Annotated in this window: 81 protein-coding genes (1 of these 81 cut by a window edge); 32 read left to right on the top strand and 49 right to left on the bottom strand. The window is 62.2% G+C overall.

The genetic code is table 11. The features are described 5' to 3' along the window. Positions 1 to 25: 25 nt before the first annotated feature. On the bottom strand, positions 26 to 1,456 hold the full coding sequence (locus ACILSQ_RS06540) for an N-acetylmuramoyl-L-alanine amidase (protein WP_395742785.1): 1,431 nt from the start codon (positions 1,454 to 1,456) through the stop codon (positions 26 to 28). A 132-nt stretch (positions 1,457 to 1,588) separates the two neighbouring features. Here ACILSQ_RS06540 and gpmI point away from each other — a divergent pair, with 132 nt between their 5' ends. From gpmI to ACILSQ_RS06525, 3 genes are read left to right on the top strand one after another with little or no spacing between them, the layout of a single operon-like run. Next, a complete protein-coding gene (gene gpmI, locus ACILSQ_RS06535) occupies positions 1,589 to 3,139 on the top strand; it encodes a 2,3-bisphosphoglycerate-independent phosphoglycerate mutase (protein WP_395742784.1) in 1,551 nt (516 codons plus the stop codon). A gap of 12 nt (positions 3,140 to 3,151) precedes the next feature. Next, positions 3,152 to 4,012, top strand: coding sequence for an HNH endonuclease (locus tag ACILSQ_RS06530; protein ID WP_395742783.1), 861 nt, complete (start codon positions 3,152 to 3,154; stop codon positions 4,010 to 4,012). Beyond that, positions 4,009 to 4,350 (top strand): low molecular weight protein tyrosine phosphatase family protein, encoded by a 342-nt coding sequence (locus tag ACILSQ_RS06525; RefSeq protein WP_395742782.1) that lies wholly within the window; start codon positions 4,009 to 4,011, stop codon positions 4,348 to 4,350. The genes ACILSQ_RS06530 and ACILSQ_RS06525 overlap by 4 nt, the downstream gene beginning before the upstream one ends. Before the next feature lie 273 nt (positions 4,351 to 4,623). Here ACILSQ_RS06525 and ACILSQ_RS06520 read toward each other — a convergent pair whose 3' ends face one another. The 7 genes from ACILSQ_RS06520 to ACILSQ_RS06490 form a co-directional block, all read right to left on the bottom strand. Continuing rightward, positions 4,624 to 7,215: a VWA domain-containing protein gene (locus tag ACILSQ_RS06520; protein WP_395742781.1), complete on the bottom strand. Its 2,592-nt coding sequence runs from the start codon at positions 7,213 to 7,215 to the stop codon at positions 4,624 to 4,626. Between the two features lie 235 nt (positions 7,216 to 7,450). Next, positions 7,451 to 8,584: an aminotransferase class V-fold PLP-dependent enzyme gene (locus tag ACILSQ_RS06515; protein ID WP_395742780.1), complete on the bottom strand. Its 1,134-nt coding sequence runs from the start codon at positions 8,582 to 8,584 to the stop codon at positions 7,451 to 7,453. 280 nt (positions 8,585 to 8,864) lie between these two features. Next, positions 8,865 to 9,791, bottom strand: coding sequence for an alpha/beta hydrolase (locus tag ACILSQ_RS06510; protein ID WP_395742779.1), 927 nt, complete (start codon positions 9,789 to 9,791; stop codon positions 8,865 to 8,867). Positions 9,792 to 9,894: 103 nt separating this feature from the next. After that, positions 9,895 to 10,203 (bottom strand): type II toxin-antitoxin system RelE/ParE family toxin, encoded by a 309-nt coding sequence (locus ACILSQ_RS06505; RefSeq protein WP_395742778.1) that lies wholly within the window; start codon positions 10,201 to 10,203, stop codon positions 9,895 to 9,897. After that, a complete protein-coding gene (locus ACILSQ_RS06500; protein ID WP_395742777.1) occupies positions 10,200 to 10,412 on the bottom strand; it encodes a hypothetical protein in 213 nt (70 codons plus the stop codon). The genes ACILSQ_RS06505 and ACILSQ_RS06500 overlap by 4 nt, the downstream gene beginning before the upstream one ends. Before the next feature lie 110 nt (positions 10,413 to 10,522). Then, positions 10,523 to 14,053: a PVC-type heme-binding CxxCH protein gene (locus ACILSQ_RS06495; protein ID WP_395742776.1), complete on the bottom strand. Its 3,531-nt coding sequence runs from the start codon at positions 14,051 to 14,053 to the stop codon at positions 10,523 to 10,525. Between the two features lie 192 nt (positions 14,054 to 14,245). Continuing rightward, positions 14,246 to 14,935: an RNA polymerase sigma factor gene (locus tag ACILSQ_RS06490; protein ID WP_395742775.1), complete on the bottom strand. Its 690-nt coding sequence runs from the start codon at positions 14,933 to 14,935 to the stop codon at positions 14,246 to 14,248. An 85-nt stretch (positions 14,936 to 15,020) separates the two neighbouring features. Here ACILSQ_RS06490 and ACILSQ_RS06485 point away from each other — a divergent pair, with 85 nt between their 5' ends. Next, on the top strand, positions 15,021 to 15,548 hold the full coding sequence (locus ACILSQ_RS06485) for a hypothetical protein (protein ID WP_395742774.1): 528 nt from the start codon (positions 15,021 to 15,023) through the stop codon (positions 15,546 to 15,548). 27 nt (positions 15,549 to 15,575) lie between these two features. After that, positions 15,576 to 16,106 (top strand): hypothetical protein, encoded by a 531-nt coding sequence (locus ACILSQ_RS06480; RefSeq protein WP_395742773.1) that lies wholly within the window; start codon positions 15,576 to 15,578, stop codon positions 16,104 to 16,106. 36 nt (positions 16,107 to 16,142) lie between these two features. Here ACILSQ_RS06480 and msrB read toward each other — a convergent pair whose 3' ends face one another. From msrB to ACILSQ_RS06465, 3 genes are all read right to left on the bottom strand, one after another. After that, entirely contained in the window at positions 16,143 to 16,739 is a 597-nt protein-coding gene (gene msrB, locus ACILSQ_RS06475; RefSeq protein ID WP_395742772.1) for a peptide-methionine (R)-S-oxide reductase MsrB, read from the bottom strand. 72 nt (positions 16,740 to 16,811) lie between these two features. Then, positions 16,812 to 19,310, bottom strand: coding sequence for a protein kinase domain-containing protein (locus ACILSQ_RS06470; protein WP_395742771.1), 2,499 nt, complete (start codon positions 19,308 to 19,310; stop codon positions 16,812 to 16,814). 74 nt (positions 19,311 to 19,384) lie between these two features. After that, positions 19,385 to 20,020, bottom strand: coding sequence for an RNA polymerase sigma factor (locus tag ACILSQ_RS06465; RefSeq protein WP_395742770.1), 636 nt, complete (start codon positions 20,018 to 20,020; stop codon positions 19,385 to 19,387). A 299-nt stretch (positions 20,021 to 20,319) separates the two neighbouring features. Between ACILSQ_RS06465 and zwf the strand changes: the two genes are divergently transcribed. Genes zwf through ACILSQ_RS06440 form a run of 5 tightly spaced genes read left to right on the top strand, consistent with a single transcriptional unit; the run spans position 20,320 to position 24,421 of the window. Further along, positions 20,320 to 21,861: a glucose-6-phosphate dehydrogenase gene (zwf, locus tag ACILSQ_RS06460; RefSeq protein ID WP_395742769.1), complete on the top strand. Its 1,542-nt coding sequence runs from the start codon at positions 20,320 to 20,322 to the stop codon at positions 21,859 to 21,861. Positions 21,862 to 21,899: 38 nt separating this feature from the next. Continuing rightward, positions 21,900 to 22,124, top strand: a complete 225-nt coding sequence (locus tag ACILSQ_RS06455) for an addiction module protein (protein ID WP_395742768.1) — start codon at positions 21,900 to 21,902, stop codon at positions 22,122 to 22,124. After that, positions 22,115 to 22,417, top strand: coding sequence for a type II toxin-antitoxin system RelE/ParE family toxin (locus tag ACILSQ_RS06450; RefSeq protein WP_395742767.1), 303 nt, complete (start codon positions 22,115 to 22,117; stop codon positions 22,415 to 22,417). Before ACILSQ_RS06455 ends, ACILSQ_RS06450 begins: the two co-directional genes overlap by 10 nt. Positions 22,418 to 22,429: 12 nt before the next feature. After that, positions 22,430 to 23,440, top strand: coding sequence for a glucose-6-phosphate dehydrogenase assembly protein OpcA (locus ACILSQ_RS06445; protein ID WP_395742766.1), 1,011 nt, complete (start codon positions 22,430 to 22,432; stop codon positions 23,438 to 23,440). 39 nt (positions 23,441 to 23,479) lie between these two features. Continuing rightward, positions 23,480 to 24,421 carry a UbiA family prenyltransferase gene (locus ACILSQ_RS06440; protein ID WP_395742765.1) on the top strand — a complete coding sequence of 314 codons (942 nt, stop codon included), beginning with the start codon at positions 23,480 to 23,482 and terminating at the stop codon, positions 24,419 to 24,421. Positions 24,422 to 24,718: 297 nt separating this feature from the next. Here the strand turns inward: ACILSQ_RS06440 and ACILSQ_RS06435 are convergent, their stop codons facing one another. The 6 genes from ACILSQ_RS06435 to ACILSQ_RS06410 form a co-directional block, all read right to left on the bottom strand. Continuing rightward, complete coding sequence (locus tag ACILSQ_RS06435) at positions 24,719 to 25,477, bottom strand: tetratricopeptide repeat protein (RefSeq protein WP_395742764.1); 759 nt, start codon at positions 25,475 to 25,477, stop codon at positions 24,719 to 24,721. Between the two features lie 4 nt (positions 25,478 to 25,481). Next, entirely contained in the window at positions 25,482 to 27,479 is a 1,998-nt protein-coding gene (locus ACILSQ_RS06430; protein WP_395742763.1) for an ABC transporter ATP-binding protein, read from the bottom strand. Between the two features lie 66 nt (positions 27,480 to 27,545). Next, positions 27,546 to 28,004 (bottom strand): response regulator, encoded by a 459-nt coding sequence (locus ACILSQ_RS06425; protein WP_395742762.1) that lies wholly within the window; start codon positions 28,002 to 28,004, stop codon positions 27,546 to 27,548. A 35-nt stretch (positions 28,005 to 28,039) separates the two neighbouring features. Continuing rightward, complete coding sequence (locus ACILSQ_RS06420) at positions 28,040 to 28,264, bottom strand: hypothetical protein (RefSeq protein WP_395742761.1); 225 nt, start codon at positions 28,262 to 28,264, stop codon at positions 28,040 to 28,042. Between the two features lie 125 nt (positions 28,265 to 28,389). After that, positions 28,390 to 29,076, bottom strand: coding sequence for a response regulator (locus ACILSQ_RS06415; protein WP_395742760.1), 687 nt, complete (start codon positions 29,074 to 29,076; stop codon positions 28,390 to 28,392). Next, positions 29,073 to 30,500 (bottom strand): ATP-binding protein, encoded by a 1,428-nt coding sequence (locus ACILSQ_RS06410; RefSeq protein WP_395742759.1) that lies wholly within the window; start codon positions 30,498 to 30,500, stop codon positions 29,073 to 29,075. Before ACILSQ_RS06410 ends, ACILSQ_RS06415 begins: the two co-directional genes overlap by 4 nt. Before the next feature lie 326 nt (positions 30,501 to 30,826). Between ACILSQ_RS06410 and ACILSQ_RS06405 the strand changes: the two genes are divergently transcribed. Then, entirely contained in the window at positions 30,827 to 31,981 is a 1,155-nt protein-coding gene (locus tag ACILSQ_RS06405; protein ID WP_395742758.1) for a 3-dehydroquinate synthase, read from the top strand. A 274-nt stretch (positions 31,982 to 32,255) separates the two neighbouring features. Here the strand turns inward: ACILSQ_RS06405 and ACILSQ_RS06400 are convergent, their stop codons facing one another. Beyond that, the gene (locus ACILSQ_RS06400) at positions 32,256 to 35,075 is read right to left on the bottom strand and encodes a COR domain-containing protein (RefSeq protein WP_395742757.1); all 2,820 of its coding nucleotides are present in this window, start codon (positions 35,073 to 35,075) and stop codon (positions 32,256 to 32,258) included. Between the two features lie 364 nt (positions 35,076 to 35,439). Continuing rightward, positions 35,440 to 37,191 carry an SMP-30/gluconolactonase/LRE family protein gene (locus tag ACILSQ_RS06395; RefSeq protein ID WP_395742756.1) on the bottom strand — a complete coding sequence of 584 codons (1,752 nt, stop codon included), beginning with the start codon at positions 37,189 to 37,191 and terminating at the stop codon, positions 35,440 to 35,442. Between the two features lie 255 nt (positions 37,192 to 37,446). On the opposite strand from ACILSQ_RS06395, the gene ACILSQ_RS06390 reads away from it, so the two are divergent. Together ACILSQ_RS06390 and ACILSQ_RS06385 are read left to right on the top strand one after the other, a co-directional pair. After that, on the top strand, positions 37,447 to 38,118 hold the full coding sequence (locus ACILSQ_RS06390; RefSeq protein ID WP_395742755.1) for a biotin/lipoate A/B protein ligase family protein: 672 nt from the start codon (positions 37,447 to 37,449) through the stop codon (positions 38,116 to 38,118). After that, complete coding sequence (locus ACILSQ_RS06385) at positions 38,115 to 38,474, top strand: gamma-glutamylcyclotransferase (protein WP_395742754.1); 360 nt, start codon at positions 38,115 to 38,117, stop codon at positions 38,472 to 38,474. The genes ACILSQ_RS06390 and ACILSQ_RS06385 overlap by 4 nt, the downstream gene beginning before the upstream one ends. Positions 38,475 to 38,766: 292 nt before the next feature. On the opposite strand, the gene ACILSQ_RS06380 is transcribed toward ACILSQ_RS06385, so the two are convergent. The 3 genes from ACILSQ_RS06380 to dnaG all read right to left on the bottom strand — a co-directional run bounded on the left by ACILSQ_RS06380 (position 38,767) and on the right by dnaG (position 43,581). Beyond that, complete coding sequence (locus ACILSQ_RS06380) at positions 38,767 to 39,477, bottom strand: REP-associated tyrosine transposase (RefSeq protein WP_395742753.1); 711 nt, start codon at positions 39,475 to 39,477, stop codon at positions 38,767 to 38,769. Between the two features lie 344 nt (positions 39,478 to 39,821). After that, a complete protein-coding gene (rpoD, locus tag ACILSQ_RS06375) occupies positions 39,822 to 41,612 on the bottom strand; it encodes an RNA polymerase sigma factor RpoD (protein ID WP_395742752.1) in 1,791 nt (596 codons plus the stop codon). Between the two features lie 103 nt (positions 41,613 to 41,715). Further along, positions 41,716 to 43,581 (bottom strand): DNA primase, encoded by a 1,866-nt coding sequence (dnaG, locus tag ACILSQ_RS06370; RefSeq protein ID WP_395742751.1) that lies wholly within the window; start codon positions 43,579 to 43,581, stop codon positions 41,716 to 41,718. A gap of 359 nt (positions 43,582 to 43,940) precedes the next feature. On the opposite strand from dnaG, the gene ACILSQ_RS06365 reads away from it, so the two are divergent. Further along, positions 43,941 to 68,927, top strand: a complete 24,987-nt coding sequence (locus ACILSQ_RS06365; RefSeq protein WP_395742750.1) for an autotransporter-associated beta strand repeat-containing protein — start codon at positions 43,941 to 43,943, stop codon at positions 68,925 to 68,927. Between the two features lie 241 nt (positions 68,928 to 69,168). On the opposite strand, the gene ACILSQ_RS06360 is transcribed toward ACILSQ_RS06365, so the two are convergent. From ACILSQ_RS06360 to ACILSQ_RS06350, 3 genes are read right to left on the bottom strand one after another with little or no spacing between them, the layout of a single operon-like run. Then, positions 69,169 to 69,843 carry a response regulator gene (locus tag ACILSQ_RS06360; RefSeq protein WP_395742749.1) on the bottom strand — a complete coding sequence of 225 codons (675 nt, stop codon included), beginning with the start codon at positions 69,841 to 69,843 and terminating at the stop codon, positions 69,169 to 69,171. Between the two features lie 41 nt (positions 69,844 to 69,884). Then, positions 69,885 to 71,270, bottom strand: coding sequence for a sensor histidine kinase (locus tag ACILSQ_RS06355; protein WP_395742748.1), 1,386 nt, complete (start codon positions 71,268 to 71,270; stop codon positions 69,885 to 69,887). After that, entirely contained in the window at positions 71,267 to 72,241 is a 975-nt protein-coding gene (locus ACILSQ_RS06350; RefSeq protein WP_395742747.1) for an ABC transporter substrate-binding protein, read from the bottom strand. Before ACILSQ_RS06350 ends, ACILSQ_RS06355 begins: the two co-directional genes overlap by 4 nt. Before the next feature lie 105 nt (positions 72,242 to 72,346). Between ACILSQ_RS06350 and ACILSQ_RS06345 the strand changes: the two genes are divergently transcribed. Next, the gene (locus tag ACILSQ_RS06345) at positions 72,347 to 73,771 is read left to right on the top strand and encodes a Gfo/Idh/MocA family protein (protein ID WP_395742746.1); all 1,425 of its coding nucleotides are present in this window, start codon (positions 72,347 to 72,349) and stop codon (positions 73,769 to 73,771) included. Positions 73,772 to 74,149: 378 nt separating this feature from the next. Next, a complete protein-coding gene (locus tag ACILSQ_RS06340) occupies positions 74,150 to 75,310 on the top strand; it encodes a hypothetical protein (RefSeq protein WP_395742745.1) in 1,161 nt (386 codons plus the stop codon). A 4-nt stretch (positions 75,311 to 75,314) separates the two neighbouring features. Here the strand turns inward: ACILSQ_RS06340 and ACILSQ_RS06335 are convergent, their stop codons facing one another. Next, a complete protein-coding gene (locus ACILSQ_RS06335) occupies positions 75,315 to 75,860 on the bottom strand; it encodes a hypothetical protein (protein ID WP_395742744.1) in 546 nt (181 codons plus the stop codon). 86 nt (positions 75,861 to 75,946) lie between these two features. On the opposite strand from ACILSQ_RS06335, the gene ACILSQ_RS06330 reads away from it, so the two are divergent. Then, positions 75,947 to 78,943 (top strand): PVC-type heme-binding CxxCH protein, encoded by a 2,997-nt coding sequence (locus tag ACILSQ_RS06330; RefSeq protein WP_395742743.1) that lies wholly within the window; start codon positions 75,947 to 75,949, stop codon positions 78,941 to 78,943. Between the two features lie 545 nt (positions 78,944 to 79,488). Here the strand turns inward: ACILSQ_RS06330 and ACILSQ_RS06325 are convergent. Then, positions 79,489 to 80,379 carry a polyphosphate kinase 2 family protein gene (locus ACILSQ_RS06325; protein WP_395742742.1) on the bottom strand — a complete coding sequence of 297 codons (891 nt, stop codon included), beginning with the start codon at positions 80,377 to 80,379 and terminating at the stop codon, positions 79,489 to 79,491. Between the two features lie 97 nt (positions 80,380 to 80,476). On the opposite strand from ACILSQ_RS06325, the gene ACILSQ_RS06320 reads away from it, so the two are divergent. Together ACILSQ_RS06320 and ACILSQ_RS06315 are read left to right on the top strand one after the other, a co-directional pair. Beyond that, positions 80,477 to 81,934: a hypothetical protein gene (locus ACILSQ_RS06320; RefSeq protein ID WP_395742741.1), complete on the top strand. Its 1,458-nt coding sequence runs from the start codon at positions 80,477 to 80,479 to the stop codon at positions 81,932 to 81,934. Further along, positions 81,931 to 85,065, top strand: a complete 3,135-nt coding sequence (locus tag ACILSQ_RS06315) for a PVC-type heme-binding CxxCH protein (protein ID WP_395742740.1) — start codon at positions 81,931 to 81,933, stop codon at positions 85,063 to 85,065. Before ACILSQ_RS06320 ends, ACILSQ_RS06315 begins: the two co-directional genes overlap by 4 nt. 336 nt (positions 85,066 to 85,401) lie before the next feature. On the opposite strand, the gene rpsU is transcribed toward ACILSQ_RS06315, so the two are convergent. The 3 genes from rpsU to ACILSQ_RS06300 all read right to left on the bottom strand — a co-directional run bounded on the left by rpsU (position 85,402) and on the right by ACILSQ_RS06300 (position 87,644). Continuing rightward, positions 85,402 to 85,638 (bottom strand): 30S ribosomal protein S21, encoded by a 237-nt coding sequence (gene rpsU, locus ACILSQ_RS06310; RefSeq protein WP_395742739.1) that lies wholly within the window; start codon positions 85,636 to 85,638, stop codon positions 85,402 to 85,404. A gap of 80 nt (positions 85,639 to 85,718) precedes the next feature. Beyond that, on the bottom strand, positions 85,719 to 86,990 hold the full coding sequence (locus ACILSQ_RS06305; RefSeq protein WP_395742738.1) for an adenylosuccinate synthase: 1,272 nt from the start codon (positions 86,988 to 86,990) through the stop codon (positions 85,719 to 85,721). Positions 86,991 to 87,137: 147 nt separating this feature from the next. Beyond that, on the bottom strand, positions 87,138 to 87,644 hold the full coding sequence (locus tag ACILSQ_RS06300) for an FHA domain-containing protein (protein WP_395742737.1): 507 nt from the start codon (positions 87,642 to 87,644) through the stop codon (positions 87,138 to 87,140). A gap of 120 nt (positions 87,645 to 87,764) precedes the next feature. Here ACILSQ_RS06300 and ACILSQ_RS06295 point away from each other — a divergent pair, with 120 nt between their 5' ends. The 3 genes from ACILSQ_RS06295 (at position 87,765) to ACILSQ_RS06285 (ending at position 89,989) form a co-directional block, all read left to right on the top strand. Continuing rightward, positions 87,765 to 88,211 carry a hypothetical protein gene (locus ACILSQ_RS06295; RefSeq protein WP_395742736.1) on the top strand — a complete coding sequence of 149 codons (447 nt, stop codon included), beginning with the start codon at positions 87,765 to 87,767 and terminating at the stop codon, positions 88,209 to 88,211. Positions 88,212 to 88,277: 66 nt separating this feature from the next. Beyond that, the gene (locus tag ACILSQ_RS06290) at positions 88,278 to 89,492 is read left to right on the top strand and encodes an acyltransferase family protein (RefSeq protein WP_395742735.1); all 1,215 of its coding nucleotides are present in this window, start codon (positions 88,278 to 88,280) and stop codon (positions 89,490 to 89,492) included. 2 nt (positions 89,493 to 89,494) lie between these two features. Then, entirely contained in the window at positions 89,495 to 89,989 is a 495-nt protein-coding gene (locus tag ACILSQ_RS06285) for a hypothetical protein (protein WP_395742734.1), read from the top strand. On the opposite strand, the gene ACILSQ_RS06280 is transcribed toward ACILSQ_RS06285, so the two are convergent. Then, positions 89,928 to 91,199: an NAD(P)/FAD-dependent oxidoreductase gene (locus ACILSQ_RS06280; protein ID WP_395742733.1), complete on the bottom strand. Its 1,272-nt coding sequence runs from the start codon at positions 91,197 to 91,199 to the stop codon at positions 89,928 to 89,930. The two genes, ACILSQ_RS06285 and ACILSQ_RS06280, sit on opposite strands and share 62 nt — an antisense overlap. 79 nt (positions 91,200 to 91,278) lie before the next feature. On the opposite strand from ACILSQ_RS06280, the gene rfbD reads away from it, so the two are divergent. The 3 genes from rfbD to ACILSQ_RS06265 all read left to right on the top strand — a co-directional run bounded on the left by rfbD (position 91,279) and on the right by ACILSQ_RS06265 (position 93,240). Further along, on the top strand, positions 91,279 to 92,163 hold the full coding sequence (rfbD, locus tag ACILSQ_RS06275; RefSeq protein WP_395742732.1) for a dTDP-4-dehydrorhamnose reductase: 885 nt from the start codon (positions 91,279 to 91,281) through the stop codon (positions 92,161 to 92,163). Continuing rightward, the gene (locus ACILSQ_RS06270) at positions 92,160 to 92,912 is read left to right on the top strand and encodes an RluA family pseudouridine synthase (protein ID WP_395742731.1); all 753 of its coding nucleotides are present in this window, start codon (positions 92,160 to 92,162) and stop codon (positions 92,910 to 92,912) included. The genes rfbD and ACILSQ_RS06270 overlap by 4 nt, the downstream gene beginning before the upstream one ends. A 103-nt stretch (positions 92,913 to 93,015) precedes the next feature. Further along, positions 93,016 to 93,240 (top strand): hypothetical protein, encoded by a 225-nt coding sequence (locus ACILSQ_RS06265; protein WP_395742730.1) that lies wholly within the window; start codon positions 93,016 to 93,018, stop codon positions 93,238 to 93,240. 986 nt (positions 93,241 to 94,226) lie between these two features. Here the strand turns inward: ACILSQ_RS06265 and ACILSQ_RS06260 are convergent. The 16 genes from ACILSQ_RS06260 to ACILSQ_RS06185 all read right to left on the bottom strand — a co-directional run bounded on the left by ACILSQ_RS06260 (position 94,227) and on the right by ACILSQ_RS06185 (position 107,399). Next, on the bottom strand, positions 94,227 to 94,652 hold the full coding sequence (locus ACILSQ_RS06260; RefSeq protein ID WP_395742729.1) for a hypothetical protein: 426 nt from the start codon (positions 94,650 to 94,652) through the stop codon (positions 94,227 to 94,229). Between the two features lie 12 nt (positions 94,653 to 94,664). Further along, positions 94,665 to 96,242 (bottom strand): citramalate synthase, encoded by a 1,578-nt coding sequence (gene cimA, locus ACILSQ_RS06255; RefSeq protein WP_395742728.1) that lies wholly within the window; start codon positions 96,240 to 96,242, stop codon positions 94,665 to 94,667. A gap of 310 nt (positions 96,243 to 96,552) precedes the next feature. After that, on the bottom strand, positions 96,553 to 97,107 hold the full coding sequence (locus ACILSQ_RS06250) for a hypothetical protein (protein ID WP_395742727.1): 555 nt from the start codon (positions 97,105 to 97,107) through the stop codon (positions 96,553 to 96,555). Positions 97,108 to 97,153: 46 nt separating this feature from the next. Continuing rightward, complete coding sequence (locus ACILSQ_RS06245) at positions 97,154 to 97,798, bottom strand: sigma-70 family RNA polymerase sigma factor (RefSeq protein ID WP_395742726.1); 645 nt, start codon at positions 97,796 to 97,798, stop codon at positions 97,154 to 97,156. A gap of 66 nt (positions 97,799 to 97,864) precedes the next feature. Next, positions 97,865 to 98,467 (bottom strand): hypothetical protein, encoded by a 603-nt coding sequence (locus ACILSQ_RS06240; protein WP_395742725.1) that lies wholly within the window; start codon positions 98,465 to 98,467, stop codon positions 97,865 to 97,867. A gap of 316 nt (positions 98,468 to 98,783) precedes the next feature. Next, on the bottom strand, positions 98,784 to 99,971 hold the full coding sequence (glp, locus tag ACILSQ_RS06235) for a gephyrin-like molybdotransferase Glp (protein WP_395742724.1): 1,188 nt from the start codon (positions 99,969 to 99,971) through the stop codon (positions 98,784 to 98,786). Beyond that, positions 99,968 to 100,693, bottom strand: a complete 726-nt coding sequence (locus tag ACILSQ_RS06230) for a hypothetical protein (protein WP_395742723.1) — start codon at positions 100,691 to 100,693, stop codon at positions 99,968 to 99,970. Before ACILSQ_RS06230 ends, glp begins: the two co-directional genes overlap by 4 nt. A 33-nt stretch (positions 100,694 to 100,726) precedes the next feature. Beyond that, the gene (locus ACILSQ_RS06225; protein ID WP_395742722.1) at positions 100,727 to 101,137 is read right to left on the bottom strand and encodes a hypothetical protein; all 411 of its coding nucleotides are present in this window, start codon (positions 101,135 to 101,137) and stop codon (positions 100,727 to 100,729) included. 12 nt (positions 101,138 to 101,149) lie between these two features. Beyond that, positions 101,150 to 102,031 carry a 4-hydroxy-tetrahydrodipicolinate synthase gene (gene dapA / locus ACILSQ_RS06220; RefSeq protein WP_395742721.1) on the bottom strand — a complete coding sequence of 294 codons (882 nt, stop codon included), beginning with the start codon at positions 102,029 to 102,031 and terminating at the stop codon, positions 101,150 to 101,152. An 87-nt stretch (positions 102,032 to 102,118) separates the two neighbouring features. Beyond that, a complete protein-coding gene (locus tag ACILSQ_RS06215; protein WP_395742720.1) occupies positions 102,119 to 102,553 on the bottom strand; it encodes a four helix bundle protein in 435 nt (144 codons plus the stop codon). 18 nt (positions 102,554 to 102,571) lie between these two features. Continuing rightward, on the bottom strand, positions 102,572 to 103,384 hold the full coding sequence (gene dapF, locus ACILSQ_RS06210; RefSeq protein WP_395742719.1) for a diaminopimelate epimerase: 813 nt from the start codon (positions 103,382 to 103,384) through the stop codon (positions 102,572 to 102,574). Positions 103,385 to 103,452: 68 nt separating this feature from the next. Continuing rightward, positions 103,453 to 104,265 (bottom strand): tryptophan synthase subunit alpha, encoded by an 813-nt coding sequence (gene trpA, locus ACILSQ_RS06205; RefSeq protein WP_395742718.1) that lies wholly within the window; start codon positions 104,263 to 104,265, stop codon positions 103,453 to 103,455. A gap of 95 nt (positions 104,266 to 104,360) precedes the next feature. After that, positions 104,361 to 104,789, bottom strand: a complete 429-nt coding sequence (locus ACILSQ_RS06200; protein ID WP_395742717.1) for a putative toxin-antitoxin system toxin component, PIN family — start codon at positions 104,787 to 104,789, stop codon at positions 104,361 to 104,363. After that, positions 104,786 to 105,064: a hypothetical protein gene (locus tag ACILSQ_RS06195; RefSeq protein ID WP_395742716.1), complete on the bottom strand. Its 279-nt coding sequence runs from the start codon at positions 105,062 to 105,064 to the stop codon at positions 104,786 to 104,788. The genes ACILSQ_RS06200 and ACILSQ_RS06195 overlap by 4 nt, the downstream gene beginning before the upstream one ends. Before the next feature lie 749 nt (positions 105,065 to 105,813). Next, positions 105,814 to 106,830 (bottom strand): tetratricopeptide repeat protein, encoded by a 1,017-nt coding sequence (locus tag ACILSQ_RS06190; protein ID WP_395742715.1) that lies wholly within the window; start codon positions 106,828 to 106,830, stop codon positions 105,814 to 105,816. A 242-nt stretch (positions 106,831 to 107,072) separates the two neighbouring features. Then, positions 107,073 to 107,399 (bottom strand): hypothetical protein, encoded by a 327-nt coding sequence (locus tag ACILSQ_RS06185; protein WP_395742714.1) that lies wholly within the window; start codon positions 107,397 to 107,399, stop codon positions 107,073 to 107,075. Between the two features lie 9 nt (positions 107,400 to 107,408). Here ACILSQ_RS06185 and ACILSQ_RS06180 point away from each other — a divergent pair, with 9 nt between their 5' ends. After that, the gene (locus ACILSQ_RS06180) at positions 107,409 to 108,560 is read left to right on the top strand and encodes an IS4 family transposase (protein WP_395742713.1); all 1,152 of its coding nucleotides are present in this window, start codon (positions 107,409 to 107,411) and stop codon (positions 108,558 to 108,560) included. A 372-nt stretch (positions 108,561 to 108,932) separates the two neighbouring features. Here the strand turns inward: ACILSQ_RS06180 and ACILSQ_RS06175 are convergent, their stop codons facing one another. Beyond that, positions 108,933 to 109,943: a tetratricopeptide repeat protein gene (locus ACILSQ_RS06175; RefSeq protein WP_395742712.1), complete on the bottom strand. Its 1,011-nt coding sequence runs from the start codon at positions 109,941 to 109,943 to the stop codon at positions 108,933 to 108,935. An 84-nt stretch (positions 109,944 to 110,027) separates the two neighbouring features. Between ACILSQ_RS06175 and ACILSQ_RS06170 the strand changes: the two genes are divergently transcribed. The 6 genes from ACILSQ_RS06170 to ACILSQ_RS06145 all read left to right on the top strand — a co-directional run bounded on the left by ACILSQ_RS06170 (position 110,028) and on the right by ACILSQ_RS06145 (position 114,789). After that, a complete protein-coding gene (locus ACILSQ_RS06170) occupies positions 110,028 to 110,504 on the top strand; it encodes a hypothetical protein (RefSeq protein WP_395742711.1) in 477 nt (158 codons plus the stop codon). Between the two features lie 5 nt (positions 110,505 to 110,509). Next, the gene (locus ACILSQ_RS06165) at positions 110,510 to 111,358 is read left to right on the top strand and encodes a hypothetical protein (RefSeq protein WP_395742710.1); all 849 of its coding nucleotides are present in this window, start codon (positions 110,510 to 110,512) and stop codon (positions 111,356 to 111,358) included. Continuing rightward, positions 111,355 to 111,825: a hypothetical protein gene (locus ACILSQ_RS06160; protein WP_395742709.1), complete on the top strand. Its 471-nt coding sequence runs from the start codon at positions 111,355 to 111,357 to the stop codon at positions 111,823 to 111,825. The genes ACILSQ_RS06165 and ACILSQ_RS06160 overlap by 4 nt, the downstream gene beginning before the upstream one ends. Positions 111,826 to 111,918: 93 nt before the next feature. Next, positions 111,919 to 112,152 (top strand): hypothetical protein, encoded by a 234-nt coding sequence (locus tag ACILSQ_RS06155; RefSeq protein ID WP_395742708.1) that lies wholly within the window; start codon positions 111,919 to 111,921, stop codon positions 112,150 to 112,152. 360 nt (positions 112,153 to 112,512) lie between these two features. Then, the gene (locus ACILSQ_RS06150; protein ID WP_395742707.1) at positions 112,513 to 112,950 is read left to right on the top strand and encodes a DUF440 family protein; all 438 of its coding nucleotides are present in this window, start codon (positions 112,513 to 112,515) and stop codon (positions 112,948 to 112,950) included. 315 nt (positions 112,951 to 113,265) lie between these two features. Further along, positions 113,266 to 114,789, top strand: coding sequence for an IS4 family transposase (locus ACILSQ_RS06145; RefSeq protein ID WP_395742251.1), 1,524 nt, complete (start codon positions 113,266 to 113,268; stop codon positions 114,787 to 114,789). A 91-nt stretch (positions 114,790 to 114,880) separates the two neighbouring features. On the opposite strand, the gene rfaD is transcribed toward ACILSQ_RS06145, so the two are convergent. Continuing rightward, positions 114,881 to 115,343, bottom strand: partial view of an ADP-glyceromanno-heptose 6-epimerase gene (rfaD, locus tag ACILSQ_RS06140; RefSeq protein ID WP_395742706.1) — the 3' end only. 542 nt of this gene lie beyond the right edge of the window; only the last 463 of its 1,005 coding nucleotides appear in the window; its start codon lies off the right edge, out of view; its stop codon occupies positions 114,881 to 114,883.

Here is a 115,343-nt window from a genome sequence, read left to right as displayed (position 1 = left end):
GGACCAGGAATGGTCCCACTACTGCTCAGCGCTTGGCCATGGCGGACTCGAGGGCTTTGCGGTAGTTCAGGACGGCGTCGCCGATGGCGGCGGAGACCTGCTGGCGGTAGGTTTCGGAGGCGACGAGCTGGCATTCGGCACCGTTGGTGACGAAGCCGCCTTCGAAGAGGATGCCGGGGCGCTTGCAGCCGGTGAGGACGCTCCACTGGGCACGCTTGATGCCGCGATCGACGAACTTGAAGCGGCTGATGACGCTGGCGTGGACGGCGGTGGCGAGGGCGATGTTGGCGGAGTCCTGCTTGTTGCCGGTGACGCCGTTCACATTGAAACCGCCGCCGCGGCTGATGGTGGCGGCGGCGCTCTGCGGGGTGAGGGCCCAGGTCTCGATGCCGGTGGCGGCGGAACCGCCGGAGTTGAAATGGAAGCTGAGGAAGATGCTCTTCGGGGTCTGATTGGCGATGGCGACACGGCCGCCGAGGCTGATGAAGGTGTCCGTGGCGCGGGTGAGGATGACCTTGAAGCCGCGCTGCATGAGGGCGGCGCGCACGGACATGGCCATCTTCAGGGCGAAGTCCTTCTCATAGCCGTAAACGCCGCGGGCGCCGGCGTCATGGCCGCCGTGGCCGGCATCGACGACGACGGTGTCGAAGTACTCGGCGTTCTGAATGTGGCTGGGGTAGAGGACGGGGTCGATGAGCTTGCAGAGATCGAGGCGGGAGAAGAGCACCTTGCCATTGTACTCCTGCACGGGGAAGCTGAGGATGAACTTGATGTTGTTGATGAGCATTTCCTGGGAGCCGACCTGGGCTTTGAGGATGAGCTTGGAGGAGCCGAGCCAGAAGTGCGTGCCCTGGGTGCGGAAGGTGGTGAAGCCGTACACGGGATTGTAGAAGTTCCGGATGCTCTCCGCGGTGACGTAGTCACGACCACCGATCTTCACGATCTCCCAGCCGCCGTTGGCAGGGAGGACTTCGACGGACTTGGACCTTTCCGAGGGGGAGGGGCGGTCGTCATCGTCTTCTCTGAACTCGCCCTTGGGGGATTCTGTGGACGCGGTTTTCGTCACGTCCTTGATGGGCTGCTCCTTGGACTTGGAAGGTTCGGTTTTTGCGGTGGTCTTGGCGGGCGGGGAGGACTTTTTGCCGAGCTCCACTTTTTTACCGCCGGTGGTGGTGATGACGACGCGCGGCGGCTTGCCGGATTCCGAAGTTTTGGCGGTGGTCTTGGCCGGTGCTGACTTTGATTTGCCGGTGGTGGCGGGCTTGGAGGCCGGCTTTTTCTCGGGCTCGGGCGCCGGCGGGGGCGTCTCGGCCTTGCTGCCGCCGCCGAAGAGCTTTTTGAAGAAGCCCGGTTTTGCATCGTCTGCATGCGCCACGTCGAACGACGCTGAGGCCAGCGCGAGAGCGAGGAGGGCGATGGCGGCTTTGGGGGATGGGGAATGCAGTCCGGGAGTCATGACAGGAATGACGGCAATATCGGATAAAAGCGGTCCTTTATACCCTGAGACGGGCCGGAGCGCAAACGTTCTGAGGGGACGGGGCTGCTTGCCCTTGATAATGAGGCCGCCCTGACGCATGAAACAGGTGTTATGGCAAAAAAACCTGTTGTTCTGATCATCCGTGACGGCTGGGGCATCAACCCCGGCGGCAAAGCTCAAGCCGAGGCGAATGGCGACGCCACCCTGCTGGCCCGCACGCCTTTCCACGACCACCTTTATGCGACCTACCCGATGGGGACCGTGAGCGCGAGCGGCGAGGACGTGGGGCTGCCGGAGGGGCAGATGGGCAACAGCGAAGTGGGGCACCTGAACCTGGGCGCGGGCCGCGTGGTGTACCAGGACCTGACCCGGATCAACAAATGCATCCGCGACGGCGAACTGGCGAAGATGCCGGTGCTGGTGGAGGCTTTTGAGAAGGCGAAGGGCAAGCGGCTGCATTTTCTGGGGCTGATCAGCGATGGCGGGGTGCACTCGCATCAGGACCACCTGACGGCGCTGTGCGATGCGGCGAAGGCGGCGGGCGTGACGGACCTGATGGTGCATGCGATCACGGACGGCCGTGACACCTCCCCGACGGGCGGTGCGGGCTACATGGCGAAGCTGGAGAAGGACCTGGCGCCGAGCGGGGCGAAGATCGCGACGGTGATCGGCCGCTACTACGCGATGGACCGCGACAAGCGCTGGGAGCGCAACAAGCTGGCGTGGGATGCGATCGTGCTGGGTCGTGGCGAAGTACGCACGGATCTGCCGAGCGAGGCGGTTAAGGCGGCGTATCCGAAAGATCCGCGTGGCGATGAGTTCATGCAGCCGATGATCTTTTCCAACGCCAACGAGCAGCGCATTCGTGATGGCGATGTGATCCTGTGGTTCAACTTCCGTGCGGACCGTGCACGGCAACTTAGCGATGCGTTTTTGAAGGCGGACTTCAATGGCTTTGACCGCGAGGTGACGCCGAAGACGGGCTACTACACGCTGACGGAGTACGACGCGAACTACGCGGCGCTGGGGGCGAAGGTGATCTTTGGCACCGAGAGCCTGAACAACAACCTGGGCCAGGTGGTGGCTGCCGCGGGCCTGAAGCAACTGCGCGCCGCGGAGACGGAGAAGTATCCGCATGTGACCTTCTTCTTCAACAGCGGGGTGGAGGAACCGAACCCGGGTGAGGACCGCTATCTGGCGATCAGCCCGAAGGAAGTGCCGACGTATGACAAGAAGCCGCAGATGAGCGCGCCGGACCTGACGTTTGAAGTGATGCGCCGTCTGGAGAGCTACGACCTGGTGATCATGAACTACGCGAACCCGGACATGGTGGGCCACACCGGCGTGGTGGAAGCTGGTATCCATGCCTGCGAGACGATCGATCTCGGCGTGCGGATGATCGTGGAAAAGGTGCTGGCGCTCGGCGGGAAGCTGTTCATCACGGCGGATCATGGGAACTGCGAGCTGATGCGCAATCCGGACGGCAGCCCTAACACCGCGCATACGACGAACCTCGTGCACGGCATCTATGTGGCGGCGGATGCCAACAGCTACAGCGTTGCCAATGGCAAGCTGGCGGACATTGCACCGACGCTGCTGGACATGCTGGGTGTGAAGCAGGCCGCGGAGATGACGGGGAAGAGTCTGCTGGTGAGGAAATAAGGCTAAAAGGCCATGAAATGCATACTTTGCAAAGAGGGGTCTGGCGCAAGCCGATCTGTCGAGCATGTCATGCCCGAATCTTTGGGGAATAAGGAGCACATCTTGCCGCCTGGCTGGGTGTGCGATCGGTGTAACAATTACTTATCGATAAAAGTCGAAGCCCCATTTTTAAATTCTTGGTGGGGCAGGGTCGCTCGTTTTGGCATGGGCGTGGAAAATAAAAAGGGGAATATTCCTATCGGTGAGGCTGTGCACTTGAAAACCAGAACTCGGCTCGATATCAACGTTCATGGAAATAGCACGATTGTAATTCCTTCATCAGGTGAAAATTCAACACAGTGGGAGCAATATCTCGCTGACAATAGTCATGGCACAATTATTTCGCCGATAGCCGATCTCCCACCACTGGAATACGATACGGCTCGATTCATTGCAAAGGTGGCAATAGAGGTGCTTGCGCTCAAGCTTTTGGACACGCCGGGAGCCAATGAAGAATTGGTTAATCAAGTGGCTCTCGACAGCATTCGCGACTATGTGCGTAGAGGGAAGCCGGGTTTCGTGTGGCCTGTAAGCATGCGACGTATTTATCCCGGAAATTTTGCTTTCGTGGATGAGTTCAAAGTTGAATATGAAGTTCTTCACGAATGGGATGTTCTCCCAATCACTTCAGAGGGCATCGAGGGGGTTGAATTGATTGCTGTCATTGCGATTTTCGGCGTGGAGTTTGCGATAAATTTAGGTGGTCCTGATTTACACAGCTACGAGGAGTGGCTTATGCGCAATGATGGTGTTAGTTACTTATATTCGAAATCGCGAACTGAAGTTGTTCTGCCTGAGAAATTTTTGAATAGTGGTTGTCCTCCAATGCTGTGAAACATTTGCTCTTCCTCTGCTCACGCAACCAATGGCGCAGTCCGACGGCGGAGAAGGTGTATCAGAATGATGCGCGGGTGGAGGTGAAGAGCGCCGGGGTAAGCCCTGCGGCGCGGCGTCGTGTGTCGGCCAGGCTGCTGCAGTGGGCGGATGTGGTGCTGGTGATGGAGCATGAGCACAAAGAGAGGCTACGGATGCAGTTTCCTGAGCTTGTGCGGGAGCTGCGGATTGAGGTGCTGGATATTCCGGATGATTATCCGTTTATGGATGCGGAGCTGATGAAGCTGATCCGGGAGAGGGTGGAGCCGCTGCTGGGGGAATGTACTTGTGAACTTTAGCTCGCTCTGGGAGGGGCGGCGCTTTCCAGAGTGAGCTAAAGCTCACGAGTACTTTGCTTGCGCCTGCGGCGCGTCGAGCCGTGGGCGTGCGCCGGTGGTTTGGAACTTCGACAATCAATAATCGATGGTTCATCAATCGTCAATCACGCGCGGCCAGAGTGCCTGGGCATGCGTGACTGACGAAGTTCGAGCAATCGATTTTGATTGTCGAAGTACGAAGGGAAGTGCTGAGCGGGGGGGACGCGCTGAGCTCATCTCGGCGGAGCGAGATGGCTACTGTACCTGGCGCTTTGGCAGCAACTGCCACAAACCGACGACGTGCTCCCAGCGACGGATGGCGGTGTCGATGAGGAAGATGAGGAGGAGAAGAATGAGGAGGGAAGGCCAGAGTTCTTCGTACTGGATGGCCTTGATGGTTTCGAGGTTGGGGAGGGTTTTGGATTCGCCGAGGTAGTCGCCGCCGGTGATGCGGGCGGCTTCTTTGAGGAGGTCTTCATTCACGGTGCCGAGGCTGGCTTCGGTGGAGGGATTGTGAATGAGGCCGGTGGTGACCATCTCGGCACCGAACTGGGCGCGAATGAGATAGACGCCGGCCTGGGTGGGCTTGAAGTCGGCGGTGTAGCTGCCGGGGGCATCCTGGCGGAGGGTGAGTTTTTGCACGGCTTTGAGCGGAGCGCCGAGGGCGTCCGCGGCGACGTGGAAGACTTCGGCGGAGACGGCGGCGTTGTTGGCGCGGGTGCCGGCGTCTGAAAGGAGATCCACACTGATGCGGGCGTCGTCTCCCTGCATGCGGGCGGCGAGATCCATGAGGCGGCCCTGGGGGGCGCGGGCGGTTTCGCGCAGGATCTGGGACCAGAAGCGGCCGTAGCCAGGCCAGCGGGCGATCCAGAGGGAAGCCCAGCGGCTTTTCGCATCGGAGGTGAAGGCGGTGGCTTTGCCAAGGCCGAAGCGCCAGTGGGCGAGGAGGGGATCGCCAGTCTCGGTGACGAGGGGAACCTGCGCGGAGGTGCGGCGGGTGGTTTTCACGTAGCCGAGGAGATCGGGCGAGTCCCACTTTTCAAAGCCTGCGAGGATGGGGTCTTTTTCCTTGAGCTGGGGAAGGAAGGGCTCCTCCCGAATCATGCGGCCTGTGTGCATGAGAGTGTCCTGCGTGAAGATGCGGGTGATGCTGCTGGCATCCATGGTGGAATAGGACTGGCCGCCGCCGCTGGAGGCGATGGCCTGGAGCAGGGCGACGTGGGAGCCTTCGCCGATGGCGACGGTGGAGATGGTGAGGCCTTCATTGCGGCACTGCGTGGCGAGCTGCTCGTAGCCTGCGCCGGCGGTCTGGCCGTCGGTGAGGATGATCATGTGCTTCACACGCGCCTTGGTGCGCAGGAGGGCCTCGCGGGCGAGCTGGAAGGCGGGCTGCAAATTTGTGCCGCCACCGGAGGCGATGGCGGCGATCTGGCCGGACACGGCATTGGTGGACGTGAGGCGTGTCATTGGCGCGACGACGTGGGCTTCGGAGTCGAAGGCCCAGACGCCGAGGGAGTCATTGTGGCCGAGGACTTCGGCGGTGGCGATGGCGGCGCTTTTGGCCATCTCGAGCTTTTCACCGGCCATGGACCCGGAGCGGTCCAGCACGATGGCGACGGCGGCGCTTTGCTTTTCTTCTTCATCGGGGGCTTTGAGGCGGACGGGCAGGACTTCCTCAATGGGGGTGCGGTAGTAGCCGCCGACGCCGAAGGAGCCGGGGCCGCCAAGCATGACGAGGCCGCCGCCGAGTTTATCGACGTAGTCGTGCAGGGCGTTCATGAGAGGTTCGCCGAGTTGATGCGCAGGAACATCGGAGAGGATGACGCCGTCGTAGCCGCCGAGCATTTCGAAGGTGATGGCGAGATTGCCGGGCTGGCGGAGGTCGAGCTCAATGCCTTCCTTTTCCATGGCCTGCATGAGGTAGCGGCCTTCAGCGGCGTCTGACTCGATGTAGAGGAGGCGGAGGCGGCCGCGGACATCGACGATGGCGAGAGCGCTGTCGTTGCCGGGGAGCGTGTCGCCTTTGACGCCTTCGAGGACGGCGCGGTACTGGAAGGTGTTGCGGGTGGAGGGCGTGCGATTGAAGACGATCTCCTGCGTGGCGCCGGGCTTGAGCGTGACGGGCCGCTTTTCCACCTCGATGCCGTTTTCGTAGAGCTTCAGAGTGCCGGTGCCTGCGATGGTGCTTTCGAACGCGGCCTTCAGGCTGAGGCTGGCGCCTTCAAAGAGGCGGGTGCGATTCGGCGTGAGGGAGAGCAGGCGGGCATCCGGGCGATGAGGACCGGCGACGGGAAGGGCGTGCAGCTTGATGCCGGAAACGGCGGCCTCGCGCGCGGCATCGAGCAGGCTGCCGCGGGTCTCGTGGCCGTCGCCGATGAGGAGGATGTTCCGGCTGGCTCCGGGTGGGAAGAGGGCTTCTGCATATTCCACAGCGGCGGCGTAGTGGCTGTCACCGCCGTGCTCTTTCTGCCAGGCGGTCTGCATGGCGGGGGTGCTGCCTGCGGGAAGGAGCTCGGGCTGGGCGCCGAGCTGGACGATGAAGGAGTCGATGCCGCTGCCGAGAGAGGAGCGGATGCGGGCGGCTTCGGCGAGAGATTTGGTGAGGCCTTCTTCGCCCATGCTCTGGCTGGCATCGACAACGATGCCGAGCGCTTTGCGACCGGTGTGCGTGACGCGCGCGGGACCGGCGAGAGCGGCGATGGCGAGCATGATGCCGATGGCGCGGGTGACGAGCAGGAGGCGCTTGCGCAGGCCGGACATGGGGTGCGACGAACGCGACTCGATCCACAGCAGCAGGGCGACTGCGGGGAGGATGAGCAGGAGGAGTTTTGGTGATTCCCAGTCCAAGAGTGGCGGAGGATAGGCTGGCGGCGGGGCGGGGCAAGGGGAGGAATGACGAAACCAGAATGAGGAATGACGAAGAAAGAAACGGAGAGGTGGCCTACGGAACACACGGAACAAACGGAAAACCGGACAAACGTCCCGAGCCCGATGCCTCACTTGCAGGATTGCCCGTGCTACTTCAGATAAAGGGAAGGAATGCCTGGTTTTGAAAACGATCTGAGGGGCAGGAATGCCCCGATTACTTCAGAACGCTGCGGAGGGTGGAGAGGAGCTTGTCGATGTCCTCGGCGGTGTTGTAGCCGTGGACGGCGATGCGGATGCGGCCGACCTGGTGCATGACGTGGATGTTTTGCGCGAGGAGGGCGTCGTTGATGGCGGTGGAGTTTTCGTGCTTGAAGGCGACGATGCCGCTGGAGCAGTCGGGCTGCGCGGGGCTGAGGGCGGTGAGGCCGAGCTCCTTCAAACCGGCATGGACGCGGGCGACGAGGGGATCGGCGTGGGCGACGATATTGGCGACGCCGATTTGATCGAGATAGCGCAGGGAGGCATTCAAGGCATACAAGGCGGCGAAGCTGGGCATGCCGACGGAGAAACTGAGGGCGCCGGGCTTGATGCGGGCGCTTTCAAAACGGTCGGCATCGAAGGCATTGGCGATGTGATACCAGCCGCCGGCGCTGGTGGTGAGGCGTGCGGCGGATTTTTTCGGAATGCCGATGACGCCGCCGCCATGGATGCCGAGGGTCCACTTGTGCGTGCTGGAGATGAGGATGTCGGCATCCTGGCAGTCGAGCACGACGCGGCCGAGAGCCTGGGTGACATCGACGGCGATGACGGCCTGCGGTGCGAGCAGGCGGATCATGTCGCGCAATTTGGCGAAGGGGATGCGGTGGCCGTTGTAAAAGCTCACGAGGCTGACCTGCACGAGGGCGGTGCGCTCATTGAGCAATTCGGCGAGATCGACGAGGTTCAGGGAGCCATCGCGGTTTTTCCACAGGCGGGTGACGGGACGAGAAGACTCGGGTGCGGTGAGCCAGGGCGTGGCACCGGCGGGGAAATCGAGATCGGTGACGACGACTTCGTTTTTCGGCGTGAGCTGGAGGGCGTTGGCGAGGAGGTTGTAGGCTTCGGAGCTGCAGGAGCAGAAGGAGACTTCGTCCGTGGCGAGGCCGAGGTGCCTGGCGGTGATCTCGCGGCAGGCTTCGACACGGGGAAAGTGGAAGTCGCGGCCGCGCATGCCGAGGGACTTGTGGTGCATATACTCGGCCACGGCTTCATTCACGCAGAGCGGCGGGATGCTCTCGGCGGCGGTGTTGAGATAATGAATGCCTTTGAGGCTGGGGAAATGGGCGGCGCGGGAGGAGTCGGTGAGCATGCGGGGAAGTAACGCAGGTTGGGCGGGTTTTCACGCTTGGGGAGAGGCGGAATTAACAACGCGGAGATTTGGAGAACGCAGAGAAAGGCATTCTGCCCCGGGGCATTTGAAAGGCACAAGGACCTTCGGTTTAGCCGCAAAGGGGCGGAGAGGCAGAGGGAGCAGAGAATGGATTGAGTCTCTGCCGCCTCTGCTCCTTTGCCTCTTTGCGGCGAACCGAACGTTCAAAAAACTATGCTGCCGGAAATGAGTTTTGCGAATTGCTGCGATCAATCGCTTCCTAGTTCTCCTGCTTCAGCGCGGGAGCATTCTCCGGCAGCTTGATGGTGGGCTCGCCGCCGAGGTAGCCGAGGGAGGAGAGGAACTCGTCCATCTTTTTGGCGGTGACCTGGATCCAGGGGGCTTTGTTGAAGAAGCCGTGGGGCATGTCGGCGGCGGTCCACATTTCGGCGCGGAGGCCGAGGGCCTTGGCCTTGGTGATGTATTCATCGCCACCGGCCTTGAGTTTGTCGGCGGTGCCGAAGAAGAGGATGGCGGGCGGGGTGTCTTTGGTGAGGAAGCTGTTCGGCGTGATGGCTTCGGCCATTTCGAGGGTCATGGGGCCTTCGCCGGTGGTGCGGTCCTTGAAGAGGGTGGCGATGTTCATGGCGGGATTGAAGAGCACCATGGCATTGGGTTTGGCGGAGATGGATTTGTCGTCGGACTCGGCATCGTAGGCGGAGGCGAGTGCGGTGCAGGCGGCGAGATGGCCGCCGGCGGAGCCGCCACCGGCGATGATCTTGGCGGGATCGATGCCGAGCTCGGTGGCATGACCGCGGACCCAGCGGATGGCGCTTTTCGCATCTTCGACGGCTTTGTCGGGCGAGGTTTTGTGGACGTTGAGGATGCGGTAGTCGGCGCTGATGGCGACGATGCCGCGGCTGGCGAGGTATTCGGACTGCGGGACGAACTGGAGGTAGGAGCCGCTCTTCCAACCGCCGCCGAAGAAGAACACGGCGCAGGGGCGGAGGGCGGTGGTCTGCGCTTCGCCTTTGGGAGAGAAGACGTGGAGTTTCAGCTCGCCCTGCGGGGTGGTTTTATAGACGATGTCCTTGGTGGCGACCTCGGTGGTGGTCAGCTTGATGAGGGGCTTGTCTTTGTTTTTGCCGGCCTTCTGGGCGTGCAGGGGCAGTGCGAGAGCGAGGAGGAGGGGAAGAAGGAGGCGCATGGTTGCGCGGGGAAACGATGAGGAGGGGGCGAATGTTTCGTGGCGTGCCGACATCGAAAGCCAACCACTTGGTGGGCGACCGGAAAACCGATGGAACCACTCTCTACTCGAACAGAGGCGGGAGGTTTTGTGCCCCGTGCAGAACTCTGAGGATTTCGACATCATCCATGCCTTCACGATAAAACAGCAAATAATTGGGGTAGTCGTTTGCAGGAATGAAGCGGATTCCAGCGAAACGAGGTGCGCTGAAACGCGGGCGGATACCGATTCCCGCATGTGCTTCCAAATACTGGGCTGTCTCAAGAATGGCAGTGCGTACATTCGCCGCCGCATCGGGATTGTGCTGCGAGATGTGGTTGGTCACCTCGTCGAGGTCAGCTATGGCGACCGGATTGAAAGTGACCGTTTTCATGCGTGACGAGCACGCAATTCATCCAGAGGCACACGGCGGCCAGGATGGTTGAGCGCTTGGTCGAGCAAGGATTCCAGCGCTTTGGAGGCGCGATGTCCGAAAGTGGTTTGAACAGCAGCTTCAACGGCTGAATCAATATTGGCGAAGCTGCCTTGGGCGATTTGTTCGCGCAGCAGTGCTTCAGCAGGAGCTGTGAGTGTGATCGTCATGGGGGAAATTATCGGCGAAGCTGCTGTCCGCAAGGAGGTATCTTGGGAGGGTGGTGCCACTGCTGCCTGCGTGAGCGCTGATCGACAGACAAGAGTGTCTGTCGTACCTCTTACTTCAGCGTCTGCAGCCAGGCGACGAGGTCGGCGAGGCCTTGGGGGCCGATGGCACCGGCGAGGGCGGGGGGCATGAGGGAGAGTTTGAGTTCTTCCTTTTTGGTGATGCTGGATTTCTTCACGGGGGTGGAGGCACCGCCGGCGATGCGGAGGGTGAGTTCGGTGTCGGTTTCGCTGACGATGTATCCGGTGATGGTCTGGCCTTCCTTGGTGGTGATCTGCTGGCCGACGAAGCTGTGCTCGATGGCGGCGCTGGGGTAGAGGATGGCGGTGAAGAGGCCGTCCTGGCTGAGCTTGGCTCCGATCTGCGAGAGGTCGGGGCCGAAGTCGATGTACTGGCCTTTGACGCGGTGGCAGGCGATGCACCCTGCCTGCATGAACATCTGCGGGCCTTTGGTGGCATCGCCTTTAAGCTTCACGAGTTCGGGGAGCTTGGGGAAGTTGTCGAGGCCTTGGGCGGCGGGGAGGGGGAGTTCTTTGGCGGCCTGATCGCGCACGCTGGCGTCGGTGCTGCGGCTGAGGGCGAGGGCGGACTGGTCTTTGAATTCGGCGGGGAGTTTGCCTTCGCTCTGCCAGCGGAGAATGTTGCGGCCGCCTTCGCCGCTGAGGGCGAGGGCGTCGATGATGGTGTGGCGGACGTCTGCGCGTTTCTCAGACCAGAAGGCTTGATTCAGCACGGCGACGGAGGCGCGATCGCTCACGCGACCGAGCGAGGCGATGAGGGCTTTGGCGGAGGGGGCGTCGGCGTCTTTGAGGAAGCGCAGAGCGCCATCTCGATTGGCGGCGATGAGGCGTGCGGCGTTGACGGACTCAGGTGCGTTGGGATTGGCGACGATGTAGTCGAGCAGTTCTTTTTCGAAGCCGGTGAGGTTGAGGCGTTCGACGAGGGCGATGAATTCGGGTTTGCCGATGACGGGTTTCAGGAGGGAGTCGAGGCGCGCCTTGGCTTCGGGATTGGAAGCGATGGTGTTGCGGTCGAGGAGGGCGGTGGCGGCGAGAGCGGTTTCGGGGTCGGCTTTGAGGAAGATGTTCAAAGCTGCGGCAGCGACTTCGTCATGCTGCTTGTAGGAAAGTAGCTGGAGGGCGCGGAGCATCTCCGGCCAGTTTTTCACAGCGAGCTGGATCCAGCCCTTGTCCGCGACGGTGATGCCATGAGTCAATGAATGGGCGATCAGTTCCGGGGTTTGCTGGGTGCGGGTGCGCCAGATGATTTTCTGAAGCAGGAGGTCTGCCGGAGGAGTCGTGTCCTTCTCCTTCTGATTGGCGGCCTTGAGCCTGGCATCCGCAAAGAGATCCGAGGCAATGCCCAGGGCCTCAATGCTCCAGCGGTTGGAGCCATCTTCCTGGAAGAGGGCTTTCTTCCAGAGGGCGTTGGCTTCGTCGCTGCCGTCAAATCGCAGTGCAATCACTGCCTCGCGGCGCACGGCGGCGTCTTTGTCTGCGACGGCTTTGGCGATGACCTCGCGCAGCCGTTCCGGCTGCTTTTGCTGCCAGAGCATGCGGGCGGCACGGATGGCGGTGATGCGGAGGTTGGGATCGGTGTCCGCGAGGGCGGTGAGGAGGTAGTTTGGAATGGCGAATTTGAGTTCGCTGGGAGATTCGGCAGCGGCCTCGGTTTCGGAAAACCGAGCTACAGTCCAGAGGGCTCGTGCGCGGTGCTGAGGTTCTGCCTTGGTGTCAGCCAAGAGTTTGTTGAGTGCGGGGATGGCTTTGGAGCCGGACTTTTCGAGTGCCTGCCATGCCAGATAGCGCTGCTCTTCATTCGGCGATTTCAACGCAGCGACAGAGCCTTCGACGGTGTCCAATTTGAAACCTGGGGTCTGATACTTCACCGCCGCCTTCGTCGTCACGCGGAAGAGGCGGCCACGCGTCACATCGCCCATGCCGTGGCCGCCGACGCCGGGGTCGTACCAGTCGGCGACGATGAGGGAGCCGTCGGGGGCGACGGCGACGTCGCTGGGGCGGAACCATTTGTCTTTGGTGCCTTCGAGGATGTTCACGATTTCGGCTTTGTAGCCTGCGCCATCGGGCTGGGTGATATAGGCGCGGACGACGTTCGGGCCGGCGTCGCAGTGGATGGGCTGGCCGTGGAAGATGCTGGGGAGGAGATCGCCTTCATAGACTTGCATGCCGGTGGGGCTGCCGGCGCCGGTTTGCAGGAGGTTGGGGATGACGCCGGGGTCGTTGAGGTGCCAGTGGCGCTGGGGGATCTCGCTCTCCCAGCCGATGCGTGGCGTCTGCCAGCCAGCGCCGGTCATTTCGTCGGAGTAGCCGTAGTTGCCGAACTCCATGACGTAGTTGATGCGCACGCCTTTGTTGCCGTCGTCGTCGTTGTCGGACTGCCAGAGGGTGCCGAAGCTGTCCACGGCGATTTCCCAGTTGTTGCGGAAGTTCCAGGCGAGCACTTCGACGTTGCTGCCGTCGAGTTCGCAGCGGAAGACCATGCCCTGCTGGTAGGGGCGGTTGTTTTGGTTGGTGCATTTGATGCCGTGGATGTCGGTGATGAGGTTGCCGTCCTTGTCGCAGAGCTGCTTGCCGGCGTTGCCGAAGTTGAAGTAGAGGCGGCCATCGGGGCCGAAGTGGAAGGCGTGGATGCCGTGGTCGTGCTGCGCGCCGCCGATCTTGGTGAACATGAGCTCCTTGCGGTCGGCCTTGTCGTCGCCGTTGTCGTCGATGAGCCAGAAGACGTCGTCGCCACAGGAGATGAGGGCTTTGTTGCCGAGGACGCAGATGCCGTGGGCGCTGTCCACATCGTGGCCCTGGTGGAAGACGGTGGACTTGTCGGCTTTGGCATCACCGTCGGTGTCTTCGAGGATGAGGATGCGGTCGCCTTCAGCGCGTTCGCCGAGGTGCTTGCGGTAGTTCACCACTTCGCAGACCCAGACGCGCCCGCGTGCGTCGATGTCGATGCTGGAGGGGCTTTCCATCATGGGCTCGCTGGCGAAGAGCTGCACTTTGAGTTCGGGGTGCACGGTGAGGGAATCCACCGCATCGGCGGGATCGTGGGAGCTGCTATCGCTGGCGGTGATGGGGCCGGGGTTTTCGGTGTAGACGCGGAACTCCACGCTGGCGCTGCCCTGCTTGGTTCCGCCTTCATCGAGAGCGCCGCGGGCTTTGAAGCGCTTGGAGCCTGCGGGGAGATTGAAGGCGATGATGCTGTTCGCATGTGTACCGATGCCGTACTCGATGGCCTTGCCGGCGCTGCGGAGTTCGGTGCTTCCAGCGCTGGCATTCACGCGAACGCTATTCCAGCCGGACTGCGCGGATTTCCATTCGATTTCCGTGAGTTTTTTCTCGCTGCCATCGGCGAGGATGAGGCGTGGCTCAGCCCAGTCTGCCCAGTCAGCGGTGAAGCCGTTGCCGCCATCGGTGACGACGAGGTAGAGCTCCTTCGCACCTTCGAGGGAGACGTCGATGTCTACGCTGTGGTTCGGCGTGGTACTGGTGATGAGCTTGGAGCTGAAGAGCGGCTTGGGCGCGGCGAGGAGCAGCGTGGGGGCGAGAAGGGCGAGCAGAACGGGTTTCATGCGGGAGGCGGAGAGTACGCTGGAGGAAAGGGGGATTTTTAGAGTTGGCAATCGGTGGTTTTGGGCTCTCGCACGCCGTGGGGCCAGGGGAGCGATGGGCGGGCGCGATTGACGATTCATCCTTCGCTCTGCGAGCTTCGGAGAACACGTTGATGAGCAATCGATTTTTGATTTCAGAAGGGAAGAATGGGCTCACTCCACGTCTTCGCCCAGGTACGCAGCCAGGTGCTTGCGGAGTTCCGTGCGGGCGCGGAAGAGGAGGCTCTTCACGGCGGGGAGGGACATCTTGAGGACGCTGCAGATGTCCTCGTATGGGAGGTCCTGGTGGCGGCGCATGATGACGGCGATGCGCTGCTTCTCCGGCAGGGCGGCGATGGCTTTGTCCAGGGCCTGCTCCAGCTCGGTCTGCTGGGTGAGATGATCTGCGCCGGGGGTGCTGTGGTCGGCGAAGTGCCTGGGCGGATCGTCTTCGCTTTCCTGCTCGATGCTGACCTCCTTGCGGCGGGAGCGGCGGCGGGTTTCGTTGAAGACGAGATTGCGGGTGATGGTGAAGAGCCAGGTGGTGAACTTGGCGGTGACCTCGTAGCGCGGGGCGCTGCGCCAGACGCGGATGAAGACCTGCTGGGCGATGTCGTGCGCGTCGTCCACGTTGTTGAGCATGCGGGCGCAGGTGCCGATGACGGCGCTCTGGTGGAGCTCGACGAGGCGCTCGAAGGCTTTCACATCGCCCTCTTTGACGCGGAGCATGAGGCGGATGCTTTCCTGGTCGGATGACTCCTCCCCACCGTCGGCGGCGGCCTGCGGTGCGTGGGTGGGAGCGTTCCGTTCCGGGTGGGGCATGAGGTAGGCAGGCGGTGGGTCCGCCATGCTAGCGAAGGTCATGTGCAAAGTAAACCACGGGAGGAGCGGAATGGTTGCGCGCGAACATTTGACGTTCAAAGAAGCGTCGTTAAGCGTAAATCCCTATATGAACGATCAAACCTGGGACACGACTTTTCGCGAACTCTTTGAGCGCTGCGCCAAACTGCACCGCGGCGGGGACACCCGCGCGGTGAACTGGTACACGGAGGCGGACAAGGCCTTTCTGGACAGCATTGGCTACACGGCGCAGGAGTTTTTCGACTTTGTGGACGACCACTGCCGCTATGGCGTGGAGGGGCCCTCGCTGGAGACGAGCCTGCTGGTGGCCGCGGTGCGGCGGGATTATTTCCGCGTGGTGCAGAACAGCCAGCGCACCGGGAAAACGGTGCCGCCGAGCGAGCTGCCGGCAAAAACGGCGGCGGTGGAGGGCATGCCGTGGCTGCCGCGCCTGATCGTGAAAGCGCGGGCGAAGCTGAACGGAGAAATGGACCCGGACACGATGTACGGCTGCGGCGGAGACCGGGCGTTTTTTGAGCAGCACAAGCTGCACCCGGCGGATTTCCTGCGCGTGACATGGGCGGCAGGGGACGATGACAAGAAGATCATCGAGTTTGCGAAGACGGGGAAGATGTGAGGGAGGGCTTAGGCTGGAGGTGCTGGAATGGAAGAACTCAATCCTTACACGGCTCCTCAGGCTACTACGCTACCGGAGAATGCGAATGCCACGGACATCCGCATTTCCTATTTGCGTAGTGAAGCAAACTTAAAAGCCTGTGGTGTGTTCAGCATCACGATCGGAGCTTTCGTTTTGGTGGCGACGATCAACATGGTGAAAAACCATCTGGAGGAAACAGGTGGCCTTTACATGGGGCGGGCATGGGTCACTGCTCTTTCGCCTCTCGCTGGAGGCATCGGTTTATGCTTCCTCCGACGCTGGGGCTGGTTCCTTGCCTTCGCGTTTTATGGGGTCTGTGCGGTGGCCGATCTTTTTAGGCTGCCCCGAAGTGCTTTCACACTTTTGACGGAAGTTATTTTTCTGGGATGTCTGCTGCGTTCCACCACTCAAAAAGTGATGTCAAAAAGCTACACGGCCATCAGAAGAGCCACGCCTGAAATCACCAGCCGTGTGGCATCCTGGGGCTGGTGGACAGCGGGACTCTATGTTTTGACAGTGGCAATCCTCAGATCGTAGACGGTGAATAATGCGGGCAGGAGTGCCCGCATCACTTTACTTCTTCTGCACGCCGCCTTCTTTGTTCACTTCGCTTTTCTTTTCCTGGACGGCGGCGGAGGAGACTTCGAGGAGCTTGGGGGGCTCGCCGCCTTTGGGGACGAATTTGAGGGCGACGCCGTTGATGCAGAAGCGGCGGTCCGTGGGGGTCTTGAAGCCTTCGCCATCAAAGACGTGGCCCAGGTGGGCGTCGCAGCGTTTGCAGACGGTTTCGATGCGGTGCCAGCCATGGCTGTTGTCCACCTTTTCGAGAACGCCCTTGGCCTTGGAGGTGTCGTAGAAGGAGGGCCAGCCGCAGCCGGAGTGGAATTTTTCCTTGGAGGTGAAGAGCTCGGCGCCGCAGCACACGCAGTAGTAGGTGCCTTCGCCCTGCTTCTCGAATTCTTCATAAGCCGCACCATTCTTGGGCTCGGTGCCGCGCATGCGGGTCACCTGGAACTGCTCCGGGGTGAGCATTTTCTGCCAGTCGGATTCAGACTTCACGATTTCGGGCTTGGACATGGGTTTGGAAGTATCGGTTTTGGGTTTGTCCTCGGCCTGAGCGATGCAGAAGGCGGCGGCAAGGGCGGAAAGAAGGGCGAGGCGGAGTTTCATGGCGTTGGTTTGCTGCTGGCTGATACGTGGGAGGACCGCCGAAGATTGCTTATTCCCGCAAAAGAGCCGGATTCAATCGTCGTCTTCACGGGCCATCTGGCCGATGTTCCAGAGCAGGAGGCGGAAGCCGGCATCGGGATGGCGGTCGGCGGCGGTGGCATGGCGGCGGAAGGAGGCGAGGAGTTCCTGGCGCTCTGAAGTGGTGTAGGCGCCGCCGCGCAGCACGCCCTGGTCTGGCATGGCTCCCCAGGAGTCTGAGACCCACTCCCAGAGATTGCCAGAGAGGTCGTGCAGGCCGCGGCCGTCCGCGCGGAAGGAGCCCACCGGCGCCGGGCCGGCAAAGCCGTCGTCGTATTTGGGAATGGCCTTTGTGCCGGTCTTGTCCGCGCTTTTGTCGAGGAAGTTGCCGGATTTCGCGGGAGGCGGCCAGATGAAGCCCCAGGGGTAGATGCCTTCGATGCGCAGACTGCGTTCGGAGGGGGTGTCGCCGATCTCGCGGGAGAGGTAGGCGGCCATGCTCCACTCGTCGTCGGTGGGCAGGCGGTACTCCTGATCGGGCTCCAGGAGGCTTTGGGCGCGCTCGCGGTCGGTCAGCCAGCGGCAGAACTGCTCGGCTTCGGAGCGGTTCACCATGCTGACGGGGAGGTCGGGCTCGGCATCCAGCACGCGGCCTTCCACGGGCGGCTGGTTGGTGGCCTTGGCAAATTCGAGGAAGTCTTTGCGGCGGGTTTCGATGCTGGCGAGCATGGCCTTGCCGAGGGGCACGAACTTGATGCCGAGGCTGTTCTGCCAGGGCTTGCCAAAGACCACGGCGCCGGTGGCTTTCAGGCGCAGATTGAAATTGATGCTCTGGCCCTGCTTGAGCTTGCCGTCCGCGGCCTCGGGCTTGTAGCCGGGCAGGATGATTTCGTAGCTGAAGGCGTCCGCGCGCACCTTTGGCAGGGCCAAGGGCGTGCGGCCGAGGAGTTGCTCGCCATCGAAGACCTGCGCGCCTGGAGGGGTGCTGTCGATTTTAAGGCTGCCGTACTTCAGAGCCACGATCTCGCAGCGGATGGCCATGTGCCCCTTGCGCGGGGGGGAGGAATTGGGAGAGCGGGGGAGCTTCACCGGCTGCCAGACGTATTCGTGGTCGGCGTCGAGACGTCCGCTTTTGCGATCCATGAAGGTCATCCAGGCGCAGAAGGCGTCCGCGTCTTCGCGGGTGGCCTCAGCGACGCGGATGGAAGTCTTGTCCGGCTGCACAAACTCCGCCGCGCCCCACTCCGCGGGACGGTCTGCGGTGATGAGGAAGGTGTAAAAGAGCTCCGGGGTCACCGGGAGGTCCGCCACATGGCGGTCGTTCTTGAAGGTGAACCACTGCCCGAGGCGGTTCTGCCAGAGCTTCCCCGGGGTGGGTGGCTGCGGCTTTGCGGGGAGCACTGGCAGCGGCTTTACGGGCAGAGGGATTTCATAGCTCCAGTCGCGCTGGTGCTTGCCCATCACCAGACCGCTGGCCACGAGGAAGGAGGCGAGGGTGGTGATGATGGCGGCGCGGGCGAAGCGGCGCACAAAGCTCTCCGGCCGCACATCGCCGACATGCTGCAGGGCCTCGGCGAAATCTGAGGCGTGGGTGAAGCGGCGGGCGAGGTCGGCCTCGCAGGCCTGGCAGATGACGCGGTTGAGATCGATCCAGAAAGGCCACTCTTCGTCGGAGAGATTGTCCGGCACTTCGGGGAACTCCATGCGGTCTTTGCCGCTGCTCATTTCATAGAGCACCTTGCCGAGGCTGTAGATGTCCGCCTGCGGAGTGCCGGGGCCTTCCGGAGGCACGAAGCCCTCCGTGCCCACAAAGGTGCGCTCTCCGAATGCGGCGACGAGGCCGATATCCGCGAGTTTGCACACGCCGCCGACGAAGATGATGTTGGAGGGCTTGATGTCACGGTGGGTGAGACCATGATTGTGCATGTAGTGGAGTGCGTCTGCCAGGTAGACGCCCGCATCCCGGCAGAAGAAGGGATCCAGCCGGCCGTGGCGCTTCATGTCCGTGGTGAGCGTGCGAGGCACGTAGGTCTTCACGTCCTTGATGTGCGCGCCGTCCTCGGCGTCGTCCGCCAGCTCCATCACGCAGTAGTAGAAGCCGCGCGTTTCATTCCAGCCGACGTGGAGGATGTGCACGAGGCAGGGATGGCCGCGGGAGATGGGCTCAAACTGCTGGATGCCCTGAAACTCGCGGTGGAAGGTGCGGGTGAGTTCGAAGTCCTCCCGCCAGACGATCTTTACGGCGCGGAGGGCTCCGGTGACGCTCTGAGCCAGCCACACTTCGCCATAGGCCCCGGAGCCGATGCGCTTGAGCAGGGTGTAGTCGGGAATGACGATGTCGTCGCGGTGGGAGGGCGGGCCGTTTTTTTCGCGGCTCTTCACCTTTTCATGGGGCGTGGGCGCGGCGATGGGAGGAGCGGGAAGATGGACCTCGAAGGAATCTGCCTCGAGAGCGGCTGCTGCGCCGGGGTGCAGCGCGGGCACGTCATGCACCTCCTCCGCGCTGGGGTGCGGGGGCTGAGGTTCGGCGGGCAGGGCGGCTGAATCGCTCATGAAGCAGGCGTGGAAGGAGGATGGCGGGGTGATCTGGACTGCTCAGGCCAGCACCAGCGCGCGGAACTCTCCCACTAAAGCATCGTATTCTCAAGCCCCTGCACTTCTTTCTTCACCAGGGCACCGACGCGGTGCTTGGCCAGATAGACCTGTGCGGCATTGATTCCGAGGGCCTCGGAGGTCTTTTTCACCCCCCAGCCCTTCATCACGTAGCAGTCAAAAATTTGGAACTGGCGGGGAGAGACCTTGGCCTTCACGCGCTCCAGCGCGGCGGCGGTGATGTTGTCGCGCCACTCGCGGTCCCAGATGTTTTCCAGCAGGTTGTCCTTGTCCTGGGAGAGGCGGTCGATGACCTGGCCGCTGGTGTCCTCGGTGTCGGCATTGCCCTGGTCTGCGAGGGAAGGCTGGCGCTTGCGGGCGCGGAAGACATCGAGAATGCGCCAGCGGGTCATCTGCAGAAGCCAGGCCTTGAAGGAACCGGCGCGCGGGTCGTACTGGCCTTTCTGCACCTGACGGGCGATGGCGATGACAGTCTCCTGCACCACATCGAAGGCTTCCTCACGAGTGAGGCCCGCCTTGGTGCCGACGCTGAAGATGAGACGCCAGTAGGTCTGGTAGAACTCGTTCCACGTCTTCTGATCCTCCCAGTTGTTCAGACGCTCGATCAAGCTCTTGCGGGTTTTCTCCCACAAGCCCTTGTCTTTTTTCACGTCTTCCGGGATCGGAATATCTGGCTCAGGTGCCGGTTTGCTCATCCCGTTAACTCTTAACGGATGAGACGTGCTGTCAAACCTTTGAAACTCAGCAAGGATGGAGAAAATGAGCGAAAGAGACGCTTATTTTGCGCGGCCCCCCCTGCCATGGAGGGTTCAGCCGGATTCATGGATGCCATGAAGTCATTTCATCCACCGCGGCGGGTGGCGGAGGCATCGCCGGTTGCCATCGTGATGGGGAGGGCTAGTCTGGCAGTCCAGCGCCACGTTTGTGGCGTAGTCCCTGCTTTAAAGTCATGCCCGAACTGGAAAATCCCTTTCAAGAGACACTGCTCTCCCGCCACCGTGCGGAACCCTGCACCGTGGTCATCTTTGGCGCCACCGGCGATCTCACGCACCGCAAGCTGATCCCCGCCATCTACAACATCGCCGCCGCCGGAGACCTGCCGCCGCAGTTCAAGGTGGTGGGCTTTGCCCGGCGTGAAAAAACGGATGAGGGCTTCCGGAAGGAACTGGAGGAGGGGAACCGCAAAAACAGCCGGCAGGGGCACAATGACGAGCTGTGGGAGAGCTTCTCCCAGTGCATCCACTACCACCGCAGCGAATTTGAAGACCTCGAAGGCTACAAGTCTCTGCGCGAGCTGCTGGACAAGTTTGATGAGGAGCGCGGCACGCCTGCGAACCGCCTCTTCTACCTGGCCTCCGCGCCGGAGGCCTTCAAGCCCATTCTTGAGATGCTGAAGAAAGCCGGGCTCAATGAGGGCGTGGGCGGCAAGTGGGCGCGGGTGGTGTGTGAAAAGCCCTTCGGCAAGGACCTGGCCACCGCGCAGGGGCTGAACGCCGTTGTGGCGGCCACGTTTGAAGAAAAGGACACCTACCGCATCGATCATTATCTGGGCAAAGAAACCGCGCAGAACATCATGGTGCTGCGCTTTGCAAACTCCATTTTCGAGCCGAACTGGAACAGCCGCTACATCGACCATGTGCAGATCACCTGCGCGGAGAATCTCGGAATGGAAGGCGGACGCGGCGGCTATTATGACACCGCGGGGGCGCTGCGTGACATGGTGCAGAATCATCTGCTGCAGCTCGTCTCGCTGGTGGCCATGGAGCCGCCGACCGATCTCAGCGCCGACAGCGTGCGTGATGAAAAGGTGAAGGTGATCCGCGCCCTGCGCCCGCTGGTGGGGCCTGAGGAAGTTGGCAAACACGTGGTGCGCGCGCAGTACACCGCAGGCAGTGTGGATGGCACACCGCGCGTGGGCTACCGGCAGGAGGACCGGGTGAACCCCGAGTCGCAGACCGAGCCCTACGTGGCGCTGCGGCTGATGATCGACACGTGGCGCTGGCAGGGCGTGCCGTTTTACATTCGCGTGGGCAAGCAGCTTCCGAAGAAGGCCACGGAGATCAGCATTCATTTCAAAAGGCCGCCGCAGGTGCCCTTTGCCACCTCGTCGATGCTCAAGAACAGCGAGAACACCCTGGTGATCCGCATTCAGCCGGACGAAGGCATCGCGCTGCGCATCCTGTGCAAGCAGCCGGGGCAGGCGATGAGCATGCAGCAGGTGAAGATGGACTTCCGCTATTCATCGAGCTTTGGCAAAGCCAGCCCCGAGGCCTACGAGCGCCTGCTGCTGGACGCCATGGCCGGTGACGCCACGTTGTTTGCCCGCCGCGATGAAGTGGAGAACGCGTGGAAGTTCATCGACCAGATCGAGAACGCGTGGCACAAGTCTGACACGCCACCGCCGATGCATGAATACCCCGCGGGAAGCTGGGGACCGAAGGAAGCGGATGATCTGCTGCGCGCGGATGGGCGTGAGTGGCGGCTGCTTTGATAACTTGTCATGCCGGAAACTTTACGACACCTTTACTCATGACCACTTTGCTTCCTCTTGACCAAATGAGCCGTGGTGAAAAGCTGCGGGCGTTGATGGATCTGGAAAACGATCTGTTTCCCGTCACAGACGACAAGCAGCCGCCCTCATGGCATCTGGAACTGCTGGAGGAAACGGAACGAAGGCTGGCTGCCGGGGAAGAGCAGTTTGTTTCCCTGGAGGAGGCCAGGCGCCGCATGGCCGGCCTGAAACAATGCGTGTAACTCTCTCAGAAAGCGCGCTTGGTGATCTGATCGAGGGGCGGCGCTTTTATGAAGACCAGGAGGATGATGAACTCGGCGATTACTTTGAAAGGTGCATGTTTCAGGAGCTTGAATCTCTCGAAAAAAACGCAGGCATTCATCGCGTGGTGAATGGCCGGCACCGGCTCATTTGCGGCACTTTTCCTTTTGCCATTTATTATCGCATGGAACCCAACGGCGATGCCCCGGTCCTGCGTATTTTAGACTGCCGCCGTGATCCGCGCTGGATCAAGCGAGCGATTAAAAATTCCTGACTCTCCATTCTCATGCCCTCTTCCAATCTCAACGACACCGACCTGGACCGCCTGGGGCTTGAAACGCCCATTGCGCGGATTGACCGCGCTCTGAAGCAGCTTTGGGAAGGTGATGAAGCGAAGACCCGCGCCTCGCTCATCAACCTGGCGATTTACACCGAGGACAGCTGCCAGCTCATGGCGGACAATGACCTGCTGGACGATGTGGCCGCGGAGCATGCCTGCCGCGCGCTGCTCATTCTCGCACTGCCGGAGGCCCAGCCGCCGCGCGCACGGGCCTGGATTCAGGCGCTGTGCCGCCCCTACCAGGGCAAGCAGGTGGTGTGCAGCGAGCAGATCAGCTTTGTGCTGGAAGGCGGCGACGCCACGCAGGTGCAGAACATCGTCTTTGCCCACCTGGACTCCGACCTGCCGCTGGTGGTGTGGTGGCAGGGGGATTTGTCGAAGAATTTTGAAGAGCGCCTGTACAGCCGCATCGACACGCTGATCATCGACAGCTCGCGCTGGAAGGATCCCGCGCGGCAGTTTGACGCGCTGCTGGCCGCCATGAATTCTGAGACCGGTGACTTTGATGTGCGTGATCTTGCGTGGACGCGCTCGCACTTCATGCGCACGGCCCTGGCCGCGTGCTTTCAGGATGCCGCCACCTGCCACAATCTGGACAAGCTGCGGACCATCCGCATCACGCATCTCAAGGGCCAGCGGACCAGCGCGCTGCTGCTCGCCGCGTGGATCAACCAGCGGCTGAAGGCGAACCTGAGCGTGGAGCTCAGCGAGAAGGACAGCGGCCCCGCCCTGCAGGACCTGGTGCTGGAAGGGCCGGGCGTGCGCGGCGAGGTGAGGCGCGACTGCGACTCCTGCTTTGTGCGGGTGAACGCGACCTGCGGCGAGCACACGCGGGAGGATCTCCTGCCCGCGGACGTGGACAGCGAGGCGGAGCTGGTGAGCGAGCAGCTCTCCCGCTTTCACGGCAGCACGCTCTACTCCTCCATGCTGCCGTTTGTGCGCAGCATGCTGAAATAAGCGTTCGACATTTGTCCCGCGGGTTTCAAGACTGGGGGCATGCGCCCCTGGCTTCACCTCGCCCGTATTTCAAATCTGCCCACCGTGTGGACCAACGTCACGGCGGCATGGCTGCTCGCTGGTGGCTCGCTGGCGGACGGGCGCTTCGTCTGGCTGCTGCTGGCGGGTTCGATGCTGTACACCGGCGGGATGATTTTGAACGACGCGGCGGATGCGAAGTTTGATGCGGAGCACCGGCGGGAGCGGCCGATTCCGAGCGGGGAGATCGGTCTGCGCGCCGCGTGGGCGGTGTCCTGCAGCCTGCTTTTCATGGGCGGGGTCGTGGTGCTGGGATATGGTGCGAATCCGCAGATCACCGGGCTGCTGGTGGGCGCGATTGTGTTTTATGATCTCTATCACAAGCGCTGGGAGGGATCCGTGGCGGTCATGGGGGCGTGCCGGATGCTGCTGTATTTGATGACCGCCTCCGCGGTGTCCCCCTTTGCAGCGGTCAGCAAAAAGGAGTCCGTGACTTTTTTCGGCGCCGAGTGGCACTATGAAACGGGCCTGCTGCCAGCGGGGCCCATGATGGTGCTGCCGTTTGCCCTGGCGCTGGGCTGCTATGTGACGGGCATCACCCTGGCGGCGCGGACGGAGCATCAAAAGGGCAAGAACAAGGACGAAGCGCCCATGCCGGTCGCCCTGCTGGCGTTTGCCCTGTTGTACACGCCGGCCATCGTCTGTGCCATGCGGTTCTCCTCCGCGGGGGGCAGTCCGCTGCAGGTGCTGGTGCTCGGGGTGTTTGCCGTGCTGGTGGCCTATGCCACGCACACGCTGCGCAAAGGCGGCGCCGCCGTGGGCCGGGCGGTGGGCTGGCTGCTGGCGGGCATCGCGATTGTGGATGCGCTCGCCATTGCCACGGTCTCGGTGAAGCTGGCGCTGGGGTTTGTGGTGCTCACGCCGCTGCTGCGGCTCTGGCAGCGCTGGGTGGCGGCGACGTAGGAGTGGTGCGGGCAGGTGTATCATCAGGCGGCAATGCCCAGGAGGTGTGCGCCGACGAGCTGCATGGACGTAGGACGGTCGTGGCGAAGCCCGCCCGTCCATCAGCGTGTGGCAAGCCTCCCCTCTTGACGAGCGTTTCAGCGGCTTCGGGGCGTGTCAGCGTACGGCTGGCTCCATGGCGTGCGAACGTCCTCGCGGTCGGGCGGTTTGGCGGAGGTCATGACAGAGCGTCGGAGGGGCTTCGACGCCAAACACGACCAACCTACGGCCGGAGCGGCTGCCCGATGGCCGGATGGATCACGGCGGTGGTTCGCCCATTTTTTTGATGACCTGCCGGAGCTGCTGCTGTGTTTCGGCGTCATCCGGCGCGAGCTTGAGCGCGGCTTCAAAGGATTTTTTGGCCTCCTGATATTTGCCGAGCTCGGCGTAGAGAAGGCCGAGATTGTAGCAGGCGTTCACACTGCCGGGATCGAGAGCGAGGGCCTTCAGATAGGACTTCAGGGCCTCGTCTTTTCTGCCCACCTGATCCTGCAGATTGCCCAAATTCAGATGCAGCATGGCGCTGCTGGGATCCAGGCGCAGGGCTTCGGTGAGGGCGGCTTCCGCCTCCTTGAGCTTCTTGGAGCCCGCTAGGAAGGAGGCGTAGCTGTTCAGCGTGAAGATGCGCTCCTTTTCCTGCGCATGGCTTTTTTGCAGGTGCAGCAGGAGCTGGAAGTCCACCTCCTCCAGATCCTCCGGCGGTTTGGCGCCCCAGTCCACCAGCAGGCTCATGCGATGCACGCGGGCCTTGAGCCGCTTCATTTCAATTTCGAGGCGGGTCTGCGTGGAGAGTTCAAACGCCTTCTCGTAGGCCTTTTCGGCCATGTCGTAGCGCTCCTCCTCCATGAAGTCGTCCCCCAGGGACACATACTGGCCGATGACCTTGCGTGACTGGTAGCGGTCCCACTGGTCCTGGATGGAGGGAATGAAGAAGGCGAGGAGCATGACCGAAGCACTGCTCAGAGTGGCAATGTAGGGCCAGGCTTTCTTGGTCAGGGAAACAGGGCGTTCGTCCATGGTCTCAGTCTCCTTCAGAATCGGTTTGTTCTGCTTCTTCGTTTTCTTCAGCGGCCTCCTCTTCTTCTTCCTCTTCCTGCTCCGCGGTGCTGTCTTCTTCCACCGCGTGAGCAAAGGCGGCAAACCAGCCGCCGGCGGCGATCAAGGTTTCCGGCGTGCCTTGTTCCAGGATGCCGCCGCCACCGAGGACGTACACGTGGTCGGCATCCCGCACCATGCTGAAGCGGTGGGCGATGATGATGATGGTGCAGTGGCTCCGAAGCTGATGGATCGCATGCCGCACCTCCGCCTCCGTGTTGTAGTCGAGGTTGGCGGTGGCTTCGTCGAGGATGAGAATTTTTGGACGGCTGAGGAGCACGCGGGCGATCTGCACGCGCTGTCTTTCGCCGACGCTGAGGCCCATGCCGTTCTGGCCGACCATGGTCTGCAGCCCCTTTGGCAGGCGCTCCACGAGATTTTTCAGCCCCGCCTGCTCCACGACCTTCATGACCTCGGCATCTGTGGCGTCGGGCTGCTTGTAGCGCAGGTTGTAGGCAAGGGTGCCGCGGAAAATGGCGCCGTCCGCCGCCACCATGCCGATCTGGCCGCGCAGGCTGGAGGAGTCGAGTTTGGCGAGCTCCTGGCCGTCGATGAGGATCTCCCCGTGCTGGGGTTCATAGAGCCTGAGCAGGAGATCCACGGCGGTGGTTTTGCCCGTGCCGCTGCCGCCCACAATGGCGGTGATTTTGCCGGGCTCGAAAACCATGGAGAGAGACTTCAGCACCTGATGATCCTCGACATAGGCAAAGGTCACGTCCTTGAACTCCACCCTGCCGTCTTCGATGAGCAGCGGCCTGCCGGGCTTCTCGCCGCTCTTGTTTTCCAGCAGGCGGAAGGCGCGTGAGATGGAGGCGACGTGCTGCTGCGTGTTCACCCACAGGCTGCAAAGTTCGTCGATGGGTGAATAGAGGCGGTCCAGATATGCGACAAACATCACCACGTCTCCGGGCGTGAGCTTGTGGATGAGCGCGAGGTAGCCGCCGCAGCCGAGGACCATGGCGGTGGCCAGATGACTGAGCACGCCCTCCCAGAAGGAGAATTTGTTCGAAAGGCGGCTGCGCTGCACGAAATTTTCATACGCGCTGGCGGAGATGCGGCGGTATTCCTGCACCTCCCGCGCTTCCGCGCCGCTGAGCTTCACGGTTTTGATGCCTTCCAGCGCGGTGGTGATGCGGGCGCTGACGTCCTCCCAGCGCTCGTAGTAGGTGTTGAGGCCGGTTTCGAGCTTCTGTGAGGAGCGCCAGGCGATGATGAGGTACACAGGGATCAACGACACGGCGATGAGGGCGAGCGTGGTGTTCTGATAAAACATGATGGCCACGATGCCGACGAGGCTGATGATCTCCGGCAGGATCTGCTGGGAGAAGGCGCCCACGATGGCGCTGACCTCCTCGCTTTGATCGATCTGCTTGGCGATGGCGGCGGGGGCGCGTTTGCCAAAGAAGCCCAGCGGCAGCCGCAGCACGTGGGAGAAGGCGCCCTGGATGAACTCCTGCTCGATGTCGCAGTCGAGCCGGGCCTTTTTGTTTTCAGCATAGAGCCAGAGGATGTAGCTGACGACATTGACGCCGAGCATCAGCAGCACCGCGTAGAAGAGCGTGTGAATGGCCTCTCCTGGCGTGCGCTCCGCCACATGCGCCGGGGTGTGGGGTTTTTTTTCGTGCGTCTTCAGCGTGGGCGGCGGCAGGGGATGCGCACTTTCGTGGGCGGCCTGGATTTTTTGACGGAGGAAGTCCTCCAGCGGGTCGTCGCCCGTCTCCAGTTCCTCGCCGGCCTCCACCCTGGCCTTGTCATTGGCTCTTTTGACAAAGAGTCCGGCGATGTCATTGATCGCCTCACGATAGATCAGCGGCTCCACGAGTCCCGCGCCGGTGCTCAGCAGCGTGATGAAAACCACCATCAAAAACCTGCCGCGATGGGGCGCGATCAGTTTGTAAAGGTGCTGCAGGACTTCCTTCTTCATGAGCCGCGGGAAACAACGAAGCGCCGCCTGTTTCCGCAACCAGTTTTATGCAGGCAGGACAGGGCCTCAGAGCGCGACCGCCGCGCCCGCCCAGTGGATGGGGGAAACAGATGAAGGGAAGGCGCCGGCGCCCGGGGAGGTGAAGCAATGGCGCCCGGCCAGCACCTGCCGCATGGCATCCAGCTTGATGGGGATGCTGCTGCAGGCCGCCACGCAGCCATGGGCGCCGGCACGCAGGACGAGCGCGGTCTCCAGCTCCTGATCCTGGCTGGAAACCACGAGAAGCTTCAGGCCGGCATGCAGCACCCGCAGGTCTTTGACGAGATCCAGAACACGATGGTCCGGCATGCTGAGGCTGAGCAGCACCAGATCCGGCTGCTGCCGTGAGACAGCGCCAAAGGTGCAGGAGGCGCAGGTGACTGAGGCGGAGAGGGTGAGATCTGGCTGCGCCGCCAGCGCGGAACACAGATCCGCGGAGCGGGCAGGATGATCATCCACAATGATGATGCGGCTGGGGGTTCTCATGTCAGGCAGGGTAACGTTGAACGAACGCCCGAAATTCACGATTCCATGGCGGGCCAGCCATCAAAGAATTGGAACAAAACCTTTGCTTGGTGCTGCTGTGGCAGGCCGGTTTTCTGTTCCGGAACCCACGGCAGGTTTTGCATCAGCTCATCAAACAGAGGCGAACTGTCATCCAGATGCTGGTGAACATCCGAGAAGCTCGAATGAAAGGAGGTGCTGCCTGGAACCCGTGTCTTGGAGCGAATGCGCGAGGATTTCATGGTTGTTGAAGACCGTGTTGGTTGGACGGATCGCGCACCATGCGGCCGGGTGAAGGCCGCGGTATCAGCGCCGGGGCCTTTTGCATTTAGGTGGCGGGCCTACCTTTGTGGCGCGCCGCTTTACGTTACTTGAGCACGTCGCGCTGCGTTTCCACCCAGCGCACTGCCTGGCGGATCATTTCCGCACTGGTGACGAAGCCCATTTTTTCCTTGATGTGATCGCGATGTACCGAGACGGTTTTTGGGCTGAGATGGAGCTGTGCGGCGATCTCCTTGGCAGTCTGGCCATGCCCAAAGAGCTCGAAGACCTGAAACTCGCGGTCGCTCAGCTTGGTCAGGGGAGATTCGGTGGAACCGCGGGGACGTGGGGAGGCAAAGGAGGCGGCGAGATGCGAGGCCAGCCGCTCGCTGACATAGACGCCGCCTTCGAGCACCTTGTGAATGGCATCCAGCAGCGCATGGCCGGGGCTGTCCTTGCCCACGTAGCCGCTGGCCCCGGCACGGAGGGCGCGCGCGGCGCAGAGCATTTCATCATGCATGGAGCTGACGATGATCTTCAGGCCGGGATGCAGCGCGGCGAGATCCTTGATGAGCTCAAGGCCGCCGCGGCCGGGCATGTTGAGATCGGTGATGAGGAGATCGGGCTTTTCCCGGGCCACGAGAGCCAGGGCCTCGGATTCATTGGCGGCGATGCCGCAGATTTCGAAAGAGGGATAAGGCTGCAGCATGAAGCGGTAGCCATTGATCACCGCGGGATGATCATCCACCAGCAGGAGACGATAGGTTTTGGAGCCGGCATCAACAGTTGTCATAGGAGGTTGGGGATGTGCACGGCGATGCGGGTGCCACCTGCGGGCGGAGCACCGTGCTCCATCCTGCCACCCATCATTTCCGTACGATGCTGCATGATCCGAAATCCGATGCCGCCGGCCTCTGAAGGCGCCTCTGGCAGGCCGCAGCCGTCATCGTCGATCTCAAGGACCAGGGATTCACCACGGCACTCCAGGCCGATGCGGATCTCCCCGGGGTCCGCGTGTTTCAGGGCATTGTTCACGGCCTCCTGGGCGATGCGGTAGAGATTGCACGCGGTGGCCTCGTTGGCGACGGTGATGTTGTCCGGGCATTCAAACACGCAGCGGACGCCGGAGCTGCGGGTGGTGGCGTCTGCCAGCGCCTGCAGGGCATGCTGAAGGCCCTGCTTCCACAGGGGCACCGGCGCCAGGCCGTGAGACAGGGCGCGCACCTCCGCCAGAGTCTCGCGCAGGCTCTGGCTGGCATGCCGGGCATGGTCCGCCAGGGCAGGGACCCTGGCCTGCAGTTCATCGTGCAGGCCATTGATGGACATCAGCACGGCGGTGAGCTGCTGGCCGATGCCGTCATGCAGCTCATGGCCGATGCGCCGGCGTTCGTTTTCGGCGGAATCAATGACGGCGCGCTCCAGCTCCGCGCGTTCCTTTTCGCGGTCGGCCAGGCGTGCGGTCATTTTCTTGAAGGCCTGCGAGAGTTCATGCACTTCATCGCCGCCGCGCACGGGCTCGATGTTGACGGCCCGGCCTTCGCCAAACTCCCGGACAGAACGCGCCAGGCGCTCCAGGCGGGAGGCCACGCCGAAGTGCAGGGTGGCCCAGAGGCAGAGGCACATGAGCGCGATGACCGAGGCGGACCAGGCCATGCGCCGGCGCGCATCTTCATGGGCGTGGACCACGGCGTCCGCGCGATCATAGACCAGCAGCAGGCAGGAGGAGCGCTGAGAGGGAAGCTGGATGGGAAAAGCCGCCAGCACGATGACGTCCCTGCTGTCCAGGGCGGGGGCCTCCATGATTTTGTCCTGATTTTCACGGGCCCGCTTCCAGGCGCCGGCCGCGGGTGTTTCCTCCGCCAGATGGCCTTCCCACTCGGGGATGGAGCTGGCTAGCACGCGACCGTTTTCATCCACCACGGCGGCGATGCGCAGCCAGGGCTCGTGCTTCCACTCGGAGAGGCCCTCGCGCAGCGCCTCGACCTCACCACGGGCGAGGTGCTGCCGGGCCAGGCTGGTGAGGCGCCTGCCCGTGGCGTCTGCCTGGGTGGTCACATCCTCCACACTGCGTTTCATGTCGTTGTTCAGATCGAGTTCGTAGTCCAGCCACATCGACAGCAGACCGAGCACCAGCAGCAGCGCGGGTATCAGGAATCGGAGTGGCGGCGGAAAGGTCACTGCGGCGGCGGCTTTGTTCTTCCAGGCATGCCGGGACATTTGGTTGCAGGTTGGTTGCGGGTCGGCTGGTGGGGCCGTTTTACTTGAAGCCATGCCGGGGGAGGTCGCGGCGGGGATGGGGGTGCGAAAGCAAGGTTTTCATGGCCGCGGACATGTTGAATCCGCGGGGTATCCATCTCAATCACCCCAGCAGGCTATTTCCATGGGTGGCCGCACAGGAGGGGTCGGGGGCCATTTTCGGGTGCAAAAACCCCCATGACGGTGGAGAAAACAGGGCTGCGGCTGTAGAAAGGGCATTCGCCCGGCGTATTCCCCTTTCCCTTTGACCTCCACCCCGGTCAGAGCCAAAGAATCCGCCCCCGTTAATGTTGGAGAAAAAAATCAGGCTCGAGCACACCCATCGCATCTTGTTCACGAGAGAAGCCTTTGCGCCCCGGAACCACACGATCCGCGATCTCCTCAAACTCGACCAGCCGCACAAGCTCCCCCGCGTGCTGGTCTTTGTGGATCAGGCCGTTGCCACCGCCAACCAGGATCTGATCGATGACATCATGGCCTATGGCCACGTGCATGCGGACACCTTCACGATGGTGGACGACCCCATCGTCATCCCCGGCGGCGAGCCCTGCAAAAACGACTTCCGGCTGGTGGAATGCTGCTGGGACGCCATCAATGAGGCGGCGCTGGACCGGCATAGCTATGTGTTCGTCATCGGCGGCGGCGCTGCGCTGGATCTGGTGTGCTTTGCCGCCTCCACGGCGCACCGCGGCATCCGCCATGTGCGCTTTCCCACCACCACGCTCAGCCAGGGAGACGGCGGCGTGGGCGTGAAGAACGGGGTGAACTACTTTGGCAAAAAGAACTGGGTGGGCAGCTTTTCCGTGCCCTTTGCCGTGGTGAATGACTTCGCCTTTCTCGAATCCCTCCCCGCGCGGGAGCGCCGCAACGGCATCATCGAAGCTATCAAAGTCTCCCTCATCCGCGACCGCGCGTTTTTCGAGCAGATCGAGGCCATGGCCGGTGATCTCGCCGCGCTCAAGCAGGAGGCGCTGGAGCAGGTGATCCAGCGCAGCGCGGAGCTGCACGTAGAGCACATCGCCACCGGCGGCGATCCTTTCGAACTGGGCTCCGCCCGGCCGCTGGACTTTGGCCACTGGGCCGCGCACAAGCTGGAGCAGATCTCCAAGTTCACCGTGGCGCATGGCGAGGCCGTGGCCATCGGCATGGCGGTGGATCTGGTTTATTCCCGCATGCAGGGCATCCTGGATGCGGAGACCTGCGAGCGCGTGCTGAAACTGATTGAGCGCATCGGCTTTGCCACTTCCTCCCCGCATTTGATGAACACCGGTCGCAGCGGTGAACCCGCCATTCTGGAAGGCCTGGAAGAATTCCGCGAGCACCTCGGCGGGGAGCTGACGGTGACGCTGGTGCCGGAGATCGGGACGAAGATTGAAGTGCATGAGATGAACCGGGTGAAGATTCTCAACGCGCTGGTGGAGCTGCAGAAGAGGCAGGCGTGAGGTAAGCAACAGCGCACTCTCCGGCCGTAGATCGGTCGTGTTTGGCAAAAAAAGATCCCTCTAACACGCAAAGGGCCCTCCGCCAAACCGCCCGACTGCGGGGGACCTTCGCAGGCCCCAAGGCCTGCCGCACGCTGCGAGGACATTCACCCGCCAGGGGGGGCTGCTGTACGCTGCGAGGGATCCGCTCGCCGGAGTGTTTGCCGTACCCTGATGGACGGGCGGGCTTCGCCACGACCGTCCTACGACCCTCCGGCGCGAGTGCTCTGCTCCCTCACCTCATCCCTCGTTCCCGTTCGCTGGAACGATGCTCGCCCGCGTGTTTTCTCTTCAGCTTTTCAAGGACGCGCATCAGTCCTTCGGACACGTCGTGCCAACCATGAGCATGCTTGTTATGGTCCTTGATGGGCTTGGCATCCGTGGGAAGGGCGATCAGATGATTCAGGCGCCCGCTGGCTTTCCACTGGCAGCGGTGCAGGATCACCGGCACTACTTCAGCGGTGCCCTCCTTGCGGCGTTCCAAGGCGCGGGTGATTTCCACGCGGTTGATGTAGTCAGATGTCAGGGAGTGATCACTCACCAGCAGCAGAAAGACATCCATTTCCTCCAGTTGTTCAGCGATGCCACGATTCCACTCCTCGCCTGCCGTAAGATCCCGATCCAGCCAGTACTCCACCAAGCCGGCGGTTTGCAGCACCTTGAGCTTTAGCACGAGCTGATCCTTGGCCACGTCATCCTTATGCGAGTAGCTGATGAATACACGCGGCTTCCACACATCCGTGCGGGCATCCTGGACCGTCAGGCGGTTGTTCTCCTTGGTCGCATTCACCTCTACCAGCCCCTGGGGCGTCAGCATGGACATGTGAAGCAGGCCCTTCTTCTCCGCCTTCTCCAAGCCCGTCACCGGCAGCCATACTTCCGGAGCGTGCTGTAATTGCAGTTCCTCCAAAGGGTCTAGACCGCGAATCTCCGCATTGAGGGATCGCATCTCAGTTTGAATCGTGCCAGCGAGCTGCTGCCTGTGAACATTGGGACCGATGACAGTGGCGGTGATGCGGCGGTCCGTCACATCCGCCCGCACCACGGCACGTGCCTGTCCCAGCTCCAGCAGTGTGCCGTTCAGCCAACGCGGTAACCGTTCGCTCAAAGTATGTGTGCGAGTAATGAACCGGGGCACCAGCCCCTCGGGCAACGCCGCGTAGGCCCAGCGCAGGCGCGTCGCCTCCTCGCCCTGCCATTCCGCACCCAGCACAGGTTGGGAATCTGCCAGCGCCTGGGGCACCAGCCAGAGCTGCTCATCCTCTTTCAGCGGGAAGGCCAGGTCATACTTCTGCATAAGGCGGATGAGGAAAATAACCCTCTTAATCTCCTCCTTCGGCAGCTTGCGGCACGCCGCCTCTAGCGACAGTTCCGCACGCTCATTCGGTGCCTCACGCAGAAGCATGTAGATGCCGTCCGTCACCCAGTGCGGATTCAGCACGGTGGTATCACGCAAGCGTGAATCATCCCCGTAGTTCAGCGCCAGCCCCAAGCGGTGCAGATTGCGCGCCATGGCCAGTTGCCGGTCTTTGTCGGTCACTGCTGAAGCACTACACACTTCTTCAAAGATAGCATAATCTAGATAGTTGGTTTGCTCATCCTTCCAGTATTTCCGAAGCGCTTCCTTCACCTGAAAATACGCGGCGCCAGTCTTTTCTCGAACAGCGGCATCTTGGCCGATGATCTCTGCTAGCTTCGCCTTCAGCTCCGCGATGCCTTGTCCGGTCTCGCAGTCCGTTTCTAGGAATTCAACGATGAAAGGATACTTCTCCCGCAGCGCCTCACGGTCCAGACGCACCGGAGCAGTGGCCCACTTGTTCAGAGCTACGATTACCTTCGAAGTCGCCCCGTCCTCACTGCCAAAAGCGCGGATCAGCCGCAGCCAGTACTCAGCATCCTCCCGTTGGCTGTCCTCGCGCGCGGTCAGCACCAGCACATACACACTGCGGGCGCTGAGAAAGAACTGATGGGTCGCATGCGCGATCACCTGTCCGGCAAAGTCCCACACGTGCACCGTCACATCATCTCCATCTGGACACGGCAGACTCCAGTCCTGCAGCGCTATGCCCGTGGTGGATTCCTGCATCTTGTCATAGGTTCCGCGTACTAGCCGCTCTACTAGGCTGGTCTTGCCCGCACCGCCTCGCCCGACCAAGAGCATCTTCACCTCATTGAGCGCGCGTGCATCAGTGGTAGCCTGAGAGAAGTAGTACTCTAAGATGTCCTTCGGCCTGGCTGGTTCTTTGCGGCCCTTCTCATCGCTGGCGGAGACCTCGGCAGCCGAGGGGCCTAAGATCGAATCTGGAATTCCTAGTTCAGGATTCCCATGCAGGAAGAGATGCTCCATCGTCTGGAGTCGAATGATCTCTGATGGGAGTTTGCCCAGTTTGTTGTTGGAGAGATAAAGCCTATTGATCGCTGTGAGCTGTCCGATTTCCGGCGGCAGCGTGCTGAGCTGGTTGTTGGAGAGGGCAAGGTGCTTGAGGACGGAAAGCCGGCCTATATGCGGCGGCAACATACGGAGCCGGTTGTTGGAGAGCAAAAGTCCTGTGAGAGAGTGGAGCTTGCCGATCTCCGGAGGTAGTACAGTGAGCTGATTGTCATAAAACTCCAGTCCAGCGAGAGATACAAGCTGGCCAATCTCCGAAGGTATTGTGCTTAACTCGTTTTTGTAGGCGACAAGCTGCGTGAGCGCTGTTAGCTTGCCGATCTCCGGCGGCAACATTCTAAGCCGGTTGCTGTGGAGGAAAAACGTCTTGAGGGCGGTCAGCTGTCCGATCTCACAAGGCAGGGTTTCAAGGAAGTTATTGGAGATATCTAGAGCTGTGAGCTCGGTAAGCAGGCCGATCTCGTGCGGCAAAGCACTGAGCCGGTTATCAGAGAGATTGAGCTGCGTAAGGGAGGTAAGTTGGCCGATCTCCGGCGGTAGCAAGGTCAGGCCGAGGTCGCTTAGATCCAAAAACAAGCCCCCCCATCGCCTCTTGCATCTATCAATCCTCTCCAGAGCCTCTTGATAGGCTTCCAGAGCTTCGGGCGTCATCTCGGGGATCGGCATGGCGGAAAGTGAATGGCTGGAGGTGAATGTCGAGTCTGGAGAAGGCGGAAGAGTGGCGAGGGGGACGTTGGTGCCTGGCCATGGGTTCCAGAGAGCGGCGGCAGCGATAGCGGGCGACGGGAAGTCTCGGCGGAGGTTCAATTTTGCTTTGGCCCCCTCCGTTCCCGCGGAACTGAAATGGCTGGCGCGCGTGAACGCGACAGCGTCTTGGAGTGCGGTGGCAGAGAGGCAAGGGCAAAGCCTTGCCTCGACGACACCGCTTTCGCGGGGTATCGGGCGTTCTTCGGCCTCAGCTTGCTGTCCGGCCAGCGAAGCGGTGTCGCGCTAAAGCTTGCCACCGCACTCCAAGACGCTTCGCGCCCTCTCACAGCCGCGGCTTCTCCGGCTTGATGGTGGCTTCGGCGGAGCGGACGCCTTTCACCTGGGTCTTGCGTTTGAAGACCTTGTCGCCGTTGCAGGCGTAGAGTTCGTCGAAGTTGGCGCCGCCGAAGACGACGTTGGCGAGCCATTTGCGCTGGGGCTTGGCGATGATGCCGTTCACGCGGCCGGCCTGGTCGCAGAACTGGATGCCGGCGTGGGTGGCGACGTAGAGGCGGCCCTTGGTGTCGAGCGTCATGCCGTCGGCGCCGCTTTCCATCAGGCCATCGGGGATGCGGAGGTGGTGGTAGGGCTGCTTGGCGCTGAGGGTGCCGTCTGCCTCGATGTGGTAGCTCCAGATGAACTGGCCGCGCATGTCGGCGACGAGCAGGAGGCTTTGGTCTGGTGTGAGGCGAATGCCATTGGGGAAGGCGATGCCGTTTTTGTCATTGGTGTCCACGACGTTTTTCTCGCCATTGGGTCTGACGAGCCAGACCTGCTTGTGCGGAGGATCGGTGACGTAAAGATTGCCGTTGAGGCCGATGCAGAGGTCGTTGGAATCGATGCCTTCGGCGATGACGGTCATCTTGCCGGCTTCGTCATAGGCCACGATCTGCTTGTTGCCGCTGGCGCAGGCGAAGAGGCGGCCGTCGGGGCCAAACATGAGGCCGTTGGCCTTGCCGGTGTTTTCGGCGAAGACGGAGACCTTGCCATCGAGCGCGATCTTGTGGATGCGGCTGTTGGGGATGTCGGTGAAGAAGACTTCGCCTTTGGCATTCACGGCGGGGCCTTCGGTGAAGCCATAGCCTTCGCCGACGAGCTGCCATTCGCTGCCGGCACCGAGCACTTCCATCACGGGAGCGCGGGAGCCAGTGCCTTTGGTCACGGGCTTGGGCCAGTCCTTCCACAGCCAGCGCATGGCATCGGGGAAAATGGCGGTGGCGTGCTTGCCATTGTGGCCACCCTCGCCCCAGACGTGATTGGATTCGTAGCCGGCGAATTCGAGGGCGGAGAGCATTTCCTGATTGGCGAGGAACCAGTTTCCACCGGTGCCGTTCGCATCGTTGCTGCCATCCTGCAGGAAGACACGCAGGGCCTTGGGCTCGGCTTTGCGAATCATGACGGGGTAGTCATTGCCGCCGCGCTGATCGACGTAGGTGCCGATGCTGCTGAAGACGCGGCTGAAAGCCTCGGGCCGCTCCCACGCGGCGGTGAAGGCGGCGATGGCCCCGCTGCTGCTGCCGCCGATGCTGCGGTCATTGCCCTCGTGCGAGAGGCGGATGGCGCGGCCGTCCGGCAGCACGATCTTTTCCACCTCGGGCAGGAGTTCTTCGAGGATGAAGCGCGCGTAGTTCTCGCCGAGGCCGTCGTATTCCACGCTGCGGTTGAAGCGGTCCAGTTGAGTCGCCGGATCAGCCGCGGGCACGCGGCCGTGCATCACGAAGACGCCGATGATCACGGGGATCTTCTTTTTGGCGATGAGGTTGTCAAAGACGACGGGCGCTAGGTTTTGGATGCCGTCCTGGTTCACATGCACGCAGGCGGGCTTGTCGGGAGAGTACTGCTTGGGCACATACACCCAGTAGTCGCGCACGGTGCCGGGGAAGATTTTGCTGTTTTTGAATTCAAACTTCAGCACGTCGCCCTTCGGCACGCCCTCCTGCGGTTTGGAGTCGGGACCGGGCTGGTAGTCGTCCGCGGCATGGCAGAAGACGGACAGCAGGGAGAATGCGAGAGCGAGGAAGCGGGTGGGGCGCATGGGCGGAGTGTGAAGTGGGTCTGGCGACATGCCACTGCGAAGTTGAAGGGACATTCGTCTTTGCCGCAGAGGAGCAGAGAGGCGGAGGTAGCAGAGAATGGATTCAATCTCTGCCACCTCTGCACCTTTGCCTCTCTGCGGCGAAACGTATGTCCCCAGGCCTTCTAAAAACAGAAAGAGCAGATTCGCGGTGATTCGTGCGCATTCGCGTTGGAGAATGGCGAAGTTGTCGCATGATGCGGGGTGGATTCTGACATGCCTCTCTTTGACCAACTCATCCTGCACCTCGATGCGCCGCCGCATGACGGCCCCTGGAACATGGCGGCGGATCAGGCGTGGCTGGAGCAGAGTGAACTGCCGGTGCTGCGCGTGTATCGATGGACGGAACCCACGGCGACGATCGGCTATGCGCAGAATTTGACGAAGCTGGCGGGGACGCTGCCGCAGTGGCCCATCGTGCGGCGCTGGACGGGCGGGGGCGTGGTGCTGCATGATGCGGACTACACGTACTCGGTCATCGTGCCGGCGGTGCATCCCTGGTCGCAGACCAATCCGCTGGACAGTTACAGGCTGGTGCATGAGTCGCTGGCGAAGGCGCTGGATGATGGCAGCCGTCTCGCGGGACCGGAGGATTTGATCGAGAATCCGTTCTGCTTTGTGGCGCCCGCCATGCACGATGTGGTGCGCGGCCAAGTGAAGGTGGCCGGGGCCGGGCAGCGCCGTGGCAAGCTGGGCCTGCTGCACCAGGGCAGCGTGCAGCAGGTGACGCTGGCGGAGGAGTTCTGGCCGCGCTGGGCGGCGCGGCTGGCCGCCAACGTGCGGGTGACGCAGGAGATGACTGCGAGCATGATCGAACGCGCGAATGAACTGACCGAAAAACGTTACAGCCTGGCTTCGTGGCTGAATGAACGGGAGGATGCGCTGTGAACACGCGGACGCTGGTGTTTGTGTATGGCACGCTGAAGCGTGGTGGGGATAATCATCATTGGATCTCGCAGCAGCAGTTCGTGGGCGAGGCGTGCACGAAGCCGATGTTTCGCTTGTATGATCTTGGGGGGTATCCGGGGATGGTGCGCGCGGATGAGGGTCTTTCCATTCAGGGAGAGGTGTGGAGCGTGGATGAGGCGGGGCTGATCAAGCTGGATGTGCTGGAGGATACCGAGGGTGGTGAGTATGAGCGCGTGAGGGTGGTGTTGGAAGGCGAGTGGGCGGAAAGGGCGGTGGAGGGGTATGTGTATTTGAGGAGTGTTGAAGGCAGGAGGGAAGTGGGGGTGAGGTGGTGATTTTGTCGTAGGTCGGTCGTGTTTGGCGTCGATGAGATTCTCATGCTCCACCAGCGCCCTCCGCCAAACCGCCCGACTTCGAGGATGTTCGTACGCCGTGGTGTTTGCGGTGCGCTTGTCGTAGGTCGGTCGTGTTTGGCCTCGATGAGGTTCTCATGCGCCACCAGCGCCCTCTGCCAAACCGCCCGACTTCGAGGATGTTCGTACGCCGTGGTGTTTGCAGTGCGCTCGCAGACGGGCGGGCTTCGCCACGACCGTCCTACGACGTGGTGCGCTCGGTTGCCATTCAGCCTCAAATGTCACGTCTCGGCGTCTGTGAGTTGGCGTCTTGGATCGACTTGCAGAACCATACGGAGGCTTCGTGTTCCTGCAGTCCGGCTTTCAGGGGATTTTTTGCAATGTAACGAACGGTGGCTTGGTAATGTGCCTCGTCACGGATGATGCGGTCAAAGTTTTCGTCCTGCCAAAGCGTGCCCTTTCGGCCCAGATGGTGCTGAATGTTTCGCCCAGTGAACGATTTCCAGGAACGGCATGCCTTTTCAAGCTCAAATCCGCCGCGCAGACGACACAAGACATGGACGTGGTTGGGCATCACGACATAGGCCAGCATCTCTGTGCGCTCTCCTTCGAAATGATGAAGCGCCTTCACCACCGCCTGCCGATTTTTTGATTCGCGCAGCAGGCACTCGCCGTGACCCTCGTCAAGCAGCCGCTCCAGCTTGCGGAGGCGCCCGCGTTGGAACTCCCGCCACTCTTCCAGTTCAAGATCGGACAAAGGGCCTTTGTTGCGCCATTCTTCGGCTTCACGTTGGATCTCTGCGAGGGTGGCCCGTGGGATGGAGTCGGCGAGCCGGAAGGTGACGAAGTAGGCCGCATGCGGCAGCCTCCAGTGAGGAAGATGTCGTGTGTAGCTGGAGAAGGTGTCACACGGAATGGAACTGCCGGGATCAAATGCTGTGAAGTCGGGTGGCAAAGGAATCACAGATGGGACGATCCACGGCATAGGGCGAAATTTGCGTACGCGTTCCGAAACGCAAGTGTCAGGCAGAGCGCGGGGGTAGGAACCTCGTGTGCCTTGGTGTTGCGATGCTTGCCGTAGGTCGGTCGTGTTTGGCGTCGGTGATATTCGCATGCTTCACCAGCGCTCTCCGCCAAACCGCCCGACTTCGAGGATGTTTGTACGCCTTGGTGTTTGCAGTACGCTCGCAGACGGGCGGGCTTTGCCACGACCGTCCTACTTCCAGGCAGCTCCGCGGCCTGGCTTTGAGGAGGTTCGCACGCCGTGGTGTTTGCGGTGCGCTCGCAGACGGGCGGGCTTCGCCACGACCGTCCTACGTCGTCTATGCATCAACCCGCGCCAAAGAAACCGCCCAGCTTCCGGATGCGAGTCGGATGCCGCAGCTTGCGGAGGGCCTTGGCTTCGATCTGGCGGATGCGTTCGCGGGTGACCTGGAACTGCTTGCCCACTTCTTCGAGCGTGCGCCCGGCGCCGTCGCCGAGGCCGAAGCGCTGCTCCAGCACTTCGCGTTCGCGCGGGTTCAGGGTGTCGAGCACGTCGCGGAGTTTGTCGCGCAGGAGGTGCATGGCGGTGAGCTCCATGGGGTTGCTCGCCTCCTTGTCCTCGATGAAGTCGCCGAATTCGGTGTCGCCTTCGCTTTCGCCGACTTTGGCCTGCATGGAGACGGGCTGCTGGGAGAGGCGGAGGACGGCGTTCACACGCTCGACGGGGAGGTGGATTTCCTCGGCGATTTCTTCCGGGGTCGGATCGCGGCCGAGCTCCTGGAGGAGCTGCTTGTGCACGCGCATGAGCTTGTTGATCGTCTCGATCATGTGCACCGGGATGCGGATGGTGCGGGCCTGGTCGGCGATGCTGCGGGTGATGGCCTGGCGGATCCACCAGGTGGCGTAGGTGCTGAATTTGTAGCCGCGCTGGTACTCAAATTTTTCCACCGCGCGCATCAGGCCCATGTTGCCCTCCTGAATGAGGTCGAGGAAGGAGAGGCCGCGGTTGGTGTACTTTTTGGCGATGGAAATGACGAGGCGCAGGTTGGCCTCGATCATCTCGGTTTTGGCGCGGGTGGAACCGGCCACGTGCTTGAGCGTGTCGGTGATGAGCGTGCGGTAGTCCGCGGCCGTCATCCACGATTCCTGCTCAAAGGCGTTCACGGCTTCTTTGGCCGCCTCGCTGCGCGGGTGCTCCTTGAGATTGCGTTCCAGATTGCTGAGATCCGTCAGCCGCTGCTGCAGGAGGGTGACGAAGTCCTCGGTGATCTTGGATTTGAAGTAAAACTTCTCGCAGGTGCGGAAGAAGGAGGCGCGCAGGGCTTCAAACTCTTCCTGGGCCGCGGCGCGTTTGCGCGGCCCGGCATTGATCATGGCGTTGAAGGCCTTGCTGGTTTTGTCATAGGTCTCCCGTGCCTGGTCCAGCAGAGGCTTCAGCTTCTTGAAATAGGCGTCACGTTCGTCCGCCTTGCGGTCGCTCACGAGACGGTCAAAGCGTTCCACGCCGTTGCACAGGGCCTCGGCAAACTGCAGGTAGGCCTGGCCGATGAAGCCGATGGTGTGCAGGCACTGGCGCATGCTCAGGTCGGCCTTTTCAATGCGCTTGGAAATGTGGATCTCCTGCTCGCGGGTGAGCAGGGGCACCTGGCCCATCTGGCGCAGGTACATGCGCACCGGATCATCAAACACGTCCAGCTTGGCGGAGGCGGCATCACGCTCCGCGGCGATGCGTTCGCGGGCGGCGTTGTTGCGCGCGGCGAGGCCGTCCACATCATCGGTGATCTTGATCTCCATCGCACGCAGGCGCGTGATGAGGGCGTCCATCAGGTCCGGCGTGACGAATCCCGGCGGCAGGGCCTCATTGATGTCGTCCCAGGTCAGGTGGTCATGCTCGCGCGCGGTGCGGATGAGGTCGCGCAGGCGTGCCTGCACGTCCGGGGAATGGATGTCGTCGTGAGTGGTGTTGGCAAACTGGGCGATGCCGCCGGCATGACCGTTTTTTGGCGGGCGGCCGCGGCGGCGTTTGAGAGGCATGCCATCCGGGCCGACCTGGGCGGCGGGAGCCTCCTTGGGCGGGTGAATGCGCGGCCTGCCGCGGCCACGTTTTTGAGGTGCGGCCGCGTCCTCGGCAGCCATGGGGGCGCCCGCCTGTGCGGCTGCGTTGCGAGAATGGGATCCGTTAAGTTGGTTTTTGGAGACGGCCATACTAACCTCTTGGGGGGTCCGCGACCTGCGTCAGTCAGGGGGAGAAACTATTCGGGACGGGTTTGGTACGGTCAAGGCAATCTTTGCGCATTGCAATGAGTTCCACCTGGTGCTGCTGCAGGCGCTCCACCTCCTCCGCGGAGAGGCCACGCTGGCGGAGTTTCGCCTCCACGCCCTGGATCAGGCTCTGGAGCCGGGCGATCTCCAGCGTGTAGAGGGCGCTTTTTGCGTCTTCCAGCCCGCTGGGGCCGACGCCGCCAGGCCGGAGCGCGTGCGCCTGAAGCAGGGCAAACGCGGCCTCCTGGTGGCGCTCCAGTCCGGCCATAAAGGCGAGCTGGGAGGACTCTTCCAGAGGGTCGTGGCGGCTGTGCACCAGCAGGGCCAGGAGCTCGGTGCCCGGCACCTCTTTCAGCAGGTCTTCGCAGTCGGACTCACGCAGCCAGTACATCACTTCGGCATCTTTCAGCGCCATCTGGCAAAGGGTCACGGCGGTCCTGTGCTGGGAGGCCAGCAGTTTTTTGGCCTCGTCGGCGATGCTGGCGGAGGATGCCTCGGGCTTGGGGCCGCCAGCGCCGTTCCTGCCTTCCTTGGCGGCGCGGTTCACCATGGCCGTGAGCTGCTCTTCGGAAATCTCCAGCAGCTTGGCCACCTTGTTGACGGCGGTGATGCGCTGGGCCACGCCGGTGAAGACGCTGATGGCCGCGGCCACCTGGTCTGCCATGCGCACGCGCTCCACCATGCTGTCGGATTTGGCGCTGGCCCGCAGGCGGCGGATCTGGTACTCCAGGAAGTCCGTGGCATTTCCCAGCACCGCCTGCAATGCCTCGTTGCCCTGCTTGCGCAGCAGGGAGTCGGGGTCTTCCCCCTGTGGCAGCGAGGCCACCTTCACGGTGAGGCCGATGGGCGAGAGGATCTGGAAGGCGCGCTCGGCGGCCTTGTAGCCTGCATTGTCGGAGTCATAGCAGAGCACGACTTCATTGCACACGCGCTTGAGGAGCTTGGCGTGCAGCTCGGTGAAGGCGGTGCCCTGCCCGGCCACCACGTTTTGGAAGCCCGCCTCGTAGATCATGATCATGTCGATCTGGCCTTCGCAGACGATGGCCTCGCCTGCCTTCGAGATGGCGCGTTTGGAGCGGTCAAAACCAAACAGCACCTTGCTCTTGCTGAAGAGCGGCGTCTCCGGCGAGTTCACGTATTTGCCCGTGTTCTCCCGCGGCGCAATGATGCGGCCGCTGAAGGCGATCACGTCCCCGTTGTCGCTGCGGATGGGAAACATGAGCCGGTCGCGGAAGCGCGGGTAGGCGCCGCGGCGGCCCGAGTCCTCGTCGCTCTGCACGAAAAGCCCGGCCTCCACCAGCACGCTCTCGGGGAGCTTCGCCTGCGCGGCCCATTCGCGGAAAAAGGCGCTGCTGGCCGGCGCGTAGCCCATCTGCCAGTTCTTCGCCACGGCGGAGGTGATGCCGCGCGACTTGAGGTACTCGCGCGCCGGAGCGGCGATCTTGTGCTTCATCAGGAGCTGGTGAAACCATTCGGCGATCTCGCGGTGCGCGCGCAGAAGCAGGCTGCGGTGCTTGGCCTCCGCCTCGGCATTGGCGTCCCAGACCTCCTCCTGGATACGGATGCCCGCCGCTTCGGCCAGGCGTCTGACGGCTTCCACAAAGGAGAGGCCGTCATGCTCCATGACGAAGCGGATGGCGGTGCCGCCCGCACCACAGCCAAAGCAGTGGTAGGTGTTGCGGGAGGGGCTGACATTGAAGGAAGGAGTGCGCTCATTATGAAACGGGCACAGCCCGAGATAGTTCGTCCCCGCTTTGCGCAGCTTCACGGAACGGCCGATGAGCGCCACGATGTCCGTGGCGGCGATCACCTGCTGGATGGTTTCTTCCGGGATGCGCGACATGTCTTTAAAAGTGTTGAGCGGGGGGCGCGCCGCAACTGGTGATGCGGTCACAAAGCCCAAAATATAGAGGGCGGCCTGCCGAATCCTTTATCAAAAGGCAAGCTTGGCGGAGGATGTGATGGAAGAGGTTCTTTAGCTGTCGTGAAGACAAAATTGAATGCCGGATTCCGGCATGCCTTACTTAACAACAAGCCATTCACCAATGGCTCTGAATGAGGGTGTTAGGGCAAGATGCGCAAATAGTTTAGCCGCTAAAACGCGTCCTCCGAGGCATGCGCTAAGCGCAAACCAAACTTTCTCCCGCAGCCCTCAGATTATCCAACCACCAGATGAAGAAATCCAGCGTTCTCTTGGGCACCTTGCGTCGTCATTTTAAGCGGCCGGTTGCCATCGCCTTGGCATTGTTTTTTCCGCTGTGGTCCGTGCAGGTACCTGGCGCCACTTTGTACTATCAGGGCTTCGATGGTCCATGGGACACCACCACCGCGCAGTGGTCCACTGACAGCACGCTCTCAGATGCCGTCACCTGGACCAATGGTGACGTCGCTGCATTCACTGCTCCTTCCGGAGTCGTCACCCTGAGCGAGGCAGTCACCGCCAGCGGTCTGATCTTCGGCGCGGACGGGTATGTCATCACCGGAGACACGCTGACCTTGAGCGCCATAGCCGGAGTGAACGCCTCCCCCGTGGTCAACGTGGCCACCTTCAGGCGCGCCACGATCAACTCCATCATCGCGGGCAGCTCGGGGCTGACGAAAACCGGCAACGGCACCCTCCAGCTGGGCAACAGCGGCAACACCTTCAGCGGGGATGTGGTCGTCAATGGGGGGTCCCTGGTGATCACGGATCAGGGGCAGCTCGGAACCGGCACCACGACCATTTCGGTGAACGGTCTGGCCAACACTGGCAATCCAGGTTACAGCGGCGGCAGTTTGGTGGTGCAGGGCGGGGCGGGTGGAATAACGATCAACCGCGACATCAGCGTGACAGGGCGTGGTCCGGGCTCGGTCAATGCCGGCGGGGCTCTTGTCAGCATAGGCAGCAACATTTTCAACGGCGACCTGGTGGTGGCCAGCACGGGATCTGAGGGACGCATGGTGGCGACCAACGGGGTCACCACCATCAACGGCAATTTGCAACTCGGCACGGGCGGGGCGGAGATTTTCTTTGGCAACGGCAACATCGTCGTTTCAGGAGCCGTCACCGGTTATGACGTTGCATCCACCGATCGCTTTATCAAATCGGGCACGACGATTGCCACGACGCTCTGGCTGCAGAACTCCAGCAACAACTTTGCCCAGCCGCTGCGAATTGACACCGGAACTGTGAGGGTCTCGGACAACGGGGCCCTCGGCAACAGCACCTCCGCCCGCGCGGTGGATTTGAACGGCGGCTGGCTGGAAGTCCACAGTGATGCACCGGACTTCAGCACCCGCAACGTGTACGCCCGAGGCACGAACGCCTACATCATGGTGGATCGCGCACTGGGCGGTTCCGGTCTTAACCAGACGGCGCAGTTCGGGAATCTGGATGCGGACAACGCCACCTTCAATTTCTACAGCCGGGACGGCTACAACCTGGCGTTCAAGGGCTCCCTCGGCGCGGGGACGACGCTGCAGTGGTCCCAGGCCGCCAACCTGGTGTTCAACAGCAACTTAAGCGGCACTCTGATTCTGGACATGAGCATCGCCCATGACAGCGAAACCACCCAGCGCGTCGTGTCCTTCAATGGCAATGCGGAGACCGTCCTGACCGGCCCGTTTCTTGCCAATGGCAGCTCCACCGGATTCGCTGTGTCCAAAGGAGGCACCGGGCAGCTGACCCTGACTGACGTGGCGTTCACATCCACCAGCACAGGAACGACGACCATCGGTGGCGGCACCCTGGCTTTTTATTCGGCCAATGCGCTGCCGACCGGGCAGATTTTGATCGGCAACGCGACCACGACTTCGGGCGCGCTGACCTACCTGGGAGCGGGAGAGACCTTGACGAACGCCATCCAGCTCAACACCACGACAGCCAATGTGTTCATCAATGCCAGCGGCACCGGCGCGCTGGTCATCAGCGGCGCCATCACGGCGGTGAGCGGCACCAAGACGCTGGTGCTGGGAGGGACCAATACCGACGACAACACGATTTCCTCCGCGCTGCCCAGCACAGCCACGACGAACCTGCAGAAGGTCGGCTCTGGAACGTGGGTTCTCTCCGGCGCCAATCTGAACACGGGGTCCACCACCATCTCTGCCGGCACCTTGAAAATCCAGGACACCTTCTCCGGCTCCTCGCGCAATGTCCTGCCCAATGCCGGTTCGATCATTTTTAACGTCGATGTCCTGACCAACAGCGCGGGCGGAACGCTTCAATATTTGGGAAGCGGCGCAAACAACAGCACCGAAAACGTGGGCTCGCTGATTGCCACGGCGGGTGCGGGAACCGTCATGGTGACCGCAGGCTCGGGCGGTGCCGCCACGCTCACTTTTTCATCCCTTGGCACCATCACCGCGGGCAGCGGGATCAATTTCGTGACCGGGCCCGGCGGGTCCGTCGCTATCACGGGTGCCACCAGCACCAATGGCATTCTCGATGCCCACCTCTATTACAATGGTGCAGACTTTGCCAATGGGAGCGCAGTCGGCGCGGCCCTTTACACGACGGACAGCACTGGCGACCTCCTTGTGGCTGGCAATACGAACCCCTATGAAATCAACACTCTGGGAATCACCGGCCAGACGTCCGTGACCATCAATGCGGGGATCAAATTCAGTGATGATGTCACTTTGGCCCTCGCCACCGGGGCCACCCTGACCCTCAACAATGGAAGCACGACTGCCGGCGGCATCCTGGTGACCGGAGGCAGCAATGTCACCATTTCAGGCGGCACCGGACTGACCACCGGCACCGCCTCTCTGACGGGCGGGGCGACCACCAGCGCCTCAAACGTCATCACTGTCACCAGCACCGCGGGGCTGCAGCCCGGGGCGGCCATCACCGGCACCAACATTCCCGCCAATTCCACGATTGTTTCCATCACGAATTCCACCTCTTTTGTCATCAGTCAGAACGCCACTGCAACTGGTACGGGTCTTACATTCACTGCCGGCTCGGACATGGTGTTCCGGACAGATTCCGCCTCCGATGTCCTCACCCTGGCCACACCGCTGACTTCGTCCACCTATGGGTGGACGAAGCTGGGTGCGGGCACTTTGATCATCGGTGCGGCCAACGCCAATCCCGCCAATGCAGGAGCTGTGAACATCAACGAAGGCACGGTGCGCATGGCCACCGGCGGCAAGCTGGGGGCGGACAGCGTGGATGTAAACCTCCGGCAGGGGGCGATCCTGGACCTGAACGGCATCAATCTCGGCACGGCGGCCTCAGGCACGGGATCTCTGGATCTGCTCAATGGCGCTGGTACGGTGACGAACGGAGCGGCTTCCACCACGGCAACGATCCGCATCGGCAACGGCGGTGGCGGCGGCTATTTCTCCGGCCTGATTGAGGACGGGGCTGGTCAGGTGGCGCTGGTGAAAGCCGGCGGCGGCACCATTGCTTTTTCCGGGGCAAATTCATTCACCGGGCCGGTGACGCTGGCCGGCGGAAATCTGGATGTCACCAGCCTCGCCAACATCGGAGAGGTCAGCGGCATCGGCAGGGGAGACAGCACTGACGATGCGACGAACGCCGCCAGCCTGGTTTTTAACGGCGGCAACCTGCGTTATGTGGGAACCAACAGCGCTGGCGCGGTGCAGTCCACGCAGACTCCCTCGGTGAGCATTGACCGTCTGTTTACCATGGCGGCGAACGGCGGCATCTACTCCTACGGCAGTTATGGCAATGTGATTCAGGGCCGGGGAGCCAACAATGCGGCGCTGATCTTTTCCAACACCGGGGCGGTGGCTTTCACGGGCACCGGCGCCCGCACCTTGACCCTGGGAGGTGACTCCCTCGGCGACAACGAAATCGACCTCCAGCTCACCAACAATGGGCAGGATCCTTCGCCGGGCACCACAGGGGTGTTCACCCTCGTGAGTTCCGGCGGATTGTGGATTCTGGGCAACAGCGCCAACTCCTACTCCGGCGCCACGATCATCACGGCCGGAGCGCTCCGGGCGGTGGATGGCACCTCGCTGCCCACGGCGAGCAATCTGCGGCTGGCCGGTGGTGTGTTCCAAAGTTCCGGCCTCTTCACCCGTGACATCGGTACCGGAGCCGGTCAGGTCGCATGGACGGACGCGAGCAACGGGACCAACAAGAGCGGCGGTTTTGCCGCTGGCAACGAGGCTCTGGTGGTGAACCTGGGCGGTGCGGGGGGGACGGTGAGCTGGGGGGCAAACGGCATTGGCAACGGCACAGGTACGCTGATCCTCAGCTCGAGCACCTCATGGGCCGATGTGAATTTCGTGAATGCCATCGACCTCAACGTCACCACCGGGACGGTTTTCCGCACCATACAGGTGGATGACAACTCCTTCACCGGTCTGGATTTTGCCACGGTCTCCGGTGTCATCAGCAACAGTGGCGCCGGCATCGCGGGCCTCAGCAAAACCGGCGGCGGCACCCTCGTCCTCGGCGATGGCAACACCTACAATGGCAACACCACCCTCACCAACGGCTCCACGATCGTCACCTCCATCGGTGCGGCGGGCGCCACATCCTCCAGCTTTGGCACCAACGTGTCCGGAGGCAACCTTCAGCTCGGCAGCGCCGCGAACACCGTGAACCTTCTTTACGTCGGCGCCGGGGAGACCGTCACGCGCCCGATCGTCCTGGTGCCGAGCACCGGCACCATCCAGATTGACTCTTCAGGAAGCGGTCCGCTGAACCTGACGGATGTCACCAACTCCTCGACCAATCAATACAGTCTTATCATTCGTGGCACCAACAATGACCTGAACACCATTTCCGCCAATCTGACCGACAGCACGGCAGGCGCCTACGCCCTTCGAGTTTATAAAACAGACGGCGGCGTCTGGGCATTGACGGGAACCAACACCTACACCGGCGGCACCCGGGTTGACTCCGGTCAGCTTGGCCTCGGCTCGTCCTCCCTGGGGCCGGTGGCGGTCTCCAACCTTGTGGCGAACGCCGTCGCCAACGTGGCGACCGTGACCACCTCTGACACCTCCCAGCTCAAGGTCGGCATGTATGTCAGCGGCCTGGGTTTTGGCTTCGGGGACGTCATCACGGGCATCACCAATTCGACCACATTCACCATTTCGTCAGCACGCACCATTGCCGCCGGCACCCAGATGGTCTTTGGGGGGCTGTTGATTTACAACGGCGAAATTTTCGCCACCGACGCCGGCGGTCTGGAGACGAGCCAGCCCATTGTCTGGAACACCAATTCGAATTTCGTCCTGGGCGGATCCAACAACATCACCCTGGACGGCAATATCTACAAGGTCGCGGGGGCCAATGACCAGACGATGACCAACAGCCTCGAAAACGGCGCTCTGCTCACGGTCAACGGCAACTTCGTCAACCTCCAGAACGCCGCAGGGACGCGCATTCTAAACTTCCGCGGCTACGGTTCCACGGTGTGGAACGGGCAGATTCAGGATTACATCGGCTCCATCACGACCTCTCTGACCAGGCTGGATGTACGCATCGCCAATGACGCGACCTTCACGCTCGGCGGGGACAACTCTGTGGCCGGCGGTCTGACCGGCGGCATCCTGCTGGGGCAGGGGACACTCATCGTGGCCAGCACCGGGGCGCTCGGGGCCGCGGTGAACAATGTCATTCTCGACGGCGGTGTGCTCACCTCGACTTTCGATCTCACGGGTTCAAACAAGATCGCGAACAACGTGTTCCTCCAGGGGGACCCGGTCACCGTGAACGGCTCCCACAGCATTGAATTTGGAGCCCAGGTCAACCTGAACGGCAGCCGGTCCTTTGTGAACAATCTGGACGCCGGCCAGGTGCTGACGATCTCCGGCACCGTGACCAACAGCACGGCCAACACCCTGACGATTTTCGGCTCGGGCAGCACGCTCATCAATGGCATTGTGGGCACCGGCAGCGGTGCGCAGGGGCTGCAGTACTCCGGCACTGGAACGCTCAGGCTGACCGGCACGAACACCTCGGTGGGGCGTCTCACCGTCAGCCGCGGCGTGGTGACCCTCAGCGGATCCGGCGGCAGCTTCAATGCGCTGGCGGACACAAGTTCAAACCTGAACAACATCGTGCTGAACGCCGGTGGCACGCTGGAGCTGGACAACAGCACCGCGAGCGGCGGCAACAATGCGGCGGGGCGTATTGCAGGCCGCAGCATCACCTTCCAGGGTGGCGCCCTGAGCCTGATCGGAAACAGCACCACGGAAACCCTCGGCAATGTCACGGTGAACAACATCCTCGGGACGATCAGCATGTCCGGCACCGGCAGCAACACCCTGTCCTTTGCCACGGTGAACTTCGCCAATTCCGGTTCTTCCTGGGACCTGAGCGGGATCAGCGGTCTGGGCAGCACGAACAAGGTGAAGATCGCCACCTACCAGCAGGGAAGTGTCGCGTTTTCCAACGCTATCCTGCCGCGCATCATGCTTCTGAATGATTTCGCCGCCTATGACAGCACCAACGGCGTGGTGGCCTTTACCGGTTACAACACCACCAACGACCTGAACGGCGCCGCCAACGGAGACACGATGGACGTGACCGCCTCGGCAAACGTCTCGCTTTCACGCACGCTGAACGCCATGAAGATTGACGGCAGCGGGCTTTCCATCACCAGCACGGGCAACCGCGTGCTCACGCTTACCACGGGCGCGGTCATCAGCACCGGCGGGGACAACACGCTGGCGGTGTCACAGGTGAACATGAACGGCCAGTCCGGCTATTTCCAGGTGCAGAGCGGCACCACGCTGCATGTGACCTCCACGCTGATCAACGGCCAGCTCACCAAGGTGGGAGACGGAACCCTGAGCCTGGAAAGCACCTCGTTTTACAACAGCACCACCAACGTGATGGGCGGCACCCTGCAGTTGAACGCAGGGCTCAATGCGCTGTTTCCCGCGTCGGGCGGGCTCAACATCGGCATCGGCGCCACCGTGGATCTCAACGGCAGCACTCAATACGTCGGCAATCTGACCGGCAGCGGCAGCCTGCCAAACTCCGCCGGTACGCTGACCAACAGCGCCACGGGGCCTCTGAACATCAGCACTTTCGTGGTCAATGCCGGCGGCACCTTCGGCGGCCTCATTTCCGGCAATCTTAATCTCGGCCGTGTGGGCGGGAACACCCTCACGCTGGAGACGGCGGAGACCTACACCGGCGCCACCGTGCTCATGGGCGGCAACACCACCCTCGAAAATGACGCCAGCCTGCTTGCCACCTCGAGCATCGACATCAACGGCGCCGCCCTGATCATCACCAGCAACACCAGCCTGCAGACGCAGAACAACAACCGCATTGGCGACGCCATCTCCATCACTCTGCGGGGCGGTACAATCCAGGTCAACGGGCGGGTGGACACGGCGGCCACGGAAACGCTGGGCGCCATGACCCTGGCCCAGGGCGCGAACACCATCCAGGCAGCCACCGGCGGCACAGGCACCGCGGGGGCCTTCAGCTCCATGGACCTGACCATCGCCAGCCTGACACGGGCCGACGGCACCACCGCGAATTTCCTCAACTCCACCGCTCTCGGCGGCATAGGCAACTTCCCGCGCATTTTGTTCACCACGACGCCGACGACCTATGCCGGCGGAGCGCTGGGAGCCTGGGCCATTTCAAACTCGGGCGACTACGCCGCCTACAACAGCGCCAATGGCGTGGGAACAGTGGGGAACGGTGGTTACATCGGCTATTCGTCTGAATTTGCCAGCGGCAACATCACCGACCTCGGCACGCTGGCCACCGCGCCCTTCACCACGACGCTGTCAGGAACCACGACCACCGGCATGCTGCGCATCAGCGGCAACTTCACCGACAACATCGCCTTCACCAGCAGCAGCGACGTGCTGAACCTGGAACTGGGCGGCCTGCTGCGCAGCAACAACGTCTTTGACACCTCCATCGGCACCGTCACCACCCGCGGTCATCTGACGGCAGGCGGCAGCGAAACGAGCGGCACGCGCGAGCTGATCGTGTACCTCAATGCCACAGGCAACCCCACCTTTGGCGGCGCCGCCACCACGACCGGGTCCAACACGGTCACCATGTCCTCCACGCAGGGGCTGCAGCCCGGCATGACCATCACCAATGCGAACCTCCCCACGGGCACCACGATCGTGTCCGTGGACAGCCTGACCCAGGTGACCGTCAGCAACAACGCCACGGCCACGGCGACGAGCCAGACCCTGACAGGCGGCGCCTTCTTCGGCGGGGTGACGACGACCGGATCTTCGGTGATCACGATGGACTCCACCGTCGGCATCACTCCAGGAATGACGATCGGAAATTCGTCCTTTGGCGGTGCTGTGACCACCAAGGATTCCAACGTCATCACCCTCTCCTCCACCATCGGCATCCAGCCGGGGATGACACTGACCAATGGCAACCTGCCGGCTGGAACAACCGTGGTGTCTGTGGACAGCCTGACGCGGATCACCATCAGCCAGAACGCCACCGCCTCCACCGCGAGCGGGACGACGACGACCCTGAACGGGGTCGGTTTTGCCCCTGGAACCTATGTCGTGTCCGTGGACAGCCCCACCCAGGTGACGCTCAGCCAGGCAGCCAACGCCACCAGCGTGGGCAACTCCTTCGTGGTGGGCGTCAGCAACATGATCATCAATTCGATCATTGAGGACAATGGCCTGGGCAGCTCGCTCTCGTTTGTGAAGTCTGGCACGGGTGTGGTCAATCTCTCCGCCAACAACACCTACACGGGCGGCACCGTGGTGGACCAGGGCACGCTTAATCTGATCGGCACCGGTGTGGTCCTGCCAGGCGGCGGTCTGACCATCAACAATGCGGCGGTCGTCATGTACACGAACAACGGCCAGATCGACGCCTCCAATGACGTCACGCTGGTCGGCAGCTCGTCGCTGACGCTTGCCGGAGGCCTGGGACTGAACAACACGCTCAACAGCATCACCTTCAACAACAATGGCGGCACCGGCACGCCGACGATCACGAACCAGGCCAACAGCATCCTCACGCTGACCTCCTCCGCGCCCGTCACGGTCCTCAACAGCAACGCCGCCACCGTGGCGACGATCTCCGGCGGCTTCCTGGCGTTGAGCAGCGGGGCCAACACCTTTAGCATCCAGGGGCCCACCATCGCGGGTCAGCTCTACTCGCAGATCAGCTCCGCCCTGAGCATTTCATCGGTGATCACCGGCACCGGAGCGAGCATCGTCAAGACCGACAGCGGCCTGCTCCAGCTCAGCGGCCAGAACACCTTTGACGGCGGCATGAGCGTGCAGGGCGGCGGCATCATCCTCTCTGCCAGCAGCTCCACCCTCCCGAGCAGCCTGACCACCGGCCCCCTGGGCACCGGTGCGGTGTCCTTCGCCGATGGAACCAGCCTCCTGGTGGACAGCAACAGCCGCACCGTGGCCAATGCCATGAGCTTTGCGGGCAACCCGACCTTCAACAATACTGGCGTGTCATCCGTGACGCTCACGCTCAATGGCGCGCTCAGCTTTGGCGGCCAGGGCACCACCGGCGTGGTCATCAACATCCCGACGCCCTATCTGAGCGTGTCGCTTGCGGGCCCTATTGCCAACATGGGGACGGTCACCTCCGTCGGCACAGGCAGCGGAGCCAACACGATCACCAAATTCGGTCCGGGCAACATACCAGTCTTCAATTTCACCGGCATCAGCAGCGCGGCCTCCATCGACATCGGCGGACTGACCAACGCCGCCTCCTTCTCCCTGCTGACCGACGGAGACAGCACCGCCTCCGTGCAGACCGTGAATCTTGGTGACATCACCTGGGAGCCCTCGGTCACGGGCACGCTGTCCCTCACCATCGGACGCGCCGGCACCGGCGTTTATTATCCGCTGGCAGTGAACAAGCTCATCGCCCCGACGAGCTTTTCCTCCTCACTGCTGGGCAATGGCCTGGCGCTGACGAACAACAACAACTACGGTCTGCTTCTGGTGGACGACATCGCTTTCAACACGGTGTCCGCCAACCAGGGCCCCACTTTCACGGTTTCAGGTGGCAGCACCTCGCTGCAGCTGGACGGGCTGACCCTCGGCGGCGTTCTTTCAGGCGGACCCACGGGGGGCTCCGCCGTGGTGCTCACCAAGGCGGGAGGCGGCGTGCTTTCGCTGACCAATGCCGGCAATACGTTCGGTGGCGGCGGGTCCATCATTGATGTCACCGCGGGGTTGGTGGCCGCCTCGTCTGACGGTGCCCTTGGCGATTCCAACAACGTCATACGCCTCAGCGGCAACAATCTCGGCTACGGCTTCCGTGCCATCGGCACCTTCAGCACCTCGCGTACTTTCAACCTCAATGCCGCCGCCAGCGAAATTGAAGTGACCCAGGGGAACACCCTGACGCTGAACAGCGCCTTCACTTATTCCTCCGCAAACAATTCACTGCGAAAGTATGACCTTGGCACGCTGGAGCTTACGCAGGCGCAGACCGGCTGGAACGGCATCCTGATCATCCAGCAGGGCGTGGTGAGACTGAACGATGGTGCGACCCTGGGAAACAACGCGAACTACACCGTTGGCGCCACGGCCACCACCGGCGCCGTCAATCAGGCAGTGCTGACCCCCGCCGGCGGCACGGCCTCATTTGTGGTCGGCCAGCAGGTGTTCGGCACGGGCGTGGCCGCGGACGCCTACATCACTGCGGTGACGGCAACGACCATATCGCTGAGCGCCAACATCACCACGGCCAACCCCACCATCACCGCGACGGGCAGCGGCATCATGCTTTCCAATGTCGGGGCGGCTCTTGAACTGACAGGCGGCGTCACTGTCGCTGACGGCATTTATGTGAATGCCAGCAACAACGCCACCAGCGCCGGCATCAATGGCGGGGGCGCCGTCCGCAGCACGGCCGGGACCAACACGCTGGCCGGCTTGATCACCATCGGGGCGTCGACGGCTGACAGCCAGATGCGCGCGGTGGCGCTGGCGGCGGACGCGGGCGCCGTCTTGAACATCACCGGCGGTATGCTCGGTCAGGTCGGCACCGCGGGCTCCAGCCGGCATGCCTGGGTCGGCCTGGGCGGCGACGGCACCGTCAATCTCACCACCACCACGATCACCAACACCGGCACGACGGGCATTTTCCAGTTGAACAAATTTGGCACCGGCACGCTGAACATCCAGGTGGCCAATGCCTTCAGCGGCCGGGACGTCATCGTGAAGCAGGGCACGCTCTCCTTGAACGGCGCCGGCAGCTTCAACACCCTGGGCACCGGGCAGGGCTCCCTGCGGACCATCTTCGTGCATGACTTCGCCACCTTGACTCTCGACAACTCCGGTGTCGCGGGCAACAACGTCAACAACCGACTGGGCAACGCGGCGCTGAATTTCCAGGGCTCCGATTTCCGCATCATCGGCAACGACAACACCACAACGACGGAAACGACCACCGGCACCATGACCATCAATGCCGGCGCGCTCGTCTTCACCTTCGATGCCGGAGCGGGGCAGCAGCTGAACTTCACCACCGCTGCGGTGACGCGCAACGGAGGCTCCACCCTGCTCATTCGCGCGGACGGCTTTGGCAGCGCGGCCGGCGCCAATGTGGCCACCATCCAGGGCAGCGCCGCCACCTACACCTTCACCGGAGAGACGGGCGGCACGGGCTCGACCAACAAGTCCATCCTGCCCTGGGCCTTTGGCAACAACCTCAGCCTCACGGGGGACGCCCTGGGCTTTGTCACCGCTGACTCCTCAACGGGAGGACTCAATGCCGGCACAAACCGCCTGCGCCTGCTCAGCGCCTCGGAGCAGGTCACTGGCATCACGGCCCCGGTCACGCTCAATGCGTTTGAAAACTTGAATTTGTCCACCGCTGTCTCCAGCGCCTCCACCTACAACATCCTCAACGCCTGGCAGGTGAACTCCCTGCAGCTCAGCAGCGGCGGCAGCCTCTCTGTGGACAGCCACGTGCGGGCCTTCACCATCGAAAGCGGCGGCCTTCTGGCTCTGGGTGGCAGCAGTGGCATCAGCGGAAATGGCTACCTGACCACCACATCCAACCGTGAGCTCATCATCTACAACATCGCGGATCTGAACATGGGCATCGCCATCGCGGGCACCAGCGGGGGGCTCACCAAGTCAGGCTCCGGCAAGCTCACGCTTTCCGCCGGAAACGCCTTCACCGGCGCAGTCACGGTGAATGATGGCACTTTGAAGCTCGGCGGTGGTGACCAGACCATTCTGCCCAACCAGGTAATGCAGCTTCTGGGCGGCTACCTGGACCTCAACGGCACCGTGCAGAACGTCAACATCCTCTATGCCCAGACCGGCTCGGTGGCGGTGAACGACGGCTATGCGGTCAACACCGGCGGCACGGTGATCAACACCTCCGCAAGTGAGGCCACGCTCGGCATCACCACCGGCAATGTGAGCTTCCGCGGCGCCATTGGCAACGATGTTCCGGGGCAGAGCGACATCGCCGTGGTGCGCTCCCAGGCCGCAGGCTCCACCCAGGACTGGAACCTTTACAGCGACAACACCTACACCGGCGCCACCCTGCTCAATGGCGGCCGCACGCAGTTGATCGACGGCGGAAGACTGAGCGGAACATCCTCCATCGAAATCTCAAACGCCACGCTGCTGGTCAGCACCAGCAACATCAGCACCGAGCCCGTCAGCCTCACGGACCGCATCAATGACGCGGCTTTCATCACCATGAACGGCGCCATGTTCCAGTGGCGCAGCCGTGCCGCCCTGTACAGCACGGAGCAGCTCGGCAAGGTTTACCTCGGCTATGGCAGCAGCATCATTGACATGGCGGAGCCCGGTTCCAACGTGAACCAGTCTGATGTGACCTTTGCGAGCTTTTCGCAGGTGGCGGGGGGGCATGGCACGGTGCGCTTCCTGAACATGGACGGAAACATCTCCGCACTGCAGCGCCTGTTCATCACCGAACTGAACGGCGTGGTCACCACGAACGTGGGCGACGGTCTCACCAACAACATCATCGGCGGCTGGGCCACGTTTGAGCGCGAGTTCGCCACCTACACTCCGGGCGGAGGTGTCGCCGGCCTGACCAACAACGGCGCCGCGGGCTACTCCCCCAATACCATTTTCAATGGCACTGCCACCGACAATGTGCGCATCCTTCTGCCTGTCGCGGGATCGACCACGACGCTTACGGCCGACACCGCGCTCAACACGCTGAACCTCCAGGCCAGCACCAGCGCCACCGGCAGCAGCACGCTGGATCTCGGCGGCAAGACACTGACGCTCGCCAGCGGCGGCCTGATCCTGTCTCCGATCGCCACCACCGCCTCCGCCAACAGCATCAGCCTCATCAACGGTACGCTGACCGCCGGCACCACCAGCGGCGCGGCCGACCTCTACCTCCACGCGATGAGCTGGTTCAACAATCAGGGGGACAATACCGGCAACGCGGACGTCACGGTGTCCGCCAACATCACCGACAACCTGGCGCACGGCGTGGTGACGCTGGTCATCGATGGCGAAAACGGCCGCGGATCGCTGGCGGCGACGAATGACGTCTTCCTCACGGGCATCAACACCTATACCGGCGGGACCTTCGTCAATTCCGGGCGTGTGGTCCTCAACACGGCCGGAGCGGACGGCGTGACGCTGACCGCCACGGGCACCGGCGATCTCACCATTGTAGGCGGCTATGGTCTCAACGCCGCCATTTTCAGCGACCGCAACACCCGGGTGGTGCTGGGGGCCGGCAGCCAGATCAAAAACACCGCCACCGTCACCATCATGGGCGGCGCCACGCTTGATCTGAACGGCTTCAATCAAACGGTGGGCGGCCTCGTGTTTAACAACGAAGGTGGCGACACCCCGACCCTCACCACGGGCACCAATGGAAATCTTACCCTGGGCGGCAACGTGCACGCCAGCGGCCAGAACCTGGGCTCCGTTTCGACGATGTCTACGGCGGGCACCGGCACGATCAACCTGGGCGGCGCCACGCGCACCTTCACGGTGGATCCGGTGCAGTGGAATGGCGAAAACCTCAATTACCTCCTGGCCAATCTGAACGTCACCGGCATCGTCGTCGGGACCGGCGCGGAAGGCATCGTCAAAGATGGCTCGGGCCTTCTGCAGTTCAGCGGCCAGAACACCTTCAGCGGCGGCGTGAATCTGGTGGCGGGCGGCATCGCCATCGGCGGCAGCACAAATGTGACCACGCGCGACTCCGTCACTGGCGTCGCCAGCGCATTCACCAGCGGCGTGCTGGGCACGGGCATGCTGACCATCGGCGCCGGCACCTTCCTGACCTCCACCTCCTCCGCCAACATCCTGAACAACGACTACGTCATCGGCGGAGACTTCTCACTCAAGGGCAGCCTCAGCCTCACGCTCAATGGCGCCGCCACCCTGGCCGCCGGGGCCACCACCATCACGGTGGACACGGTGCTGACCACGCTGACCCTGAACGGCGTCATCTCGGGCACGGACAGCACCTCCGCCCTCATCAAGGCAGGGCAGGGCACCCTGGTCCTCGGGAACAACAGCACATTCGCGGGCGGCATCACCTTGAACGGCGGGAACCTGGTTTTGGCCGGCTTGAACGGCGGCAGTGCATCACCGATTCCCGGCGGCACGGCAGTGATCAACAGCGCGGGCGCCCTGCTCACCCTGCTGAACAACGGCGGTGGCAATGGCACCGTGATCACCTATGCCAACGACATCACGCTCTCCGCCGCGATCAGCGGCGGCGGTCTGAACTTCGGCAACAACGGCGCCAACACCAACAACATCGTGGAAGTGACGAACCTGAACATCGCCAGCGGCCAGACGCTGGATGTCATGGGGGCCAACGGCTACCAGCTCCGTCTGCTCAATGTGAACACCACCGGCTCCACCGCCGCCTTGCTCAATCCGGCCCTGGGCACCACCATCTATGTCTTCAACTACGGCTCGCTGAAGCCGATGAACGTGGGTCTTGGCACCGTCATCTTCCCGGAAGTGCCGGTGATCAACACCACCACGCCGCTGTCCAATGGCAGCACCCTCGCCGGCCTGAATCCGGTGGTGCCGCAGCCCGCCACCCTCGCCAGCCTCCCGCTGGACTACAATGCAGGCGGGCTTGCCGCCAGCTACTATCAGTTTAACACCACGCCGACCATCAATTCGGCTCTGGCTTCCGGCGCCGGCGCCACGGGCACCTTCAGCCAGGTAGGCCTGGGAGACATGGGCGGCTTCAATCACCCCATCGGCGTCACCACCACCAATTTCAACGGCGGCCTCTCCGTGCAGAGCGGCTACCTCCAGATCGTCACCGGGGGCAGCTACACCTTCCGCACCGCCGCGGATGACAGCTCGATTCTTTACATCGACGGCAAGGCCATCATCGCAAACTCCACGGGTGGCGCTGCGGAGGCCGCCACCGGTACGACCGTGTTTCTGGACGCAGGCTATCACAGCATCGTGTTCAAACAGATGAACGCCTCCGGCGCCACCAATTCCGGCGGCTTCCATGTGCTCTACTCCGGGCCGGACACGGCGAATGACCAGGGCGCGAACACCACGGTGGGCGGCTTCCAGTCCATCCCCACATCCCGCCTCTTCGCCGCCAGCTCCAATCTGGCCACCACCAGCAACAACTATCTCACGGCGGGCCAGCTCACCGGCGGCTGGAATCTCACGGGCGGCAACCGCGCCGTGGTGGACACCCTGGGCTCGGTGCTGAACTCCTCCGTGGACACCCTTTCCATCGGCGATGGCAGCGCCGCGTCTCCGAGCATCCTTACCGTCGTCAGCGGCACGGGCGGCAGCATCGGCACCGGCTGGTTTGGCGTCACCGGCACCACCACGGTCGGCACGAACACCATTCTGAATGTGGGCCTCAATCCCACCAGCGCCTCGGGCATGCTGTACCTCATCGGCGGTGTGAGCGACAGCGGAAACGGCTTCATTAAGACAGGCTCCGGCAGCCTCATCATGGGAGACAGCTCCTCTTTCTCAGGTGCCGTCACAGTGCAGGCGGGTTCGCTTGTCGTCGCCGGGGCGAACGCTCTGACCAGCGGCACCACCACCATCGCGGGTGGCAGTGCCACGGTCGCTTCGGGCATCACCACCGGCTCCACCACCGTCACCATGTCCAGCACGACCGGGCGCAGCGTGGGAGAGCTCGTCATCGGCACCGGCATTCCGCAGGGGGCCTTCATCACCCGCATCGTGAACAGCACCACGGTGGAGATCTCCGATCCTGCCACCGCCACCAATGCCTCCCTCAGCGCCGTCTATGCCACGGGCGCCTCGCTGGACCTGAACGGCATCACCGGCATCACGGGGAACATCGTTCTCAACGGCACCGGCCAGGTGAATCCGCTCACCGGCACCGCCACCTCCATGATTCCCACCGGCAGTGGCAATGCCTCCGCGGGCATGCTGGGTGCCTCCGGTGCCGCCCTGTGGAACAGCAGCGCCAATGCCGCCAGCGTTTCCGGCAGCATCACCATCAACTCCAGCAATGTCCAGATCGGCGGCCAGGGGGATGTCTCGCTGGACGGCATCATCACTTCCAGCGCCTCCAATCCCCTGACCAAGATCAGCGGCAACACGCTGACGCTCAGCGGTGACAATCTGGCCACGCTGCTCGGCGCCATCGCGGTGAATTACGGCACCCTCAAGGTGGGCAATGCCAATGCGCTCGGCGCCACCAGCGCAGGCACCACGGTGAGCAGCGGCGCGGTTCTTGACCTCAATGGCTTCTCCATCTCCGAGCCCCTCACCGTCTCCGGCACCGGCCTCACCAACTTCGGCGTGGGGGTGAACACCCTCGGCGCCCTCATCAACAGCTCCACCACCACCTCCGTCGTCACGGGCTCCGTCACTCTGGGGGCGGCCGCCAGCATTGGCTCCAGCGGCTACAACAGCCTCAGCGGAGTTTCGGAAGGAAGCATCCAGATCGACGGTGTCATCAGCGGCAATTTCGCCCTCACCAAGGTCGGCACCGCCAGCCTCATCATCACCAACGGCAGCAACACCTACGACTCCACCACCCTCAATCAGGGCACCATCATCGTCAGCGGCGCCGGCCGTCTCGGGGACTCCGGCACTGTCACCATCAATGGCAGCGGCTACAGCGGCGGAGTGATGGGCAGCCAGTTGATCCTGGACAACACCACCACCGCCAGCAGCACCCGCCTCGGCGGCCTCGCGGTCTCGCTCACCGGGGGCTCGCTGGAAATCGACGGCAATCTCTCCACCGCGGTCAATGAAACCCTCGCCAGCAACCAGTCCATTGCCGTCAACAATCTCTACAACATCGTCACCCTGGTCAGCAATGGCGCCAATGTACGCATCACCACGACGGGAAGCGGCACTCTGACGCGCACTTCAAATGGCGCCCTCTTCCTTCGCGGTGACAATCTGGGCGTCGGGGCGCCAGGCATTGGCAACACCAACATCATCCTCGCCACGGCCCCGACCTTCACCGGCCAGTCGGCCACCTCCGGCAAGAACATGCACATCCTCCCCTGGGTGGTCGTGGACACCTCCGCCACCGGGGACGGCACCGGCGCCAATGTGACGTTCGCGACTTATGATGCCACAAACGGCATCCGTGCGCTGAATCTCAGCACGGAGATGGACACCACCTTCACCAGCAACAACAACATCCACCTCCTCGGCGCGCTGACCTCCGGCGCGGACTCCCTGGTGTACTCCAACACCACGGTGAACTCCCTGACCTTTGAGTCTGGCGGCAGTCTCACCATCAATGCGCTGCGCAACGTGACCGTGGACAGCGGCGGCATTCTGGTCAAGGCCAACGCCATCATCTCCGGCGTCGGCTCCCTCACCGCCACCGCCGCCAACAACATCGCGATCTTCACCATGGGCTCCTCCCTGCTGGAAGTGGACGTGTCCGTGGGCGGCTATTACGGGGCACCCTCCACCACCGGTCTTTCCAAGAACGGCGACGGCACCCTGGTGCTCAATGCGCAGAACAACTACATCGGCGAGACGCGCCTGAATCTGGGCACGCTGCAGCTCGGCGGTGCCGCGCCCACCAGCAACCCCCTCTTCTACCGCTTCACCGAAGCCCCGGCACCCACCACCACGGCCGCCACCCTCCGCGCGGACACCTTCGTCTCCCAGCAGGGCTCGGTGTTTGACCTCAATGGGCACAACCAGACCGTGGGCGCCCTGGCCAGCACGATCGCTCAGCCAGGTGGCGGCGGCATCATCACCAATCAGGCCGCCGGCATGGTCAATTTCGAGACCCTGATGACGAACAGCTTCACCTTTGCCGGCAGCATCAATGACAACATCAATTTCATCCGCAGCGGCGGCAGCACCCTCACGTTCACGGACAACAGCAACTACACCGGCACCACCCTGCTCATGGGCGGTCTGCTCACGCTGCAGGACCAGGGGCGACTCTCGGGCGGCGGCACCATCACCATCAACCGCGCCGTTCTCCGCTGGGATGACAGCCAGTCCCAGGCCCTCAACGACCGCCTCTCCTCCTCCACCTCTCCGGACAACACAAACTCCAGCAGCATCATCCTCAACGGCGGCGCTGTGTACTACATCGGGCGTGCCGGCACCAACAGCGTGGCCACCTTCGGAGATCTCACACTCGCCTCCAACGCCTCCTTCGTGCAGGCGAACATTGGCAACGGCGGCGTCGGAACGGCCACCATGTCCTTCGGCTCGCTCATTCGCCTGGGCACCGCCTCGGTCACCTTTGCCACCTCCAATGGCGGCCTCGGGAACAATCCCTTCATCACCTTCAGCACCGCGCCCACGCTCACCAACGGCATCATCGGCGCCTGGGCCACCGTGATCACCACCAATCCGAGCAGCGCCGCGGCCTTCGCCACTTACGATCCGGCCTCCGGCGTCCGCCCCCTGGCCTCCTACATGCAGACCAGCAGCTTTGCCACCTCTACGGCCACGGACAACCTCCTCCTGCGTGATGGCACCGGCATCGCCGTCACCAGCGGCGGCGCCACCGTCAACACCCTGACATGGAACGGTCTCTCCGCCTCGCGCACCCTCACCTTTGCGAATGCCGGAGATGTTCTCACGCTGACCGCGGGCGGTCTGCTCACCGGCACCGAAAACTTCACCAAGACCATCGGCACCATCGCCCTTCCCGGCGTCATCACCACCGGCGCCTCCCAGTTCTACATTCACAACGCCGAGAACAACCTGCAGATCAACTCCCTCATCACCGGCACCTTTGATCTCATCTTCACCGGCATGGGCCGCGCGGATCTTGCTCCGGAAATCACCCTGGCCAATGCCAACACCTATGTGGGCACCACCTATGCCACCGGCGTCATCCTCAATCTCAGCAACGCCACCGGCACCGGCAACGCCATCACCGGTGATCTCGTCATCTCCGGCGGCACCAACACCGTGAGCGACTCCGCCGCCATCCTCGCTTCCCGCGTCATCAATCGCGGCTTCAGCGACCAGATCGTGGACACGGCCACGATCACGATCAACGGCGGCGGCATGTGGGCCCTGAACGGCTTCAATGAAACCGTGGCAAACCTCATCTTCACCAATGACGGCGGCAGCAACGGCAACGAGGGCGCGCGTGTGGAGACCGGCGTCGGCCTGCTCACCCTGACTGGAAACATCTCCGCCACCAATCTTCAGCAGCTCGGCACCATCCCGCTGCTCATCGGCAATGTGGACATGAGCGGCACCCACACCATCACCGTGGACACGGTGGCCGGCACCGCCGTCAGCGGCAACACGCAGACCGGCCTCGCCCTGGACACCAATTTCGTCGGCGGCACCACGACCCTGCAGAAGCTCGGCAGCGGCGTGCTCGCGTTCGGCGGCCAGGGCAATGCCACCACCACCATCCAGGTGCAGGTGCAGGAGGGCACTGTGGTGCTCGTCGGCACCGCCTCCTACGCGCACATGAGCATTGACCTCGCCGCCGGCACCACGCTGGACATGCGCGGTCAGAGCAACCTCGCGCTCGGCTCCGTCACGGGCGCCGGGGTGATCCGCAATTTCAATCCCAGTGCCGGCGGCACCCTCCTGCTCGGCCTGGACAATGCGGATGCCGTGTTTGACGGCACCTTCGTGAGCGATTTCACCGGCGGCCTGCTGAATGTCACCAAGGGCGGTTCCGGCAGTTGGACGCTCACCGCGGACAACAGCGCTGCGCTCATTGGCAACCTGGCCGTGAACGGCGGCAGCGTCATCCTCAGCGGTGCCGGCGCCAGGTCCGGTTTCATCAATCTCCTGGTCGATGAAGGCGGCACGCTGACGCTCGACAACAGCACCAATGCCCTCAACAACCGCCTCGGCGGCACCCAGAGCATCGCCAGCAACACCCGCCTGGTGAGCATGCGTGGCGGTGTCTTCAATTACATCGGCAATGACAGCACCAATGTCTCCGAAGCCCTGGGCACCGTCACCTTCCTCGAAGGCCAGAGCCAGTGGAACCTCACGGCCAGCACCAGCAGCACCGTCATCACCGTCGCCACGCTCTCCGCTTCCAACACCACCAACCGCGGTACCGGCGTCATCAATGCGGGATCCGCGATCCTGGGCGGCACGATTGGCGCCGGGTCTGTCAACATTGTCGCTTCCGCGGCGAACCTGAGCGGCAGTAACGGTGCTGCGGGCACCAAGACCATGAGCATTCGTCCTGACCTCATCGGGATCGACAGCACCAATCCCACCGGCGGCCTCGTCACCAGCGTGGCCACCACCGGTCTGCGTCTCCTCACCGCCTCGGAGTATCAGCTTCTCCCTGGCTCCTCCAGCGGCCTGGGCGCCGTCGTTGCGGGCGCCACCGTCACCGGCACCGGCGACGTCCAGTTTGCAGACGCCAGCGGCCTTGTGCTGGGTGAAAACCTCGCGGCCGCTGTCAATGGCATCGCGGCCAACAGTCTCATCACCGCCATCAACGGAAACATCGTCACCTTCGGCAGCAATGCCACCAGCTCCGCCGCCGGTCGCTTTACCCTGGGCGTGCCTTCCGCCGTCAATGCCAGGGCCGCCTCCGCCACGCAGTTCTATCAGGCGGTCATTCTCAACAGTCTCACCCTGGACAGTGGTGGCGGCCTCACCTCCAATGGCAATCTGATGACCGCTGCCAACGCCGACGCGGCCGGTCTCAAGTACGGCATCGCCGGCACGCTGAACACGCTCACCCTCAGCAGCGGCGCCCTCGTGGCCAACGTCGGCAACACCGGCATCGTCAACGGCGCCCTCACCGCTGGCAGCAACCTCCTCATTCTGCACACCCTCGGTGATCTCAGCATCACCAGCGCCATCCTGGGCTCGGGCGGCATCGTCAAGGCGGACGGCGGCATGCTCACCCTGGGCGGCCGCAGCTACAATACCGGTCCCACCTTCGTCAACGATGGCACGCTGAAGCTCAACGCTGGCGCCAACACCCTTCTCGTTCTCTCCACCGCCACGGTCGCCACGGTGGCTGATCTCGTGGTCAATGGCGGCGCCCTCGATCTGAACGGCTACAACCAGGCCGTGCGCCAGATCACCGTCACGGATAACAATCTGCTGCCAGGTTCCGGCGGCTCCATCGTGAACACCAGCGCCACCACGGCCACCTTGTTCACCGCGCAGAGCGCCAGCACCACCTTTGCCGGCGTTCTCGGCGGCACCGGCGGAAACAACTTCAATGTGGACAAGACGGGGAACGCCACCTGGGCGCTCACCAGTGCCGAGACCTACACCGGCACCACCACCGTGCGTGCCGGCACGCTCTCGCTGCAGGACAGCGCCTCCATCCAGAACACCTCCGCCATCAATGTGAATTTTGCCACGCTGACATGGAATGACACCGGCATCTCTTCCGTGGTGAACCGCTTCGGCACCGCACCCATCACCCTGACCGGCGGCACCATCGCCATCTTCCCGCGCCAGGAAGGCGAGATCTACAGCACCTTCGGCAGCATCATTCTGAACGGCGCCATGAACACCTTCAACTTCGCCACACCTCAGCGCGGCGGCGGGTTCAACATCAGCTCCTCGGGCCTCACCCAGCTCAACAACGCCATGTTCTATGTCGTCAATGGCACCTACACCATCGGCCGCAGTCCGCTGAGCGTTGAAGGCGGCCAGGGGCCCACCATCGTCTTCGACACCGCCCCCACCTTGATCAACAACATCATCGGTGGCTGGGCCATTTACCAGGGCACCGATTTCCTCACCTACCTGCCCACCCAGGCGGCAGGCGGCGGTCTCGGCGTGGGGGTGCTCGGAGACACCGGCCCCGGCTTTGCCAACTACAACACCAACAGCACCATCTCCGCCACCACCACCCTGGCCGGCGCCGGTGCCACGAACAATGTCAAATACACAACCACCACCAACAACATCAACTTCGTCATTGGTGCAGCGTATGCGGTGAACTCGCTCGTGCTCAACAGCAACCAGTCCAACACGCCGCTCATCTGGACCACCGCCACGGACCTCCTCACCCTCACCAGCGGCGGCTTCCTGAAGACCAGCAACGCGAACATCTCCATCGGCGGCTCGGTGGATTCAGGCCGCATCACCACCGGCGCCTCGTCGCAGACTCTGTATCTCTACAACAACCAGGCCACGCTGACCCTCAATGCGCGTGTGGTGGACAACGGCAGCCCCGTCACCGTGGTGCTTGCCACCAACAACGGCGGTTCCTTCGCCCTCTCGAATCCGAACCAGAGCTACACCGGCGGCACGATCATCGACAGCGCCACCACCTCCATCACCGCCACCACGGCCGGCACCGTCATTCCCACCGGCGGCCTCACCATCAACAATGCGGCGGTGAACTTCACCGGCGGCAGCACCACCCTCTTTGGATTGATCGATGCCTCAAACATCATCACCCTCACCGGCGGCGCCTCCCTGACCTTCCCGAACTATACCGCGAGCGGCAGCAACACCTTTGACAGCATCGTCTTCAACAATGTGGGCGGCATCGCCACTCCCACCTTCAATCTTGGCACCCCTGCAGCCGGCACCATCGCCAAGGTCATCCTCACCGCCGCGAACGCCATCACCGTGGTCAATGACAACCTCGCCACCACACCCACCATCAGCGGCGTTTACACCTCGGCCACTCAGTATGCCTCGCTGGAGTTCAGCAATGCCAGCCCCATCATTGATGTCTCCGGCCTCTCGCCCATGGGGCTCATCATCAGCGCCGCCATCACTCAGAATGCCGGCATGACAGGCGCCATCACCAAGACGGGCTCCGGCTCCCTGGTGCTGAACAATGCCAATAGCAACTGGAGCACCGGCTTCATCCTCAGCGGCGGCACCCTCATCCTGGATGCGGCTTCCGCAGGCACTCCGCCCGCCGTCACCAACGGCCCGCTGGGCACCGGCGCGCTGACCATCGCGGACGGCACCACCATCCAGGCGGGCACCGCCGCGCGCGTCATCGGCAACGTCGTCACCGTGGATGGAAACTTCACCTTCGGTGGCCAGGCCAGCACGCAAAATCTGACCTTCAGCGGCACCGTGAACCTGGGCACCGCCGCACGCACCATCACCGTGGACAGCGTGCAGGTCACCGCCACCATCAGCGGCAAACTCACCAGCGGCGCGGGCTCCGGCCTCACCAAGGCGGGAGATGGCACCCTCATTCTCTCCGGCTCCGGCAATGACTACACCGGCGCCACCGTCGTCAGCGGCGGTCTGCTGAAGCTGGGTTCCGCCAATGCCATCCCGGTCCTCTCCGCAGTGTCCGTCCTTGCAGGCGGCACGCTTGATCTCAATGGAGGCGGCACTTCCATCACCTTTGCCTCCCTCTCCGGCAGCAGCAGCACCACGGGCGGCCTCATCACCACCTCCGCCACCTCGGGCACGGTCACTCTCACCATCGGAGATGCCACCAGCACCGCCTTTGGCGGCGCCATCACCAACAACGTCGGTTCCACCCTCAATCTCGTGAAGGTGGGCTCGGGCACCCTCACTCTCGGCGGCCCGAACAGCTACACCGGCAGCACCACCATCAATGCGGGCGGCATCGCCACGGCGGCGGACAATGTCCTGCCGGACACCACCACCGTCAAACTGGCCGCCACCACTGCATCCGCCACCGTGACGCTCGACCTCGCTGGCCACAATGACAGCATCGCCGCTCTCATCTACGCCGGTGCCACCGGCAGCGTTGGCGTGGTGCAGAGCGGAGCCGGCACGCTCACGCTGCTGGGCGACGTCACCTATGACGCCACCAGCAATCCCGGCGCCGCCTCCCTTTCCGGCAATGTCAGTCTCGGTGGATCGACACGCACCTTCAACATCGGCGACAGCACCGGCACCGCGCAGGAGCTGACCGTCAGCGCCGTGATTTCAGGTGCCACCGCCACCGATGGTGTCACCAAGACCGGCTCAGGCACCCTGGTGCTCTCCGGCACGAACACCTACACCGGCAGCACCGTGGTGAATGCCGGCACCCTCAGCGTCTCCGCGGACAGCAACCTGGGCGCGGCCCCCGGCAGCGCCGTGGCAGACCAGCTCACCCTGAACGGCGGCACGCTGCAGACCACCGCTGACATGACCGTCTCCGACACCCGCGGCATCACCGTCGGCGCCTCTGGCGGAACGATTGAAACCGTGGCAGGCACCACCGCCACGGTGGACAGCATCATCACCGGCGGCGGCGTCATCAACAAAACCGGCGACGGCGCCCTGTTGATCACCGCCACCAACACCAACACCGGCGCCACCAATGTCAATGCCGGCACCCTGGGCGGCACCGGCGTCATCGGGGGTGATCTGATTGTGAACAACGGCGGAACGGTGGCGCCAGGCATCGCAGCCGAGGGGCTGCTCACCGTCGGTGGATCCCTCACGGTCAACAGCGGCGGCACTCTCCTCATGCAGCTCGGCGGCGCTACGCTGAATGATGACGCCTCCATCCGCGGCAACGAAAGCTCGCTGACATCGCTCTCGCCCTCCGTCATCGCCGGTTGGGAAAATGCCAACACGGTCTCCCTGCACGATCATATCTTCTCCAATGATCCCAGCGCGCCCGTGATCGATGGCACCCTCAAGATCGACTCCACCTTCCTCAATGGCTACACCCCTGTCTACGGGGACATCTTTGACCTGCTCGACTGGGCCAGCCTCTCCAACAGCATCACCGGCTCCACCTCGTTTGACTTCAGCGGTGTCGTTCTGGGCGGAGATCTCGCCTTCAACACGCAGTTGTTCGCCAGCAACGGCATCCTCGTCATCGTTCCGGAGCCCGGCCGCGCCCTCCTCCTCATGTTCGGCCTGCTGGGCCTCTGCCTGCGCCGCCGCCGCCGCGCCTCCGTCATTTGAAGGCCCTGGGGCATGGACTGAGCCGCGTCGAAAAAAACATCGGTCACGGCCAGTCCAAAGCAGCCCTCCCACTCCGCGTAAGAGACTCAGCTCCCCCGGCCTGACAACGCACAGATTGCAACAACGCACAGGGAAGCCTTCTGAATCAAATCCCCGCGTCCTTCCGGACTTTGCGGTGATTGACTTGTTCAGCGTCTCCTTCCGGGTAGTCGGAACACGCGGCTTCTAAACACCTGCACCATCAGCCGCCCTTCTGCCCTTCCGCCCAGCGAATGGCAAAATACGCCAGCTCACCGGTCTCATTCATTCCCAGCTTGGAGCGGATGTTCATCTTGTGCACATCCACGGTCTTCGTGCTGATGCGCAGCGCCTCCGCGATCTGGCCGGTGTTTTTCCCCTGGCCGATGAGCACGAACACCTCAAACTCGCGGTCGCTGAGTTCTGAAATGGAGTCCTTGGACTCCGCCGCATTGCCGGAGGAAAAGGCCTTCAGGATCTCCTCGGACATTTCCTCGCTCACGGCGATGCCGCCGCTCGCCACCCGGTGCAGCGCCTGTTCCAGCACCTTTTGCGGCGCGCTCTTCATCACATAGCCGCGCGCTCCCGCCTTCAGCGCCCGTTGCGCATAGAGCTTCTCATCATGCATCGAAATGGCGATCATCGGCAGCTTCGGCCGCAGCAGGCGCAGATCTTTGATCAGCTCCAGCCCGGAGCGGTCCGGCAGTGAAATGTCCACCACCAGCACGTCCGGCGTGTCTTCGTCCACCTTGCGCACCGCCTCGGAGGCGTCTCCGGCCATCCAGGCAAAGGACAGATCAGCGGCGTTTTCAATGAAAAGGCGCCATCCCTCGCGCATCATGGTATGGTCATCCACAATGGCGATCCGAATGGCTGAATTTGCGGGTTTGGATTTCATGGTCGGCTGGTTGGGGGCGTCTTTCGGGCTTTGGCGGGTTATCATAGGTTCTTTGGCGGAATTCGCACGATGGAAATGGAAAAATCCCGCGCTCCTTTTTCCACCGTTCTCTCAAGTGTCGCGGAAAGTGTGCGCAGGCGCTGGCCCATCAGGTGCAGGCCCATTCCCTTGCCGCCCGTCGTCGCTTCTCCGGTGAATGCGGTGCCATCATGAATCACGCTGAGCACCACCGTCGTGTCCTCCATCCGCACCGTGATGTTGATCACGTTTGGCTTGGAGTGCTTGCACGCGTTCGTCACCAGCTCCTGGGCGATGCGGAACAGCAGCTCCTGCGCGCTGCCGGTGAGGACGGTGCTCACATCGGAGTAGTCCAGCGAGCAGCGCACCATGTATGACTTCTCCGCAAACCTCAGCACATTCTCCAGCGCATCCTTCAGCCCGTGGTTCTCAATCCCCACCGGCGCAAGGCCCCACGCCATGCTCCGTGCGATCACCGTCGATTCCGACAGCTCCTCCGCCACCTGTCCGGCGAGGCGGGCGATCTTGTCGTCCTTCCCCTGGATCATGCCCTGCACCACCTCCGCCTTCATCTTCGTGGCGGAGAGCCTCTGGCAGATGTCATCATGCAGGTCCCTGCCGATCTTCCGGCGCTCCTGCTCCGCGGCTTCCAGCACCATGTTTTCCGCGATCCGCAGCTTCTTCACCGCTCCGGCAAACTCCTCGGAGATCATCGAGAGCTCGTCTCCTCCCTCCAGGACTTCGGGCAGCCCGTCCTTCGAGCTCGCGGTGCGCAGGATTTCCACCACCTTGCGCACCCGCCGCGTCACCAGCTCATCCAGCGCAAACCACAGCAGCAGGCAGGAGGCCAGCAGCACGCCCGCCTGGCGCAGGGACTCATGCCAGGCGTCCTCCCGCACCTGTACCAGCGCCAGCGCCGCATCATAGCGGATCAGCACCGCCGCACGGCTGGACGACTCATAATTCTCGAAGAACGGCACCATCACCACCAGGCTCGTCTTTCCGGCATTCCATTCAAAGGCGGGCCCCATGCTCTCCAGCACGGAGGCATGCTTGCGCCATTCGTCCGCCAGCGGTGTCTGCAGCACGTCCATCTGCTGCCATTGCATGTGCGTGGCGCAGCTCACCATTCCCTCCTTGTTGCACACCAGCCCCAGGTCCACCTCCGGGGAGAGGGACACATAGGCCATCTCCAGTTCGGCGGCATGCTGCTGCTGCTTGCGGGAAAGGTGCTGCAGCAGGCCCGCCAGACGGCTGCCGGTTTCAGTGGCCTCCAGCTCCAGGCGTTCAAGCCGCCGGTCGATCAGCCATCGCTGGTTCCTCCAGTTGTTAAACAAGATCACCAGCAGGCCAAACAGCCACACGCTCAGGGTGATCCGGCTTTGAATGGATCGAAACAGGTTCTTCATCGCGGCACCTCCTTCGCGAAGCTCTCATCGATCCAGCCGCTGTCCGTACGTTTGGTCTTGAGCATCCCGCCGCGGATCATCAAATCCTCCATCTGCAGCGCCAGCTCCGGAAGCTCTTTCAGCACGCGCTCGTTTTCAGCCTTGTCCAGGTGGTGCAGCCGCACCAGGCACGCCGGCAGCTCCGTCTCCTTCAGATTTTCCCGCCTCAGCACGGCATCCATTCCAGGGAAGGGCCTCCCCGCCCATATCTTCCCAGCCATCTCCTCCTGCACTTTGAGCAGGGACACCAGATCTTGACGGGAAGACGCGCAGGCCTGCTCGGACGCCACCAGCAGATACAGGATCGGCACCTTGAGCTGGCTGGAGTCGTACACGCTGTGCGCGGCCCCCTGGCGCGACAGGATCGTCAGCCACGGTTCCGTGGCCACCGCAGCGTCCACCTGTCCTCCCTGCATCGCTGTTTCCATCTCTGACTGAAACATCGGCACAGACTCCACATCTTCCATCCTCATTCCCGCGCTTTCCAGCGCACTGGCCAGCAGATAGCTGCCGGCGCTCCGCTCCACGGCCACCCGTTTTCCCTTGAGATCCTCCAGCCGCTGGATGCCTGGGCGGGCCAGCACGGCGTCTCCTCCCGTGGACCGGCTCAGCACCATCAGCACCTTCAGCTTCTGTCCCGCCTCACGCATGCGCAGCAGGCTGTCCAGCGTCACCACGGCCACATCCGCCGCACCGCTGCCAAACGCGCGGACCACCGCGGAGGACCACGGCATCTCAATGGTTTGAAAACGGCTGGGCGGCAGTATCTGCAGGTCGCTTGCCACCAGCAGGGCTTCCGCCGGAGGCCACACCCCGGGCGCTATCCGCAGCCGGGTCTTTTGCTCCCGGTACGGGAAAAAAGAGGCGGCAAGAAGCAGCGCTGCCCCTAGAAGCGGCAGGAAGCGCTGCAGCAATGCCTTCGATTTTTTCATCCGGTCATCTTGCAACACGCACACGCATCGTGTCCACTTTTGCTTGCACCGGAGTTCTTCAATTTCTTTTCTGGCCTCGGCGGGCTCATCCGCTAAGCTGCCCGCGTGAATAAAGATATTCCTAACCTTTCCCGCCGCCGTTTCCTCGCCTCCAGCGCCGCCGCCCTCGGCTTCCCTTCCATCATTCCCGCCACCGCCCTTGGCAAAGGCGGCCGCCCCGCACCTTCGGAGCGCATCACCGTCGGCGCCATCGGCTGGGGCACCATCGCCGGGGACTGGACTCCCTCCTTCCTCAACAACGACAAGTGCCAGGTTGTTGCTGTGGCGGATCCCATGAAAGAGTACGGCCACTACGGCTACGATGGCAAGGAGACCGGCGGACGTGAGGCCGGCAGAAAGATCATCGACGCCCACTATTCCCAGGCGGCAAAGAAGCCGGTGAAGACCTGCACCGCCTACGCCGACTTCCGCGAGATGATGGACAAGGAGGACCTCGATGCCGTGCAGGTTTCCACACCCGACCACTGGCATGCCTACATGGCCATCTACGCCGCGCGCAAAGGCAAACATATCTACGGCCAGAAGCCCCTGGCGCTCACCATCGCCGAAGGCCGCCGCATGAGCGATGAAGTGGCGAAAGCCGGCGTCACCTGGCAGACCGGCAGCCAGCAGCGCAGCGACCAGTACTTCCGTCTCGCCTGCGAGATGACCCAGAACGGCCGCATCGGCAAGCTCAAGCGCGTCCGCGTCGGCCTGCCCGGCGGCCACACCAACTGGAACGGCATGGCAGACCAGGTCAATCCCGCGCCGCTCCCGCCTGACTTTGACTATGAGATGTGGCTCGGCCCGGCCGAATACATCGACTACCGCCCCGCGCTGCTGCCGCTGAACTGGCGGCATAATTTCAACTTCAGCGGCGGCATGATCACCGACTTCGGCGCCCATCACATCGACATCGCCCAGTGGGGCATGGGCACCCAGCTCACCGGCCCCGTCGAGCTTCGCAACGTCTCCGGCACCATGGACACCAAGGCGCTCTACAACACGGCCTCCGAATTCTCCTTCGAGTGCGTGTATGAAAACGGTCTCGTCATGCATGTGGCCAGCCCGAAGCACAAGCTCATGCCCGAGGTGGAGGCCGTGCTGGCCACGCCGAACTCCAAGAAGTCCTTCGACCACGTCGGTGTCATGTTTGAAGGGGACGATGGCAAATGGATCTACGTGAACCGCGGCAAGATCACCGCCAGCAGCCCTGAAATCCTGCGCGAGAAAACCCGCCCGGAGGAAATCCATCTCTACGAGAGCAAGGACCACACGGACAATTTCCTCTCCTGCATCTACGACGGCAAACCGACCGCCACGCCCATCGAAGTTTCCCACCGCAGCATCACCATCGCCCATCTGGCAAACATCGCCCTGCGCAGCGGCAGCACCGGCCTGAAGTGGGACCCGAAGACGGAAACCATCGCGGACAACGCCGCTGCCTCCAGGCTGCTCTCCAAGGAATGGCGCAAGCCCTGGGCGCTTTGATTCAGCGTTTTCCGTTCTCCCATTTTCCAACTTCGCAGAATGCCAAATCCCTTCCTGCCATCAAAGTGGTGCTGTGCCCTCCTGGCCGTCGTGCTGGCTCGGGCGGTCATGGCCCCGGCTGGCTTGCAGGCTCAGGACACCATCAAGATCGGTCCCCTGCGGCCTTTGGAGACCCTGCCTTCGCTCACTCCTGGCATGCCCGCCGCGCCGGCGCGGCCGTCTCCTGAAAGCCCCGCGCCTGTTCCCGCGGTACCGCCAGTCATCCCACAGCCAGGCCTTCCGCAGCCAGGCCTTCCACAGCCAGTCATCCCACCATCGGTGACCCCGCAGCCGACGCCGCCTCCATCCGAGGCCCCTCCGCCGCCTGCTCCGCCACCGTTGCCCTCCAGCAGTTCGCTCATCATCACCGGCCCCATCGCGCAGGCCTATCTTTACGTGGAGCCTTACCAGACGCGCTTTGAGGTTCTCTTTGATGCGGCCACCATCCTCTCCTGGCTGTCGCCAGATGCCGCCCCGCCGGCTTCCCTCACCCCGGAGCAGCAAAAGCAGATCGCCGACAAGGCCGCATCGCTGGCTGCGGACTGGTGCACCCTCAGCGCCGGCAGCCAGTTTCTGCCCGCGCCTCCGCCCACGGCGGCGGTCATCAAGGGCCTGCCAGGCAACACCCTCCCTTTGCGCGAGGATGAAGACGTGGCCCTGAACCAGGCGCTGGTGGGCTTCATGTGGGAGTTCGCCACGCCGCCCGGCCCTGAAGAATTGAATGTCACCTGGAAAGGCTGGATCAAAGGCACCACCAAGCTTCCCGTGCGCGTCTTCTTCGGCCCCTTGAGCGAGACCGGAGAAATCCATTCCTCCGTCAAAACTTTCCGCTGGCGCAATCTGGGCCGCATGCCGCGCCCCGCACCCCTGGTGGCGGTGCCGCAGTTTGAGCTGCCGGTGCCTCTTCGTGTGCCTGTGGGCGGCATTCTCTGGGTCCTTGGCGGCATCATTTTCTACGCCTATCTCAAGATCAAGGATCACAAGCTTCCTGGCGGCGGCATGCCCTACGTCGCCGTCTGGCTGCTGGGCGCCGTCCTCATGAGCCAGTTGCTCCGGCTGCCGGTTCATATGGGCGCCGGAGCTCCCGCCATCACCCAGGTCGGCGAAGCTCAGAAGATCGTCTCCCCGCTGCTGCGCAATGTGTACCGCGCCTTCGACCATCATGCCGAGTCCGACGTCTATGACGTCCTGGCCCGCAGCGTGGATGGCGAGCTGCTGCGCCGCCTCTACCTCGAAACCATCCAGGCGCTCACGCTGGACGGCCGCGAAGGCACCCGCGTCACCATCACCGAGTTCTCCGCCAACGTGGACAAGGTGGAGCCCAATCCCAAGGGCCCCGGCTTTGTGGCCGACTGCAACTGGATGGCCCGCGGCATCGTCGGCCACTGGGGCCACAGCCATCCCCGCGTGAACATCTACAATGCCCGCGTCACCATCACACCCGTGAAAAACGAGTGGAAGCTCACCGGCCTGGAGGTCCAGGAGGTGCGGCGTCTCTAGCCGATCACCGGTTGAGTTTGTTCGCCGCGATGACGCCGATCAGGATGATCAGCAGCACCGCCAGCAGCACCTTCATGACAACGGACGTCTTCCGTTTCACATGCGGTGTTGCGGCGATGACCCGGTGGTACTCCGGCGTCATCACAAACTTCCCTCGTTTTCCCAGAACCTGCGCCAGGATGTAAACGTGGATCACCACTCCCCAGGATTGATTGACCAGGCCGATGATCACCGCCACGCTTGAAAGCAGAATCGTGAGGGGGCGTGCCCAGTTTTGCAGACGTCTCAGTCCAAACGCCGCGATTCCCATTCCGATGCCCATGACTATCAAGAGCATGCCCAGAAGCAGATCATACTCGTTTTTGTGTGGATCATCACGGGTGAGGGCGATCACCCCGATGGCGGTCAACGCCACCGTGCCCAGGTAATACAAAATGCCCACCGACTTGATCGTCGCTTCGGTATTGAGGTACTCTCGGCGGATCTGTTCGTCCTCGGTGGTGGCCTGAAGAACCTCAGCCTGCGGAGCTGCATAAGGATTGATTTCCATCGGCGTCCCATCCGCCTTCGGCTAAGAAAGTCAATGAGCTTTGTGTGGCGCCGACACAACGGGCCCTCTGACAGCGTACCTGCTCCATGCGCCGCTTCCTTTTCCTCCTTGCCGTTCCCGCCCTGGCTGCTGATCTCCCGCCTGACAAGGGCACTGCCATTCCAGAAAGCGGAAAACGTCCCGTCGTCATCACCGGCAAGGCATCGCTCCCTCTGCCCAAGCATGATCTCCCCGAAGGCTACACCCTTTCCGTCGCCGCCGCTTCTCCGCTCGTCACTCATCCCATCATGGGCTGCCTTGATGACAAAGGCCGCCTCTTCATTGGCGATGCCGTCGGCGTGAACTGGAACAAGGCCCAGCTCGAAGCAAATCCGCCCAACCGCGTCCTCCTCCTCGAAGACACCGACAACGACGGCGCCTTCGACAAGAGCACCGTCTTCGCTGACAAAATGACCTTCCCTCAAGGCGCCTGCTGGCTCAATGGCAGCCTCTACGTCGGCTCACCGCCCGGCCTGTGGAAACTCACCGACACCGACAACGACGGCGTCGCTGACAAGCGCGAGATGATCGTCGGCGGTTTTGAGTACACCGGCAATGCCGCCGACATCCACGGCCCCTTCCTCCATCCCACTAATGGCCGCCTCTACTGGTGCCACGGCCGCAAAGGCCACAAGGTCGTGCAGAAAGACGGCACACCCGTCGATGAATCCCTCGCCTGCGGCATCTGGAGCTGCAAGCCCGACGGCAGCGACGTCGCCTGGCACTCGCTCGGCTGCGGAGACAATCCCGTCGAAGTCGATTTCACCCGCGATGGCGACATCATCGGCGTGCAGAACCTCTATTACTCCCAGCCTCGTGGCGACACCATCATCCACTGGCTCTACGGCGGCGTCTATGAGCGCGCCGACCAGCTCAAGGCCATCGCCCACCTGCCGCGCACCCTCGAAACCATGCCCGTCATGTACAACTTCGGCCACGTCGCCGTCAGCGGCTGCTGCTTCTGGAAAAACTATCCCGCCGCAAACCAAAGCGCGCAGCAGTTCATGGTCACCCACTTCAACACCCAGCGCCTCGTCCGCATGGAGCTCACCCCCAGTGGCAGCACCTACAAGGCCGTCGAAAACGAATTCCTCAAACTCCACAATCCCGACATCCATCTCACCGACGTGATGGAAGACCCCCGCGACGGCTCCCTCCTCCTCCTCGACACCGGCGGCTGGTTCCGCATCGGCTGCCCCTCCAGCCTCATGGCCAAGTCAGATATCCTCGGCGCGGTGTATCGGATCAAGTCCACAAAGTCCATGCCTTCACCGGCAGCATGGGCACGGGTGGCTGCCTCTCCTGCGGATCTCACTTCAGCCCTGGTTGAGCTCAAGTCGTTTGATCAGCCGGCGCGCCGTCTGGCTCTGGAATGGATCGCTCAGGATAAAAGCCGTCAGATTCCGCACAGCGCCATGATGGAGCTCCTCGCAAGCAACTTGGACCCTGCCCTCGAGCATGCTGCCCTATATGCATGTGCTCAAAGCTTGAGACTCTCCGCCGACGCACCGAAGTTTTTGCAGATGGCATTGGTCAGGTATGAGGGGGCTCTTCGTCTCCCCCGGTCGGACAAGCTGACGGTCGAGCAGAAGGCGAATATTTTCGAGAAGCAGGGAAAGTATGCCGACCCCAGATTTGTGGCGCGTGTGCTGAAAGTGGTGCCTCGAAGCCTGTTTCACGAGAAGAACTTTGACAGGGCACTGGCGGGCTTCGCCACTTCTCCATATCCGCAGCTTTCCAGTGCGGCCATGGCGATAGCAGCCACTGATGCAGACCTGGCGAGGTCGGTCATCAGCAGGTTCGCGGAGCGGCTGCCTCGTGAAGAGCCAGCCAGGTCACCTGCAGAGCTCGCGATGAGCGAGGCTGAGATAAAGCTCAGGAATGCCACACTCATTCCTCAGCTCGAAGCCTTTATCCCGCACGTCTTGGGTGGAATCGAGGCCGAAGAACTGCTGACAAGAATGCTTCAGCATCCCAACCCTGCAATCCAGCAATCCGCGCTGCGAATCATTGCTTCCCAAACTCTCGGCGTGAGCAATGAAGCCTGGTTCCCCGCGTTCGACCAGTTCCTCGCCGAATCCCCCACCCCTCTCGTTCTCGACGCTGTCAAAAAACTCCGCTCCCCCCACTTCGACGCCGCGCTCCAGTCCATCGCGGGCGACTCCAAGCGCCCTCTCGCCATCCGCCTCAAGGCCCTCGACTCCGCCAAATCCGTCAAGCTCACCGGCGACACCTTCACCATGGTCAAAGGCGTGCTGGCGGACGCAGCTTCCTCCTCCGCGGCAAAAATTCAGGCCGCGGGCATGATTGCCAGCGCGCCTCTGGCCAAGCCTCAGTTCCTCGAACTCGCGCCACTCTTCGCCACCCTCGGCCCCGTCGAGCTCAAGTCGCTTCTCGGCCTCGTCCGCAAATCCAAGGACCTCGATGTCGGCCGCACCTTTGCGACGGAAATCGCAAAGAATCCCGTCATAGCCAGCCAGCAGGAAAGCGCCTACCGCACCGCCTTCAGCGACCTGCCGCCGGAGATTTTTGAAACGATCATCCTGCCCGCCTACAACGCCGCCGTCTCCGCCTCCGAGGCCAAGAAACGCCTGCTCGCCCCGCTGGCAGACAAGGTCATCGCCAGCGGCAATGCCTCGAATGGAAAGAAGAACTTTGAGATGGGGAAGGGGACCTGCATCGCCTGCCACAAGATCGGCTCCGCAGGCCGTCCCATCGGCCCCGACCTCTCCCACATCGGCGCCATCCGCACCGAGCGCGATCTCCTCGAAAGCATTCTCTTCCCCAGCAACACCCTCGCCCGCGACTACGAAGCCCACGTCATCGAAACCAGCGACGGCCAGCAAACCCTCGGCGTCATCAAATCCCACACCGCCGAAGGCCTCCTCGTCATCGACATCGCCGGCCAGGAAAAAACCATCCCCCATCAGACCATCGCCGGAGACACCACCCTCCCCACCAGCCTCATGCCCCAGGGCCTCGACCAAACCATGCCCGAACCCGACCTCCTCGACCTCGTCGCCTGGCTCCGCAGTCTGAAGTAACCCAGCGCGAAGTGGCCTGCCCTTCTGACTAACTACGCCTCAAATCTCCGGCCATTCCTTTGCCAAGAAATTCCTTTGCCAAAAAACAGCGCCCCCTTTCGCCACTGGCCTCCGTCGTTACTCCCCGTTCCACAATCCATCCGCTTGGTGTTCGGCTGCTCCCGAGTAACTTCACATCTCCGCAGCTCTGAGTACGTAGTTCGGGCTTTCGCGTCCTCCGTAGCTTTAGCGAAGGAGGAAGCCCGTTCTGGAATCCCCGCATCACCCAAAATTCCAAGCCACCCAGCGCAAGTATTGTAGTATCGGCTTTCTCGTCCTCCGTAGCTCGAAGAGCGAAGGGGGAAGCCGGAATCTGGAAACGTTCTTCGTGCAAACAACTCACGAATAGCCTCCGCTGTTACTCGCCGTCCCACACTCAGGCCCCCTTGAGTTCAGGTGCTTCGTAGCTCGAAGAGCGAAGAAGGGTCCGCATATTCCATGTGCGGTTTCTTCGCATTCGACATTCAGACTTCGTCATTCATTCGTCATTCCTCATTCTGGTTTCATCATTCCTTCTCCGCCTCCAGCATCCGCTTCGCCGCCTGCAGGTGCTTCTTCTGCTCCGGCGGCAGCTCGGGATACTTCAGCTTCATGCTCTGCATCTCGTTCAGGATCGCCGCGCTCACGATGAGGCGCATGTTCTTCTTGTCATCCGCCGGCACCACATACCACGGGCAGTGCTCCGTGGCCGTCTCACGGATGGCGTCCTCATAGGCCTCCATGTACTCCTTCCAGTGGCCGCGCTCGCCCACGTCTCCTTCTTCAAACTTCCAGTTCTTGCTCGGCGTGTTGATGCGGGCCAGGAAGCGTTTCTTCTGCTCGTCCTTGGACACGTTGAGGAAGAATTTCAAAATCAGAATGCCGTTGCGGTGGCAGTAGGATTCATAGTGGCGGATGTCCTTGAGCCGGTCGGCAAAAAGCTTGTCCAGGTGCTTCGTCGTGTGATCCGGCACTCGTTGTACCTTGGTCACGATCTCAGGATGCACGCGGCAGATGAGCACCTCCTCATAGTAGCTGCGGTTGAAGATCCCAATGCGGCCCCGTGGCGGCATCACGCGCGTGTGGCGCCACATGAAGTCGTGGTCCAGCTCCGCGGACGTCGGCCGCTTGAAGGCGTGCACCTCCACGCCCTGGGTGTTCACCCCGCTCATCACATGCTTGATCGTGCTGTCCTTCCCCGCCGCATCCATCGCCTGAAACACCAGCAGCAGCGCCTGCCGGTCCTGCGCATACATCTTCTGCTGCAGGTCGTCGATCTCCGTGCGGAACTCCGCGATCAGCGACTCGTAATGCGCGTCGTCCTTGTACAAATCCTTCACCTTCGTCTTTGCCTTCTTGATGCGAAACGGCTTGCCATCCGGTACACGAAAATCCTTGAGGTCGAGCTTGAGCTTCATGAGATAAAATGGGGTTGGCAGCAATTAACAGCAATGCCTCCCGATGAACAGAACGAACTGCAAGAAGGCGCTTCTCCCGCCTGTTTTTTTCGCTGCCATGTTCCTCCGGCTTCTCCCCGCCATCCACCTCCTGCTCCTTGGCAGCGCCATGGCCCAGGTGGGCAGCGTCTCCTCCGAAATTGAAAAAGGCCTCCTGGCAAAGTGGGAGGGCATGATGCCATTGCAGGCCTGGAGCCCGCTCAGCCTGCCCGCGCCGGCGCAAAAGGCGCGCCTGGAAGACTTCGCCGTCGCCTTTGCCTTCCGCATCGAAGCACCTCCTGCTGCCGAACATGAAACTCATTTCCTGTCGTTGCTTTACGAAGGAGACAAGCCCCTGCTCAACTTTCACCTCACTCCCACGGAACTCGTCGTCAGCATTCCAGGCCACGGGCCTTCGCATCAGGCACGTTTCCCCCAGCAGCTCCCCGGCCGTTGGTGGCATGTGGCGCTCAATGTGAAGCGGGATGCGAAGCAGGCCCTGTCCGGCCTCTGGCTGAACGGCATTGAACTGAATTCCTGGCGCGAACCTTCAGCTCCTCTCATGCTGACCCAGTCCCTGTTCGCTTCAAACAGCGGCGCACTTCGCGGCCAGATCACCGGCTTGCGTCTCTACGATCGCACTCTCTCACGTCCGGAGATTCTCGAACTGGCCGCGCAACCACCACTTGCTGAACTAAGGCCCACGCTCGCACCCTTCGCCGCAAACAAAAGCCTCATGACCGGCGAGGTCGTGGCGATCCTCGGCGGCACCGAAGCCGTCGCCGTGGTGGAAGATGGCACCCTGGAGGCGCTGCTCGTGGCGCAGTTTCCCGGCAGCCGCATCAAAGTGCGTGACCTCTCCTGGGAGGCAGACACCGTCTTTCGCCAGGATCGCCCCATGAACTTCGGCGGCATCCCGCAGCAGCTCCAGCGCGCCCGCGCCACTGCCGCCATGCTGATGTTTGGCCGTCAGGAGTGCCTGGAGCGCGGAGAAAGCGGCCTCGCTGAATTCAAAACCGCCTTGGACAAACTGGTGTCCACCTGCGCCACCGTGACCCCCCGCATCATCCTGGTGCAGCCACCGCCGTTTGAGGGAGCTCTCGCAGAGCACAATGCCGCTTTGAAGAAGTATGCAGCAGCCATCACCGAAGTAGCTGCGGCGCATGGCGCATTGCAGGCATCACAAACCACTCCATCGCAGCCCGGTTCCACCCGCGATGGCTTGAATCTGACTTCCTCCGGCGCGACTCTTCTGGGCACCAGCATCGCCCAGCTTTGGAGCAAAGATGCCATGGCGCCCGATGCGCGTTTAAAGTCCCTCATTCAGCAGAAGAACACCCTCTGGCATCGCTACTGGCGTCCCGCAAACTGGGCCTTCCTCCATGGCGACCGCACCGCGCAGCCCAGCAGCCGCGATCATGCGGACCCCGCCCAGCGCTGGTTCCCCACCGAGCTGGAGCAGTATCTGCCTCTCATTGAAACCAAGGAGAACGAAATCTCCCAGCTCGCGAACGACCTCGGAGGAAAGCTGCCATGAAAAAAGTACTCCTGAGCTTCAGCTCATTCTGGTTCTGTTTGCTCAGCCTCGCTCTCGCCCAGCAGCCTGCAAAAAAGAAAGGCATCTCCGTCGGCGAGCCGCCCGCGGATCATTCACCCGAAGCCGAGCTAAAATCCTTCAAAGTCCTCGATGGCTTCGAAGTGAACCTCTTCGCCAGTGAAGCAGACGGCATCCCGAATCCCATCGCCATCCGCTGGGATGAGCGCGGCCGCCTCTGGGTGCTGCAAACCAGCGACTATCCCCAGGCCCAGCCAGGCATGGTGTCGGACGACAAAATCATCATCCTTGAAGACACCGACCACGACGGCCGCGCCGACAAGCGCACCACCTTTGCCGGCGGCCTGAGCCAGCCCATGGGCATGGAGCTCGCCCCGCGCGACCCCGCTGTGAAATCACCGAACGGCCACTCCGTCTATGTCGGCGAAGGTGAAAAACTCTGGCTCATGCATGACGACGACGGCGATGACCACGTGGACCGCCGCGAGGTCGTGCTGCGCGGCTTCGGCACGGGCGACACCCACCAGTGCCTCAACAGCTTCATCTGGGCACCCGATGGCGCGCTGGTCATGCATCAGGGCCTGCACTGCTACTCCCGTGTCACCACGGTCCATGGCACCCGCACACTCTACGGCGCAGGCTTCTGGCACTACTACCCGAAAAGCGGACGCCTGAACCCTTACCCCACCGGCATGCCGCTCAATGCCTGGGGCACCGCCTTCACCAAATGGGGCCAGCCCATCATGGTGGCCGGCGCCGCCGGCATGTTCTGGGCACGCCCCATGGAGGTCAGCACCTCCCTCATCGAAGACGCCGAGGAGAGCCGCGAACGCAAAGACACGCAGGTGCACAAGATCCCCCACTTCGTGCTCGAACGCTTCCAGCTTCCCTACAGCGGCCAGATCATCAAGACCGACGGCCTGCGCAAATTCTGCGGCATCGACATCGTTGGCAACTCCCACTGGCCCGAGGCCATGCAGGAGGAAATCATCAGCGGCGGCTTCTTTGAAAACGCCGTCTATCGCTACAAGCTCATCCCAGACAAAGAGTTCCCCAGCGGCATGCAGGCCGTCGAGCAGCCCCCCTTGATCACCAGCGACAACGTCGCCTTCCGTCCCATCGACATCCGCTTCGGCCCCGAAGGCGCCCTCTACATCGCCGACTGGTACGACCCCATCATCGGCCACTACCAGGCCAGCTTCCGCCACCCGAACCGTGATGCAAAGCATGGAAGGATCTGGCGTGTGGTGGCAAAGGGACGTGCGTTTGAAGCTCCAAGTCTGGCCATCAGCAACACGGAAGCTCTCGCAAAAACTGCCATGGCGGTTAAAACAGACCGCTGGTCGCACTATCAAATCTCAAGACTGCTGACAGTCATGGGCGAAGGAAGGAATGAGCTGCAGCCCTCGTCCGCGTTTGTGAGTGAACTGGAAAAGATTTGTTTCGATGCAGCTCTTGAGTCTGAAACTAGAAAACGGCTGATGATGCTGTTGATGCGGCTGCACGAGCATACGGGACGGCCCGACCTGCATGGCATTGCATGGGCGATTGCAGAAAGTGGTGACCCTGAAGTGCGGGCCTACGCCACCCACATGGCCGGGACCTTTACGAATGCCAGTGCAGTCTTAAAACCGGACGAGACGGCTGTGGCATTGCAGCTTCTGGAGTGGCGTGCCGCGGACAAATCTCCTCTCGTCCGTCTCGAAGCTGTCGTCGCCGCTGCGAAAATTCCATCCCCCGAATCCATCAAGATCGCCCTGAAGGTCCTCGACAAGCCCATGGACAGTTTCATCGAGCGCGCCTTGTGGCTCGCCGTGCATGCCACCGCTCCGCAGTGGAAGAAGCCGCCGTTCGAAATCTTGAATTCACTGCCGCCGAAGCATCTGGCCTTCCTCGTGGAAAAAGAAGGCAGCACAGAACTCCTCGGCGTCGTGCGCACCCTGGTGAAGGAAAAGGGCGGATCCATGCCCGCTGAAACTCGGCGCGGTCTGGTCGCAGCCCTGGTCCGCAAAGGAGAGCCCGATGACATGCTCCTCGCCCTCAGGCTCGGCATGAAGGATGAGGCCGCCCTCCAAGACCTCGCACAGGCCGTGACGCAGCGCAGCGGCAAGCCGCCCGCGGGAATGGAAGCACAGTTGCTGGAGATTCTTCAAAACGGCACCGAAGTACAAAAAGCAGCCGCATGCACCCTGGCCGGAGCCTGGCGTTTCAAAAGCGCCGAGCCCGCCATTCGTCCTCTGCTGCAAACCAGCGAAAGCACCCGCGCCGCCGCACTCTCCGCCCTCTCCCGTCTGGGCGAGCCCGTGGAAACCTTTGCATCATGGGCCGCTGATGCCAAACAGCCATGGCCTGTTCGCATCGCCGCGCTTACAGCCTTGGCAGAGAAGAAGCCAGCGTTGGCAGGTCAGCTCGCCGCCGCAGCCTTGCCCGGCCTCGCAGATGCGGAAACCATGCGCTCGTGGCTCGCGCCACTCCTCGTGCGTGATGCAGCCGTCTCCGCCCTGGCCCAGGCCTTGGATGCAAAGCCCTGTCCGCCTGAAGCCGCCAAAATGGCCATGGCCACCCTGACCGCCGCAGGCCGCGGCGATGCAGCCCTCATGACCGCCTTCGGCAAAATCCTCGGCGTGAAAAACACCGTGCCCGCCTACGACGCCGCCTGGGTCGCTGCCCTCGCGGCAGAGGTCAAAGCGAGCGGTGATGCCACGAAAGGAAAGACCGTCTTCAATGCCCCGCTTTCCGGCTGCACCGCCTGCCACAAGATCGGCGGCAATGGCGGTGTCGTCGGCCCGGAGCTGGATGCCGTCGGCCGCGGTGTTCCCGTGGAGCTTCTCATCGAGGCCGTCGTCTGGCCGAACCGCCAGATCAAAGAAGGCTACGTCGCGACAACTCTGACCTTGAAGGACGGCCGCCACCTCCAGGGCTACAAGGTCAGCGAAGCCGGGGGCGAGCTCCAGCTCCGCGATCTCCTGGGCGGGCAAGTGAACCGTTTCACCCCCGCGCAGATTCAGGAAAAGCAGGAGGCCGGTTCCCTCATGCCCGAAGGCCTCATCATGAACATGACCCGCGAAGAGCTGCGGGATCTGATCGCCTATCTCGCCGGGCTGGGGAGGTAGAGGAAACGGTCAAGGGGTGGTCAAGAGGTCAAGAGGTCAAGAGGTCAAGAGGTCAAGAGGTCAAGCGTCGCCCCCTCCTTGACCGGCGTAACCTTGACCAGCGCAGCCTTGACCCACCTTGACAGGTGCAGCCTTGACCAGCGCAGCCTTGACCAGCGCAGCCTTGACCCACCTTGACAGGTGCAACCTTGACCAGCGCAGCCTTGACCAGCGCAGCCTTGACCCACCTTGACAGGTGCAACCTTGACCAGCGAAGCCTTGACCCTTCTTGACCGGCACAAAAAAAGGGCGGTGATGACACCGCCCTTTTTGAAAGCAACTTTTCCCTGAGCCAGATTAAGCAGCGGAGACAGGAGCCTCGGTGGCGGCGGCGGTCTTCGGCAGGGTGAAGCGGTAGCGGATCTTGCCACGCTTGGCGGCGGCACGGGCCTTGCGCTTGGTGCGCTCCTTCGGAGTTTCGTGCGCACGCAGGCGGCGGACTTCTTCAAGGATGCCGTCCATTTCAAGGCGGGTCTTGAGGCGTTTGAGAGCGCGGTCAACGGGCTCGCCTTTACGGATCTGGATTTCGGTCATAAACGGGGTCGGAGGGGTAGTTTGGGAAAAGGGCCGTGAAAGTAGGGGAATGACGGCGTGCGTCAAATGGAATATGGGGCTCAGGCGATGAGAGTCTGCTCACGGTCCGGGCCCACGCCCACCAGGCTGATCCGGGCTCCCGTCAGCTCTTCCAGGCGTTTCAGGTAGGCTTTCGCCAGGTCCGGCAGGTCGGAGAATTTCTTGATGCCGCTCAGGTCCTGCTTCCAGCCCTGGTGGGTTTCATACACCGGCACGCAGGCCGCCAGGTCCGCCGCAGTGCTCGGCGGGTAGTGCAGGGTCTTGCCACGCAGCGTGTAGGAGGTGCAGATCTGCACCGTGTCCAGGCCGTCCAGCCCGTCCAGGTTGGTGATGGCCAGTTCATCCGCTCCATTGAGCATCACGGCATAGCGCACCAGCACGGCATCCAGCCAGCCGCAGCGGCGGGCGCGGCCGGTGGTGGCGCCAAATTCGCGACCCATGTTGTGCAGCATGTCGCCGATCGCGTCGTTTTCGGTCACGAAAGGTCCGCTGCCCACGCGGGTGGTGTAGGCCTTGCCCACGGCCACCACCTTGTCGATCATGCGCGGCGGCACGCCGGAGCCCGTGCAGGCCCCGCCGGAGGTCGTGTTCGAAGACGTCACGAAAGGATACGTGCCGTGGTCGATGTCCAGGTAGGTGCCCTGCGCGCCTTCAAACAGCAGGTTCTTCCCCGCCTTGATCGCTTCATGCAGGTACACCGTCGTGTTGGTGATGTGCGGCGCCAGCGTTTTGGCCGCCTCCAGCATTTCCTTCACGGTTTCCTCCACCGGCACCAGTTCCACGCCCAGCTCGGCAAAGGTGGCGTTGTGCCGGGCCAGACGGTCACGCAGCTCTTCTTCAAAAATCTCCGGCTGCGTCATGAGAATGGTGCGCAGTCCGTCGCGCTCCACCTTGTCCGCATACGCCGGGCCGATGCCGCGTCCCGTCGTGCCGATCTTCTTGTCGCCGCGCTTGGCTTCGCGCGCCTTGTCCAGCCCGCGGTGGTAGGGCATCACCAGGTGCGCCGTTTCGCTGATCAGCAGGTTCTCCGGGGTGATCGTCACGCCCTGTCCGCGCAGTTTGGCCATTTCCGCCAGCAGGCCGATCGGGTCCATCACCACCCCGTTGCCGATCACGCACACCTTGTTCTTCCACAGGATGCCGGAGGGAATCAGGTGCAGGATGTACTTCGTGCCGTTGCTGATGACGGTGTGCCCGGCGTTGTTCCCGCCTGCGGCGCGCACCACCAGGTCTGCGCCTTCCGTGAGGTAATCAACGATTTTACCTTTTCCTTCATCGCCCCACTGGGCGCCGACAATGATTGTGTTAGACATGGATTCTTTTCTTGAAATCGCGGCATGAAAAAGCCGCAAAGGGGGTTGGTTTCATGACGCGCAGGCCTTGCCATGGCAGCCGGAAAAGGCCGCTAAGATGCTCCAAACGGGGAGCCACGGGGCGCTAGCGCGTGCTTTTGGTCAGTCTCAGGAGGCTCCCATCTGATTGGCAAAGTAGGCAGCGGCGCCGCAGGCCAGGAGGGCGGCCACGCCGAGCAGCATGAGCAGCGCTCCGCCGGGATTTTTCTGTTTCACCTTCGGGCCGAAGCCCTTGCGCAGGCGCCCGTTGTAAGGGTGGCTGCCATAGCCGCTGGAAGGCGTGGTCACCGTCATCGTCGGCGCGGAGTAGATGTCCTCTTCGGATCCGCCATCACCCACAAACACGCAGTTCACATTGCCCAGTTGAAAGGCTCCGCCGGGTGTCAGGCCCACGCTCTCCACGCGCGCGCCGCCCACCTTCGTTCCGTTCGTGGACCCCAGGTCCGTCAGCGTCCAGCTGCTGCCGTCAAAGGCAAACTCACCATGGTGACTGGACACGGAATCCTCCGCGATGACGAGCTGGTTGTCATCAGCACGGCCTACGGACATGCGTTCGGCGTCGAGTTCGAGGGTGCCCGAAGCACCGTCAGGGGTGGTGAATTGAATGCGCGGCATAACAGTGCAGTTCTAGCAGGCCGGGGCAGGGGAGGCAAGAGGGATTCACACCCGGCGGCTGCGCGCTTGCGCAGGCGGGCGTTCTCGCTAGGAAGACGGGGAACCATCCCCGCCACCCCTGTGACCCAAATTTTTGAAATCCTCGGCAAATTCGACACTGAAAGCGACTGCCACAAGCTCCTCTACGCTCCGCACCCCCTGCCGCTGAAGTACCGCGAAGGCCGCGTTTACAAGATCGAGTTCGAGGGCGACGAGGCGGCCCTGAAGGCCTTTGTGGACAAAGTGTTGATCGACCCCATCAGCCAGGAGGCCCGCACCGGCGGCCAGCCCGCCTTTGAAAAAGCCGCCTTCGTGCTGGAGTACGGCATGAAAGGCGCCGCTCTGGACCTGGAAAAGGAGATGATCCTCAATTACTACCGCAGCACCCAGAATCCCGGCTTCGAGATCAAAAAGCTCACCCTCCGCACGCGCATCTACGTCTTCGGTGAAGGCGCGGAGCCCGCCCAGTTCGTGCGCGACATCGTGAATCCGGCCATCCATACGCACGAAGTGCTGAAGGCCGCCTGATCTCCAGACAATACCTCGCCCGGTTCCGATAGCAGGCGTGCGCGAGCGGCGTTGGTGGTTCCGCCCATGAACCCAACCACCACCAACCCACGTCTCCTTTCCCTCGATGCCTTTCGGGGGTTCATCATGCTGCTCATGGCCTCCTCGGGCTTCGGCATCGTGCAGATGGCCGCGGCTCATCCCGGCTCCATCTGGGAGTTCATCCAGCCGCAGTTCGCGCATCAGGCCTGGCAGGGCTGCTCCTTGTGGGATCTCATCCAGCCCAGCTTCATGTTCATGGTGGGCATGTCCGTGCCCTTTTCGTATGCGAAGCGCCGCGAGCACGGACAGTCCTTTTTCGGCATCGCCTGGCATGCGCTCACACGCTCCATCCTCCTCGTGGCCCTGGGCGTCATGCTGGCCACTCATTCCACGGACAAGCACACCGTCTTTCTCTTCACCAATGTGCTCGCGCAGATCGGCCTCGGCTACTTCCTGCTCTTTCTCCTCACCCGCCTCGGCTGGGAGTACCTCCTGGCCTGGATCATTCTCATTCTCGTCGGCTACACCTGGTTTTTCATCCATCATCCGCTGCCCTCGCCGGAGGAGCTCTCCGCCATCGCGGGCATGAAGGGCACCGAGCAGGCCATCCTCCCCGGCTTCGCCGGCCATTGGGACATCCACACCAATGCCGCCGCTGCCTTTGACCGCTGGTTCCTCAATCAGCTCCCGCAGGCCCAGCCCTTTGTGTACAATCCTGGCGGTTATCAGACGCTCAACTGCATCCCCGCCCTCGCCACAATGCTCCTCGGCGCGCTCACCGGCTGCTTCCTCATGCGCAGCCAGAAGACGGACAAGGGCAAATGGGCCGCCCTCCTCATCATGGGCCTCGTTCTCGTCATCATCGGCACCGGGCTCGATCTCAAGGTCCTCCCCGTCGTCGGCGCCCAGCTCGATCAATACACCCTCCTCCCCGTGGTGAAGCGCATCTGGACCCCTTCCTGGGTCATCCTCAGCGGCGGCTGGGTGCTCATCCTCCTCTCCTTCTTTTACGGCCTGGTGGAGCTCCTCGGCATGCGGCGCCTCGTGTTCCCGCTCGTCGTCGTCGGCATGAACAGCATCGTCATTTACCTGCTGCACAGCCTCTGCGCCGGATGGATCAGGGACAATCTGCACAAACACCTGCCCGACTCTGCCTTCCCGGCGTATTGGACTCCGGTCATCGAGCGTTGCGGCGTGCTTTTTGTGCTTTGGCTCATCTGCTGGTGGCTGTATAAACAAAAGGCCTTCCTCAAACTGTGATCGTGATCCCCAGCCGCCTCCATCTTCTCCTTCCCCTCCTTGCCACCACTGCCTTCTTCGCCGCCTGCCAGCACAAGCCGGAGCCGGTTGCCGCTTCACCCTCGGTCGATTCGAAGAAGGAGGAGGGCTACCACAAGGCCGGCCTCATCGCCCTTTCAGACCTCCAGCACGCCAGCAACTGGGAAAAACTCATCCATGTGGACATGGGCGTTCCTGTCTCCAAGATCGACGTCCAGGCCGGCCCCGGCTTCACCACCGTGATCATCAAGGATCTCAAAAAACGCGCCGATGCCGAGAGCGTGGCGCAGGAACTGCGCTCCATTGCCGCGAAGAAGCCGGACACCTTTGGCGTCACGAAAGTGGAGGTGCGCCTCGTCAATGCGGCCCCCACCATCAATCCCTTTGTGCTCCCCACCGAGTCGGCTCCCGCCAATCCTACTCCAGGTTCGGTTCTCCCAACGCTTTCATTACCGCCATTCCGCACCGACGGCCGCTGAGCAGCGCGCCGTTGATGGACACATGCTCGCACCAGTCCCCGCAGCGGTAGAGCCCGGGCTGGATCAGGTTCGCCAGCGGTCCGTCTCCCAGCCTTAGCTGCCTGCCCTCCGGCTGCGCATGGCGGATCTGGTACGTGCGCAGGTGCCGCCACTGAGAGACCGTCTTCTCGCCAAACCACATGCGCATCTGCTCGCGCACCACCTGCTCCAGCTCCGTGCTGGACGGCGCGCCAATGATGGACGCGGAGATCAGATGCTGCCCCGGCGGCGCGTAGTGCGGCGAGACTCGTGAGAGCACCACCACGCTGTTCACCGGGCCCCGCCCGTCACCATCCAGATGCAGGATGGGGTCCCCCGCCGGCAGTTCATCTGTGGCAAAGTACAGGCACGTGGTGGCACGGCTGGGCAGCCGCGGCGTGTTTTCCACCGCAGGCAGCAGCCGGTGCGCCACCTCTTCGCTCACCGCCACGATCACGTGGTCCGCGTGCAGCACTTCCCCGGTGTCCAGCGTCACCTCTCCGGCGCGCACCGCGGACACCGGCGCATTCAGCCGCAGGCTTCCCGGCGGCAGCGCCTCGGCCAGTTGTTCCGGAATGGCCTGCATGCCCCGTGCCGGCAGCGCGCTGCCCGCCCGGTCAAACATGGAAAACAAAAACAGCAGCATGCGCGCGCTGGTGCGCAGGTCCTTCTCCAAAAACACCCCGCCCATGAAGGGCCGGAAGAAGCGGTCGATCATGTTTTCTGAAAACCCAAAGTCCCTCAGGTAGTCCTCGGTCTCCACTTCCGCCAGATCCATCGGCGGTTCCCGCAGGCCAAAGACCTCCTTGCGCAGCAGCAGCGTGGTCCACTTGTCCCGCAGCGTCACCACGGCCTCATTGAAGTTTTTCAGCGCGGTCAGCGGATGCGCCAGCGGGTCCGCCATGCGGTGAAAGCGGTTCTTCACAAACACATCCGCGCCCCGGTACAGCGGCCGCAGGTCCAGCGCCTCATAGTCCAGCACCCGCCTTGCTTCTGGGTACGCGGGTAGAAAAACCTGAAAACCCCGGTCCAGCCGGAAGCCGTCCACCACGTCCGTGCGCACCCGGCCGCCCACCGCATTGGAGGCCTCCAGAATCGTAAAGGGTCGTCCCGCCGCCGCCAGCACCCGGGCACAGGCCAGCCCCGCCAGGCCGGCGCCAACAATCACAATCCTGGGCTGTGCATCACTCATTCATCCTTAATCAGTCGCGCGCCCATCTTGGACACACCTTTTGGCTTTGCAAGCGCGGGAGCCATGGCAAGCATGCGCCATGCCAGCACCCCGCATCCTCATCCTCGGCGCCACCGGCGGCCTGGGCCGCGCGCTGCACCGGCATCTCTCCCCCCGCCATGAGACCACCCTCTGGGGCCGGGCGGATCTGGACTTTGATCAGCCCGAGACCATGCCCGCCCGCCTGGAGGCTCAAAAGTTTGACGTCTTGCTCAACACCTCCGGCATGACCAGCCCGGACGCCTGCGAAGCGCAGCCGGAGCGCGCCTTTCAGGCCAATGCCCAGGCGCCCCGGATCCTCGCTGAATGCTGCCACGCACGGGGCGCACGCCTCATCCATTTCAGCACCGACTACGTCTTCAGCGGCCAGCCTCACGACCTCTGGAGCGAGGAGGACGAAGCCGAACCCGTAAACATCTACGGCCGCAGCAAGCTGGCCGGAGAGCAGGCCGTGCTGAAGGCCTCCCCCCACGCTCTCGTCGCGCGCGTTTCCTGGCTGTTTGGCCCGGACAAGCCCAGCCATCCCGACCACATCATCCAAAAAGCTTTGCAGACAGACGACCTCAGCGCCGTGGCTGACAAGGTCTCCGTGCCCACCAGCAATGCAGACATCGGCGGCTGGATCGAACAACTGATCTTCCGGCATCAGACAACACGCGGCGTGCTCCACCTCTGCAACAGCGGCATCGCCTCCTGGCACACCTGGGCGGAGGCTGCCCTCGGCATCGCCCACTGCCTCGGCATCCCGGTCAAAACCCGGCACGTAAAGCCCGTTCCCCTCGCCAGCCTCACGCAGCTCAAGGCCCCGCGCCCCATGATGACCGTCATGGACAATGCCAGGCTGCAAAACCTCCTCGGCGTGCAGATTCGCAACTGGTACGATGCGCTGGAAGACTACCTGAGCGAGAAGTATCCGCGCCAATGACCCCCGCCTCCGCTCTCACCCGCTGCGAAGTTCTGCATGAGGACCGTTTCCTCATCGTGGTGAACAAGCCGCATGGCCTGCTCTCCCACCCCAATCCCAAGGGCGGAAAACCGCAGGCCGCCGCCTTTGAAGGCAGCTACGATGCCGGCAGCCGCTGCTTCACAACCGCCGCAGGCACCGTCTGGCTCATGCATCGCCTCGACCAGGACACCTCCGGCGTGCTGCTCGGAGCCCGCGACGAAAAAACCGCTGCCGCCTGCCGTGCCGCCTTCGAGGCCGAGCAGGTGCGCAAAAAATACCTCGCCCTCTGCAGCGGCGGCGGCTCGCTCAAACCCGAAGGCGTGTGGCTGGACCACCTCATCACCGCCCATGCCGGTCATCAGGTACGCACCACCGTCCGCCACGGCCTGCGCCCCAATGCCGAGGCAAAGTACCGCGTGCTGGAGCTGAACGCCCTCAACCGCGTCGTCCTCCTCGAAATCGAGCTCATCACCGGCAAAACCCATCAGATCCGCGTCCAGGCCGCCTCCCGCCAGCTCCCGCTCGTCGGCGATGACGTTTACGGCTCCTTCGATCTCAACCGCAAGCTGCGCAAAACCCTCCTCGCCAGACGCCTCTTCCTCCACGCCCATCAGCTCACCCTGAAGCACCCCGCCTCCGGCCAGCAGCTCACCATCACCGCTCCCCTCCCTCCCGACCTGAGTGCTGTGCTGGAGTCAGCGGGGATGAAGGCTGTTGAAGGCAGGTGAGCGTGCGCGCTTTCGTGCCAGCGCCGGCTCATGCCTTTGCTGGCTGTCAGGCGCTCCCTGAGCAAACACTTGCCCAGATCCCGCGTTCAATGTACCTTGTCCCATGCTGACCCTCTTGGAATCCATCGTGCGTGACCTGCGCGAGCTGCCCGCTCCCAAGCTGGTGGAGGTCTCTCATTACATCCACACGCTCCACCCTTCCTCCGAGAGCTCCAGCCGTCAGCGCGCTGCCATCCGCTCCACCGCTGGCTGCATGACAGGAGATGAAGGGGCAGACTTTGAACGCGCCGTGCGCGAAAGCGCAGACCGCATCGACACCGATGAATAACGACGTGCGTCTGCTCGACAGCAGCGTGGTGATCCGTCACTTCCGCCAAGGCGGTGCCATCAGTGCCCGCCTGGAAACATTTTCCACGCTTTACCTGCCCGGCATGAATGGCACTCGGTTAAGGCCTTGCGCCGTCAGTCTTGCAACCCCCATCGCATAGCGTCTTCGACAGTAGAATCTCTCTTTGCCACGACTGCCTCCATTCTCGCGCCAGCCCTGAAAGGGCTGCGGATTATAGCCCAGGGTCAGCCGAGCCTAAGCGAGGCGACCCTGGGCTACCGCATGCAAACCGCGTTTTCCAAAACGGACTTCCGGTCAGCGGCGCTTGGAGACGTTCGGCGGAGGCTGGAGGACCAGCCTCGCCACCTCGCTGCAGGCACGCGAGTGCCCAGCGCAGGTAGGGCTGGCTGTCCTCAGCCAGCCGCCGTCGAAGCCCATGATCCGCGATCAAGAAACAGCCCGCTAAACGGAAATGAGTTTTGCGAACCGCTACAGCTCCAGCGCAGGTAGGGCTGGCTGTCCTCAGCCGGCCGCCGCCGAAGCCCATGATCCGCGATCAAGAAACAGCCCGCTAAACGGAAATGAGTTTTGCGAACCGCTATATATGAGCCGCCCGTTGAGAAGCGTACCATAAACAGGCATCCTCGGCCTGAAGGCCAACGGCCTTCTGCATCATAGCGAAGGGATGCCGAGCCTGGGCGAGGCTTCCCTGGTACGCGCAGCATCCATCCGGAAAGCAAACCGGGCATTCCGCTAAATCGCAGACTGGCTCTGAACCGATCAGGAATCTCTGCGCTCTCCAAATCTGCGGTGCAAATCTCCGGCCATTCCTTTGCCCCTTCATTCCTTTGCCAAAAAACAGCGCTCCCTTTTTCGCATGGGCTTTCGACGTTACTCCCCGTCCCACAATCAAGCCGCCTTGAGTTCCGGTGCTTCGTAGCACGAAGTGCGAAGAACGGGCGTCGGTCATACGCTCCGCCACACGCCTATGCCGAGTTCGCTGCGGCGCATGGTGGGGCCTTTGTCCAAGTCTCTTCATGGGTGGTGAACATGCTCCGAGAAAAACCTGCCTCCATAAATGCCGATGAAATCAAACCGTGCTCGGCCAGCTCCGGAATGTGATTGCTCTGCAAAGTGACGCTCGACCACTTCGGGTAACGACGCAGAAGAACGGATAGAACGCGGGAATACATATCGCGCTTCACGGCTGCCTCCAAACCCGCTTCGCGTGGCAGATGCTCTGGCCAGACTCGAATGGTAACTCGCGAAGCGGTGTGCTCCTCGTAAAGCGGAGCAACCTCGATGCCGATAGCCGAACCCCAGCCTCCGTCTCGCATGTAGTAGTAAAGCGGGTCTTCGCGCCGAGGGTCGGCGTCGAACACGTAACCGTCATCCCACTTTGCGAGCTGCATGATGGAGTAGCGTTAGGGCGTAATCAAGCCCCCCTGCCTCACCAAAAAATACTCAATCCCATCCACCAGCGCCTTCCAGCTCGCGTCGATGATGTTGCAGCTCACCCCCACAGTTCCCCACGTCGCGTTCCCATCTGTGCTCGTGATCAGCACCCGGGTCTTCGCCGCCGTGCCCGTCCCGCCGTCGATGATGCGCACCTTGTAGTCCGCCAGCCGCATGACCTTCAGCGCCGGGAAGAACGGCAGCAGCGCCTTGCGCAGCGCGTTGTCCAGCGCATTCACCGGCCCGTCCCCTTCGTCCGCCGTGTAAACGCGGCTGCCATCCACCTCGATCTTCACCGTGGCCTCGCAGGTTTCAAATCCATGCTCGCCGCCATGAAAGCGGTGCGTGGAGTGATACTCGATCAGATTAAACACCGGCTGATGCTGCCCGAGCTGCTTGCGGATCAGCATCTCAAACGACGCCTCCGCCGCTTCGAACTCATACCCTTCGCTCTCCAGGCGCTTCACCTCCGTCAGAATGTTCTGCACCCGTGCATCGCCCTTGGCAAATTTGAAGCCCATGCCTTCCGCCTTCACCAGCACGTTCGACTGGCCGGACATGTCTGAAATGGTGATCACCCGCTGGTTGCCCACCAGCGTGGGGTCCACGTGCTCATACGTGCGCGCCAGCTTCTGCACCGCATGCACATGCAGCCCGCCCTTGTGTGTGAACGCCGCCACGCCCACATACGGCGCGCGGATGTCATGCGGCACATTCGCCAGTTCATCCACAAAATTCGCCAGCTCCCGCAGGCGTGTGAGGTCGATGCCCAGATCAATGCCCATCTTGATCTGCAGGTTCGGCATGATGGTGGTCAGGTTGCAGTTCCCCACGCGTTCGCCATAGCCGTTGATCGTTCCCTGCACCTGGCACGCGCCTGCGCGCACCGCCGCCAGCGCATTCGCCACGCCCACGCCGCCGTCATTGTGCGTGTGAATCCCCACGGGCCGCCCCAGGTGGGCGATCACCTTGCGCGTCGTCTCCTCCACAAACTCCGGCAGCGCGCCGCCGTTCGTTTCACACAGCACGATCAGGTCCGCCCCCGCATCCTGCGCGGCCTTCACCGTTTTCAGCGAGTACTCCGGGTCTTCCTTGAAGCTGTCGAAGAAATGCTCCGCATCATACAGCACCTCGCGCCCGTGCTTTTTCAGATAGGCCACCGTGTCGGCGATCATCGCCAGGTTCTCCTCCAGCGTCACCTGAAACACCTCGGTCACATGCAGAGCCCACGTTTTGCCCACGATCGTCACGGCCGGTGTCTTCGCATCCAGCAGCATCTTCACCTGCGGATCATCCTCCACCTTCATCTTCCCGCGGCGCGTCATGCCAAAGGCGGTGATCTTCGCGTTCTTCCAGCTCCGCTTGGACGCTTCTTCAAAAAACGCCGCGTCCTTCGGGTTGGAGCCCGGCCAGCCGCCTTCGATGTAGTGCACCCCGAAATCATCGAGCTTTTCCGCCACGCGGATTTTGTCGAGGGTGCTGAAGGAGATGCCGGTGCCCTGCGTGCCGTCACGAAGGGTGGTGTCATAGATGGTAACTGGAGACATGTGGGGAGGGGAAATGAAGAGGGGGAAGGGGGATGCAATGAGAATTCACCCGGAGTGGCGTCTGCCTTGTTGTCCGGGACGCCGGGATGCCGGGAGCGCTTTCAGCGCGGGCATGCATGACAACGGACTCTCCCGGCGGCGTCAGGCGCGGAGGAGTCCGAAGCTAATTCGGATGATGCGGCGGCAGATGTCAGGGCGGTTTCCCATGAGCGGCGCAAAAATTACGCCGGGCCCGCCCTCCTGGCAAAGGGAAGTTTTCCAGGCAGGTGGCCGGGGTCTCCTGACCCCGCTCCCGCACCAAAGCAGCCGCTTACTTGCCCAGCCGGCCCTCGTTGCCAGACTGCACCGCCGGGGTGGCGTTTTTCACCGTGGGCTTTTGACCGTTGGCCGTAGGCAGAGTCGAGGGACCCGGGACGGGCGTGAGCGGCGGCGGCACCTTGCCCTCCAGAACCGGCCTCACTTCCACATGATTGCGCAGCAGCAGGTCGTTCATCGGGACTTTTTCTTCCTCGGCCATCCGGGCCATCGGCAGGTCGCGCAGATCCATTTTAGGCACAAAGGGCTTCTCTGGAATGATCGGGCCTTCAGTCACGGTCGCGCCGGGTTTCGCCGCGGGCTGCGAGATCAGCCACACGCTCACGGCGCACACGGCCACCGCCGCGGCCGCCAGGCTCCATTTCGGCACCATCAGGTGTTCCCACCAGGTGGTCACGCGCTCCATCAGCAGCTCCACGGAGGACTTCTTCAGCATCTCCTCCCGCTGCCGTTGATGAAACCGTTCGAGGAATTTTTCGGTGAACCCTTCTTCCGGCTGTTCGAACCGCTTCAATCGAATCAACCGCTGGATGTTTTCAAACTCATTCATGGCGTGCTGTAGATTGTTGTTTCTTGTCGTTTATGGCGGGCGTTATCTATTTCACGAAATCCTCAAGATAAGTCTGAAGCAGGCGATGGGCATAAAACAAACGTGATCTGACGGTCCCTTCCGAGACCCCTAGTATTTTGCTGATTTCGGCATGCTGGAGGCCTTGTACGTCGTACAAGGTCACCACCGTGCGGTGGTCTTCTGACAGCCTCATCATGGCTGCGTTCAACCTTTTTTGCAGCTCGTGGATGTTCACTTCACGCAGCGTGCCCGTGTTTGCCGTCGTCAAGCGGATGAATTCAGGGTCGTTCTCAATGCCCGTATCTACATCGTCAAGACTCACCTTGTGGTGCCTTCCCCGCTTCTTCAGGAAGTTCAGGGTCATGTTCACCGCGATCGAGTAAATCCACGTGTAAAACGAGGACTTCCCCATGAACCGCTTGATGGAGCGGTACGCTTTCGCAAACACGTCCTGCAGCAGGTCCGCCGTGTCCTCCCGGTTGGAGGTCATGTTGTAGATCAGGCCATACAGCTTCGGCGTATACTTTTTGACCAGTTCGTCAAATGCACGTGTGTCTCCCGCCTGGGCCTTGTCCACCAGGATGCGATCCTCGGCGGTGCTGCTGTTTGGCGGGAGTTGTGTCAGCGAAGCGGCCGGGGCCGCTGCGGCGCTGAGGGATGTTTCTTCCATTGTGCACAGAAGAGAAACACTCGTTGCCTCAAGAGACAAGCATTTCTTCCCTTACGGCCAATTCAATTATTTTTGAACGTTCCACAGATGCTCCACGCAGATCTGCGACCACGTTTCCAGCTGCTCCCGCATGCCATGCAGCTCCTCCAGGGTATGAAACCGCAGGTCCTGGATGGCGTCCTCGTTGGACTTCACGTCATCGCAGCTCAGGTCAAAGAAATGCACCACGCCCAGGTGCACCGCCCCTACTTCCGTGGCGTCGTCATTGATCAGACCGATCACTTTCTGCGTGTGCGTGCCGCCGATCACCAGCTCCTCGGCCATTTCACGCTCCACTCCGTTGAAGTACATCGTCTCCCCCAGCCCGTCCTGCGCCGCATCCACCGGATTGATGTGCCCGCCGATGCCGATGGACCTCTTCGCCACCAGCCGCTTCTCCCCGGAGCTCCCGCCGCGCGTGTAGCTCAAATAACGCCCCGCATGATGAAAGATGGCATACGGGATGAGCTGCTTGTGGGAGGGATCCTTCTCCGCCGCCGGCCGCTCCATGAAGTGATTGGCCCCCGGCACCAGCATCGCCTGCAGGTAGCGCATGACGTCGGCTTGAAAGCCTTGAAAACTGCCGAGTTGGTCGAAAAGCTGACGGGTGATGACAAGAACGTGTTCCATGAGAGAACCGCCAGAATGAATGGCCCCGCCGCATCCGCAACCAATCAATCCACCAGATGCCCGAAAGACCGAAAGCCCAAGGTGCCGGGGTCTCCGACCCCGTGCCCCAAGCTTGTTCGCCACCCTCCCAACTAGAGCATTTTTAAACACAGTATGGCCATCGAGTATGGCGTCGTGGGCCACAAAGCGAATCCCCTCTCCCCATCGATGATATGACAATGCCCAGTTTTTGCCTTTGGGGAGAGGTTAGGGTGAGGGGGTAGCCCATTCCTTGCCGATGGCGACCGATCTGGCCACGCTATAATTTTAAAATACTCTACTCCAGCACCCAAACCTCCGCCGCATCTCCCGCCCGCAGTTCCTCCCCCGCCTCCAGCCGCAGCAGCGCATCCGCCCGGCTCAGCGACAGCAGCGCATGGCTCTGCTGCATGCCAAAGGCCAGGAACTCCCCCTTCACCAGCGTTCCCCGCAGATAATGCGGCCGGTCCCCGGGATTCGTCAGCGCACTCCCCGCCTTCGAAGCCACCACGCGCGGCCCCAGCCGCCCCTCCGCCGCTCCCATCATCTTCAGCAGCGCCGGCCTCACAAACAGCAGGAAGGTCACAAAGGACGAGACCGGATTTCCCGGCAGCCCAAACACACAGGCCTTCTCATCTCGCGCAAACAGAAACGGCTTTCCCGGTTTCACCTTCACCCGCCACAGCCCCGGCTCGATCCCCAGCGCCTTCAAAGCCGGCTTGATCTGGTCATGATCCCCCACCGAAACCCCGCCGCTGATCAGCACCACGTCATGACTCTTCAGCAGCTCGCGCAGCGTCTCAGTCGTGCTCTCCAGATCATCCCGGCAGTGCGCCTGCGTGCTCTCCCGGATGCCCAGCCGCGCCAGCATGCCCCGCAGCATCAGCCCGTTGCTGTTGTAAATCTGCCCCGCCCGCAGCGGCCCGGCGCCGGGTGCCACCAGTTCATCCCCCGTGCTCAGCACCGCCACCCGCGGCACGCCATGCACTGAAATCTCCTCCAGCCCCTGCGAGGCCAGCAGCCCCATCCGCCCCGGCGTGATCTTCTCCCCCGCGCGCAGCACAAACTGCCCCTGGCACAGGTCCGCCCCCGCGCGCCGGATGTTTTCTCCGGCCTCCACCGGCTCCGTGCACACGATGCTGTCCCCCTCGCGCCGCACATCCTCCTGCATGATCACCGCATCCGCCCCCGCAGGAATCGGCGCGCCCGTGAAAATGCGGATCGCACAGCCCCTCTCCAGCCGCAGTCCCTCATCCAGCCCCGCCGCTTGTTCCCCCGCCACCTTCAGCGGCGCAGGGCCCGCGGTCTCCGCTGCGATCACCGCATACCCATCCATCGCCGACTGATCAAACGCCGGAATCGGCACCGTCGCCGTCACATCCTGCGCGGCATGGCGGTCCAGCGCATCAAACAACGCCAGCGGCCCGGCGCGCAGCGGCGCCACCGCCGCCAGCACACGGCTCAGAGCTTCATCTTCGGAGATCATCGGACGACTGGCAGCAGTTTGCTCAGGTCCGCCTTCGGTTCCTCAGCGGGCGGCGGGGCAGGGGCTTTCTGCACCTGTCGCGGCGGCGGCTGCTCCTGGGGCGGGGGCGGCGGTTTCGGCAGATTTGCCGGCGGCTCCACCGTGGACCTCATCGGCCCTATCGGCTGAAACGGCGCGTTCAGCGGCGGAATCACATCCGCCCGCATGGTGGGCGCCATCGGCACCATCCCCCCTCCCGCCGTGGGCACGAGTGGCGGTGGCTGCTGCTGTCCCAGCTGAGACTCCCCGGGCTTCACCTGATAAACCACCAGATCCTTCAACTGCGGCATCCCCTGCGTGATGTCCGCCGTGATGTAGTTCCCCTTCCGCTCCGGCGTCACCTTCAGCCTCGCGTCCGACCCGTTCACCCCCTGCGAAATGATCTCCGTCCCCGCCGGGATGTCCACCCGCTGCTCGCAGTTGATCAGCACATAGTTCTGCTCCGGATTCACCAGTTCGATCACCCCGATCACCTTCGCCTCCCCGATCTTCTTGTCCCCATCCGTCTTTTTCGAAAACGACGGCATCATGCCCCCAAACTTCTGCTCAAGGTAGGTGCAGTTGGACAGCCCCACCAGCAGGGCGGCAAGGCACAGATGACGCTGAAACGACATGCCCCACAAATGCCGCATCGCCGCCAAAATGTCCAGCATGTAACACCATGCCCGGACAGGGGAATGCATGCTAAAAAATACATGCAGACCGAGCCGCCGCCTTCAATCCGGCGGTGGCAGCTGCACGCGCCCCATCCCCGCCACGAGCGCCAGAAATCCCCACGTGATTTTTTCTCCCAGCGTCAGGCGGTTCCCCTTGTCGTCAAAGCCGGTCGCTTTCTTCGCCTCTCCCGTCAGCATGCCGGGCGTCAGCCGGCCCACCGCCGTCTTCGGCACAAACAGCCGCTTCCCATCACGCTGGTCCGTGTACCACGTGCCCTCGCGCTCCGTCCGCCGCCGCTTCGCGCCATAACCCGTCGGGATGTAGCTCGGCGGATCACTGCCCACCTGCTGCCAGACTTTGAAGTCATTCCAGCCAGGCTCCTTCTCCGGCGCGCAGCACTGGCAGAGCTGGCACAGCATCACGAGACACATCCCCCACCTTAAAAGGCTGGGAGAACGTGCCGGGCTCATGCTCTCTTCAGATTACGAGATGATCCCCAGCTTCTTCATCGTCGCCGTCAGCTCCGCCACCTTCTCCTTCTCCATCCCCACCATCGGCAGCCGCAGCTCATCCGTGCAGTGGCCCGCCAGCGCCATCGCCGTCTTGATCGGAATCGGGTTCGTCGCCAGCTTCAAAAACGCCGCAAACAGCGGGTAGTACTTCGTGTGAATCTTCAGCGCCCCGGCGTAGTCGCCCTTCAGCGCCAGTTGCACCATGTCGCTGATCGGCTTCGGAATCACGTTCGACGCCACGCTCACGATCCCCACGCCGCCCACAGACATGAAAGGCAGCGTCAGCCCGTCGTCTCCGGACATGATCTCAAAGTCCGCCGGCAAAACCTGCTTCATCTGGCTCACGCGCTCAGGGTTGCCGCCCGCCTCCTTGATGGAGCGGATGTTCGGGCAGCTCTCCGCCAGACGCACCAGCACATCCAGGCCGATCTCAATGCCGCAGCGTCCCGGAATGCTGTAAAGCATCAGCGGCAGCTTCGTGTTGTCCGCGATCGCCTTGAAATGCTGGTACAGCCCCTCAGGCGTCGGCTTGTTGTAATACGGCGCCACCTGCAGCGATGCCGTCGCACCCGCCGCCTCGGCCTCCTGCGTCAGCTCGATCGCCTCCCGCGTGGAGTTCGAGCCCGTGCCCGCCATCACCACGCCGCGGCCTTTGGCAAACTCCACCGTCAGCTTCACCACCCGCGTATGCTCCGCATGATCCAGCGTGGGGGACTCCCCCGTCGTGCCGCACGGCACCACACCCGTCACCCCGTTGTCGAATTGAAAATCGACCAGCGATTTGAGCGCGGCCTCATCAATCTGGCCGTTGCGAAAAGGGGTGACGATGGCGGTATGGGTTCCTGCGAACATGGGGCGGTAGGGGAAAGGGGCGGGATTTGTCGGACTGAAAACTGAAAATTGAAAACTGAAAATTGGAAATTGTGATGCTCTCCCAGTTCAGCGTGCCCTCTTGGAGGGGGTGTTGGCCTTGGCCGTCACGATGGATTTTCCAACGATATTCATGAGCTCGGAGCATTCCTCGATCAGCGGCATAAGCCGCCCCTTCTTCATCGTGGCGGTCTTGACCGAAAGCTTCAGCCAGATGCGCGTCTCCCGCAGTTCCTTTAGCACCACCCCCAGCTTGTGCGTGAAATCATTGCGACTCTCCGCCGCGCATGCCTCCGCATAATTCGGCGCCGGCGAAGTCCCGCAGCGAATCATCTGCCCCGAAATATGCCTGCCAGTCTTAGTGTCCGGCAGCGCCTCCACCAGCGCACAAATCCGCGCCGCAAAATCCAGGAACCGATCCTCCATCTCTTCCGCCAATGCCAAAGACGACTTCTGCGCTCTCATACAATTTTCAGTTTTCAGTTCCCAGTTCTCAGTTTTCAATCTCTGGAACAGCTCTCTTCAAATCGAGACCGTCCCCGTAAAGACAAAATCCGCCGGCCCAAACAGCGTCACATTCGCATACTCGCTCTTGTTCGGCTCTTCAAACCCCACCTTCAGCGTGTCTCCGCCCTTCACCAGCACGCTGATCGGCCCCGGCTCGCCGGTCAGCTCGTGGTACACCAGCGCGCAGCCCACCATCCCCGTTCCGCAGGCCAGCGTCTCATCCTCCACCCCGCGCTCATACGTGCGGATGGAAATGCTGCCCGGGCCGATGACTTTCACAAAATTCGCATTCGTCCCTTTCGGCTTGAACGCCTCATGGTAGCGCAGCGCCGCACCCCATTCGCGGATCGGCACCACCTCCAGGTCATCCACCATCACCACCGCATGCGGCACGCCCGTGTTCACGCTGTGCACCGTCAGCCCTGCCCCGGCCACTTCCAGGTGCTGCGACAGCTTCAGGCTGTGCGGCGTGCTCATGTTGATGCGCACCTGTTCCCCTTCAAACTCCGCGGAAATGATTCCCGCCTGCGTTTCAAAGGCGATCTTCGTCAGCTTGTCGCCGTGCAGATGATTCACAAAGCGGCCAAAGCACCGCGCGCCGTTCCCGCACATCTCCGCCTCGCCGCCGTCCGCGTTGTAGTAGCGCATCTTGAAGTCCCCCGTCCCCGTCGCCGGCTCCACGCACAGCAGCCCGTCCGCGCCAATGCCGCGATGCCGGTCGCACAGCTTTTCGATCTGCTCCTTCGTCAGGGACAGGCTCAGATCACGATTGTCCAGCATGACGAAGTCATTGCCGGCGCCGTTCATTTTGGTGAAGTTCAGTGTCATGGAAAAAGAGAGAAAGAGGGGCAAAAAGGAATCAGAGAGTCAAAGAGGTCAAGAAGTCAGAGTCAGAGTCACAGCGCATGCACCGCATCCACCAGCGGCTTCACAAAGGCTTCCACCTTCGCGGCACAGTCGGCGCTGGCGCCGTTCTGCTCAATGAGCTTTACGATCGCGCTGCCCACCACGACGCCGTCCGCTTTGCTGGCGATCTCCGCCGCCTGCGCCGGATTCGACACGCCAAAGCCCACGCACACCGGCACCTCTGTCGCCGCCTTGATCACCGCCACCTGCTCCGCGATCCCCGTGGCGATCTCCGCCTGCGCTCCCGTCACGCCGAGCCGGCTCACATAATAAACAAACCCCTCCGCCGATTTCGCGATGCTCGCGATCCGCTCCGCCGGCGAAGTCGGGGCGATGAGCTGGATGTGCCGCAGCTCCGGCGTCGGCTTCAGCTCCGCATTCTGCGCCGCCTCATCCGGCGGCAGGTCCAGCACCAGCACCCCGTCCGCCCCGGCCGCCGCGGCGTCCTTATGAAACTTCTCATACCCATACGCATACACCGGGTTCAGGTACGTAAACAGCACCAGCGGCACCTGCGACTTCGCCCGCAGCTGGCGGATCATCTCCAGCACCTTCGGCGTGCTCGCCCCCGCCTTCAGCGCCCGGTCCGCCGCCATCTGGTTCACGATCCCGTCCGCCAGCGGGTCCGAGAAAGGCACCCCCAGCTCCACCACATCCACCCCCGCACGCTCCAGCCCCAGCACGATGTCGATCGTCGCCTCCAGCGTCGGATCCCCCGCACACACATAGGCGACAAACGCCCTCTTCTTCGCGGCGCGAAGCTGGGCAAAACGGGCATCAAGACGGTTGGCAGGTGCAGACATGGGGCGGGGTGTTTAGCATGCCAAACGCCCTCTGTCGAATGCCGGAATGCCCCCTGGAATCCAAAAACCGGGCCTGTCCGGCGGTTGGTCTCCTTTCACGGGGGCGATGCCGCCCGCAGATGTGTTAGAAACACCAGCGGCTTGCAGGTCACAAACTCAGGATAAAACACCGCTACGTCCTCCAGGTCGCGGTCGTAGGTCACCAGGTGGCTGGCATTGCCATTCAAGGCTGCAAGCAAAAAGGCAGTGTCGTCAGAATCGATGGGATAGTGTCGGAGATGAAAGAAATCGATTTCCACCTCGACGCCGGCGAAAATGAGCCGCCCGAGGAGCGACTGGATCGTTTGATCTGCGATGCCATGTTCCGTCAGTTTCTCCGCATACTCCTCCAGCACATCATTCGTAAACAGCCAGTCAAACTCTCCCGCTTCCCAGCGCTTGATGACTTCTGCGTTTGGACTGCCCGTCCCCTTGCTCTTTTGGGACGAAAGCACCACATTGGTGTCCAATACCGCAGCGATCATCTGTCGGCAGCGATTTGGTCAACGACCTTCTGGTGCAGTTCGGAAAACTCCGCCCGAGCCTGTTCCGGTGTCATCCCGGCAGCTCTGAGCTTTTCTGCCTCGGCACGGGCCTTCTTCACGACTTCCCGCGCCTGCTCGCTATGCTGATGCTGCCGTCTGCGATTCTGAGCAATCTCAGCCCGCAGGAAAGAGATCAGGCGCATATGAATGCCTGGCACCTGCGCCGCCTCGGCGGCCAGATCATCAGGGATTTCGGCCAGTTGATGAATGCTCACTTCTAAAAGATACCCGTCATGGTCCGCCGGTCAATCGTCCCGTCAGGAGAACACGGGTTTCAGCCATGACACATTTTGTGTATATGGAAGGCTCCGTGTGGGCGGGGCGCTGTTTCCAATGGCAAACGAACCGCGCCTGCCAGATAAGATGGCCCATGAACCAGAGCTTTCGAATGTATCTTGCTGTGTCCGCTCTCTCGATGTTGGGAGCTGCATGTGTCCCGTTTCCATGCACAACACCCGTCGCTCCCGGTGCCGACGGCTTTGTTCAGGACAGCCGGACCAAACAGCCGGTGGCGGGTGCCACGATTACGGCGGAGCGGGCAGGTTATCGCGCTAAGACGCACAGTTCAAAGTCTGGATTTTACGGCATTCCTTCGCTCAGACAGTGGCATTTCTTGATCTACCTCGGAAGCCCCGGTCTTGCCCCTACGCCTTGGTATCTGGCCTCTCCGCATTCCATGGTCTATACCGTGACCGCCTCTGCACCCGGCTACCAGCCGTCATCTCGGACATTTGGCCCCTCGCCGGGCAGGCAGAAGGGGCCCTCTGCGGTCCTCGCTCCGCGCAGCATCAATTTCTCACTCCAGCGCACCGCTCGCTGAGACAGGCACAGCAGGGCGCTTTCGGAAGCTCGCGCCCCTGCCCCAGGGGGCATTGCCACACTCCCGGCTCTTCAGCACACAGGCGCACAGTGTCTCCAAAAAGGGGAGGGGGGATGGCACGCGGCACGGGGCTTTGCTTCCTGGTCATTTTCCCTTCGCCGCCAGATACTTCCTTTGAAATTCAGCCCCGGCATCTTTCCCTGCGGCAATCCATGAAATTTCGTCATCCCGAATGGCCTGGAAGTATGTGTCACCTTGTTTGAGCCCGTCCAGAAGCTGCTTGCCCACCTCCTTTGGGTCAAATCCCATGGTATGGCGGCCTGAGTGGGTAAGCTTGCTCATTAATACAGCCTTTTGGTCCTCATCAGCCGTCTCATTGGCTGCGTGCAAATAACAAATGGAGGCCATCTGTGCAGCGTTCCGCTCCTGGCCCCCGGCTAGCAGCAGATCGCCCATGGCCTCCTGCAGCAATGGATTGTCAAAATCCGCAAATCTCATCATGCCGGCCACACCACGTATGGCCGAGAGAGCATGGTCTGAAGACAGTGTGAGTTCAGGATCTGGAGAGGAAGTTTCCATGCCGGCTTCTTTGCTGGCAACGAACCGGGCGAAGCCCATCAGCGTATTGCGCGTCGACAATCTTTTGGGCTCAGCGTTATCCTTTTCTTTCCTGGGCTTCTTGAGGTCTATCTGCCACTGGACCAGCCATTTCTGATATTTCTCTCTTCCGAAATGGGCATTGGGATTGATGGCGAGCGCCTTGGTGATCCATTTGACCGCTTCATCCAGGTCGCCTGTATAGATGCAGAACGTGCCAAGATTCGAATACGTTTCGTAGATCCCCGGGCGTAACTTTTCCTTGGCCATCATGGTGGCGATGGCACCTTTGTGATCCCCCAGCTTATGCTGCGCTACAGCGAGGTCGTCATACAGGGCAACCATCCTCGGATTTTTGGCGAGCTGTTGTTCACAGGTCTTCCGCCGCCATTCATAGAACTCCTGGGAATGGCGTGGGAATGCCCCGGTGATGAGCTGGGAGATTCCCGGGAAGCGGGCGCTTTCCGCCGCCAGAGTGTCGCCGTCCCACAGGCAGGCCGAGATGGGTGCTGCCACAAGGGATAATATTCCCGCGACAAGAAAACACCGGGCATGTTTTTTCATCCGCTTGTTTTACCCTCGCACGGCATTCTAGGTCAATCCCATTAACCACTTCCGAGCATTCCAAATGCAGGCCACCTGCATGCTTCAGCACCGAAAACCCCGATGGCGGCCCTCCACTGCCCGCCATTCGCTCCTGCCACGAATGGCACTCGGTTAAGGTCATGCATCGTGAGGTTTGCCTCTCCTGTCACATCGCGTTTTGAACCGCCGAAACTCTCTTTGCATCACCGCTTTCCAGCGTTTCAGCCCCAAAGGGGCTGCGGAATATAGCCCAGGGGTGCCGAGCCTTGGCGCAATGCCGTTAAGCTATAATTACTGTACTTTATAATTTCATGGTTAACTGACATGGGATGCACCCGCCATCCGATGCTGTTGTGGTCCAAGACTCGTCCGTTGATCTCGTCAGCCGCATTCTCAGGCTGTTGCAATGGAGCAGAGATGAACTTGAGACGGCTGACCAGAAGCGCCATCAGGGGCCTCGTCGCAAGATTTTCGACTGGCAGATCATCGTTGGCCTCATCGCCCACTCCCTGCCTTTTGCCGGTCGCTTCTCCCAATGCCTGCGCCATTTTTTCGGCATGACACTCAGTGACTCCGCCCTCAGCCAGCGCCGCCAGCAGCTTGGCGAGGACATCTTCCTGCTCATCATGCGTGAGACCTTGCGGCCGCTGGCCGATGTGAGCGTGCATGCAGCCTGCTTTTTCCAGGGGCTGCGCCTCATGGGCATCGACGGCACACGCTGGAGCGTGACCAACACTGCGCAGCATCTTGCGCGCATGACCAAGATGCAGACACGCAGCGGCAGCGCCGCCTTCGCCCACATCCGCATGGCGGCACTCGTGGAGCTGGGCACCCATGCGCCGCTGCACGCCACGCTGGGGCTTGACGGGGAAAGCGAGATGGCGCTGAGCCTGCCGCTGCTGGCGGCCCTGCCGCAGCACAGCCTGCTGATCCTTGACCGCCTCTATGGGTATGCATCCGTGCTCGACGTGCTGCAGCAGCAGTGCGACACAGCCAGATCGCAGCACTATCTGGTGCGAGTCAAAGACAAGCTCGCGGCCGGGGTGCGCGCGCCGCTGGGCGACGGCTCTGCCATGGTGGAGGTGCGCCTCTGTGACAAGGTCAAGTGGCGCAAGGTGCTCAAAACGATGGTGGTGCGCGAAGTGCGCGGACGCGTGTGGAGCCGCACGCAGGGCAAGTGGGTGGAGGTGCGGCTGTGGACCAGCCTGGGCGTGGAGCAGGCCGGGGCGCGGGAGGTTCTCGAACTTTATGCGAGGCGCTGGGAGCAGGAGGTGTTTTATCATGAGCTCAAGCTGCAGGTGGCGCGCAGCGGGCTGCTGCAAAGCCACACCCCTGAGACCGCGCAGCAGGAGATCGCGGCGCTGCTCATGGCGTGCGCGCTGGTGGCCGAGGAGCGCCTGGCGGTGGCCGCAGAGGCCGGGGGCGAGGTGCAGGCCGCCGGAGCGGTGCGCATCAGCCTGAGCATCTGTCTTGAGCACACCCAGGCGCTATGGCTGGTGCTCAGTTCGGCCCAGGGTCTGATGGATCAGGCCGCTCAAGCCGAGCTGACGCGGCGCGTGCGGGCTCAAATCGCCGCCTTTGCGCTGTCCCCAAGACGCCCCCGAAGTTGTCAGCGCAAGGTGCGTCAGACCGTGAAGGACTGGCCGCGCATGCTCTCGCCCACCTCCGTGTCCACCGCTCCGCAATATGAAGTCATCAAGATTGCTTAACGGCATTGAGCCTTGGCGAGTGCTCCCCTGGGTTACCGCAAGCAAACCGGGAAGCAAACCCATCGCTTCGCTGGTGCCTGCCGGGTGCCAGCAGCGTCTGCAAGACACTCCGCTGCACGCCTGCGCACAACAGCACCGCAAACCACCATAAACATCCTTAACCAAGCGCCATTCATTCCTGGCATCTCGCCCTTTCGCATCTACTCAAACCACACGGACTTCGGGCAGAGCGCATTCTTTGCCTGCCTGACTCAGACCGAGTTTCAACGCTTTCAAAAGCTTGCCACATTCAAACTCGGTGAAATCGAAAGGCAGTCTTGAAATCTGCCTCCACCCAATCTCCCACCCCGGCAGTTCCTCGACCCGCCCGCCTCATTTGGAAGCCAGATACTTCTTCTGAAACTCCGCGCCCGCATCCTTGCCGGCTGCGATCCAGGCCGTTTCGTCCTGGTTGACCTGCTGGAACAGCTTCTGGCCTTTGGCGAGGTCTGTCTGGAGACGCTTCTGGTAGCGCTCCAGTTTGAAATCGAGGGTCACAAGCCCTGCAGAGGTGGCCAGCGAAATCAGCCGCTCCTTTTCGGCATCGCTCTTCGCTTTCATGGACGCATGCAGATAAGAGATGCAGGCCAGCTGGGCCGCATTGGTCTTTAGGTCCCCGGCCAGCAGAAGATCGCCCATCGCTTCCAGCAGCAGGGGATTGTCATAGTCGGCAAAGCGCATCATCCCGGACACGCCATGGATGGCATCATCCAGTTGGCGCAGCGTGAGCTTCGCTTCGCCCGCACCGTGCTTGATCCCATGTTCTTTGCGTGCCACAAAGTCCGCAAATCCGGCCGGTTTTCCCATCGCCCGCGCATAGTCGGCGGAGACGTCATCTTTTGTGTGCTCTGGCTTTGCCTTCTCCCGCTCCTGAATCCACTCCACCAGCCACTGCTGATATTTCTCCCGGCCAAAGTGCGCATTGGCATTGATCGCCAGCGCCTGGCGGATGTACTTCAGCGCTTCATCCAGCTGTCCTGTGTAGATGTAAAAGGTGCCCAGGTTGGAGCGGGTCTCATACAAGCCGGGAAACAGCAGTTCCTTCGCCTCCATGATCTGGATCGCCGTCTTGTGGTCGCCCAGCTTGTGCAGAGACACGGCCAGGTCATCATACGTGCTCACATTGGCCGCACCGCTTCCGATCAGCTTCTTGCACCGGTCTCTGCGCCATTCATGAAACGTCTGCGAATGCCTGGGAAACTGCCCGGTGATCAGCTCCGCCACCCCTGGCAGCCGCGCGTTCTCAGCCGCCAGCGTGTCGGTATCCCAGATGCACGCCAGCACCGTCGCAGTTGAGAGCACCAGCATTCCAGCCACCAGCAACATTCGGACGCGTGTTTTCATGCACTGTTTTATGCTGGCATCGCATCCGCAGTCAATGATATTAAACTCTCCTGCCTCGGCCGGTGGCCGCAGTGCCTCCTCTTTATGACAACAGATGAAATGAACTCAACCTTCCGGGAGTTTGCCCTCATGTTTCTCGGACGCCTGCCTGTTGAAGAGGATATCCCCTTCGCAGAAAGTCTTGATCGCTCAGCACTGGACGGTTCGATCGACTCCTTGAAGGTCGTTGACGATTACCTCGCATTTGTCCAGGCCAACCTGGAGCATCTGACCGAATCGGAATACAACAATCTCGTCCTTCGCTGCGGCGGATACATGGGTGAGTGCATCCGCATGACCTGGCCCGCAAGCTACGATTGGATCGACTATGACGACTACATGCCGTCTCATCCGCAGATGCAGAACCTGCTCCCCGAGCGAGCATTGGGTACCTGTGCTCTGCTGGTGCGAAAGCCTGATGGCATGATTTTGCCATTAAACAAGGTTCTGAGATTCCTCCACGAGGGGCCTGAAAACAGCGTGCACTATTTCGCACACTGCGAGTCGCAGTATCACCAGTGAAGCCAATGCCCGGCATCTACACCGCCGCACTCCTCACCAGCCTCCTCGCCATCGCAGGCTTTGGCACGCTCATTGGCAAATGGCGCCAGCCCGCCAGGGGCCGCCTCCTCCTCGCCGCTGTCCTCATCTCCCTGCCGCTCCAGCCCCTCGCCTTCTACCTCCTGCGCCTGCCGCTGGATCACTGGCTTGCCGCATGGCTGACACGAAAATCCTTCACCTATCAGTGCCTGGCTTCGCTCTACGCCCCCCTCACCGAAGAGCCCGCCAAGCTCCTCGTCCTGCTCGTCCCCGCCATCTTCCGCGACATACGCCCTGAGAACTTCGTCCGCTACGCCCTCGCCATCGGCCTCGGCTTCGCGCTGGGGGAAATGGCGTTCATTGCCGAGCGTGTCTCCCACCAGCCCGCTTTGGCAAAGCTGCCATTTTATCAGTTCGGCGGTTACATCAGCGAGCGCCTCATGACCTGCGTGTTTCACAGCGCCTTCGTGGCCATCGCCCTCTCCCGTTTGCGCCGCCGCCTCTGGCTGGGGCTGCTCGGAGCCACGGCCGCCCATTGGGCCGCGAACTTCCCGCTCTCCCTCATGGCCTGGAACGTCGGCGGCCTCGGCCGCACCACCTGGGAGGTCATCGTGGGCCTGTGGCTCATCGTCCTCCTCATCGCAGCCGTGGTCCTGCTCATCCACTACACCTCCACGCGTCAATCCCTCCCCCGCCTCCTCTACGGCCTCCGCCACTGCCCCGCATGCTCCACCGACTTCGAGCCCTCCATCCTCGCCATCAACTTCGGCACTGAACGCTACGAAAAATGCCCCTGCTGCCGGAAGTGGCTATGGACGAAGCGCAGCATCTCATGAACCATAGTCCCCTCACATCCCAGCAGTTCGAAGAACTCCTGCCCCTCGCCGCAGCCTGGGCAGAGCAGCAGGAAGCCCATATTCTCGCCACGGGCATTCCTCTTTCTCCCTCCCAGTCATCCGACGCTCGTCAGATCGGCGTTGCCCACCCCGAACGCGTCCGCCTTCTCACGGTCCCCACCATCCCCACGCCGCAGCACCCCATCCTGCGCGCCGCCGGAGAGGCCACCGAACTCATCAGTCCCTTCACCGCCGGTCTCACCCTCCGCTACGGCATCTTCATCCGCAGCGATTGCGACGGCGACCGCTTCCTCGTCGCCCACGAACTCGTCCACACCGCGCAGTACGAGCGCCTCGGCAGCATCTCCGCCTTCCTCCGCCAGTATCTCCACGAATGCCTCACCCTCGGCTACCTCAATTCGCCCCTGGAGCAGGAGGCCATTTTGACATCTGAACGGCTGCGTTGAAAAAATCGTGAACAGCCTGCAGCTGCAAGGCATAACGGTGCTAAGCAGTTGCTGAATCCTCGATGTCCGTCAAATTTCGCAACAATACGAGCCATGCTGGAGAAACTGAAGAAATACTACACAAGCTCCGACCAGTGCCAGGCCATTGAATGGCTCTGCGATCCTTCCAGCTATCCCTCTCTCCGGGTGCAGGACCCTTGGAACACGGTCTTTCATCTCTACATCCAGCCCTCTTTTCATCCGATCATGAGCTGGACCCTCTACAGACAGCCTGACTCCTCTTTCATGGTGCGGCGTGTTCGCTGGGATTTCATTGCGGACCATTAGGCAAACACCTCGGCTTGAACCTCGCATTCCCGACCACTTACGGAGCGGACGCCGCATGTCCCGCGGGCTTGGTTTCATCCGCACTGGATGAGTTGTCCAAGCTTTCCGTGCCGGCTTTTGATGCTGCCTCCAGCATTGGCACAGACGGCGTCACATTCGGTTTTCGACGGCAAAGTTCCAGCCAGTCATTGGAGTTCAGTTGGTGGGCGCATCCGCCGAAGGGATGTGAGGCCGTCGCTGCATGGTATCACCAGTTTACGGACCAGATGGAAGACCTTCTTCCCGCCCACACCGACCAGTTCCGTCTTTCAGCTCTCCGACCATGACCTGGCCGTATGATTTCACAGCATCCTGCTTTCGATGTTCGTGCTTCAATTCGGTTCAGGTACCTTGGCAGCCGAAGGTGAAAAACATTCAGCAAAACACATGAGCACTTCCGTTCCCCATCAGTATAAACGCAGAACGATGGATGAGGCGCTTGACCTGGCGAAAGCAGCGTTTCGATCTGTGGTTGCCGATCATCTCAGTCCTGAAGAAATCGAGGAAGTGCGAGCGCACTCATCTGTCGGATCTGGCTCTGTTCGCGATGACGATGAAGATGAATGGACAAAAATTCTCGGTGCCAGACCTGATAAGAAAGCTTGGTATGGCATTGAAATCTATCAGCGGTCCCACAAGTGCCCTTACGTCGAAAAAGTGTTCGTGCGGATGCTCGTTCCCCGGGATCGTTCCACGACCACCGTGCATTTCATCTGGCGGCCCGTCGTCCCGCCCTATACCGGTCCCTACTTCGAGTGAGGTACTGATCGAGTCAGGAATTCAAGGCCTGGGCGGTGTTTGGAAACCCGCTGAACGATCGCAGCGCATGCAGCCCATGGAGCGCGGGCCTCCGAGCCCGCAGCAGGTCGCAAACACCTGCAGGCCGGTCTGTCGCTACAGCCACGTGGCAAGCACGAGTATGCTGAGCAGCGCCAGCGGAGTATCTGTGAGAAACTGAAAGGGAGAAGCCGAACTGCTGCATGCAGCGGAGTGCTGCGGGCTCGGAGGCTGACCTTTACCCACAAAGTTGAAGATAAAAATTGTACCCCCGCTGTGAGGGGTATCTTCGGGCGGGTGTCCACATCCTCCACTCGCACGCTGCCCGGTCTCTCCAATGCCGTCCAAACCAACGCCCGGTGGGCGGCAGAGGAGCTGGGCTCCATTCAATTGGGTGACGCGCGCAGCAACCGGCGCATGGTCAAGGTCTTCAGCCAAATGCTCAACTCTCCAGGCAAATCCATCCCTCAATGCTCCCGCAGCGTGGCCGAGGCCAAGGCTTTCTACCGTCTGCTCGACGTGGAGGAACTCACCGACACCCTGCTCTTCGACGTCCACCGGCAGGCGGTGCTGCGCCGCGCCCAGCACAGCGGCTGCCGTGTCTTGCTGGCCATCCAGGACACCACGGCGTGCAACTTCAACACCCGTGATTCGCTTGAGGGGCTCGGCTCGATCTCCAGCAACAAGCTCCGGCCAAACATCGCCGGGCTGCACGTCCACAGCACCCTTTTGAGCGCCGCCGATGAGGATGCCGTCTTTGGCCTGCTGGGGGCCAAGCTCTACGCCCGCAAGCCCCCAGGCAAGGAGCGCGGCGCGGGGGCGCGCAACCGGGAACCCATCGAGGCCAAGGAAAGCATACGCTGGCTTGAGAGCCTGGCACTGGCGCGTGAGGCCCGGCAATGGTTTGAGCCCCCTGCGCAGGCATCCGCATCCCAGGCCAAGCCCGCGCAGCCTCCGCTCATTGTCAGCGTTGGAGACCGCGAGGCAGACATTTACGAACTGCTGGTGGAGGCGCAGCAGCACCGTGAGCAAGGTCTCGGGCTGCTGGTGCGCTCACAGCACAACCGCAGCCTCAAGGACGAGGAGGCGCAGCTATGGCAGCACCTTGAGCACAGCAAGCAGGCGGGCAGCCTCACCCTGGAACTCCCGCGCAGCCAGGGGCAGAAAGCGCGGCAGGCCACGCTGAGCGTGCGCTTCACCGCGGTGACCCTCGCCGTTCCGGTGAACCAGGCGAAGTACATGAAAAAGGACACGCCGGTGGAGGCCAGCATCGTGGAACTGCGCGAGCAGGATGCGCCGGAAGGCCAGGGCAAAGGCATCTGCTGGCGGCTGCTGAGCACGCTGAAGGTGGATACACTGGAGGCGGCGCTGCAGATGGCGCGGTGGTATGCGAAACGCTGGCAGATCGAGGAGTTCCACCGCATCCTCAAAACAGGCTGCCGGGTGGAGGCGCGGCAGATGCGCAGCCTGGAGCGGCTCAAGCCGATGATGGCCCTGGACATGCTGGTGGCGTGCCGGATCATGGGCATGAGCGCAGGAGCGCGGCAGAGGCCGCAAGATCCGGCCACAGACTGGCTCGATGAAGACGAGATCAGCGCGCTGGAGGCGTATGAAAGCGAAGGAAAGAAGCCCGTGAAGACTAACAGTGCCCCGCCGATGAGCCTGGGGGCAGCGGTCAAAAGCATCGCCCGTCTCGGTGGACATCTGGGACGCAAGGGCGACGGCCACCCAGGAGCTCAGGTGCTATGGCAGGGACTCAACAAGCTCGACATGATCACCGATGTCTGGCGCAGGCTTCGGCCCCGGCAAACTTATGGGTAAAGATCAGCTCGGAGGCCCGCGCTCCAAAAGCGCTTTGGTTCGCCGCCTTGCACCAGTTTTAAACACAGCCTGGCACAGTGGGCCATTCACCTCACCCCACCTCATCCCCCAGCCGCTTCTCCGGCACCAGATACCCCTGCACATAATCCCGCACCGCCTCCGCCAGCGGCGTGATCTCCGCAGCAAATCCGGAGCCCCGCAGCTTCGCAATGTCCGCGCAGGTATAATACTGGTACTTCGACTGCAGATGCTCCGGCATGTCGATGAACTCAATGTTCGGCTCCTTGCCCAGCGCCTTGAAAATGGCCGTCGCCAGCTCCACCCACGTATGCGCCTTGCCGGAGCCCAGGTTGAAGAGCCCGCCCGCGCTCGGCGTTTCAGCCAGGTGCAGCGTCATGCGGATCGCATCCTTCACATACAGAAAGTCACGCATCTGCTCGCCATGCTTGTAGTCAGGCCGGTGAGATTTAAAAAGCTGCACCTTCCCGGTGGCCAGGATCTGCCCGCAGGCCTTGTGCACCAGGCTGCGCATGTCCGCCTTGTGGTCCTCATTC

This window comes from Prosthecobacter sp., assembly GCF_044227185.1.
In the GTDB taxonomy this organism is placed as follows: Bacteria; Verrucomicrobiota; Verrucomicrobiia; order Verrucomicrobiales; family Verrucomicrobiaceae; genus Prosthecobacter.
Note: the sequence above shows the minus strand (reverse complement) of the source record. Positions and strands in the feature narration are given on the sequence as shown.

What these genes read in the sequence shown, in the direction of transcription:
- ACILSQ_RS06360 (WP_395742749.1), bottom strand. Translation starts at nt 69,843, where the DNA reads ATGAAATCCAAACCCGCAAATTCAGCCATTCGGATCGCCATTGTGGAT.
- dnaG (WP_395742751.1), bottom strand. Translation starts at nt 43,581, where the DNA reads ATGTCGCGCATCCCGGAAGAAACCATCCAGCAGGTGATCGCCGCCACG.
- ACILSQ_RS06190 (WP_395742715.1), bottom strand. Translation starts at nt 106,830, where the DNA reads ATGAAAAAACATGCCCGGTGTTTTCTTGTCGCGGGAATATTATCCCTT.
- ACILSQ_RS06200 (WP_395742717.1), bottom strand. Translation starts at nt 104,789, where the DNA reads ATGATCGCTGCGGTATTGGACACCAATGTGGTGCTTTCGTCCCAAAAG.
- ACILSQ_RS06410 (WP_395742759.1), bottom strand. Translation starts at nt 30,500, where the DNA reads ATGTCCCGGCATGCCTGGAAGAACAAAGCCGCCGCCGCAGTGACCTTT.
- gpmI (WP_395742784.1), top strand. Translation starts at nt 1,589, where the DNA reads ATGGCAAAAAAACCTGTTGTTCTGATCATCCGTGACGGCTGGGGCATC.
- ACILSQ_RS06380 (WP_395742753.1), bottom strand. Translation starts at nt 39,477, where the DNA reads ATGCCGTGGATCGTCCCATCTGTGATTCCTTTGCCACCCGACTTCACA.
- ACILSQ_RS06265 (WP_395742730.1), top strand. Translation starts at nt 93,016, where the DNA reads ATGCTGACCCTCTTGGAATCCATCGTGCGTGACCTGCGCGAGCTGCCC.
- rpsU (WP_395742739.1), bottom strand. Translation starts at nt 85,638, where the DNA reads ATGACCGAAATCCAGATCCGTAAAGGCGAGCCCGTTGACCGCGCTCTC.
- ACILSQ_RS06390 (WP_395742755.1), top strand. Translation starts at nt 37,447, where the DNA reads ATGCCTCTCTTTGACCAACTCATCCTGCACCTCGATGCGCCGCCGCAT.
- trpA (WP_395742718.1), bottom strand. Translation starts at nt 104,265, where the DNA reads ATGTCTGCACCTGCCAACCGTCTTGATGCCCGTTTTGCCCAGCTTCGC.
- dapA (WP_395742721.1), bottom strand. Translation starts at nt 102,031, where the DNA reads ATGTTCGCAGGAACCCATACCGCCATCGTCACCCCTTTTCGCAACGGC.
- ACILSQ_RS06485 (WP_395742774.1), top strand. Translation starts at nt 15,021, where the DNA reads ATGAACGATCAAACCTGGGACACGACTTTTCGCGAACTCTTTGAGCGC.
- ACILSQ_RS06155 (WP_395742708.1), top strand. Translation starts at nt 111,919, where the DNA reads ATGCTGGAGAAACTGAAGAAATACTACACAAGCTCCGACCAGTGCCAG.
- ACILSQ_RS06335 (WP_395742744.1), bottom strand. Translation starts at nt 75,860, where the DNA reads ATGGAAATCAATCCTTATGCAGCTCCGCAGGCTGAGGTTCTTCAGGCC.
- ACILSQ_RS06330 (WP_395742743.1), top strand. Translation starts at nt 75,947, where the DNA reads ATGCGCCGCTTCCTTTTCCTCCTTGCCGTTCCCGCCCTGGCTGCTGAT.
- ACILSQ_RS06510 (WP_395742779.1), bottom strand. Translation starts at nt 9,791, where the DNA reads ATGCGCCTCCTTCTTCCCCTCCTCCTCGCTCTCGCACTGCCCCTGCAC.
- ACILSQ_RS06300 (WP_395742737.1), bottom strand. Translation starts at nt 87,644, where the DNA reads ATGCCGCGCATTCAATTCACCACCCCTGACGGTGCTTCGGGCACCCTC.
- rpoD (WP_395742752.1), bottom strand. Translation starts at nt 41,612, where the DNA reads ATGGCTGCCGAGGACGCGGCCGCACCTCAAAAACGTGGCCGCGGCAGG.
- ACILSQ_RS06500 (WP_395742777.1), bottom strand. Translation starts at nt 10,412, where the DNA reads ATGACGATCACACTCACAGCTCCTGCTGAAGCACTGCTGCGCGAACAA.
- ACILSQ_RS06245 (WP_395742726.1), bottom strand. Translation starts at nt 97,798, where the DNA reads ATGGAAGAAACATCCCTCAGCGCCGCAGCGGCCCCGGCCGCTTCGCTG.
- ACILSQ_RS06405 (WP_395742758.1), top strand. Translation starts at nt 30,827, where the DNA reads ATGTTGGAGAAAAAAATCAGGCTCGAGCACACCCATCGCATCTTGTTC.
- ACILSQ_RS06470 (WP_395742771.1), bottom strand. Translation starts at nt 19,310, where the DNA reads ATGAGCGATTCAGCCGCCCTGCCCGCCGAACCTCAGCCCCCGCACCCC.
- ACILSQ_RS06480 (WP_395742773.1), top strand. Translation starts at nt 15,576, where the DNA reads ATGGAAGAACTCAATCCTTACACGGCTCCTCAGGCTACTACGCTACCG.
- ACILSQ_RS06495 (WP_395742776.1), bottom strand. Translation starts at nt 14,053, where the DNA reads ATGAAACCCGTTCTGCTCGCCCTTCTCGCCCCCACGCTGCTCCTCGCC.
- ACILSQ_RS06230 (WP_395742723.1), bottom strand. Translation starts at nt 100,693, where the DNA reads ATGCATTCCCCTGTCCGGGCATGGTGTTACATGCTGGACATTTTGGCG.
- ACILSQ_RS06530 (WP_395742783.1), top strand. Translation starts at nt 3,152, where the DNA reads ATGAAATGCATACTTTGCAAAGAGGGGTCTGGCGCAAGCCGATCTGTC.
- ACILSQ_RS06160 (WP_395742709.1), top strand. Translation starts at nt 111,355, where the DNA reads ATGAACCATAGTCCCCTCACATCCCAGCAGTTCGAAGAACTCCTGCCC.
- ACILSQ_RS06150 (WP_395742707.1), top strand. Translation starts at nt 112,513, where the DNA reads ATGTTCGTGCTTCAATTCGGTTCAGGTACCTTGGCAGCCGAAGGTGAA.
- ACILSQ_RS06420 (WP_395742761.1), bottom strand. Translation starts at nt 28,264, where the DNA reads ATGAAATCCTCGCGCATTCGCTCCAAGACACGGGTTCCAGGCAGCACC.
- ACILSQ_RS06430 (WP_395742763.1), bottom strand. Translation starts at nt 27,479, where the DNA reads ATGAAGAAGGAAGTCCTGCAGCACCTTTACAAACTGATCGCGCCCCAT.
- ACILSQ_RS06395 (WP_395742756.1), bottom strand. Translation starts at nt 37,191, where the DNA reads ATGCGCCCCACCCGCTTCCTCGCTCTCGCATTCTCCCTGCTGTCCGTC.
- ACILSQ_RS06445 (WP_395742766.1), top strand. Translation starts at nt 22,430, where the DNA reads ATGCCCTCTTCCAATCTCAACGACACCGACCTGGACCGCCTGGGGCTT.
- ACILSQ_RS06165 (WP_395742710.1), top strand. Translation starts at nt 110,510, where the DNA reads ATGCCCGGCATCTACACCGCCGCACTCCTCACCAGCCTCCTCGCCATC.
- ACILSQ_RS06355 (WP_395742748.1), bottom strand. Translation starts at nt 71,270, where the DNA reads ATGAAGAACCTGTTTCGATCCATTCAAAGCCGGATCACCCTGAGCGTG.
- ACILSQ_RS06440 (WP_395742765.1), top strand. Translation starts at nt 23,480, where the DNA reads ATGCGCCCCTGGCTTCACCTCGCCCGTATTTCAAATCTGCCCACCGTG.
- ACILSQ_RS06175 (WP_395742712.1), bottom strand. Translation starts at nt 109,943, where the DNA reads ATGAAAACACGCGTCCGAATGTTGCTGGTGGCTGGAATGCTGGTGCTC.
- ACILSQ_RS06450 (WP_395742767.1), top strand. Translation starts at nt 22,115, where the DNA reads ATGCGTGTAACTCTCTCAGAAAGCGCGCTTGGTGATCTGATCGAGGGG.
- ACILSQ_RS06280 (WP_395742733.1), bottom strand. Translation starts at nt 91,199, where the DNA reads ATGAGTGATGCACAGCCCAGGATTGTGATTGTTGGCGCCGGCCTGGCG.
- zwf (WP_395742769.1), top strand. Translation starts at nt 20,320, where the DNA reads ATGCCCGAACTGGAAAATCCCTTTCAAGAGACACTGCTCTCCCGCCAC.
- ACILSQ_RS06250 (WP_395742727.1), bottom strand. Translation starts at nt 97,107, where the DNA reads ATGAATGAGTTTGAAAACATCCAGCGGTTGATTCGATTGAAGCGGTTC.
- ACILSQ_RS06435 (WP_395742764.1), bottom strand. Translation starts at nt 25,477, where the DNA reads ATGGACGAACGCCCTGTTTCCCTGACCAAGAAAGCCTGGCCCTACATT.
- ACILSQ_RS06515 (WP_395742780.1), bottom strand. Translation starts at nt 8,584, where the DNA reads ATGCTCACCGACTCCTCCCGCGCCGCCCATTTCCCCAGCCTCAAAGGC.
- msrB (WP_395742772.1), bottom strand. Translation starts at nt 16,739, where the DNA reads ATGAAACTCCGCCTCGCCCTTCTTTCCGCCCTTGCCGCCGCCTTCTGC.
- dapF (WP_395742719.1), bottom strand. Translation starts at nt 103,384, where the DNA reads ATGACACTGAACTTCACCAAAATGAACGGCGCCGGCAATGACTTCGTC.
- ACILSQ_RS06225 (WP_395742722.1), bottom strand. Translation starts at nt 101,137, where the DNA reads ATGAGCCCGGCACGTTCTCCCAGCCTTTTAAGGTGGGGGATGTGTCTC.
- ACILSQ_RS06185 (WP_395742714.1), bottom strand. Translation starts at nt 107,399, where the DNA reads ATGGCGCAGGCATTGGGAGAAGCGACCGGCAAAAGGCAGGGAGTGGGC.
- ACILSQ_RS06320 (WP_395742741.1), top strand. Translation starts at nt 80,477, where the DNA reads ATGTTCCTCCGGCTTCTCCCCGCCATCCACCTCCTGCTCCTTGGCAGC.
- ACILSQ_RS06290 (WP_395742735.1), top strand. Translation starts at nt 88,278, where the DNA reads ATGAACCCAACCACCACCAACCCACGTCTCCTTTCCCTCGATGCCTTT.
- ACILSQ_RS06270 (WP_395742731.1), top strand. Translation starts at nt 92,160, where the DNA reads ATGACCCCCGCCTCCGCTCTCACCCGCTGCGAAGTTCTGCATGAGGAC.
- ACILSQ_RS06240 (WP_395742725.1), bottom strand. Translation starts at nt 98,467, where the DNA reads ATGGAACACGTTCTTGTCATCACCCGTCAGCTTTTCGACCAACTCGGC.
- ACILSQ_RS06400 (WP_395742757.1), bottom strand. Translation starts at nt 35,075, where the DNA reads ATGCCGATCCCCGAGATGACGCCCGAAGCTCTGGAAGCCTATCAAGAG.
- ACILSQ_RS06305 (WP_395742738.1), bottom strand. Translation starts at nt 86,990, where the DNA reads ATGTCTAACACAATCATTGTCGGCGCCCAGTGGGGCGATGAAGGAAAA.
- ACILSQ_RS06455 (WP_395742768.1), top strand. Translation starts at nt 21,900, where the DNA reads ATGACCACTTTGCTTCCTCTTGACCAAATGAGCCGTGGTGAAAAGCTG.
- glp (WP_395742724.1), bottom strand. Translation starts at nt 99,971, where the DNA reads ATGATCTCCGAAGATGAAGCTCTGAGCCGTGTGCTGGCGGCGGTGGCG.
- ACILSQ_RS06425 (WP_395742762.1), bottom strand. Translation starts at nt 28,004, where the DNA reads ATGAGAACCCCCAGCCGCATCATCATTGTGGATGATCATCCTGCCCGC.
- rfbD (WP_395742732.1), top strand. Translation starts at nt 91,279, where the DNA reads ATGCCAGCACCCCGCATCCTCATCCTCGGCGCCACCGGCGGCCTGGGC.
- ACILSQ_RS06540 (WP_395742785.1), bottom strand. Translation starts at nt 1,456, where the DNA reads ATGACTCCCGGACTGCATTCCCCATCCCCCAAAGCCGCCATCGCCCTC.
- ACILSQ_RS06180 (WP_395742713.1), top strand. Translation starts at nt 107,409, where the DNA reads ATGACACTCAGTGACTCCGCCCTCAGCCAGCGCCGCCAGCAGCTTGGC.
- ACILSQ_RS06490 (WP_395742775.1), bottom strand. Translation starts at nt 14,935, where the DNA reads ATGACCTTCGCTAGCATGGCGGACCCACCGCCTGCCTACCTCATGCCC.
- ACILSQ_RS06315 (WP_395742740.1), top strand. Translation starts at nt 81,931, where the DNA reads ATGAAAAAAGTACTCCTGAGCTTCAGCTCATTCTGGTTCTGTTTGCTC.
- ACILSQ_RS06170 (WP_395742711.1), top strand. Translation starts at nt 110,028, where the DNA reads ATGACAACAGATGAAATGAACTCAACCTTCCGGGAGTTTGCCCTCATG.
- ACILSQ_RS06505 (WP_395742778.1), bottom strand. Translation starts at nt 10,203, where the DNA reads ATGAAAACGGTCACTTTCAATCCGGTCGCCATAGCTGACCTCGACGAG.
- ACILSQ_RS06415 (WP_395742760.1), bottom strand. Translation starts at nt 29,076, where the DNA reads ATGACAACTGTTGATGCCGGCTCCAAAACCTATCGTCTCCTGCTGGTG.
- ACILSQ_RS06260 (WP_395742729.1), bottom strand. Translation starts at nt 94,652, where the DNA reads ATGCAGCTCGCAAAGTGGGATGACGGTTACGTGTTCGACGCCGACCCT.
- ACILSQ_RS06350 (WP_395742747.1), bottom strand. Translation starts at nt 72,241, where the DNA reads ATGAAAAAATCGAAGGCATTGCTGCAGCGCTTCCTGCCGCTTCTAGGG.
- cimA (WP_395742728.1), bottom strand. Translation starts at nt 96,242, where the DNA reads ATGTCTCCAGTTACCATCTATGACACCACCCTTCGTGACGGCACGCAG.
- ACILSQ_RS06325 (WP_395742742.1), bottom strand. Translation starts at nt 80,379, where the DNA reads ATGAAGCTCAAGCTCGACCTCAAGGATTTTCGTGTACCGGATGGCAAG.